Below are 115343 nucleotides of genomic sequence, written 5' to 3'. Positions count from 1 at the left end.
TCCCAAACTACGAATATGTTCTGTATTATCAGAATTAGCCCCAAGGAAAGGGAAATGCACGACTGGATCGTTGCTGCTGTCTCCATCTTCTAGTTGTTCAATTGTGCCATCGACTACTAAGAAAGGTGCATAAAGTTTACCGCCGGCTAGCTCTGCGGTAAACTCACTTGAGGCTTGATTCACACCAGTGAGGCTAATGTCAGAACGATTGGCGATCGCGGCTGCGGTATAACCTTCATCTCCTAGGTTGATGGTATTACCAGACACAGGGTCAGTAACATTGCCTTGGGGATCTACTTCGTAGAAACCGACCGTATTTTCAAACCCAGCATTTCGATCGACAGTAAAGTTAACTGTAGAATCATTCATGCCGGTAAGATCGATGAGTAGCCCAGAATTCTCCGCATTATCATCAATGCTGTTATCAGAAACAATAGTTAATCCCTGTAAATTAGCATTATCTGAACCAATCTCACCCAAACTAAACGCCATTCCCGTATCGAGATCGACAGTATATAAGGTAGAGTCAGAAACGGCAAAAGCAGCGTTCTCACCATCAGGAGAAGAAAGAATATCGAAACCGCCTAAAGTATCAAAATCAATTCCTAGATCTCCTGCTGTTACCAGCGTTCCGTCATTAGGTGGGTTTTGTAATACCAGGTCATTTAGTAGAGTATCGATGTTGTATAGCTCAGTGCTGTCCGTACCGTCAAATGAATTAGTATAGGCAGCAGCAGTAACGTTAGGATTTACTCCATTATTAGTATCTCCTTCGGCAAAAGCCAAAGTGCCATCAACGGTTACTTCCCCAGTGTCAACGTTAATCCGAAAGTTTTGGTCATTGTCTCCGACTAAACGCAGGCGATCGGCAACAGGATTAAAGTCAAACCCCGATATAGTCCCCCCTTCAAAGGGCATATTCAGAGTGCTAACATAAGTCGCTGCACCGCTGTCGGCATCGATAGTGTAAATGTTGTTAGCGGTCGTGATTCCGTAAATTAAACCATCCGCAGGGCGAGTATCAATACCTAGTAATGCTCCATCAACTCCCGTAACTGCTACTGAATCGGTATCCGCAGGATTAGCAGGGTCAAAAGATACTAGGGTATTATCGTCTGTTAAAGCAACGAATTTCGAGTCTAAAGCAATATCGGGTACGATCGGCTTGATTTCTCCTGCTGCTACGGGGGCAGTAATCCGAAAAGCTTCGCCGTTACCCAGATCTGTTCCTGCTGGTGCTGTTCCCATAACGGTTGCATCGATCGCCTCAGAAGTCTCTAAGGGAATTGTCAGACCGTGGAGCACAATTTCTCGGTCGTTAAGAGGCATCAGGTTATTATACTGACGCAGTTGGTCTGGATCGGTTAAATCGAAAGTATATGTAGTGTCTAAATTAAACTCTGTGCCAGAAGGGAACAACTTGGCCGGATCGATTTCTCCTGCTTCTGCTTGCTGTAGAAAATGAGACATAGGAGGTGTCCCGTCTGGTGCTGCCTCAATCTGTTCGGAAGTTAAATCAAGGACAACTGGGCCATAATTGGGACGACCTTCGATAAAATTGATGAAGCCATCGCCATCGACATCACTATCTTCGACAGTTGGCAAGGTAGAGTCAACGGCAATTCCGCCCTCTCCTTCAAAAAAAGCTCCGTCTCCCTGTTCTAAAAGCGGTTTATCCGCATTACCCAAAAATTGTCCGTGGATATGGGCGACGTGAACCCCGCCAATAGCGGTTAAATCTTCTAGTCCACTAGCATCAACCTTTACATTTACAGTGCGAATGTTTTCACTAGGGGCCTCGTGAGTAATAATAGCAGAGCCAGAAGCAGTAGAATTAAATGGCTCAGAACTGTTAAGGGTCTTTAAATCTGCGGTAAATTGCATAATAAGTTAATGATTTTGACGATATTTTTCCGTAACGAAGTTTGCCCCATCTAGTTAATAGACGGAACAGTTTTTGTCTAATGCGATCGCGTTTTTAGCGCTACATCGTTTTTTTGGGCTTAAAAGCCTGTATGCAGCCTTGAGACTTAGATTAATTGCCGTAAAACGCTAAACAGTCTGAAGAACAAATAGTATTAGCTTAATTGGTTATTCCCTAACCTTTGTATAGTCTCCAGTATCCAAATTAAGATTGTTACGGCCGACAGAGATTAATTTTGCTCTGCCTGTATTACTAGTACGCTAAAGTAAGCAGATTGGATTCATCTAAACTTTACATCAATGAAAATCTGCCGACCAAACCGCTATGTAGATACGGTCTTGTTGATTACGCTGCACAATTCCTTCTAAATCACCTGTCGTAAAATTATAAGTAGCTTTTTGACGCTGATATACAGCCTGTAATCCTGGTTCTAGATCGGCAGATAGTGTTTCTACACTTAAGAGCGCATTTAGGGCAGAACGAACTGTGCTGAAGTCGGTTGAAGGGGGGACTGCTATTTCTGCCTGACGTAGCTCATTTGTTTGCGTGTCAAATATATATCCGAGGTCAATTCCCTCAGAAATAATATTTTTATAAGACCAAGCAATACTGTTTGCCCAAAAACCTGGTTTGCGCCCAACGGGTTCGCCTAAAGCTTGAGTAATTTTGGTTTGTGAAGTTCCAGGCATAAAAATTACAGCTTGAAGCGCCTTATTTTTAGTTTCTAAAACTGTCGGTTTGGCAGTATTCTCAAGCTCATCATCAGTTAGCAAAGGCAATTGTCTTTGAGGTAAGTCAGTAAAATTGATGGGTGGTTGCTCATCTAGTTCCACAATCAGATAACGCCAACCAAGATATGCACCAGCAACCTGCGCGCCAATAATCAAGCCTATTGCCCACAATCTTAGTTTAAATTTACTAGAATTTGGTTGAGTTACAGCCGCTCTTTCCTCTGAATACTGCAATGCCGATCGCATTTCAGTGGCAGAAGCAAATCTCTGATTAGATTGAGGCGAGATCGCCCGCGCGATCGCTGTCGTTAAATTACGCTGGAAAAAAGGTTCATAATGCTCGAAATTAACATTTTGAGGCGACTGTCCTGTCAGCAGATGAATTGCCGTCAAACCCAAACTATAAAGATCGTTGTCATAGGCTGCTTGACCCATGGCTTGTTCTAAGGACATATATCCAGGAGTTCCCACAATAATTGTTGGTTTACGGCGATCGCCAACTTTTTGAGCAACACCAAAATCAATCAATACAGGTAAATTATTTTCTGAGCGTAAAATAATATTATTGGGTTTAATATCGCGGTGAATAATACCCAAGCGGTGAATACACTCTAAAACAGACAATAAGCTCAGTAAAATCTCTTTGGTTTCCGACTCGGATAGCTTGTGCTGCTGGTGCAACTTTTGTTCTAGGGTGATGCCTGGAATCCATTCCTGCACCAAATATAAAGCATCATTGTCACTAAAGTAACCGTAAAATTGGCAAATTTGTGGGTGTTTGCCAGTCAGCTTTTGTAATATTTGTGCTTCTTGCCAAAACATAGATTCGATGGCTTGCTTTACCTTGGCAGGACACAAATTAAGACACAACTGTTTGACTACACATTTTCGATGTCTTAGTAGATCGCTAGCTAAAAAGACTCGGCTATAATTACTTTGAGCTATCGCGTCATGAAGATAATAGCGGTTATTTAATAATTGGCTGCTTAAATCTAAGCTAGAGTTGGTCATGTTTAACTTCGTATTGTCCCAATTCTACGTAACGGCGATTATGTTTACATTTCATTATTACGCCGATCAAGCGCAATCGGATTCACAAAAGCAATTAAAATTAAGTTTTGCATAGTAAATGCTAGTGAACTATAGATTAGGACGTTAGTTATAAAACGAGCTATTAGCTTTTGATCGACGTGTCTTAACCTTTGCTTCGAGTGCTATAAATGCTAGTAAATACCTCTATAAGTTGCTGATTGAAATTGATGAATGAAGAATTAGAATCCTTGCTTGAGTTGGCATCTCGCCGAGGAACAAGCCACGCAGAAGTCTATCAGATAACATCTCAGTCTCAACCAATTTTTTTTGAGGGCAACCGCCTCAAGCAACTAGAAAGTTCTCAATCTGTAGGTACGGCTTTAAGACTATGGCAGCATAATCGTCCTGGTTTGGCAGTCGCATATGGCAAAATTGAACCAGAATTGTTAGTCGAGAAGGCGATCGCGCTATCGCAACTTAATGAACCTGAAACTATTGAATTAGCACCGCCTCGTACAGCAATTCACGATTTGACAGGCGTAACTGTTTCGGTAACGGATCTGATCGAGTTAGGTAATCAAGCAATCACTAAACTACGAGAAGAATATCCTGAATTAATTTGTTCGGCAGAATTAGAATTTGAACAAGAATCCACAACTTTAATCAACTCTCAGGGATTGCACTGTCACTATAACGAGTCGGGTTCAAGTTATTCTCTCGGTGTAGAGTTAGTCCGTGGAGAAGACTTTTTAGGCATTTATGACGGAGAATACAGCAAAAAGAAACTCGATATCGATCCAGTAATAGAGCAAATTATCCAGCGTTTAGATTGGGCAAAACGCAACGTTGTCCCGCCTCAAGGGAAAGTTCCCGTATTGCTTACCGCTAATGCTGCAACCGTCCTTTGGAGTACTGTCTCATCGGCTTTAAATGGTCTGAGTGTTCGAGAAAAATCTTCTCCCTGGAGTAGTCTACAGCAAGAGTTGGTAGTTTCAGAACTAATTAACTTATCTCAACAACCAAACTTGCAACCTTATGACTGTCCTTTTGATGATGAGGGAATGTTAACCCAAAAACTCGCTTTGATCGAGCAAGGAGTGTTAAATCAATTTTATTGCGATCGCACGATTGCCAGAGAGTTAAACCTTAAACCCACAGGAAACGGCTTTCGTCCCGATTTAGATAGTTATCCTAGTCCCTCATTGGTTAATTTAATTGTTGCACCAGGTAATAGTTCTTTTTCTGAGTTGGTTACCAAACTAGACAACGGCATTATTGTCGATCAAATACTCGGTGGTGGTGCAGACATCAGTGGCGACTTTTCGGTTAATGTCGATCTCGGTTATCGCGTTAAGAATGGGAGAATAACTGGGCGAGTTAAAGATACTGCGATCGCTGGCAATGTTTATCAAATTTTAAAACAGGTAGCTGTCTTAGGCAATGATTTAATTTGGAATGATTCTTGTTACACTCCTTCTTTAATCGTCGAAGGGATTTCTGTCGTTGGTTAGTTGTTATAGTCGTACAAAATTAGATTAGGACACAAAAACTATTAAGTAGAAGTCACAAGTCAGAAGTTTTACTTGCTACTTGCTACTAATGAAGCAAATAACCTATGTGTCCTAACTTAACTTGGTACGGCTATAAGTCACATTGTCCTGCCGGAAGAGGAAATTCTAAAAGCTAATAGCTAATAGCTAATAGCTAGTTAATCAACAGCTTAGTCTATCAAGCATGAAAACTGGTGTAAGTTGCCAACGGCAATATTTTACATTGAGCTGGATCGACTTCTTTAAGTTCCAAACCGCGCTCAAATATTTCATCTATGGGGAGCATTTGCCCTTCAACAGTCATAAATTTATGGTCTTTGGTCGCACAGATAGTTGCATTGTTATCTAAAGTATATTCAAAGACTTCTTGTAAACCGCGATCGTGCCATTGAACAATTGGTTGAGTGTAAACAAAGCCGTGGCGATCGACACTATAAATCGAGCATTTTATTTGCGATTCGACAATTTTGCCAATAGGTAGCGCACCATACTCAACAGTATACACTTCCGTGTCATAACTTAGACAATATTCGGCAAATAATACCATCTGATCGAATAGTTCATTAGCTAATGCTTGTCTCACTCCATTTTTAGCCGAACCATCAATAAACTTCTCTCGATGCTTCTCCATTTCGGCTAATTTCTTCTTACCCATACAGCGACGGAGTAGATCGGCCTCACCTAAAGAATAGCCGGCTAATTCCTGAGCAATCTTCATAATTTGCTCTTGATAGACAATTACGCCATAGGTTTCTTTAAGGATTGATTCTAATAGGGGATGTTGATAACTAACCTTTTCTCTGCCATGTTTGCGATCGATAAAAATCGGAATTAATCCTGCATCTAATGGTCCTGGACGATAGAGAGCAGAAATTGAAGAAATATCTTCAATACCCGAAGGTTTTAAGTCTCTAGTAATCTGCTTCATGCCATCAGATTCTAGTTGAAAAATGCCTTCTAAGTTTCCCGCGCGGAACAGTTTATGAGTCTCTTGAATGTCTGCTGGTAGTTTTTTTTGCTTGCCTTTGGCAATAATTTCCAAAGCTTTTTTTTCATCTAAAGGGATTTGATCTAAGTCTAAAATAACCCCTTTAGTTTTTTTAACCAAGCCTGCTGCTCGTTGAATTGTCGTCAGATTTTTTAAGCCTAAAAAGTCCATTTTCAATAGACCCAAAGCTTCAATATCTTCCATATAATATTGAGTAATTACTGACCCGTCATTATTTTTTTGTAGCGGGACAATTTCGTCTAAGGGTTGGGAAGAGATTACCACGCCAGCAGCATGAACGCCAAAGGTTTTATTAGTACCTTCAATCCGCATCGCCATATCAACCCAGTTACGGATTTCAACCGAGCCAACTTCTTCTTTATTATCGTTATAAATTTTGACGCTTTCGCTTTCGTAAGCTTGTTTAAAACTAGGTTCGGGAGTTCCACTAGAAATCATTACCTTAAGTTTAGTCGGCTTACCCCGTACTACGGGAATCATTTTGGCAAGACGATTTTGCTCGCCAAAGTCAATGCCTAACACCCTACCCACGTCTTTTAAAACCGCCTTAGAAGTCATGCGGTTAAAGGTAATAATTTGCGCAACGTTAGCCTCGCCATATTTTTGGGTAACATATCTAATCATATCGCCACGGCGATCGGGACAGAAATCTGTATCCACATCAGGCATCGATTTCCGTTCGGGATTAAGAAAACGCTCAAATAATAAGCCGTGATGGATTGGATCGATGTTAGTAATTTTGAGACAATATGCCACTAATGAACCTGCTGCGCTTCCCCTACCTGGCCCAACAGGGATATGATTATCTCTAGCATATTTAATATAGTCCCAAACTACCAAAAAGTAGGTGGAAAAACCTTTTTCCTGCATTACCTTAAGTTCTACCTCAAGCCGTTGCATATATATAGGATCGACTTCGTTGTGATTACGACATTTAAGTCTTTCGAGCAATCCTTGACGGGTAACTTCTTCTAAATAACTATCGGCAGTATGTCCCGCAGGTACGGGATAATCAGGGATACGGGGTTCACCTAAAATGTGGTACGGCTGAACTTTATCAGCAACTTCTACGGTATTGGCGATCGCCTCTTGAATTACATCGTCCTCTAAGTGATCGCGGAATAGCAGCTTCATCTCCTCGGCAGACTTGAGATACTCTGTACCGCTATAGCGTAATCGTTTATCATCGGTAATCCGTTTTTGCGTCAGGATACATAACAACGCGTCATGGGCTTCTACGTCATAGCAAGAAATAAAGTGGGAATCATTGGTGGCAATAACTTTAATAGCCAACTTGCGGGCAATATTCACAATTGCCACATTAACCATGCGATCTTCTGGCGAACCATGATCTTGAATCTCTAAGTAATAATCATCGCCAAATAAATCCTGATACCACTTGGCTACTTTCTCCGCGTGGGCTAAATCCCCTTTTAAAATCGCCTGGGGTACTTCTCCTCCCAAACACGCGCTAGTAACAATTAAACCCTCGTGATATTTTGCCAACAGTTCTTTGTTAATACAGGGACGAGCAAAGATACCGCTACCCTGATAGCCTTTGAGATGGGAGATAGTAGTTAATTTAACCAGGTTTTTATATCCCTGAGTATTCTTCGCCAATACCACCTGATGATATTTGCGATGGCGTTTTTTCTTTTCAGTGATATTAACCTCAATGTCACCGTTGATTACATACATCTCATTGCCAATAATTGGCTTAATTCCCTTGTTGCGACAGACTTTAATCAGTTCGATCGCCCCATACATTACTCCGTGATCCGTTAGAGCGATCGCTGGCATATCTAACTCTAAAGCGCGATCGATTAACTGAGGTATTTGAGATGCGCCATCAAGCAAGCTATAGTCGCTGTGAATATGTAAGCCAACAAAAGACATAATTCGATTGATTTTGATTTTCTCAAAGACTAAAACTTATGATAGACGCTAATCCAAAAGAATATACTGAATTGTTATCAAAATTGTTCCTCAAGATAATATTCCTGAGCTTCTCTGCGCGATCGCCTACCTCTGGATCGTGAGTAATTACTACTACCGTCATCCCATAATTATTTAATTCAGCAAAGATCTGCAAAATTTCGGCTGTAGTTTGGGAATCCAATGCCCCTGTATGTAGGTTCATCAGCCAGAAGTACTACGGGACAATTGAAAATTGCCAACTAGTTGATTTATTTTATCGGCGATCGCTAGTAATTCCATTTCTCGCCATCTTTTCCCGACAATTTGCATCCCAATAGGTAAGCCATTTTCAGTTTGTCCGATAGGAATTACAACTACAGGATGTCCTGTAAGATTGAATAACATTGTGTAACCACCATTAGCTAAAAAATAAGGAACTTTGCGTCCTTCTATCGTAATAACTGCACCTTTAGGACGATGAGTAAATGCTGTGGTCATCGCCACGGGACACAGCCATACATCCCAAGCGTTAAAAGCCTTATCCATTTGAGCAATAATGCGATCGCGTTTGGTTAAAGTTTCAAAATATCCTTTAATAGTTGGATTTAACAGTGTAGGTAAGAATTGACTGAGGTTACTGAGATTTCTAAGTTCTTTTTCCCCTTGAGTCGCTTCTCGAAACATCATAGGCAGAGTCTTGCTAGCAGTATCAAAATTTGTTGGCTGAGAATAAACAAAATTTAAGGCTGTTAGCTGATTACAAACTTGAAATGCTTCTTCTAAATCAAATGGGGGAGATGTCCAGCGTTCCATATCCGCACATACTGGTTTGAGTTTATCGACAGCTAAATTTATTGTGGTTTTAATCTCTGAAGCGACAGTCATTTTTTCCCAACTATCAGACCAAACTATTCGTATATTTTGCCAGGATTTTTGGGGAAATTTATCTAGTGGAACAGGAGGAACATCTGGCTGTCGTGGATCTGCACCCACAGTTAAGGATAAACATAATCTTAAATCTTCAATCGAACGGGCAAAAGAACCTACTGTCATTAACTGACGAATACATTTAGACATTCCTGGTGCTTCGGGAATATGTCCTGCTGTTGATATACGGCGAGCCGTTGGCTTTAAAGCAAATACACCACAGAAATGTGCTGGTTGACGAGTCGATCCAGAGGTATCATTACCCAAGTCTAACGCCGAAAAACCACTAGCGATCGCTGCTGCTGAACCACCAGAACTACCTCCAGTTGTGTAATCTAAATTCCAAGGATTATTAACCCGTCCAAAAAGATCGTTGGTACTTTGATAATCGCTTGCCATTTCCGCCAGGTTAGTTTTACCAAGTATAATTGCCCCAGCTTGGCTAAGACGCGCCACAACTGTTGCATCTTGAGTGGGAATATGGTTTTTAAGAGGCTTATAACCTGCGGTAGTCAGTAATCCTGCTGTTTCAAAGGTGTCTTTGATAGTAATAGGAACACCATGTAATACTCCCCAATTCTCACCTTTAGCTAAAGCTTCATCGGCTTCTTTTGCTTTAGTTCTCGCTCTTTCTCTATCTAAAGTTGCGATCGCATTTATCTTGTTATTGTGCTTTTCAATTTGTTCTAAATAAGCATCCAAAACTTCTACTGCGGAAACTTGTTTATCTCGAATTATTTGCGCCAGTTGACTCGCTGTAGCAAATACAATATTCATTTTTAATAATTTATTAGATAGTAAAACTGGTCGAGAAGTTGTCAATATTGAGCAATGTTACAAACAAATTAAAGCCTCAACTGCATAAAAAAATAGACCAGTCGTAACTAGTAAATGTAAGCAAAACACACACTAAATCTTACTTTTACGAGGTCTTAAACCATGAAAAAAACTACATTATCCATTCTTACTGCTGTTATCGCTTTTGCTCCTTTAACTGCTTTCGCACAAGATGCTCAGACTAGCATTCAAGACAATACAAATTCGGCTGCTGCTGTTGGTACTGGTAACCTCATCCACCAAAACGCCGACCAGACTAGCTACCAAAACCAATTAGACTTAGGTGGCTACGGCTATACTACCCCCGAGGCTCAAACTTCCGCACAAATTAACGCTAACGAAGCTGCTGCGATTGGTACTGGTAACTTCATCGGTCAAGATGCGAATCAAACTAATGTTCAAGACCAAGTTGATGTAAATCAATACCTTCCTTACGGCTACTAAGATTCATACCATCAATTCATACCATCATTGTTTTCTAGACTCAATAATACAGCCCTGGCTGACATTAACCAGGGCTAATTCTTTTTTTCAGTTTTTGAGTTGAATATTCAGGCGCTCGCGATATCCTAAGTCATAACTACAGGTATAACTCATGCTCAAAAAAGCAACAATATGAGCTTTTCTATCAGTTTTTCAAGTATTTTTATGAGTTTCATAAGTATTTCATCACGTTAATATCGAGCATAGATAACGAAAGTAAAAGTAAAAGTAAAAATCTACATTCATTATCTAAAAAACCAATTATTTTTTCGAGAGGAAATAGCTAAAATGGCTGAGACTATTAATGTTTCAAATTACGAACTGTTGGTTAAACCGATAATCGACGCTCCATCGTCTCCCAATCGTACCGTTATTCAAGGTTACTTTTTAACGATCTCCAATCCTAGCTTTAGTAATTTAGAAATACAGCTAACTTTCAAAGCTAACACTCCCAATTTTAATTCCAGTTCTTTTGCTGCATTTTGGGATGTCAATGGCACAAATATTGAGCTACCAATAGCAGGAATTTTGAACTGCCTAAAAACTTTTAGGTTCAATCTTCCAGCCTTAGATACAGGTCTATTCTTATTACTACCAGATGTTCGTAAACGTGAAGTAGTAACTAACAGAAATACCGAAATTCGTGGCTATGTTAGACTGTCAATTCCATCAGCTTCTCCAGTTAATGGTCTAGACAGGATGAGGACACTATTGCTTTCTGCACAACAGCGAGGTACTTTTTTACCACAGGGTAATATAACTCCTCCAGCCATAGGCGACTTCGATCAGCAAGCCTATAGTCTGCCACTGGCAAATGGTGGCTCTGAAGTAACCTTAGAAGCAGATCTTGCTTCTCCTTCGATTACTCCTTCGATTACTCTTCCACCCAGACAAATAATATTTGATGCGATTGAAAAAGAACCCAGCTTGCTAAGTAGCATTAGTGATGATCCCTTTGTGCAAAAAATTAGCGAACTTAAACCTGGCGAGCAGCGTCAAATGATCGACGTTTTGTTAGAAAGATTTGACGTTAAGGAAGAGCAATTAACGCGCTAAAACTTATTAGTTAAGCCGTAAAAATTCTTTTGACAAGTTAGGGAAATAGCGAGTGCCGCTAAACACAATAGATGGTACTCGCATTATTTCAGCAAGAAGATTTGAAGTTAACCAAAAGCAAGATCGACTAATCAGTTCGCTAGGGAGTATAACTGTTATGAGCCTGTCCAAAGATTCTGATGCAAATTTACATTTTCAAGCCTTTTCTCATAGTTGGGTCGCGATTCATCCCAACCCCAAAGGTATAATTCAATTCGTGGGTAGCTTTTTTATATTTGGCTCTCTACCAACAGTTTTCTATTATTTTCTACTTAAAAGTTTATACAATCAAGGATACACAATAATCGCTTATCCTAGCTCGGTAATTCCTCCATTGCTTTGGAAAGAAAAGCTGGTGAATCATTGGGGTGCATCGATCCAATTATTATATGAAGAATCTGCTATTAAAGCCGAACTTATTGCATATATATTAGAACAAACTGACCGAAAATCTTTGCAAAAATCTTTAGACGTATATCTCACCCACTCCAACTATTTTTGGTTAGGGCATAGTCTCGGATGTAAGTATATTAGCCTTTTAGAAATTCTCAGTAACGACCCTGAAAATTTGGTAAATAATTTACAACAATGTGGCATCACCAAAAAGCAATTTCAAATAATCGAAAGAGAAGTTGAAAATCTAGAATTTGCTCGAAAAAATAGTGATCGCCAAATAAATACTTTATTAGCTAATAATCAAGTTGATTACCAAATTTCTAGCAAGAGAGCGATTATCGACCAGCCTTCTATTTTTCTAGCACCAGAAATTTATGGCACAGAAGAAATAAATAAAAAAACCAGCTCGGCAATTCCCTTTTTTGGCTTATTTCCTGATGGAAGAACCACAAAATGCTTAATCAATTTAAGCCAAAACTTTTTCGGTTTGACTGCCCTAATTGCTTTCTCTTATGACAACATATCCAAAGATGATATAGAAGCTCTCAGTGCCGAATTAGCTAGTAGATCTAAAAATTTTATTGGCAAATCCTTTGAAGGATATGACCTTAAGCTAAGTAGACTCAGTAGTTTATTAAGCCATCTAAAACCACTAAGTGGTAACGATCGGGCTTTAGCTAACTGTATCAATAATGTGTTCGATGAGCTAAGGAAAAGAGCTATCGCCAATTATGACCCACAAGAAGTTCCATGCGAAGCCAATGAAAACGGTAGTGTGCCAAAAACAAGAGAGAAAAGCAAGAAAATATAAGTAAAACCGACTTTAGTAGCTATTAGCTATTAGCTTCTTAAATTCAATTAAAATTTTCAAATCTCAAAAATCATACCTGGATTCACCAACGCCAAATCATTTTATTTAGCGCGTCGTCTACGCCGTCACATTCTTGGTACTATGCTGGCTACAGCCAACTCAAAAGCACCACCGACAATGCGATCGCTCTTAGGTTCGGTAGTAGTATGATTGAGTTTTCTCAATAAAAACTTATTAATAACTTATCAAAAACTCAAACATGGTTGGTAAGCAAATCAATCATCTGTGTTCATCTGTGGATCTTTTTACAGCAAGATCTAAAACGAATAGATCCACTAACCAATCTTTAATTACAGCTTAAATGCTAAAGTCAAACCATCAGCGATCGCCAGCAAACTAATTTCTACTCTGGTATCTTGATGAAGTTTTTGATTAAATTCACGAATAGCAACCGTTCTTTGCTCCGTATCTTCAGGATCGGCAACACTACCAAACCACAGCACATTGTCTATGGCAACAATACCTCCAGAACGTAATAGGGTTAAAGCTCGCTCATAATAGTTAGCGTAGTTGCGCTTATCGGCATCAATAAAGGCAAAGTCGAAGCTGCCAGACTCACCTGCGGCAATTAATTGATCTAAGGTTTCTAATGCTGGTGCTAGGCGGAAATCTATTTTAGATTCAACTCCTGCTAATTGCCAGTAACGGCGAGCAACTTTTGTGGCTTCAGGATCGCGATCGCAAGCTATAACCTTGCCATCTTCAGGTAGTGCCAACGCTACAGCCAAGGAACTATAGCCTGTAAATACACCAATATCTAAAGTTTTTTTGGCTCCTAACAATTTAATTAGCAACGCCATAAACTGTCCCTGATCGGGAGAGATTTGCATGATGCTGGCTGGATGTTGGTTAGTTTCTTGACGTAATTTGGTTAATACTTCGGGTTCTCGTAGCGATACCGAAAGTAAGTATTTATATACTTTATCGTCTAATCCTAAACTTGCTTTACTCATGATTTATTTAGCTTAGCATTGCACTGACCTTATATTGAAAATACCATCGTTCTCATCATTCGTGGCACGAAGCGATCGTCAGCGAGCGAAATTATTTTTTAAATCGTGTAATCTTTCTAGACATTGATCTAAATATTCAGCGTCAGGCTGTTCACCCCATACAGGCATCATCCTTAAAACATCTCCCATATCCCAGATATCTCTGATGGCTGCAAACGTCGGCATTAACTCTTTTTCCTGCGGGGAGAGTCTTCTCACTGATTCGTAGCCTTCAATAAAACAGTGCCATAATCGAGCATCAATATCCCAAAATGCAATCAAATCATAAGCTCGCCAGCCATAACCACAGTGGTCGAAATCGAGGATAGTAAATCCTAAATCTCGCTCAAAATGAATATTGGTTTCGTTTAAATCTCCGTGAATCAAGCCAAAATTTGCTGATGTTTTGCTTAATCCTCGAACATTTTGTAATAGTTGTTCATAGGTAGACTGAAAAAAATCTAAATTTTGTTTATTTTTACTCAATAAATGATGCTTTAAAATTTGGATTGGCTCAACCAAAATCTTATCTAAATCTAGACTATAGCGATAATAATTACTGTAAAAATGCTTTGTCGTCGTATGTAAGGTAGCAATTATTTTACCTAGCTGATAGATATTTTGTTCATTAATACTTAGGTCAAATTTTTTACCTTTGGCAAAATTAAACAAAGCAAAATAGCGAATATGATCGTTGAATTTAGCAGATGATAGATATTCTTGGCGATTATTCTTAATCGGTGAGGAAACTGGTATGTTCTGTGCGGTTAAATATTCAAGTAAGTCTAACTCAAATTTAAAGTCATCAGAACTTTGAATGTAATATTTATTATTCAAATAAATTCGTAAAACAAATTTTTGCTTAGCTGTTTTAACTTGGTAGTTATGGTTAAATCCCGATCCAATCAGCTTAATTGATAGTGGCGATCGCAAATTGTAATGTTTATCTAATACTGATTTAAGCTGTTGTGCGGGGATTAGTTGGTTGGCAATTGACATAGTTGAATAGCCAATTTAGCTACGAATAAGAATACTATCAGTTTAATGATGAATTGAACAACTTTCATCGGCAGGTATTCCTTATTTCATCTGATCGAGAGCATCTTTTAACTTTGTCACTCCATGAAAAATATCGCTAGGATAAACAGGGTGAAAAGGCGAGGAAAAAGCAATGGTAAGTATCAAACCTTGGCAAGTCGCGGTTTTAGTTTTTCCAATTGCAGCTATTATAGTTTTTTTATTAGTGGCAGCAGGTTCACAAATTCATGATTGGGGTATTAACTGGATTTGGGGCTTAGTTGTCCTGGTTTTTGCGGTGTGGCGGTGGCTGTTAGCCAAATGGACAAAATCACCTCTGGCAGAGATCGAATCAGCGATCGAAGAAATTAACGAAGAACTAGAGCAAAATTCCGAACTAAATGCAGCAGTAGACAAACAACAGCAAATTACTGCCTCGTTACAGCAGATTATTGCCAAAACCCAAACAGATGAGCCAATTTGGGAGGACTGGCAGACTTTTTGGCAGCGATGTCAGGAATTAGTCAGCGCGATCGCTCATGTTTATAATCCTCAAGTTAAACGCCCTCTGCTAAATATTTATCTTCCCCAAGCTTACGGGCTGATTCGCGGTACTGTAGATGATACTGACCGTGTAATGCAAAAGTTGTCTCCTGTCTTGAATCGGGTTTCGATTGGACAGGCGGTAGAAGCCTTTGAAGTATATCGTAAATTAGAACCCTCAGCACGCAAACTGACTCAAGCGTTCAAATGGTCACAATGGTTAATTAATCCCGCAGCTGCAGCCGCAAACGTAGCAACGAAAAAGTTTAATAATCAGGCAAATCAAGAGTTACTTTTGAATCTAGGTCAATTAATTAGGGAAGTAGCATTGAGAAACTTAGCGCAACAGGCGATCGCACTTTATGGCGATAAAACTATCACCCTGCCTGAAGTTACACCTACTGCCTTACCCAAAGCCAAAACTCAAACCCTCAAAGAGATCTTACAATCAGTCGAACCCCAAACAGAAGTCGAGCAAAAGCCAGTTAATATTATTCTGGTTGGGCGTACTGGCGCAGGTAAAAGTAGCGTGATCAATACCCTCTTTCAAGCAGAGAAAGCAGAGGTAGATGTATTACCCAGTACCGATAAAATCCAAAATTATCGCTGGCAAACACCGAATCAAGAAGTCTTAAACCTCTTAGATACTCCTGGTTATGAACAGGTAAACCGCCCTGAACTTTGGGAACAGGTTTTAGATTATGCAGCAACAGCGGATTTATTGTTATTGGTAACACCAGCACTCGATCCTGCTTTACAAATGGATCTAGACTTTTTACAAGCTTTAAAACAAGATCTCCCAGATTTAAGCGCTGTGGGAATTGTGACACAGGTCGATCGCCTGCGCCCAATTCGAGAATGGAATCCTCCTTATGATTGGCGTGAAGGCACTCTACCTAAAGAAAAATCAATCCGCGATGCAACTATTTATCGTGTTGAACAATTAGGAGATATTTGCGATCTAATCCTGCCGATCGTGACCGAAGATCGGACAAATAATCGCTCGGCTTGGAATGTAGAAGCCTTATCTTTAGAGTTAGTTCAGGCGATCGCTCCAGCTAAACAACTACGTCTGGCACGTTTTTTAAGAGATATCGAAGCCCGTAGTACCGCAGCAGCCCGAATAATCGATCGCTATACGCGTCAAATGGCAACCAGTCAAGGTTTAACCGCTTTCCTCAAAAGTCCGATTCTGCAATTTATCTCGACGATGACTACAGGGAATCGTACCTTAGCTTATGTTTTGGCGCAACAAATTCCCGTCGAACAAGCACCAGTGGTGATGGGCAAACTGCAAATGGCTTATGATTTATATACCTTGTTGAATAATGACTCTAGTATTAATAACTTCGATCTACGTTCAATTTGGTCTTTGTTATTAGAAAACAATGGAGTAGGTAATAACAATGCTTGGGCGTTTGGTCATGCTCTAGTGGAATATTGGACTAAAGATCTTAGTTCTGACCAATTACGCGATCGCTATAATTTCTATTTGGAACAAACATAGGCTTCTGGCATTCATAAAAAGCTGAGTCATGACTATTACTGTAAAAATTACTTTGTCTTTACTTTAGACTAATAAAAATCATCTATTTTTCTAAGATGCGAACATTTATAGTAGCGAGCATTATTCTGTAAATCTAATATTTGTCAGCAATCGATTACTTTACCTAATAATTAAGTTACAAATAATAAAATAACAGATTATTTGTCAAAGGCAATAAATTGGTACTGAAATACCTCGCCAAAGATCTCGGCAAAAATTCATAACTATTAATCGAAGCATTGCTAATTTAAAGCTAAGAGCTAAGAGCTATATGCGTAGCGGTATCCTTTAGGAAAAGCTAAAAATAAACAAATCAAGAAGACAATTTACCTGAAGCGTATTGTATTGGTATAACCTGATGATAGAGCTTGTAGGTTGTATAACACCGACTAGAAAACCATGAGAAACATAGTCGAAACCATTGTTGTCTCTGCTGGACAGATGCAGCAAATTGAATCACAAATTTTTGCAGCGGGAATGCCTGTGGCTGCGTTGATGGAAAAAGCAGCAACACTCTGTGCTGAGAGAATTAAAAACTTATATCCCTTACCTCAAACTGCCTCAGTGGGAATTTTAGTGGGTCCAGGACATAATGGTGGAGATGGTTTAGTAATCGCTCGCGAATTATATTTAGCTGGATATCAGATTAAGGTTTACCGCCCATTTCTTAAACTCAAACAATTAACTACTCAACACGCTAATTATGTGGCTAGCTTAGAGATTGCTTTTTACGAAGAAATTGAACCTCTGAGAGAATGCCAGTTAATAATTGATGGTTTATTTGGCTTTGGCTTAACTCGCGATTTATCAGACAACATCGCTGAATCTATCGAGCTGCTCAATAGCTGGTCAAAACAGATTGTGAGTATCGATCTTCCCTCTGGGATACATACCGACACGGGGGCAGTTATGGGTGTCGCGATTAAAGCTACTCATACTCTTTGTTTGGGTTTATGGAAACGAGCTTTTTTTCAGGATCGAGCCTTAGAATATCTGGGCAATAGTGTCAGAATTGATTTTGGTCTGCTACGACATCAGATCTGGTCAGTTTTACCCCAGCCAGCACCCGTCAGACAGCTAACCAAGGCGATCGCCCTCGACTTTCTGCCTCTACCTCGCCCTGCTATTACTTATAAATACCGTCAGGGACATTTACTCTTAATCTGCGGCTCTCGTCGCTATACAGGAGCGGCTATTTTAACTGCCTTGGGTGCTAGAGCTAGCGGAGTAGGAATGTTGTCGGTTGCTGTGCCAGAGTCGCTAAAATCGTTACTCACCAGTCATTTACCAGAAGCTTTGATTGTAGGCTGTCCCGAAAATAAGGAAGGTGCGATCGCTTCTTTACCCGTTTCCACCGCCGATCTAAACCAGTTCGATCTCATTGCCTGTGGTCCAGGTTTAACTACTGATGCCCAATCTGTAGTTAACAAAGTCTTAAAGTCAGAATGTCCAATAGTTTTGGATGCCGATGGCATAAATATATTAGCAGAGCATAATGTAGCTGAAGTCTTAAACGACAGATCCAACTCAACAATTTTAACCCCCCATATCGGAGAATTTAAACGCCTATTTGCTGAGATTACTGATACTGACGATCGCCTTACCGCAGTGCAAACCGCAGCCGAAAAAAGCAGCGCGATAATTTTACTCAAAGGAGCAAAAACGGCGATCGCTAATTCGCAAGGCTTAATTTGGTTAATTCCCGAAAGTACCCCAGCCTTAGCTAGAGGCGGCAGTGGAGATATCTTAACAGGCTTAACTGCGGGTTTGGCAGCACAAAGTAGTAAAACACAAAGCAGCAGTTTATTTGATGCGGTAGCTACTGCTGCCTGGTGGCACGCCCAAGCGGGAATTAAAGCAGCTAAAGACCATACCGAACTTGGCGTAGATGCTACCACTCTTGCTCAATATTTAACGCCAACCATTAATGAGCTATTTAAGCATACGTCTGAAGTGAATTAAAATTGCGTTTTACTTAACTCTTACTTTACTTAGATAGCTAATAGCTATTAGCTAATAGCTCGTTTTATAACTAACGTCCTAATCTATCAGTTCACTTGCTATCATGTTTGAATCTTTGTTATTAAGTTCTACGATTTTAATTAGTCAATTATCTAATGCCGATTCTGATTTTATCCAGCTAAAAACTCAGCTAGAAAATTCTGGATTTAAGGTCAATATTGCTATTCCGCCAGACTTTAATCTTGCCAATCAACAAATAGACTTTCAGCGACGCAGTGTCAGAAAACCCTATGGAGTACTAAACGCCAAGAGTAAATCAATTTGGATTAATCCGATTGTATTTGAATTAGGCATTAGCAACGCGGTTTTAATCCACGAAACCGTTCATGCTGCTCAATACTGTGCGGGTAATGGCAACATCCAAACTCTTGGCTTAGATATTGAACCAATTAGACAGGCTCAACCGTTTTTTAAAAGATATGTTGACACCTATAGTCAAGCAGTAGAAAAAGAAGCTTATGCTGTACAAACTCAACCTAATAGTTACGAATTAGCTCAGTCTTTATTAGAAAAACATTGTCAATGAATAGTCTTGGCGACTTTAACGGACTCTGACCAAGTGAAAAAATTCTGTTTAACCCAATCCATACCTAATTCATTATTTAACTTATGCGACAAGTAAAAATACAATGTCGCCAATTAGCTAAATAAATTAAGTTGTAAATCTAATTCTTAATGGCTTTGACTCTCATTTTTACGCCACCAGCAGGAGTAAAAGTGAAACCACGACGCGCTGATTGTAAAGGGCGATTGTCTAATAGTTCTAATTCTGCATGAGACAAAATAGTAGTTAAGACTAATTTCATTTCAAACAAAGCAAAAGCATAACCCAAACAGCGACGATTTCCTCCACCAAAGGGTAAAAATTCATAGGGTGAAAATTGTCTGGCTAAAAATCTTTCTGGCTTGAATTTTTGAGGTTCGGGATAAATATCTTCCCGTTGATGAGTTAAATATATAGAAGGAAGAAGTAATGTTCCAGGTTCAAACTGGTATCCCATCAGTTCAAAAGGTGCTTTGAGTTGACGAGTGACAAAAACCACCACGGGATTCAATCTTAGGGTTTCCGATACTACTGCATCGAGATAGGGAAGCTTAATGATATCGGTAAACTGGGCATTTTCGGCAAGAGAGCTTAATTCTGTTCGGCATTTGTGACCGACTTCTCGAAGTCGATGTAACCAATAAAAAGACCAAGCTAGAGAACTTGCTGTAGTTTCGTGTCCTGCAAACAACATAGTCATCAATTCATCTTGTATTTCCCCATCACTCATTGCTTGACCATCTTCGTATCGTACTTCTAAGAGTAAACTCAGAATATCTTCCCCCAAAGTATCAGGATTATTTCTACGACGATCGCATTCTGCTTGTAAAATGTCTCGAATCTGGCGTTTTTGTCGCAAAAATTTACTCCAAGGGGTCAAAGCACCTAAGTCTTTTTGTAACGCAGGGAAAAAGAGAAAAAAGGAATTTAACGGCGAGTTAAATATTTGCAACCAATCAACCAAAATTGCTTTCAGGCGATCATATCTCTGTCCTTCATCTAAGCCAAATATTGTCCTGAGAATAATTTGTAGCGAGATTTCTTGAGTGTAATCGCGGATACAGATAGTCTGACCGACTTGCCATTGATTGATAACCTCTTTAGTTACCTCGACCATAGTTCGACCATAGCTTTTCATTCTTTCTCCATGAAAAGGAGGCATTAGTAACTTCCGATGTCTTTTGTGTTCGACTCCATCGAGTAATAGCAAAGAGCGATCGCCTAATAAAACTCTAATAGGTGCATTAGATTGCTGACTTACTTCAAACAAACTCGGATCGGCAGTAAAAACTCGTTCGATTGCTTTCGGGTTGCTAAAAATTACATTAGGAGGGAATAGCGAAGATTGAGGTGCGTAAAAAATCTCGCCATACTTTTGCTGGTATCTTTCTAATGTACCAAACTGATCTAATAATGCACGGATCATTATTGCGATCGCGGGATCTTTTACCGTTGGGGGTAGTTTGGTTTTGTTGTCGGGTGAAGTTACGGTAGTCATGGGTAATAATATTTGTTCCGTAAACAATATAGTTAAAACACGACAAGTAAAATATCGTTATGTCGCAAGTTAGAGATAGCGATGAATCATAACGATAGAGAAATATCTTAAGGCAATAGTTTATAGCTCTCCTTCTTTAATTCTACTGCTATAAAAAACTTTTATTGAATTTTAATATGTGACATATTATTCGCATTTATCAAGATGAAATCTGAAAAAACTCCCCTTCGTCGCCAACCTCAACAAAAACGCAGTCAGAAGCGAGTCGAACAGATTCTAGATGCAGCAGCAATTGTATTTGACGAGGTGGCATTTGAGGCTGCCACTACCCATGCGATCGCCAAAAGAGCTAATACGGCTGTAGGTTCGCTCTATCAATTTTTTCCCGATAAGCTGGCAATTTTCAATGCCTTGGAATTACGCCACGTTGAACGAGTCTACGTCATGTGGGACAAACTTTTGCGTCCAGAAGTTATACAGCTACCGTTTGCCGATTTTATTCATGCGAATATTACTCAAGTCGAGCAACTGTTTACCAATCCAACTTCTAGAATAGTTTTTATCCAGTTTTTTACTTCCCCGACTATTTTTAGAAATATAGATATTAGCTTTACTCAAGAAGCAATTCAATTTATGGCAAAACTTCTAAAAGCTCGTAATCCTAGGCTAACGAGCAAAAGAAGCCAGGTATTAGCTGAAATATGCATCAACGCTACTAATACTCTTATTTTGCTGGCTTTGAGGAGCCATGAAACTCATAGCCAAGAAATTATTGCGGAAATTGAGGCTTTGATGAGAGCTTATTTAAAAGCCGATATCGGCGATGAGGCGATCGCTAATAATTCCAACTCATCGACCGAAAAACTGACCAGATTGCACCACTTAAATCAACGCCAGAGACTGATTTTGGACTATGCGACTACTTATTTAAATGTGACCATTAAAAACTGCGAGGCGATGTTTCCTGATGTTTCTCGGCGCACTCTCCAAAGAGATTTGAAAATTTTGAGCGCTCAAAAACTATTGCTTGTTACAGGCAAAACCGACCAACGCTGTTATTGTTTTAATTCTGATTCATTAAACTAATGACAACTTGCGACAAGATCTTTAAATTATTCTATTTACCCGGCCAAGTAGAAGTAAAGCAGATATCACAACACTGCCATGTTTTGATCGGGGCGTGTCATTAACTAAATTAACTATTTAAAGAAAAAGAAATCTATTAAGAGTTTAGTAGTCATTGTTACTTTTAATATCTAATAAATCAATCAATATTTCAGATAAATAGATGATCCTTATTACCTAAAAATCTGTATTATTTTAGCTTTTCACACGAAATAGTTCATCTAGATTAAAGCTGTATAGGTAAAATATCGGCAATTCTTGAACCAAATAATTATCTTTCTTTCAAGATCTACAAGATCTATTTTCCTAGTCAAATATTAGTAACGAGCAGAACAAAATGCCAGAAACTCTCTTTAAAATTGACTTAAACAAACCAATGGCAAAGCAGGATGTCCCTGGTCATAATCGTTGGCATCCTGATATACCTGCGGTAGTTTCCGTTAAGCCTGGTGATGTCTTTCGGATTGAATGCAAGGACTGGACTGACGGACAAATTAGTAATAATGATGACCCCAGCGACATAGAAAAAGTAGATTTAAATATAGTCCATGTCCTCAGTGGCCCTATTCGGGTGGAGGGTGCTGAACCAGGAGATATTTTAGTTGTTGATTTATTAGATATTGGGACTTTGCCAGGAGACGAGTGGGGATTCACTGGTATATTCTCCCGTGAAAACGGCGGTGGTTTTTTGACTGACCATTTTCCCAAAGCTGCCAAAGCCTGTTGGGATATTCAGGGGATTTATACAAGTTCTCGTCATATTCCTGGAGTGCGCTTTGCAGGCATTACCCATCCTGGTTTAATTGGTTGCGCCCCATCAATGGAGTTATTACAAACCTGGAATAAACGCGAAAAAGCCTTAGTAGCTAAAGGAGGGCCACCTTGGAAGCCAGAAATACCAGATTTGGCTGCCCTGCCTAATCCTAACCAAGCAGTATTAGGAACTCTTTCGGGTTCGGAATTTGACCGTGTTGCTGCCGAAGCTGCCCGTACTGTACCACCAAGGGAACACGGAGGAAACTGCGATATTAAAAACTTATCCAAAGGTTCGCGAATTTATTTTCCTGTATATGTTGATGGTGCGAACCTATCTATGGGTGATATCCACTTTTCTCAAGGGGATGGAGAAATATCATTCTGTGGTGCGATCGAAATGTCGGGGTATATCGATCTGCACGTAGATATTATCAAAGGTGGCGTTGAGAAATATGCGATGGTCAATCCGATCTTTAAACCTGGCCCAGTCGAACCCCAATACTCAGAATATTTAATCTTTGAAGGTATTTCTGTCGATGAATTTAGCGGAGAACAATATTACCTCGATGCTCATGTTGCTTATCGTCGCGCCTGCATAAATGCAATTAACTATTTGCAGAAATTTGGCTTTACTGGAGAACAAGCTTATCTTTTACTTAGTTGCGCCCCCGTTGAAGGCAGAATTAGCGGGATCGTTGATGTCCCTAACGCCTGCTGTACCCTGGCATTACCTACTGCCATTTTTGAACAAAATATTTTACCGACTTGATTCTTTTGATCTGGGCGAATGCTATTCGCCTCTACCGAAAAATTAAAAATTAATTATCAATTGAAAAAATGCCTCTATACGAATATCGCTGTAACCCCTGTGGAGAATTTGAAGCTTGGCGCAGTATGACGAAATATAACGCACCGATAAATTGTCCTGAATGCAATCAGGTAGCAACTAAAATATTTTCTGCACCCAATATCAATCTTAATTCAGGAAGTCTATCTGCGATTACGCGATTACGCGATCGCGTACCCTACGGATCGCAATTTGACGAACCTAGACTAGTCAAACAAGAACCAAGAGAACCCACCAAACCAAGATATCAAACTTCCGCTAGCAATAGACCCTGGATGGTTTCTCATACCCCACCGAGATTTTGAACAATCAACTAGCAATACCAACTACAGATTAATCATAAAACTATCTCGATGATGAAAATCTGCTTCTTTGCCCCGATGAGTTAATGCCCAATAACTAAGCTGCTGTTTTTGATCTTTAATTACGGTAGTAACGCCAACTGCTAAACTTTGTTGGAGAGAAATAATTTGATTCAGGTCAACTTCTGACTGAAGCTGCAAAGAATTAGCCTGCTGTAAAACATTAAGGGGTAAAGACTCAAAAGCTACTTCTTCGGACATACACTGTCGATAGTTAGAAAAGCGAAAAACATTCCAATCTCCTGCGGGAGAGAGATTAAATTCCCAGTATTTAGTTGAGTCTTTAAGTCCGATAAAAAATTCAAAACAGGTATGTTCCCAAAGATTATCTTGGCGAGTCAGAGAATTGACTTTTTTAGGAATAATAATTTGCGATACTCCCTCAAGTTTGTATGAAATTTTGAGTTGATTATTTTGACGGTTAATATTGCCAGAAATTTTAACCGCTGGAGCAGTATTTTTAGCGAAACAAAAGAGATCAAAAGTAGATTTCATCTTAAATCAGCAATTATTTGGTTAATTTCTTGTTCCTGCTTTTCGATACTTTCAGTTAGTTTGAATTGCACCAAAGCTCTAGCTAAGTTATGTTCGGCATGATTGACGTTAAAGTAAACATTGCCCTCTAAATAATCGGTAAAAAATCTCAGTCCTAATTCAAAAGCTAATAACCGAATCGAGTCGTAGATATATTCATAGTCATGTTTGGTCAAAAATTGAGCAACTTCTAAATAGCCTCTTAAGATAGCTTGAGCGAGTTCTGGCTCAAAAGTCACTTTTTCCCAGCTATCGGTTTCCTCTCCCAAAGCATTACAGCCCGATCGCAAACAATCGCCGATATCATAATGAATTAAACCAGGTTTGACTGTATCGAGATCGATCATCGCTACAGCCTGCTTAGTAGAACAGTCGATCATAATGTTATTTATTTTAGGATCGCCGTGAATTATTCTCAGTTCAAGCTTGCCTGATGCTTGGGCGTTTTCGAGAACATGAGCCAGATTGATGCGATCGCTGATAAATTTAAGACAATAGCTAATCTCAGGGGATGATTCTATTTTATTGACTGCAATTACCTGATTGTAATGCTGTAGATATCGAGAGGTAATATGAAATCCTTCTAGAGTATCTGCCAATTGTGTTGCTGGTAGATTATTAATTAAACGATGAAACATTCCTAAGCCATAGCCAATTTCATACCCGTGCTGAATATTTTGAATAGTATCAAAGGATTGGGAATTATCGATAAAGCTCATGGCACGCCAGAAAGAATTATCTTCAGCTATCCAATGATTTTGCTTGGCGCAAGTAAACAAAACTTGAGGCATCAACCAACGGCGATTTGAAGGGAGATTGAATTGCTCTAACCGTTGACAAACATAGTCAGATAAAACGCAAATGTTACTCATGACCAATTCTGGCTGGCAGAACACCGTAGTGTTGAGGCGTTGCAAAATAAATGGTGGTTCAGTGTCTAAGGTAACTAAAAACGTGCTATTGATGTTACCACTACCGTATTGTTGAAGATCAACAATTTCACCGCTTAGTTTAAATTGATCGGCAATTTCAATTAGCATATTAAGAGTTTGATTAATTGTCCCAGGCTTATCTGTCATATCCTCCCCAAGATTCAAGTGCAACTGCTCTAAGATGCCTTTCACAATTAGAACATTTTAATGCCTTAAAATTATTCATCCTACGATCATTTTATCGGCAGATTTTAGAGTATAGACGAGGACTGAGTTGGCTATTGCCTAACAAAGTTTAGCTTAATATTCTTTAATTATTAACCAGAGAAAAACTGATGATTACCCAAAATTAAAAAATTTGGCACTCACGATAAGCTGAAGAAAAATTTGAGTACTTGAGTATTTATATCTAGGTAAACTAATCAAAGTAAGCTAATCAAAAAACTAACTAAATACAGTTTAAGATAGAGAAGCTAAGTCTAAAATAAATCTTAAGTATGCACGAAAAGTCGGGCAAGTGTCGTTGGAGAGTTGTAATTCATGGGTGTATTTACCAGGGTTAAGGGTGTGTTAAGTCCTGGTGCTTGTCTAGCAAATGGCGAATATAGAATTAAGCAGCCACTTGGTCAGGGCGGTTTTGGTATTACTTACCAAGGCATCGACACCAGATTAAATCGTGCCGTCGCGGTCAAAGAATTTTTTCCCGAAGGGTGTTGGCGAGAAGGTTCAACAGTGGTTTCTGCGGGTCGCTGGAATTTAGACACTTACAGCAAGGCTAAACAAAAGTTTTTATTAGAAGGTCAGACTCTAGGTCAGTTTAATCATCCTGGAATTGTCCAAGTTTTCTACTATTTTGAGGAAAACAATACTGCCTATATGGTGATGGAGTATCTTCGGGGTAGAACCTTGGCGGAGCTACTAAAACAGCGTCAGGGTAAATTAAGCGAAGCTAAAGCTCTCAAGCATATTGCGAAAGTGGGTGAGGCTCTAGAAATTCTGCATCAGGCTCAGTTTTTACATCGAGATATCAAGCCAGACAATATTATGTTGGCAGATGACGGAAGAGTCGTCTTGATCGACTTCGGTGCAGCTAGAGACTTTACCACTAACTGTACTACCAGATATACCACCATGCTGACTCCTGGCTATGCTCCCTTAGAACAATATGGACGCGCTTTAAAGTATGGCGCATTTACCGATATTTATGCTTTGGGTTCGACGCTGTATCATTTATTAACGGGAGAAGCACCAGTATCAGCTATTGAAAGAGCAGCAGGGGTTGAATTAAAAACAGTCCGACAAATTACTCCACAGATTAGCGCTCACGTCAGTGAAGCGATCGCCAGTGCGATGATTATGGACGTTACAGAGCGATTACAGTCGGTTCGTCAATTTCTCGATCTACTCCATTTAGATTCCAGCCAACTGCGTTCAAAGGTCAAATTAGATAGCTTCTATGGTTCAGCTTCAAATGCCTGGAGCGTTTTTGATGAACAGTACCCAGCCGAAAAACAGCGAGATAGTTCGCTGCGTCAAGGTCAAGCTAATTCGCCTCAAAAATCTTTTCCCAAGCAAAACAAATGGTTTTAGAAAACATGAAGCTTGAAGAAATTAAAATTACCATGTTAGGCACTACTGGTGCTGGTAAAACTAGTTATTTACTTGGGATGTATGCAGTAATGCAAACGGGAGTTAAAGGATTTACCCTCGCTGCCAAAGATATGGACTTGGATTTAGAACTGACTCAAAGATGGGAAAAATTAATTTCCCTCAAGGGTGAAGATCGTTGGCCAACTCCTAACGCTGCAACCATGGAATACTATGGGTTTAACTTTAGCTATGGTTTTCGACCCCTGATGAGTTTTCAGTGGCTAGACTATCGTGGTTTGGCATTAAGCGATCGCTCTACCGAACAAGACGTAGCGGATTTAGTTCAGTACCTGACTGAATCTCAGTGCTTATTTTTGGGTATTTCTGGAGAGTATTTAACTAGTCCAATTACCCCTAATACAGTGCGAGAAATTAAAAGCGATCGCATGAATCAATTTATTCAGCAGTACATTAGTATTAATAAAAATCCCAATCCTAAGAATCCTTTTCCGGTGGCGATCGTGATTACTAAGTACGATCTGTGCCACCATCGAGACAAGGACGAGATTATTGCCGACGTAAAAAAATTATTTCAGGCGTTATTTACCCCTAATTCAGGTTGGCTAGTGATGATTTGTCCAGTCAGCTTAGGCAAAGAACTATGTAACGATCCTGAGAATGCTAATATCATTCCAGTTAATGCTCATCTACCTGTGGTTTTTGCCGTATATTCTCAGCTGCGAGCTTACGGTCTTAAATTAAAGACTCAACGCGATCATCAAACTCTTGCCGTGGAAACAATTAAACAGTCTCCTACTTTACTACAGTTGCTTAAAAATTCAGAACTACAGGCAACAAGCACTCAGCTACAGACTTGTGAGACTGAAATGGCGATCGTAGAAGAAAATATGAAGTTGCTTTCTGGGGAGCTACAGCAGGCTTCACTCTATTTTAATGGCAGTGAGGTAACTGCTGATGTCTAAGCGAGAGTGGGCGGCAATTATCTATGGACGAAGTTATCATTTAGATTTTCGCTTTATCACTGTTCCAGACAACTTCACTGGACACGATATTAACTGGGCTTCACAATACATTCTAGCCACCACTCAGCAAGCTAGAAATTTGGCAGATTCTCCTCGCTGGTCACTGTTTAAAAACGATGACTACTGTATCGTTGGCGTTACCTGTATGGTGCGGGATTTAATTGGTCAGTTAGGCGAGGATTCGCTCGAAGTTATGGCAAAAGACGATCGCGGTAGACCCCTATACGTTTTTGTCGGTTATGTGACTCAATTAACTCAGGCTAAAAACATTGAGGATTTTCCTGCTTATACAGAAGAACGTTTAGACAACTTCAAAACTCTCTATCATGAAATTGAAAAGGTCTGGTTAGTTAAAGATTACGAGCAAGATATCAGACACCCTTCATTAAGCCAATATCAACCTCTAAGCTTTGGGGTCAATATCTCTACTGCAAATCAGCAAATTCCTCAGTTAAACGATCGCTCTAAATATCCTGATAAAACTTATCTTTGGCCTAGTTTCACTCAACAAAATAATCTACTGTGGTTGACATCGGCTCAATCTCTGAAATTGACTTCTACTTGTCTAAACATCAAGGGAAAAGCATTGATTAATAGTCCTTTCCTCAATCAAACTATTGTTCAACTAGATCGCTTTAAAATTCAAGACAGAATTGTTGCTGCTCAAAAATCTACAGCCAAGCTACCTTTAGAAAACTCCAATTCTCAGATTAATTCATCTTTCTCCCAAAAAATTTCTAACCGCGCCAAAGAAGATATAGATATTACTTTACAACAAGCTGCTAAAGTAGCCGCTGCTAGTCAAGAATTTATTAATAACTTTACTGATTGGTCTAATTCCAGCGAACCCGCTCAAAATCAGCCAAACCCTTGCGCAAATGAAGGAGAATTTGGCTTTAAAACCAAAAAAGCTACACCCTCCTCTAATAACCAAGATTGGTTTTGAATAAGCTACAAACTTGTTAGATAAGTTTTGGTAATTCGGTTTGATAAAAATCAAATTCCGTAATAATTAAATCGTCAACATAGTTAGCTAAAAAACTTGGCGTTACCGAATCAGGATCTGAAAATAAAATTTATCAGCTTTTGGGGTTGTCTTCAAAAACTAAAAACTAAGAGCTAAAACCAAAATTTACAACGCAATATTTAAACTCAATAATTGCAACATGAACAGCAATTTTCACGCTCGACAAATAAATATTAATCTCCTTTTGAGTATTGCGCCGATGATGGATCGTACAGATCGTCATTATCGTTACTTCCTGCGTCAAATTAGCCGTCGCACTCTACTATATACAGAAATGATTACTTCTCAGGCGATTATTCACGGCGATCGCCATAAACTTCTAGACTTTTCTCCTGAAGAAAAACCGTTGGTGCTACAGCTAGGGGGAGACAGCCCCACACAACTAGCCGAATGCGCCAAAATTGGCGAAGATTGGGGCTATGATGCCATTAACTTAAACATCGGCTGTCCTAGTCCTAGGGTGCAAAACGGTAATTTTGGAGCTTGTTTGATGACGCAACCAGAATTAGTCGCCGATGCAGTAGAAGCGATGCAGCAGGCAGTTAAGATTCCCGTGACTGTAAAGCAGCGAATTGGGGTAGATGAATGCGATCGCTATGAAGACATGGTTAACTTTGTTCGGATCGTCTCTCAGGCTGGCTGTACTAACTTTAGCGTTCATGCCCGTAAAGCTTGGCTACAGGGTTTAAGTCCCAAAGAAAATCGCGATGTCCCTCCTTTGCGTTACGAAGATGTCTATCGTCTCAAACAAGATTTTCCTCACCTATTTATCGAAATCAATGGCGGTATTACTACCCTCGAACAAACTAAAACTCATTTAGAATTTGTAGATGCAGTAATGATTGGGCGTGCTGCATACGATCGCCCCTATATTTTCGCTACGGTAGATCGAGATATTTTTGGCGAAGCTGTCACCCCGCGATCGCGCCAGGAAATTGTTCAAGCGATGCTGCCCTATATTGACTATTGGATCGGCAAAGGAACAAAACTCAATTCTATTAGCCGCCATATGCTACAGTTATTTGCCGAACAGCCAGGCACAAAAGTTTGGAAACGCTATATTACAGAAAACGCCTGTTTACCAGGGGCAGATTCTTTGGTTATTAGTGCTGCGTTGGATAAAGTTTATCGGTAGATATTAGGTAAGTAAATAAGTAAATAGTCGGGCAAAATAAATTTTCTGATTGAGATAGGTAAAAGGGAACATCAACATAATCATGGTTGCCAAAAAAAAGAAAAACCAAGTATTGCAGGGCAAAGAATTAGTCAAAGAAGTGTGTCGGCGCATTAGAGTGGCGCGCAGTTATTGGGATGCTCATAATAATGCTGCTTGTCGAGGAGAAAGAGAAAAAGCGATCGCACTCTACAATACTTTGACCCAAGAACAAAAAGAGCAAATTCCACAACAGCTTAGAATCTGGCTGCGCTATCGGAGTGAGAAATATTTTGGCCACCAGCGTACTCCACCCAAAAGCCAAAAAAATAAGTCGAAAAATTAATTTTTTGGTTTAAGAAAAATCTCTAAAATTATCAACCAAAGTTGAATATTAGAGTTTGATAACATTAGCTAGCTAGCCAGATAATTTGGCACAACACTTTATAGTATTATTATTCAGTTCTGATAGAGTGCAATATCTTGTCAGTACTTGCTGAGGTACAAGCATGACAAAGGCGAAATTAAATGGCAGAAAGTAAATGGCAGAAATTAATGCTGGTGATGCACGTTCTTCCCGATAATGGCTCTAAACTGCAATTGCTTAAAGATACTGCTCGGCGTTTGAGAGCTAGCGCACAATTAGTGTTAGCCGATCTTCATGGTGATAAATCTTTACCCTACTTTGCTAAATTTAAAGAGGCTTGGCAGTCTCTTTATTTTAGTCAGTTAGATAATAAATCTAGAGTAGAAGCGGAAACCAACTTTCAAACTTCAATGAATAACTCAATCTATTTTGTACCAGAAGCTAGAATCATCGAGCTATTGCCAACTACTAGATTTAACCAAGTAACAAAATTTTATAATGCCTTTTTATTTGGTGCTTGGATTGCTCAATACACTGGTAGCTAGTGTCGAGTTGCTCATTTATTTTATTTACTTTTTCACACAACAATTACCATGACTGAACCGATTCGCATCTTAATGTGCGCACCAGATCACTATGACGTAGACTATGTAATCAATCCCTGGATGGAAGGAAATATTCATAAATCCTCGCGCGATAAAGCCGTGGAACAGTGGTCTAAACTAAATTTTGTGCTGAATGACCTAGCTAAGGTAGATTTAGTCCAAGGACAACAAGGTGTTCCTGATATGGTATTTACTGCTAATGCGGGTTTAGTATTGGGAGACAATGCAGTTCTCAGTCGTTTTTATCATCCCGAACGTCAGGGAGAAGAACCATACTTTAAACAGTGGTTTGAAAATAACGGCTTTAATGTGTTTGAATTGCCCAAAGACTTGCCGTTTGAAGGTGCAGGAGATGCTTTATTAGACCGTGAAGGGCGTTGGTTGTGGGCTGGCTATGGTTTTCGTTCTGAATTAGATTCCCATCCCTATATCGCTAAATGGTTAGATATTGAGGTATTGTCTTTACGCTTAATTGACGAGCGCTTTTACCATTTAGACACTTGTTTGTGTCCCTTATCTGGTGGCTATTTACTCTACTATCCTGGGGCATTTGATTCTTATTCCAACCATATTATTGAAGGTCGTGTACCCAAAGAAAAACGAATTGCGCTCGCTGAAGCGGATGCGATTAATTTTGCCTGTAACAGCGTTAACGTTGGGCAGTCGGTAGTAATGAATAAGGCGAGTGACAGTCTCAAGCAGCGTTTGGCAGAGGCTGGTTTTACCGTTATTGAAACACCCCTAACGGAATTCCTCAAAGCTGGTGGTGCAGCTAAATGTCTGACTCTCAGAATTAATGAGCCTGTATTGCCTGATGTTCATGCCAGCACGCCTGTAGAAAGTCGGGTACTGCACATGGAAGGTCATTTATTGGATGCAGGAATCATGAACCGTTCTCTGGATTTGGTAGTAGACAACGGCGGTAGCTTCAAGGTACTAAACTTTAATCTGGGTGTAGAAAGACAAAGTACTTCCAATGCAGACGTTAGGGTGTCTGCCCCTGACCATGAAGTGATGGAAAAAATCATGAGTCAGCTAATTGAACTGGGTGCAGTAGCCCCTAGTAACGATGTAAGCAATGTGATTATGGAAACCTGCGATCTAGCAGGAGTTGCCCCTGATGACTTTTATGTCACCAATATTTATCCCACCGAAGTCAGGGTAAATGACCAGTGGATACGAGTGCAAAAGCAACGCATGGATGGGGCAATTGTGATCGATGAAGGTTCTACTGGCATCATGGCTGAGTGTAAGATCCTGCGGGATTTAGCTCAAGGCGATCGCGTCGTCGTTGGCGTAGAAGGAATTCGTACCGTGCGTAAAAAATCTAATCGAGAACTCAAAACCCAAGAAGAATTTAGCTTTATGGGTGCGGGAGTATCCAGTGAAAGACGAGTTGAATTAGTCGTAGAACAAATCGCCTGGGAATTGCGTCAAATTCGCGATCGCGGCGGTAAAGTAGTTGTCACCGCGGGGCCAGTAGTAATCCATACAGGAGGAGCAAAGCACCTTTCGACGCTCATTCGTGAAGGTTATGTTCAAGGTTTACTTGGCGGAAATGCGATCGCCGTCCACGACATTGAACAGTCACTGATGGGTACTTCCTTGGGTGTAGATATGCAAAAAGGTACTCCCGTTCGAGGTGGACACCGCCACCATTTAAAAGTGATTAATACAGTACGGCGTTATGGCAGCATCGCCAAGGCAGTAGAACAAGGAGTTATTACCCACGGCATTATGTATGAATGCGTTAAACATGATGTACCCTTTGCCCTGGCTGGTTCAATTCGGGATGATGGTCCTTTACCCGATACCCAAATGGATTTAATTAAAGCCCAAGAGGAATATGCTCAACTCTTAGAAGGTACAGACCTGATCCTGATGCTGTCTACGATGCTCCATTCCATTGGCGTGGGTAATATGACCCCTGCGGGAGTAAAAATGGTCTGTGTCGATATTAACCCGGCGGTGGTGACTAAGTTAAGCGATCGCGGTTCAGTCGAATCAGTCGGTGTGGTAACAGATGTCGGTTTGTTCCTTAGTCTGCTGGTTAATCAATTGGATAAGTTAACTAGTCCTTATCAGACTGTTTAAAATTTATTATAATCCAACACGTTAAAAAATCAGCTTCAAAAGCCGAATTTTGGAGCTGATTTTTGGCTATTAAGCTTTATTTTTGGCTCTTAAACCAATCCTGGTCCTTTTCCGCCTGGTTCGTTAATTTCTTTTAATTCTTCAGCACGTTCGGCTTTTTCTTGTTCTTGCTGTTCTTTTAAATCTCCTGGTTCTTCAATATACATTTCAGGCTCAATTGCATAGTTATTAGCTAAGCCTTCACGATCCGTTGTATAACCAGAAGTGGTATCAAGATCTCCCTCTTTATCGGGCTGTTTTTTAAAATTGTCGCCTTCTCGTTCCATTCTGGCTGCGGTTTCAGCCGAAGTTATGCCACGATCGTAATTGGCATCATTAGGCGTTTTATTTTCCATATTTATACCTTTAATATTAAATTGTTGTGCCTATAAACAATTTTATCAGAATAAACTACTTGTTAATATTGAGAATAATGTCAGGATGCTTTTTTTCCCCAGCCAACCCGATTGCTTGCCTAAGAGTTCCGTTGACAAAACTTAGATTTCATTATGGCGATCGCTTTTTAGTCAAATCAAAAGATGCTCGTACTGTGCTGTCAAAAGTCAATATTGAAAAAATAGTATTATAGAATCAACTAAAAACAGAAGCTGGACTAAAGAATTACCCTATTGAATTTATTAAACAAGTATCCAATCAACAAAAAAACTTAAATCAAAAACAGAGTAATCTGTGACTACACTTTTTGGTACTTTGTCAAAATTGAAATAAACAGTGACCAAACATTAAACATTGAACAGTAAATAATAAATGTTAAATGTTTAATGTTTAATGTTTAATGCGATCGGGATTTGAGGTATTTCACCAAACAACGTTGACAGACTACCAATAGTTAGTATGTTTTTATCTTACACATATAATTCAAAAAATTTAAAACAATGATCAAAAAACTACTTTTGTTTTTATCTTGTGGGCTATTAGGCTCAGGATTAATTTTTTTAGCTGTTGCTAAAATGGCCTCTAACTCTAATGATGCAATAGCAATCATCGAAGAAACTAGCAATAGTTCTAATAGTCAATCACGTAAACCGGGAACTGGTCGATTTGCATATGGTGAAGTGCTGCAAAAAAGCTTACTTTTTTATGAAGCGAATCGTTCTGGCTCGTTACCTGACGACCAAAGAGTAAAATGGCGCAGTAGTGCAACCTTAAATGATGGAGCTGATGTTGGTCGAGATTTAACTGGAGGGTATTATGATGCAGGAGACCATATTATCTTTGCTCAACCTTTTGCCTTTAGTATGACTATGCTGTCATGGGGTGGCGTAGATTATCGAGAAGCATATCAACAATCAGGTCAATTAGACGAATTGCTTAAAACAGTAAAGTGGGGGACAGACTGGTTTCTCAAAGCACACGAAATTGACAGCAGCGGAAAAACTGCCCGTCTTTGGGTGCAGGTAGGAGATGCCAGTGACCATCAATATTGGGTTCCCGCTGAGGAGATTGAATCAAAAACTAAGCGACCTTCTTATGCTATTGACCCAGAAAACCCTGGTTCTGATGTGGCAGCTGGTACAGCATCAGCGTTGGCTTCTGCTTCGATGCTATTTAGAGGAATTGACGATGATTATTCGGCTAAATTGTTGCAGAATGCGATTACTTTATACGATTTTGCTGAAACCCATAAAGCAAAGTATTCTGATTCGGTAGAAGCTGTTAACCCTTTCTATACTAGTTGGTCAGGCTATTGGGACGAGTTAGCTTTGGGAGCTGCTTGGCTATATCGCGCTACGGGAGAAAGCGCCTATCTGACAAAAGCCGAAAATTATCTTCGCGAGCAGATTAAATCTTCAGGAGACTGGAGTTATGCGGCAGACGATCATTCTTATGCTGCGTATGCTCTAGTGGCTAAAGAAAGCTCAGATCCTTATTTCAAATCTGAAGTTGATCGTTGGCTGGGCAAATGGATCGAAGGTGTTCCACCTGTGGAATATAGTCCTGACGGATTTGCTTATCGTACTGAATGGGGTTCGGCTTCTTTGAGTTTGGCGACGGGATATATAGCTGAGTGGTATTCAGATTTTGTCGAGCCTAACCAATCTTACGCCAACTTTGCTACTAGCCAGCTAAATTATCTTTTAGGGGATAATCCTCGCAATTACAGTTATGTAGTTGGCTTTGGCGAAAATTTTCCCCGACGCGTTCATCATCGTAGCTCTGCTGGTTCTGCGCCATTAGACGGTAGTTCAAAGTTTAACGATCATTTGCTGATTGGAGCTTTAGTTGGTGGCTTGACAAAACCACAAGAACATCCACATAACGATCGCCGTGATGATTGGGTTTCAAATGAGGTAAGTATCGGTTACAATGCCGCTCTAACTTCTGCTAGTATCCAGCAATACGAAAATTATGGCGGAGAAGCTTTGTCCAGTGACAAGTTACAAAGATTAATTGATAATAATTAGTCTGAATTAGTACAGTTAGTATTAAGTTTCAAATTGATGAATGGTACTAATATTATTCAGGTAAAAACAACCTAAACTCAAAATTAGCGCTCGCAGTCTAGTCTTATGCAATATTTCCTGGGGAAATATAATTCAAACTTTTCTGATAAAAAATCTATAGTCGGTATATTTAACCTTGATATATCCAAAACTTAGAGATTCTAGAATTATTTTACCCACACTCCAGACTACATTAGCTAACCAATATTTTCTTCTTAGTGCTTCCTGCCAGTAGTTTTCGTACATTTGAAAAAGTTCGACAGATAAATTATTGTTTTCGGCAAACTTGTTAATATATTGAGGACTCATTGACTCTTTTAAATAAGTTTTAAAAGGGCCTTGTTCTTCAACTCCAGCTTGTGAGTAGCCGAAAATATAGCGAGAAATAAAAACATGAAACCATTGAGGGCTAAATTTGGTAATTAGTCCTTTTAAAGCCCCAGGATCGGGCGAAACAAGAATCAGTATACCGTTGGGTTTAAGGGCTTGTTGGCAATTTTTTAAAACTAAATCTGGACGAGCAAGATGTTCTAAAACCCACCAAGAAACAATAACATCATATTCTGATTCTGGCAGCTGATATTTTTCTATATTGGCGACAATCTTTTCATGCAGACTTGTATTTCTTTCTAATTGTTGTGCAGCAACGTCGATACCTACTAGGTAGGGATTTTTGCCCAAATTAATGTGACTCACTGAACCACAACCAATTTCCAAAACCTTGAGATTTTCCTGATTGCCTAGTTGCTGACTGATAAAATATTCAAATTCTAATTTAGTTCTGTTTTCGGAAAACTGAGCCGCATCTAACGCGTGGAAAGAATTTACAAATATTTGTTCTTCTGCAAGATTGGGTTTATTCATTGCATTAGTCTTATGTAACTGTACAATATGGATATCTTCATAGAGTGACAAGCATTTTATCAGGTAGATATGGCGGTAGTTTGCTCGTAATGAGCATTAGTAATGAATATAAATAAAACAGAATCTTATTTAAAAAACTAGGCTGAGAATACTACCATAAAAGCAAGTTACTGTTCGATCGTTTCCGTTTATACGGTCATTGGGGTTGCGCCGAGCTAAAGAGCGAGCGCTCCAACCCGTTTGGGTTACGGACAACTAATCAAACAACTTTTGGGCTACCGTCATAGCTTCGCACTAGGATAGTGCGATCGCTCTTTAGCTTTATTTCTTGGTTAAACCATCTAATATCAAATTAAGTATTGATAACCGCTTAGGTAAACAACAAATCGACCGACCAATGTCAGAACAGAAAAAAGTTATAGTTATCGGTGCAGGTTGGGCGGGTTTAGCTGCCACCTCCCATTTAGTTGAGCAAGGTTACGATGTAACTGTCTTAGAAGCAGCACCTTATCCTGGAGGTTTGGTAGCGGGTTGGAAAACTTCAGGAGGAAGATCGGTTGAGGGAGGAATTCACGGCTTTTGGTATCCCTACCGCAATATTTTCAGCCAGGTTAAGCAACTTGGACTCGATCCTTTTACCCGTTTTACCCGATCTTCTCAGTACTCACCTGCGGGATTGGAAGTAGAGTCGCCGATCTTTCAGGATCAACCCCGATTACCTGCGCCTTTGGGTACGTTTGCTTATACTAAATTTAAACGTTTGCCTTTGAGCGATCGCCTTTCTGCTTTGCCTCTGCTGTATGCGGTGGTTGACTTTGATAACTCTGATGAGGCTTGGCTAAGGTACGACAAAATGACGGCCAGGGAATTGTTTAAACAGTACGGAGTGACTGAGAAACTATACCAGGAATCTTTTGAACCGATGCTACTGGTAGGTTTATTTGCGCCAGGAGAGCAATGTTCCGCAGCAGCAGCTTTAGGAATGCTATATTATTTTATTCTGGCGCATCAGCCTGATTTTGATGTGGTGTGGTGTCGCGGTACTGTTGGCGAAAAAATCTTTAAACCCTGGATTGCCAAAATCGAACAAGCTGGCGGTAAGGTACTGACTAATAAAAGAGTAACCGATATTGTCGTTGATGAGTCGGGAATAGCAACAGGAGTTAAATGTGGGGCCGAATTTTTGGCTGCGGATGCGATCGTTTCTGGAGTAAGCATTACGGGAATCAAAAAAATTGTCTCCAGCAGCAGCACTTTGAATAACTATGCTCAATTCCGCAACCTGTCAAATCTCAAAGGGATTGATGTTTTAGCCACCCGTCTTTGGTTCGATCGCCAGCTTCATATTCCCTTGCCTTCTAATGCTTGTTTTGGTTTTGATGCCACAACTGGCTGGACATTTTTCGATCTCAACGATCTGCATGATGAATACCGAAACGAACCCAATACAGTGATTGAAGCTGACTTTTATCATGCTAATCAGTTGTTACCGATGACAGACGAGCAAATTATTAGCAAAGTACACCGTGATCTTGCTACCTGTGTTCCCGCCTTTAATGCAGCCAAAGTAATAGACAGTAGCGTAATCCGTGTCAAAGAAGGTGTAACGCACTTTTTTCCTGGTAGTTATCAAAATTTACTCTCGGTTAAAACTGATATTCCTAATTTATATATGAGCGGTGACTGGATTGTAACCCGTCATGGTTCATGGTCACAGGAAAAGGCTTATGTCACGGGTTTGGAAGCTGCTAACTCACTCATCAATCAGTTTGGTATCGGTACTCAGGCAAAGATTATACCTATCGAAGCCGATGAACCCCATATCCAGGTAGCAAGAACGATTAATAAAACGATTCGAGACTGGACAAAATTCCTTCCTAATCCTTGGTTGCCTTAAATCAAGTATTTCATTTGTAATAATCAGTAAATGCTTTATTCATTAGAAATCAAAAATTTTATTTTGATAAGCGATCCTATTTATCTAAAATACTGTTAAATTTTTTTTCTTCGATCTGATTCCAAACCAATTTTGCTGCGCCTAACATTCCTGCTTGATTACCTAGTTCAGCGCTAAGCAACTGTAATCCTTGTCGAGAAACAGATACGACTCTTTTTTCAATTTCTTTTAAGGTACTTGGCAGAAAAAACTCAGAACTGGCACTAATTCCGCCGCCAATAATTACTGCTTCAGGAGTTAGCACATAAATTAAGCTGGCAAGTCCTGCACCAAGAGTTTTACCGTAATCCTGCCAGAATTTTAGAGCGACTGGATCTTTTGCTTGAGCCAGCTTACTCATTGCTACTGGTTCGTTGCCCATACTGCGCTGAATTGAACCGATGGAGGTATATTGCTCTAGTGAACCCTGATTACCGCTACGACAAGGATAACCATTCAGATTGAGGGTAATTAAACCTAACTCTCCAGCTGCACCATAACGACCAGTAAATAATTTGCCATCAAGAAATATTCCTCCTCCCACGCCAGTACCTAAAGTCAGCAAAATAAAATCCTTAAACTCTCTTCCCGCACCTAACCAAGCTTCGCCAATAGCAGCACAGTTAGCATCATTTTCTAACACGGTAGGTAATCCAGTTTGAGCCTCCAACCAGTCGGCTACAGGAACATCGTCCCATCCTGGAAGATTGATCGACTTGAGAGCAATGCGTCTGGCTTTATCTGTAGGGCCTGGCATACCTAGACCGATCGCGCCACAGGTATAATCTAGATTAAGCTGCTTTACTCCTTGGGCGATCGTCTTAATCACTGGCTTGGGGTTGGCAGGTTGAGGAGTAGCTAAAGTAATCGTCTTTAGGCAAGTCCCATCTTGAAGAAACTGCCCCATCTTAATCGCAGTTCCACCCAAATCTACCCCAATTACTAGGTCGATCATATTATTGTTGTTCGGCTTAATATTAGTTTGCTCAATAGTTAGTTGTACAGCTTTTCAGGGAAAGATTAAATTATTAGTGCTTAGTTGCTTAAATTATGCAAGTTTGTCAATCGTCCCCAGGAGGGAGTTCTAGACTATGAAACCCTTAAGTGTTGGTAACGTTGTCAGTGCTGGATTACGTATTTATCGCGATAATTTCCCCAACTATTATAAATTAGCTTTCATTGGTTACTTGTGGATATTAGTACCTGTTTATGGCTGGGCAAAATATTCAGCCATGATGGGGTTAATTTCTCGTCTGGCTTATGGAGAAATTGCCGAACAACCAGAAACAGTTCGAGATGCTCAACGCTATACCAAACCAAAAATGTGGGATTTTTTGGTAGCAGGACTATTAGTTGGCCTAATTTTTTTGGGAGCGATGATTGCTTATCTGATAGTGTTTGGCATCATTGGCGTGATATCTGGAGTTATTGTAGAACAAAGTTCTAATGACTTATTAGTAGTAGTCGTAAGCATTATATTGATAACTGCTGCGGTTTTATTGTTAATTTTTGGGTTAATTTGGCTAATTTCTCGTTTATTTTTGGTTGAGCTTCCCTTAGCAGTTGAAGAAAATATAACTGCCACTAGTACTATCAGCAGAAGTTGGCAGCTAACTAAAGGAGCTGTAGGTCGAATTCAAATAGTCGTTTTTCTCGCTTTTTTAATTAGTATCCCGATCGCTTTGGTAATTAATCTCTTGAGTGTAATCATCCAGTTGATAATTGGCTCTGGATTAGATAGTTCCGCTAATATAAGCGGGTTAGGAATTATCGCAATTTTAATCTATATTATTTTTCTTTTGGCGGCTAGTGCATTAATGGTTCCCTTCTGGCAAGCAATTAAAGCGGTAATTTATTACGATCTGCGAGTGCGACGTGAGGGAATGGGCATAGATTTGAGAAAGTAAACTACTCTGGGTCGATTAATTATCTCGTTCTTTTCTGAGCTTCTCTAGTTTAAAGGTAGGAGGTAAAGCTTCTGGCTGAGGAGGGTTGAGCTGTATTTGCCAGACTTTAATTTCTTTTTGAGCAGGAGTAAAGCTAGTTGTGCCAGAGGGAACCTGTTCGGCGATCGCGATCGCCCTTTCGAGAGAACTATTAGAAGCTTGTCTAGCTATAGCCAAGATTTGATCTGCCCAGTCATTGACATCCTGCACTACCTGATAACCAACCGAACTATTACTAGAAGCCTGTCTGGCAGTTGAGATTGCCCGAGCGAGAGCTTCTGGCGTACCCTGTTGGGCTAAATTACTAGCTTCGCGATAGTATCTTTGTCCATCTATTTCCTGTTGCCAACGTGCGATTTTATTTTGAGCTTCCGAGGATAAAGCTCTGCCCGAGCCAATTTTTCTAGCGGTTTCAATGGCTGCGGCATAATTATTAAGGTTGGCAAAAGATTCTGCTTCATCAAGAATCGGTTGGTCTTCAACTCGTTGAATATTGGCACGCCAGCTTCTAACTTCTTCTTGAGCTTCAGGGTAAAGAGGGCTATTGGAAGAGATTAAGTTAGCCTCCGCGATCGCTCTTTGCCAAGCATTAACGCTGTTACCGTAGGATAATTCTTTAGCACGACTTAAGACAGGTTGGTCTTCAATGGTCTGTATCTGTCCGCGCCACTCAGCTATTTCTTGACTAGCTTCGCTATAGCGGGGATTACCATTAGGAATTAAATTCGCTTCGCTAATAGCTTTACTCAGATTAGCGATGGTGCCGACTCTGGCTAGATCTCTGGCTTTTGCCAAATGAGCAACATCATCAATTTCTAGTTCCCAACGACGAATTAGCTTTTGACCTAATTGATAATATTCACTACCTCGCTTCAGTTTTTTGGCTTCGGCGATCGCTTCTTCGATGCCAAACACCGTATCTAACTGGGCGCTAGAGCCAGCATTTGCTAAAATTTGCCAATTTTTATTCCGCTTTTGCAGTTTTAAGCTGCTAGGAATACGGTTTGTTAGCTGAAGCAGTTGTCGCCAATCCTGTTGTTCGATTAGCTGCTCGATATTAGCCACCAACTTTTCTTTAGCCTCAGCAATAATTTCCTGAGCCTGCTCGTAAGCATAGCTATCGCGATCGATATCATCTGCTTTATTAATAGCTAAAATCAGGTCATCAATTTTGCCACTAGTAACCTGAATTTGAGCTTTATTCAGGCTGGCATTTTCTTCTTGAGCAACGTTGATATTGTTAATGCTTTCTTCATACTTAGTAGTCGCCCAATAATTATTGGAGCTATCGGTCAAACGAACTGCCCAAGTAAATGCGCCGTTCCAGTCAGCTTCGCGAAGCTTGTTTTCTACCTGCTCGTAGATTTCTTCACCCTCTGACCAAATAGTTTCCCAGTCATCAATTTTTTGAGCGACTAAGTCTCTCGCCGAGACATTGGCAGGAATTTTTTTCGCCGTAGCGATCGCTTGTTCTAATTTTCCCGACTGAAACTCTTCTTCGCCAATGTCGAGAATTGAAGTTGCCCAGCGGTCAATATTGCGATCTATTTCTGGTTTTAACGGGTGATTGCCGGGTAATACGGCGACTAACTTGATGGCGGATAACAAATCCTCAACATTTCTATCTTCAGCTGCATTTTGAGCGCAATAAAGGCGAATCGAGGCAGAAGCGACTGGCCAAAATACCTTAGAGCAGCTTTGGGTTTTTGGCAGCTTCAACAGCATTGAAGTTGCACCATAACCAATTCCACCAGAACACAATACCAGCAAGATTCCCCAAAGCTGCCACGTTTTCCATAAAGGTCTTTTCTGCGAATGAACGGTAGTAGTTGCTGAATCGATCATTGAGGAAGATGCTTGAGGAGTTACAGGTACTAAAACCTTCTCGGGAAAATTTTGAAGGCTAGAGCCCAAATCTGACTGCTCTGGTTTTTGACGGTTTATTTTAGCATTAGTCTTGCTAGTTGCATCTGAGCCAGAGTTTCGTGGTTCTTTGTTTATCGCCATAAATTACCTGATGTGATGCCAGTAACTTTCTCTTTAATTTGCTTACTCCTGGTGGAGGTTAAATCGTACCCTATCTTATCACTTGATTTTCTAGTGTAGATATTGTGAGTGTGTCAAGCTGATAAAGTTTTGATTTAGATTCAAATCTAGATGCTGTTTAATGGCAAATTTAGCTAGTTTCAACGATATCGATCGAATTCACCAAACTCTAATTAGGCTGGGTTAGCTATATTCTATTCCCTTCTCAAATCAGCGATTAACTGGGTTAGCTGCATTTCGTCTGCTTGATAAACTTCGCCACAAAATTGGCAGATTGCTTCTGCTCCCTCATCTTTTTCAATCATGTCCTGTAATTCTGCTTCGCCCAGCATTTTCAGTGCGCCCATAACTCTGGGAAAAGAACAGCCACAATTAAAGCGGACTTCATGAAACTCAGGAAAAATAAACAGATCTAAATCTCCTAATAATTCTCCCATAATTTCTTTGAGAGTTTTGCCTTGGAGTAACAGAGGAGTAAATCCAGATAATTGCGACACGCGGGACTCTAATAAATCAACCAAAGATTGATCTCTTGCTGCTTTGGGCATGATTTGTAATAAAATTCCTCCCGCTGCGGTAACTCCCATTTCACCGACAAAAACACCAACTAATAAAGCCGATGGCGTTTGTTCGGAAGTAACTAAATAACTAGCAACGTCTTCTCCTACCTCTCCTGAAACTAACTGGACAGTACTTGAATATGGCTGTCCATAGCCAACGTCGCGAACTACATGTAAATAACCATTACGACCTACCGCTTTGCCTACATCTAGCTTGCCCAAATCATTGGGAGGAAGTTCAACATCAGGGTTTTGGACATAGCCTCTTACAGTACCGTCTAGTCCAGCATCAGCTAAAATCGTTCCTAAAGGACCATCTCCTTTAACATGAATGTTGACCCTAGAACCTTCCTTCTTCATGCTAGAGGCTAGTAATAATCCCGAAGCCATTGACCTTCCCAAAGCCGCCGTAGCTACATAGGAGAGTTTATGTCTGCGTCTTGCTTCCTCAGTCAAGTCGGTAGTAATAACGCCAACGGCTTTAATTCCACCGTCTGCTGCTATGGCTCTGATTAATTTATCTGTCATTGGTATTTGATATTTATAATGTGTATGTGTGTTATTTGGATGTAAATAGATTTATGGTTTATCCAAGATTTGATTACCAAACAAAGTCTTCCGTCATCGGTTGCTGAACTTGGCAGAGATGAACAGCAACTGTTGATCTGAAAAAAACCGTGGTTTGCTCCTACTATAATTTGCTCGATTAATTTTCTGGCTCATTGTGATGCCACATAAGCTGAAATTATAATTATGCTAGCGCGGGAGATTAACTTTTTTCAAATTATTCCAACACCACAAGGCTTTATTACGGTAAAAATTGGGGTTTTTAGTTTAGCGTGATTGAATCAAATTTAGCTATCTAGGTTTGATTGTTGCTTTGATTTCAATGTTACGATTTTAGCAATTCTTTTTTGTGGCTAATTGCTGTTTAGGACCAGAGGAAAAGGGCAGTAGTCGCTAAAAATGACAAAAATTATTTTTCTAATCAACCATACCTTATGATCTATGAGCGTTTTATTGTTATTTTTATCTGTTCTGTATTATCTAGTTTAACTACTAACAGCAGCAGGGCTACAGAATTAACTGTCCTCAAGTCCAACTTTATCCCCGATACAGTCACATCTCAGGCAAATCATCATTCAGCGATCGCACAAGCGAGAATTAATGCCGAATACAACTATCAAAACTATCAAGTGGCACGATCGCCACAGTCTAGTCAACAGGTTGAAGCATCAGATGATTCAGACAATTCCGAAGCGTTTCCAATAATTAATCGGCGTTTGTTCTTGGCTGGTATGGCAATTACCTCGGCAATATCTTTGTATTTAGTGTGGCTACTGTTTAGAACACCAACCCAAAATTCACCAGCAATTACTAGATCGACTGCCGTAAAAAAACCCAAATATTTTATTATTAATTTTAAAAATAAAAGTAAACGCGCTCAAGACGTTCAAGGCGAGCCCAGAAAAATTGCTCCGAGCCAATCTTATTTTCGGCTAGATTCAAACGCAATAGAAGAGCCAGTTAGCCTTGAAGATATTAAACAGGTTTCCCCAATTTTTAACGCCGTTGACAGCGAGAATTTTCAGGTCGATCGAGGTAGGACTGAACCTCAGCCAGATTCTCTAGTTAAAGATATATCTATGATTGATAATTTGGCAGCATTTAATAGTTTAACAAAAATTAATTCTAATTTTAATCATATTGATGTTGTTTTGGAACTGATTCAAGATTTGCAGCAAAGCGATCGCCATCTAAGGCGTAAAGCAATCTGGGAGTTGGCTAAAATAGGAGATCTTAGAAGTATTCAGCCTTTAGTCAAAATTATATCCCAGGCGGATTCGATAGATAAAAGCTTAATTTTAAAAGCCGTTACTCAAATTACCAATCGTAATTTTCAGCCGATTAACACTGAGTTGTTTGCCTTGCTCCAAGCTAAAAGTCCTGAAGTGAGAATTAACGCGATTCGCGATTTAACCACTTTATATAAAAAATTTCTTGCCCCAGTTACCAAACAGCTAGCACAAATGCAGCTAGATTCAGATCGACAAGTTAGGCAAACCGCAACCCAAGCGTTGCAGCAATTAAATTCTGATTCTTCGCTCTCTATGTTGGATGACTATTTTAACAATGGAAACCATAATCTAGCCTCAGGAGAAGAAAAAAGTCAAACTAACCACATTTAGCCGTCGCGATACTAGCTGAGATAGTATTTAAATTAAAAATGTTTAAAATTCTTTTGTTATCGACTTCTGTAGGCTCTCTGGGTTCTGGACAGGGAGGAGGAGTAGAATTAACCGTGCAAAATGTAGCCCAAGAGTTGCGTCGTCGGGGACACCTGCTAGAAATAGTCGCTCCTGAAGGCTCTTGGTTGACTGATATTCCTGTAACTACGATTGAGGGCAATCTGCAAGTTCCCGTACAAACTCAACGCCGTGATGTGCCGATTTGCCTGTCCGATAATTCAGTGCTGGCTAATATGTGGGACTATGCTCGACAAGTACAGCAGAATTATGATTTGATCGTTAACTTTGCCTTTGATTGGCTGCCTTTTTATTTAACTCCTTTTTTTGAGACGACGATCGCTCACTTTATCAGTATGGGTTCAATGACTGATGCCAGCGATCGCATAATGCACCGCCTAATTCAGCAATATCCTGGTACTTTTGGGGTATACACTCAATCTCAGGCCGATACTTTCCCATTTGCCCATGACTGTAAAATTTTAAGTAGTGCGATTGATTTGTCCCTATATCAGTTTAATCAACATCCCGAAGCAAGTTTGGCCTGGTTGGGGCGAATTGCCCCCGAAAAAGCTCTAGAAGATGCCGTGGCAGCCGTCAACATTACGGGGATGCCTTTAAAGATATTTGGTAAAATGCAAGACCAAAATTATTGGTCACAGATTTGTCATACTTACCCTGACGCACCCATAGAATATTTAGGCTTTCTCAATACTGAGAAGCTACAGCAGGAGTTAGGGAAGTGTTGCGCTTTGTTAATGACTCCCCGCTGGATTGAAGCTTTTGGTAACGTGGCGATCGAGGCTTTAGCCTGTGGTGTGCCGATTATTGCCTACCGTCGTGGTGGCCCTGCCGAAATTGTCCGCGATGGTGAAACAGGTTTTTTAGTCGAACCAGACAGCATTTCAGGACTAGTAGCAGCAATCAACAACATCGATCGCCTAGACCGCATAGCTTGTCGTCAACAAGCAGAAGCAGAGTATTCTTTAGTGGCTTTAGGCGATCGCTTTGAAGCTTGGTTTAATCAACTAATTAATTATTAATCAAGTTTATTCTCGCTCTTGTTCTTCTTCATCTAAGCGAGGATTATCCATTTCTTCTTTAAAACCCCTGATAGTTTTGCCGAGGGCGCTGCCGATTTCAGGAATTTTTTTGGGACCAAAAATAAGTACTGCAACTAAGCCAATCACAGCGACTTCAGGGATGCCTAAACCGAACATAATTAAATCTCCTGTTCTAAAATCTATTACGATTAATAGCTATATATATCTATAAAGTCTGTCTCAGTATATCGTTAAATTTATCGGCATCTGTGGCTACTATTATTTAATTGCCTAGATCAAGCGTTTTAATAACTGTAATGTTAGAAACTTCCCAACCTTCCCTGCGCCAAGAACAACATCCTTTGATCCATCGACTTGCAGAAAGAATCCTCAACTATTGGCAAAAATATTTAGAACTCTCAGCTTATACTTTGCCTGAAGGATTAGGTTATGTTGAAGGCAAACTGGAAGGGGAAAGATTGCGAATTGAAAATCGCTGTTATCAAACTCCTCAGTTTCGTAAAATGCACCTGGAGTTAGCCAAGGTTGGTAACAATCTAGATATTCTCCACTGTGTGATGTTTCCTCATGCAGAATACCCCTTACCAATTTTTGGCTGTGATATTGTGGCAGGTAGAGGCGGAATTAGTGCGGCGATCGCTGATTTGTCTCCCAGTAGTCCTGAAAAAACTTTATCTTCTGACTATATCAAGTCGCTTTCAGGTTTACCAGAGGTGAGCTTTGCCGAAGTTAGAGACTTACCCGCTTGGGCGGATATTTTTTCTGATTTTTGTCTATTTGTACGCCCTCGCGATGCAGCAGAAGAACAAGATTTTTTAGATTTAGCCTCTAATTATTTGCGGATTCATTGTCAGCAAGCAGTAAAATCAAATCCTGTCTCGCACCAACAGCAAAAATTATATTTGGCCGGGCAAAGATATTACTGCACTAAGCAACAACAAAATGATAAAACTCGTCGTGTCTTAGAAAAGGCTTTTGGCGAAGAATGGGCAGAAAACTATATGACTAGTGTATTATTTGATATCCCTGAAGCGGAGATCGATTCGGCATCGGCGATCGAGGAAAAAACTAGCCTTTAAATTTATTTCCGCTTGGCTTTAATTCAGGCTTTCAGCCAATATTTCGCTCAGTTTATCTACAGCTTTATTTACTTGACAAAAAGCTCCAGTTGCCAATTTATTTGACCTGATGTAACCTTATAGCCTAAAATAGCATTAGTAACTAAACTGTAAATTAAATTACAGTTGCCCGCAGAGAAGAGTTCAGCTTTATATGGAAATATTGTCTCTTTCTCTAGTACTAGTATTAGTTACGGTCTACGACTTAGCTGTTAATACAGAATGGTGAGTAAGGCTGAAGAAAATACAAGTATTTTGAAGCTATCAAAAATCAAATAAGGAAAAGAAGAGAGATGTAAATTGTGCTTCAATGTAAATCTTTTCCTTAGTCCACTTTAATTTAAAATAAAAAAAGCGCTGTCTAGGTTTAAGACAGCGCTTTTTTTATGCTGTTGAGTGCAGGTTGACCAAACAGATAGAAACAAGATTAAAAGAAATTCTGCAAAATATAGCTACTGAAATTCAAGTAGACATATTAGAAATGGAAGTAAAAGACATAAATCATGTACATCTTTTAATATCTCTAGATCCCCAGTTTGGAGTTCACAAAGCTGTTAAAAGATTTAAAGGTGCAAGCTCTAGGTATCTGAGACAAGAGTTTCCACAGTTAAAAAAACGTCTTCCTACCTTATGGACAAACAGCTATTTTGTATCGACTCTCGGAGGCGCACCTCTAGCTAAGATAAAGGAATACATTCAAAAATCAAAAGCGTAGCCGTTAAACTTCGTTCGGGAGGCCGAAACGGTCGGCTTGGACGACCATGTTCCACGCCGTGGCTTACCCCATACTTAGAAAGCAGGGGCCCTGGCCCTTCAGGGTCTTCGGTTATAAATAAACCAGTTATTTAATAAATTGCCAATACTTATAAAAAACTAATTAATCGAGTTGAGAATTGTAAAGTTTTTTAGCCGTAAAATTAGCTACTAATCATTTGCTCAAGTAGTGCTAATTATATAATCAGCTGTAAAATAAGCTCTAATTATGGCTTAGGCTTAATTTTCTAACATTTGATAAGATAATCATTTTTGTTTTAATAATCCATTAATAAAAAGGTAGTTTATTAAAGATTTATTAGGATATAACTTTAGTGAATGCAATACAATAATCTAAATATTAAATGTCAAATGTATCTTTTTGAATCCATATTGATTTTTAAAACCTACTTTATAGAAGATTAAATTAGATCGCAACTAAATTAAATTATGGACTCTAGTTTAATTCTCTCAAATATATTAAACCCGCCTGTTCTATTCTTCTTTATTGGCATGATGGCGGTTTTTCTTAAATCTGATTTAGACATACCTCATCCTTTACCTAAACTGTTTTCGCTTTACCTACTGTTTGCCATTGGGTTCAAAGGTGGGCATGAGATTCACGAAAGCGGCATTAATAATGAGATTGCCTTAACTTTATTGGCAGCAATTCTTTTGGCTGCTATTGTGCCGATTTATTCTTTTTTTATTTTGAAGATCAAACTAGATGCCTATAATGCAGCAGCGATCGCTGCTACTTATGGTTCAATTAGTGCCGTTACCTTTGTTACTGCCAGTTCATTTTTAGAACAGCAAAATCCACCGATCGCATATGGGGGACACATGGTGGCAGCTTTAGCCCTAATGGAATCTCCAGCAATTATCGTTGGTTTAATTTTGGCGCGGTTGTTTACCAGTTCACAAAGCAAGGATCTCGAAGAAGGTGGAAAATTTTCTTGGTCAGAAGTTTTGCGCGAAGCCTTTTTAAATGGTTCGGTTTTTCTCTTATTGGGTAGTCTATTGGTAGGCATGGTCACTAGCCAGAATGGTTGGGATCGGCTGGAGGTTTTTACTGGTGATATATTTTACGGAATGCTGACTTTCTTTTTATTAGATATGGGACTGGTTGCAGCTAAAAGGATCGGCGATTTAAGAAAAAGCGGCTCGTTTATCATTGCATTTTCCATCTTTATGCCAGTAATCAACGCACTAATCGGTATTTTTATCGCCAAAGCGATCGCGATGTCTCCTGGTAATGCTCTTTTATTTGCCGTGTTATGTGCCAGTGCTTCTTATATAGCTGTACCCGCAGCAATGCGCATGACCGTCCCCGAAGCTAATCCTAGCCTGTATATCTCTATGGCTTTAGCGCTAACTTTCCCCTTCAATATTATTATCGGCATTCCCATTTATTTAGCAATAATTAATCGTATTTGGGGATAAATACGGCGTTAACTACCGTTAATTTAGCGAACTGCTAATATTGAAACAAATATAACCATAAAAAATAGTCATAATTAAGTTAAGTTCAGTTTAATTAAATGCATTGAATCAACTTGCTCAGAAACTTGCAGTTAATTTGACCAAGATTTCGCAATTAGCGGTTTTGGTGTATAAGTAAGAATGCGGACAATTAAAAGTATTTATTTATGCTTTCCCTACAAAATCTCCAATCTCCTGATAAGTCCAAGCTAGCTCACACTAATCGGATCTTGCTAATTGAGGACGAGGACTTAATTAGAGACATGGTTACTGTTGCACTAGAAGAAGAAGGCTATGAGGTTCATACTGCTAACAACGGCAGAGCTGCCCTGAATATGTTACAAAGCCCTGATTTTAGCCGAGCCAAATTAATTCCCGACTTAATTATTTTGGACTTGATGTTACCAGAGGTAAACGGATTAGATATTTGTCGCTTATTGCGCTACCAAGGAGATATTACGCCTATTTTGGTAGTTAGCGCCAAAAGTAGTGAAACTGACCGAGTATTGGGTCTTGAAGTGGGAGCAGATGACTATTTGAGCAAACCCTTTAGCATGAGAGAGTTGATTGCTCGCTGTCGCGCTTTATTACGTCGTCAAAGATATACTAGCTCGTCTCCTAGTTCAGTTCAGAAATACCGCGATATCAGTCTTTTTCCTCAGGAATGCCGCGTTACAGTTCGGGGGGTTGAAGTTAATTTGTCTCCTAAAGAATTTAAGTTACTTGAATTATTCATGAGCTATCCCCGCCGAGTTTGGTCACGGGAACAGCTAATTGAGCAGGTATGGGGAGCGGACTTTTTAGGAGATACTAAAACTGTTGATGTTCATATCCGTTGGTTACGGGAGAAATTAGAGGAAGATCCAAGCCAGCCTGAATACTTAATTACCGTCAGAGGCTTCGGCTATCGCTTTGGGTAATAATTGGTCTAGGGAACATTGAGGCTTAATCAAAGTAATACATCTAATCTGAATTAAAGTAGTGAATAGGTTTGTACTAAAGCTAAGAGCTTTTGCTACAGTTAGCTCAGTATGAGTTAGCAACTACCCCATGTCAGCTTTAGATTTTCTCTTAGGATTAGCAGTTGGTCTTGGCATTTATGCTGGTCAACAATATCGATTTAAACAAAAGTTAAAGAACACACTTAGTTCATATACTAAAGATGAAGATGGTGAAATATCTTTACCATTACATTCTTTGATACGTCGGGAGTTAAGCGATCTTGACCGTCAGCGCAAAATACTCGAACGAGACAAGCAGGCTTGGCAAGATCTGATTGAGCTAGCACCAATGGGTTATTTGCAGGTAGATGCTGAAAATCAGCTTTTGGGCTGTAACCAGAGTGCGAAAAAGTTACTGCGGATAGATTCTCGGCGATCGCTACGGGTTCGTTTGTTATTAGAGCTGGTACGTTGTTACCACTTAGATCTTTTAATTGAGGAAACTCGCCGCTCTCAACGTTCCCAGACTAAGGAGTGGATCTTTTATTTCACTCGCTATGTTTCGCCACAAGATCCTGAGCTTGAAATCGATATAGATAGACCGCTACAAAAAATAGTCGAATCGATCGCTCTCAAAGGCTATGGATTTCCTTTATCCAATCAGCAGGTAGGTGTTTTTATTGAAAATCGTCAGCCGTTAGTGGAATTGTCGCAATCGCGAGAGCGCACTTTTTCGGATCTGACACATGAACTGCGTACCCCTCTTACTTCTATATCTTTAGTCGCCGAGACTCTAATGAGGCGTTTACAAGATCCCGAACGTCGTTGGGTAGAGCAATTACTTCAAGAAACTAATCGTCTGATCGAACTAGTACAGGAATGGTTAGATCTAACTCAGCTAGAGGCTGCTCCCGATCGCGCTTTAAAATATGAAACTATCAGACTGTATGATTTGATTCACTCAGTTTGGCAAACTTTAGAACCGATCGCTAAGCGAAAAGAAGTTACTTTATCCTATGCTGGCGATCTCCAGATAACGATTTCTGCCGATCGCTCGCGTTTAATTCAGGTTTTTCTCAACCTTTTAGACAATGCCATTAAGCATAATCCACCGCACAAAGAAATTTTAGTTCAGATATTACCTCTGACTGCTGCGGAATCCGCTACAATAGATAAAGTGAAGATCGATGTGATCGATTCTGGTATGGGGTTTAATGCGACCGATCTGCCCTATATCTTTGAACGACTCTATCGAGGAGACAAATCCCGCGCCAGAGAACAAGAAAGCAACTTTTATTCTGAGGGTAGCGGTTTGGGTTTAGCTATTGTCGAGCAAATTGTTAAGGCTCATGGAGGCGCGATCGCCGCTAAAAATCATCCTCAATTTGGTGGTGCGTGGCTCGAAATAGTCTTACCAATAAACAAGATTGAAAAAGCTTAATCTATTTTGATTAATTTGGTTAATTAAGATACAAATCGTTAGCAAAAATTAAGCGTTTTTGTTATCAAGATAGAACATATAAAACATATTTCTATTTAAAATAACTATATATATGGTGAAGTTAGTGTCTTTATCACCCAAAGCCAATCATCAAGAGGCAAATCAATTAGAGCGTTCTCTTCGGCGAGTACAGCAGGAAGTCCTGCGGATGGGTACTTTGGTTGAACAATCATTTCGCCTAAGTCACCAATCTTTATTTGAACAAGATCTTGATGCGATTCAAAAAATAATCGTTCTAGAACAGCAAATTGATGTTTATTATCGACAAATTGAATCTGACTGCGCTACTTTAATGACGCTGCAAGCACCCGTTGCTCAAGACTTACGAATGCTTAGTGCTTTTATGCAGCTAGTGCGAGACTTAGAACGGATTGGAGACTGCGCTCAAGATTTGAGTGAAATAGCAATTAAGTTGATGAAATATCCTACCCAGAAAGTGTTGCCCGAAATTGCCGAAATGTCTGAACACGCTCAGCTAATGTTAGCGACAAGTTTGGTAGCCTTAGCCGATTTGGATCAAAGCGCAGGAGCTAGAGTCAAAGAATATGATGACATTGTAGACGATGCTTACGATCGCCTTTATGATGCGATCGCTTTTCAAAAAGATGTCCCAGGCGTAGTCGAACCGATTCTCCTTTTGGGCTTAATTATCCGTCATTTAGAAAGAATGGCAGACCACGCAACTAATATTAGCCAAAGAGTTACCTATATCGTAACGGGTAAAAGAAATTGACGGGCTTCTGCTTTAGCTAAAAAAATAACCATAAAATATAGATTACGAAAAATTGCCGTAAGCTATAACTAGAGTAGGTTCGGGGTTGATATATCGAGCTAAATTAGTAGATCTTTGAACATTAACCTTTACTTTACATAGCCTTAATTGATCCATTTAAGTTAATTAAGTTAGTATTGATTTTGGCGAAGGCATTAGAAACAGATCCAGCTTTGGTCGAACACGCTCAACGTAAAATTTATGTTTTCTAGCTTCAGCTATGGAGAATGTTCTTGTGCAGTGTGCGGTCGATAAAATGTCACGGTTTTTAATGTATCCATCTCAAAGTTGATTATACTGGGTTATTAATTAGCTACGATGTTTATCATCAAAAGCCAAATTAAATTGTAATAAATACTACGTTTAGTAGTTGATTCATATTTTAGGTGTGTGAGGATACATAATGAATAGATTATTTTGGCAAGCAGTAAAAGTTGCTCCTATATTATTGGCAGCTTATTTATTTTCAGGTAACAAGGTCAATGCTCAAACTATCTCAGCTGAGAAAGAAGGAGTAAACCAAACTCTAGAAAAAATTAATAACTATCAAAATTTAGAGCAAAGCGGCGGTTTATCTCAGGTTACTAACGTTAACCAGTTAAGAGACGTATCTCCCACAGACTGGGCTTATGAAGCATTACGTAGTTTAGTCGATCGCTATGGCTGTATTGCTGGTTTTCCGAATCAGACCTATCGTGGTGACCAGGCTTTGACTCGTTACGAATTCGCTGCTGGTTTAAATTCTTGCCTAAACCAAATTGAACGCCTAATTGCTTCTCAAGAATCTGTTAGTCAAGAAGATTTGGATACAATTGCTCGTTTGTCTCAAGAGTTTGAAGCTGAACTAGCTACACTAGGTGGCAGAGTAGACGAACTAGAAAGCCGTACTGCGGTTTTAGAAGACAGTCAGTTTTCTACTACTACCAAGCTTAAAGGTGAGGCAATCTTTGCAGTTGCTGAGGCCTTTGGTGGTGGTCAAGATCTCGAAAGCATAGCCGAAGACAGTCTTGGTGTCGATAATATTACTGACGAACAGTTTCAAGCTTTTGTTGGCGATTTTAACCAAGATGGCATAATCGATGAAGATGATGCTGATGACGCAGAAGATGCATCTGACCTCGATACTGAGACTACCTTGAGCGATCGCGTTCGTCTAAACTTTCAAACTAGTTTTACTGGTCAAGATATGTTACAAACTAGGCTCGAAGCTGGAAATGTACCAGATTATGGTGATGACGTAACTGGCACAGAGTCAACTCGTTTGAATTTTGATGGAAATGAAGACAATAACATAGAGCTTGACGAATTGTTCTACCGTTTCCCAGTTGGTGAAAGAATCACTACATGGGTGGGAACTAACGGTTTGGATTTCGATGATATTTTCAACACTAGTAACCCTCTTTTATCAAGTACTAGCGAAGGTGCTTTGTCTCGCTTCAACCGTTATAACCCATTGGTTTTCCGTGGTACTAGCGGTGCTGGTGCTGGTGTTTCATTTGACATTATTCCTGATACTGTAGCTGTCACAGGGCTATATTTAACTGACACTGGTGTTGATGATGATAATGGTGCTGCCGATCCTGCTGGCGAAGAAGGTTTATTCAACGGTTCATCTAGTGCAGGTGGACAACTAGAATTCACTCCTTTTGATGCTTTGGAACTTACTGCAACTTATGTTCGCAACTACCAAACAGGCGATGAGGTAAACCAATCTGGTAGTACCGTAGGTGGTCTAAACCAAGGTTTTGCTACTCAACCCTTTGGCGCAATTGACACAACTGCCGACAAATTTGGTCTAGGAGCTAGCTTCAACCTTGGTGACAAATTGGTCTTAGGTGGTTTTGGTGGTTACTCCAAGGTGAAAGGTTTGATAGCGGGAGATGATAATAACCTCTCTGGTGAAATCTGGAGTTGGGGAGCAAACGTTTCTTTTCTTGACCTGTTAAAAGAAGGTTCTCAGTTAACTTTTGCTGGGGGTCTGGTTCCTAGGTTCGGCATAGATAATGAAGAAGCAGCAGCAGCAGTAGCAGCAGGTACTATTCCAGGTGGTGACCCAGACACTTCTTATCTAGTCGAAGCACAGTACAAGTTCCCTGTTAACGACAACATTTCGATTACTCCTGGAGCTTATGCAGTGTTTAATCCTAATCACAATAGTGGAAATGATACTGTTTATGCAGGTGTTCTGCGTACTACCTTCCAGTTCTAAATCTTTAACTTAATTAGTATTTATTGATGGCAAGGTTAGCAAAATTAACCTTGCTTTTTTATGATTACAAATAAGGTTTAGTTAACTGATTGTTAACCTTTTCTTTATCTACAAGTAATCAAAACGAGATAAATTAATGTAGCTATGGAAACAAAAAGTGTAACTTTTGCTTAATTTCCAGCAATTGTTGTTCGATAAATTATCAAACTATCTAACTCTGAACAGTTAACAAATAAGACAGTATATATGATTTCTACAGTTTCTCTCAGACGAAAAGCTCTCTTAGCTCCTCTGCTAGCGTTAACTCTTGGTCTTACTGCTTGTGGTGGGGCTGAAGCTCCTGGTGAAGGTGGTAATGCTGGTGGTGGCAATGCTGGTGGCGAGTCCGTATCTTTGACTGGTGCTGGGGCAAGTTTTCCCGCACCTATATATCAAAGATGGTTTTCTGAATACAACAAAGAAAATCCTAATGTTCAGGTAGCCTATCAATCTGTTGGTAGTGGTGCGGGAGTCGAACAGTTTATTCAAGGCACGGTTGATTTTGGTGCTAGCGATGTAGCCATGGAAGATGAAGAGATCGCGCAGGTGGAACGGGGTGTGGCTATGTTACCGATGACTGCTGGTAGTATTGTCTTGGCCTATAATTTACCCGATGTTCCTGAACTCAGGCTATCTCGTCAGGTTTATACAGATATCTTATTAGGCAAAATTACTAAATGGAACGATCCAGCGATCGCATCTTTAAACCCCGATGCTAACCTGCCAGACAGCAACATTACTGTTGTTTATCGTTCTGACGGTAGTGGTACTACAGGAGTTTTCACTCAACACCTCAGCGCAATTAGCCCTGAATGGTCAGAGAAAGTTGGTGAAGGTAAAACTGTTCAATGGCCGGCAGGAGTTGGTGCAAAAGGTAATGAAGGTGTAACAGCGCAGATCCTTCAAACCGAAGGTGCATTGGGCTACGTTGAGTATGGCTATGCCGAACAGCAGGATATTCCTACCGCTACTTTAGAGAACAAGGCAGGAAATTATGTCACGCCTTCTGGCGAAAGTGCTGCTAATGCTTTAGCTGGGGCTACCTTGCCCGAAGATTTACGAGCATTTGTCAGCGATCCTGAAGGAGATAATTCTTATCCTATCGTTACGTATACTTGGCTGCTGGCGTATCAAAATTATGACGATCCCAATAAGGTACAGGGCTTGAAAGATGTAGTCAACTGGTCGTTAACCGAAGGACAGACTTACGCAGATGAATTGGGCTATATTCCTTTACCTGAAAACGTAGTCAAGAAAGTTGAAGCCAAGCTAGAGACGATTCAGGCTCAGTAAAATTAACTTCAATTAGACAGCTTATAGCCGAAAGCTCCTGAAATTCCCTGTCAGCAATGATGGGGAATTATGGTCTTAAGCTTCTAATTTTGCTCATAAGTCTTATTATGGAAGTAGTTAATAGTCTATGTGGCTACTAAACATAACTCAGAAACCTTATGTCAGAAAAACAACAGCTTTTACTAGTAGACGATGAGCCTGGTATTAGAGAATCAGTACAAGCATACTTAGAAGATAATGAAGCGTGGAAAGTGGCTATAGCTAGTAATGCGGAAGAAGCTTGGCGTCAGATTGAATCTCAAATTCCCGATCTGATTATCTCCGATATTATGATGCCTGAGGTCAACGGCTATCAATTTTTAGCCAAGTTAAAAGAAGATCCTCGGTATCGGTCAATTCCTGTAGTTTTTCTGACGGCTAGAGGAATGACGAGCGATCGCATTCAAGGTTATGAAGCTGGTTGTGATGCCTACCTTTCCAAGCCTTTCGATCCTGAAGAATTAGAGGCAATTGTTAAAAATTTGCTTTCAAAAATCAAATCTACTACTGGTAACGGTGAAAGCAGTGCTGAACTCGAAAAAATCGCCAAAGAATTAGTCGAAATTAAAGCAAAATTAGACGATAAGCTGGGTGGAAGTGGCTCAATTACAGTAACTCCGCCACCGATTAAAATAGATTTAACCCCTAGAGAACAAAGCGTTTTAGATCTGGTTGCCCAAGGTTTGATGAATAAAGAAATTGCCCGTGAATTAAGTACCAGCGTTAGAAATGTAGAAAAATACGTCAGCCGTCTTTTTGGTAAAACAGGTACCAACAGCCGTACTGAATTAGTCCGCTTTGCTTTGCAACATGGCTTAACTCAATAATCGATAATTAATAGTTAACAATTAAATTAAAACCAGTTTTATAAAACCTATTTTTCTAAAATTCTCAGTTTAAGATGATAGCTAACACTATTTGCTCGGGTAGATTGATGACAAATTATATGGGTGCATTCTTACCACCAATAGCTTTGGATAGTTTATTTTCTACCCAAGGCATAATGGTAATGCTGTTAGTGGCTTATGCGGGGGCAATGTGGATGTTCCTCAGCAGCGCGCCAAAAGTATACACGGTTATGGTATCAGATTTACAAAACGCTCAGCGATTTTATGAAGGGTTATTAGATCTGCCTGCTGCTGATGTTCCACTGCATTATTACTATAATTACGAACAGGCGATGGGTGCAGGAGGGCTCGATCCACTTTATATGTCGGCAACTACTGGTAATACAGCTTTGAATAGTCCAGATGGACTATGGTATCAACTGAGAAAAAATACTCAGCTTCATATCATTGCCGGTGCCAGCGGTGGTTATAAAGATCGTCAGCGTCATGTTTGCTTTGACCGTGATTGCTTAGAAGCTTTGTTGATGCGAGTTCAATCAAGACGATTGAAGTATAAAATACGTCGCGATCGCCCTTTGAATTTCTTAGTCAAAGATGTTGATGATCGCACTATTGAAATGGCAGAGGTTTCTAACTAATTCTAATTATTAGCAGCCTGTAGCTGGCTAATAGCAATTAATATTTTTCTTATAGGCGATCGCTATGGCGATCGCCTATTTTTTATGTTTATTTTGGTTATTTCTCTCGATTTTTCTAACAGCTTGACCGCTTAATTAAGTATTCATCAAGCCAATATATAGTAAAAATACTGAAATTAATTGCACTTTTTTATTCATAGGTTAGGATTTAAAAATGCAAATCAATTGCAAAACTTTTTGCTTTAAATAAAAGATTTTACTTACTCATAAAGATTGATTATGGTTGCATTATTCCAGTCTCAGGATCTTAATAAACATCTATCTCTAGGCCCTGTTGAAAACTTGGAAAGTTACGTAAAACCAGACTGGTGGCAATATTTATTTAATGCTAATTATTTAAAAACCGATGGTGATGTTGTTGAAGATGAAACTATTACCAAAAGTGAAATTGATTTATTTGTTAATATTTTAAATTCTGATAAACAAAGCGCCATTTTAGATCTGTGTTGTGGACAGGGCAGACATAGCTTGGAACTAGCTAAACGTGGCTTTGATCATCTATCAGGACTTGATAGATCTAATTATTTAATTACCCGAGCAGATACCTTAAATAAACAACAAGGAAGTAAGATTAGTTATCGAGAAGGTGATGCCAGACAATTACCTTTTGCTGATAATGCTTTTGATTTCGTAATTTTAGCAGGCAATAGTTTTGGTTATTTTGAATCAGAGCAAGATGATTTAAAAGTATTACAAGAAATAATTCGAGTTCTAAAACCTCACGGCAAGCTATTAATTGACATTACTGATGGTCAATATATTAAAGAAAATTTTCAGCCTCGAAGTTGGGAATGGATTGACAGCAAGTATTTTGTTTGTCGAGAACGCTCTCTTTCTCAAAACCAAGAACGTTTAATTTCTCGAGAAGTTATTACTCATGTCGAACAAGGAGTAATTGCCGATCAGTTTTATGCCGAAAGACTATATACCCGCAATAGTATTACTGATTTGCTGAGTCTAGCTAGCTTTAATTCTATTCAATTTCACACAGAGGTAGTTACCGAATCTAGACGCAATCAGGATTTGGGCATGATGGCGCAACGAATGATTATTTCTGCTGTTGCTAATAAAGAATGGACTCTTGATTTATCAAAGCACAACTTGAAAACTGTGGCGGTATTAATGGGAGATCCTCATCAATCCGATTTAATTAAGCCTGATGCTAACTTTGACGATGATGATTTCTTGACCATTAATCAGTTAAAAGAAGCTTTAGCGGAGTTACCAGGATATAAGTTTGTCTATTTGGATTGCCATGAAAAGCTGATTCAAAATTTACCAGCAATGGCAGACGAAATCGATTTTGTCTTTAATTTATGTGATGAAGGATTTAACAACCAGGCAACTAAAGAGTTACATATTCCTGCCCTACTGGAAATTTTAGATTTACCCTACACAGGCGGTACTCCTAAATGTTTGGCTTATTGCTATGACAAATTATTGGTTCGTAGTATAGCTCAAGCCATGGATATTCCCGTTCCTCAAACTTTAACGATCGCACCTGAGAATACTTCGGTTGAGTCTGCTGTAGATTTTCCAGTCATTGTTAAACCCAATTTTGGTGATTCTAGTTGGGGAATTACTCAAGATAGCGTTTGTTACAACCTACAGATGTTAGAAAAAGCTATTCTACAGGTTAGAGAAAAATTAGGCTATAGTCAGCCGATTTTAGTCGAGCAATTCCTTGAGGGAAAAGATATTAGTGTAGGAATTATTGGTAATCCTCAGCAATCCTATACAGCTTTACCGATTATCGAAGAAGATTATGCTTCTCTACCTCCAGAATTACCTCGCATTTGTGGTTATGAGGCAAAATGGTTGGCTGATTCTCCTTATGGGAAAATCACCTCGGTTACCGCCAATCTGCCCCCAGAAACAGAACAATTTTTAATTGCTAGCTGCGTCAAATTGTTTGAGCGTCTTGAATGTCAAGACTACGCCAGGTTTGACTGGCGACTGGATGCCAACAACATCCCCAGATTGTTGGAAGTTAATCCTAATCCTGGCTGGTGTTGGGATGGTCATTTAGCCAAAATGGCTCAGATTGCCGACATATCTTACGTTCAAATGCTGGGTAAGATTCTTGAAGCAGGAGAAACCAGAATTGCGGCGATCGCTATGAAGCAAAATCTAGGTGCATAGAACGAAGTTGTGAATATTATCGCGCGATCGCGATCGCTGGTTAATGGCAGATTATTTTATGGGCAGCACGATTAAAAAATACTTTTTCTTTTGGATATTCATCAGCACGATTATTTTTATCAATATTTTTGCAACGCCAATTTGGGCGCAGTTGCCATTATTGCCCAAACTAAATTTGGAAACGCTCAAGTTAGATAGTGCAAGCAATACTAAGGTTTCAGCTTGTGTCCATCTTGATGGTCATTGTCTATTTAAATTGTCAGATCGAAAGTCAAATTTGGCACAACGAATTAGGTACACCGAAGAACGCTTATCCGACGTTAAGGATATATATCTTCAATCTAACCAGACTCAATTAGATGTTTCTTCTAGAGGAGATCAAAATCAGCTAAGTCTTGATGTTGCAGTAGGCGCCAAAAAGATCCCTGTTTTGACTCTCGATCGCCAAGATGTAGTTGTTCAGGGTGCTAATCTTAAATCTCAGGCAGAACAAATAGCCGCTCAAATCAAAAGAGGTTTAGAGAAAGCCAGACAAGAAAGACAATCTTCTTTTCTGCTGAAGCAAACACAATTAGCAGGAGTTGTCTTGCTGCTAATGGTGTTAAGCAACTTTGTTTTATTTTGCCGGCTCAAACACTTAAATAAAGTCAAGCTATCTCTTCATTACGATCCTGAGTCTCTTTCCTCTCAATTAGAACTGAGAAAAACATTTAATCTTCAAGAAGTACAGTATCGCTTATTACAGTTGACTCAGCTAATTGTCTGGGTGGGAGGATGTTTACTTATTTTAAGTTTTTTCCCTTATACTCGCCTGGCTCAACTATGGATTATTACCGTTCTCAAAATCCCACTACGGCTAATAGTGGTTATTTGGCTTTGTTACATTTTAATTCGCTTAAGCTACGCAGCGATCGCCAGAATCAATTCAGTTATCACCAATAACGCTTTTAGTGATAACTATGTGTTGAACGCGGATACTAATCGCCGACTCCAAGTTAGAGTTAACACTTTCTCTCGCCTTTTTAGAGGCATTGCTACCTGTTTTTGGGCTGGTATTGCTTTATTTATCGCTCTGGGTATGATTGGTTTAAATGTCACTCCTTTACTCGCTGGTGCTGGTGTTTTGGGTTTGGCTTTCTCTTTTGCTGCTCAAAATTTGATTAAAGATACGATTAATGGTCTGCTGATCGTTTTAGAAGATCAATATGCCGTTGGCGATGTAGTAACTATCGGCCAAGTAGGAGGATTAGTAGAAAACTTGAATTTGCGAATTACTCAGCTTCGGGATGGAGAAGGGCGTTTAATTACTATTCCAAATAGCTCGATTAATATAGTTGCCAATCATTCAAACGGCTGGTCGAGATCTGACTTGAAAATTCCCGTGGCATATCAAACTAATGTGGATGAAGCAATTGAATTAATTGAACAAATAGCTAACCAAATGTACCAAGATGGTGAATGTCGCGATAAAATACTCGAACCGCCACTGGTATTAGGAATAGAAGATTTTGCCGAACGAGGCTTTATTGTGCGCCTGTGGTTTAAAACCGAACCACTTAAACAATGGGATATCTCCCGCGAATTTCGTCGTCGGCTTAAAAATGCTTTTGAAGAAGCTGGTATACCTTTACCACTACCTCAACAACAGGTTTGGTTGAGTCGTCATAATTAGAATAAGCGATCGCAGAGGCAATTAATTACCCCTGCATAATAATCTAAACTCCAACTACTTGAGCGCGTTTGTAGGCTTCGTCTAGTACTTCAGATAAAGTCGGATGTGTATGGATATTAAAAGAGAGATTTTGTACTGATTCTCGTTTGGCGATCGCATTTGCTGCTTCTTGAATTAAATCCGAAGCATGGATCCCAATGATGTGTACTCCTAATAATTCCCCTGTATCCTGGCGATAAATAATCTTGGCGACACCTTCGGTTTCTCCTTCGGCTAAGGCTTTGGAATTACCTTTATAAAAAGATTTAACCGTAGCTACTTTATAGCCTTCGCGATCGCCTATTGCTTTGGCTTGAGCTTCTGTCAAACCTACATAACTAATTTCAGGATGAGTAAACGCAGCCGCAGGTATACAGCGATAGTCTACTTCTTTATCTGCGCCGCACATATTTTCGATCGCGATTACCCCTTGTCCCGAAGCAGCATGAGCCAACATCATTTTACCAGTGGCATCTCCTACCGCCCAAAGATGAGGCACTGGTTGTCCATCCCGTAAAACCTGCATTTTATCGTTGACGGGAATAAAGCCACGCTTGTCTAATTCGATGGCCAAAGTTTCTAGACCGAGTTTTTTAGTGGCGGGGATGCGTCCAGTGGCTACTAAACAGGCATCCACTTCTAATACTTCTACTACCTCTTTGGTTTTGGCATCGGTTAACTCAATAGTTACAGGTGCGCCAGGAGTGATTTTAGTCGCAAAGACACCTTGGTAAGTTTCGATGTCGCGGCGATCGAGTAAAACTTTTTTGGCAATTTTAGCAATGTCAGGATCGAACCCAGGCATTAAAGTATCTAAAGCTTCGATAATCGTTACTTCGCAACCCAAAGCAGTATAAACATCAGAAAATTCCAACCCAATATAGCCACTACCAATAATGGCAATCCAGTCTGGAAGAGATTCTAACTTAACTGCATTATCACTAGTGAAGACAGTTTTACCATCTATTTCAATCCCTCTGGGAACAAAAGGAATCGAACCAGGACAAAGCATAATTTCCTTGGCGGTGTAGGTTTTATCTCCTGCATCGCTCTTAACTTTAACCTTTTGAGTTCCTGCCAACTCACCCCAACCACGAATAATATCTACCTTCAGACGTTTAAGGCTGTTGGTTAAATCTCCTTGAATTTTGTTAACCAAATTAGTCGCATGATCGGCGATCGCGCTACGCTTAAACTGGATGCCTTCTAGCTGAATACCCATATCTTGTAAGTGATGAGCATCGCCAAACTCTCTAACTCTGCCAGAAGCTGCTAATAGAGCTTTTGAGGGGATACAGCCACGATTAACGCAAGTACCGCCCATGTCTTGGGCTTCGATGATTGCTGTTCTCAAACCATTTTTAACTGCGTGTAATGCTGCACCGTGTCCACCAACGCCTGCACCAATAATAATTAAATCGTAATCAAAGTCGCTCATTGCTATTTCTTCTATAATTGCTCCAGTCTTATATTTTGACATCCTCCCGACTCTGATTGCTAGTGCAATACAGATTTGAAACAAGCTGCTACCATGGCTGCGCGATCGCACTCATTAGCTTATGTTATAAATCGGGGAGATATTCAGCATATTTTTGGTAAACGCTAATTCCTGGTATGTCTTCTTTAAATTCTGAGGGAATACTATACTTGTCTGCCGTGTATTCTTCCCGTACCAGAGCGATCGCTCTAGAGGGATTTTCCCATTTTTTAAGTAGTTCAACTAGCTGCTTAAATTCCAAATATGCTTTGCCATGTCGATTGGTCAATCCGATTACCTGTAAGATTTTGGCATAAGCTTGAGGAGTGCTTTCTGCTTGAGAAATATTTAGAATTGGACCGAGCTTTTCAAAACTTTCGTAGTTTTCCAAGACGGGAGAAACTAAATTATCACTTGAGATCAAATCTTTGCCTTGAAGACTCTCTACTACATCTGAAATACGCTTGAGAATTGAAAAATCTTTCAACTCATACTGCTTGAACAATGCCAGCAGTTTTAATCCCAGTTTGTATTGACTCAAAACCTTAATTTCTTTAGCGTAGGTATCAATTGCTTCTCTTCCTTCTTCTGTAGTAATTAATGGCAAAACTTCTACTTGTTTTTGGTTAAGTTTTTTAGCAAAAGCTTCTTGGTCAATATCGCGATCGCTTGCTAAATTGTCGGCAACATACTGATAAAATTCTTGTTGTTTGCGGCTACGATAGCGTAACTCAGTTTGTTCTAAACGTAAAAAGCTTTTTTGAGCAGTAATAGCTGCTTGCAACAGCTCAACACAATTACCCAATCCTTTATATCCTGCTTCTTTAGAGATATTAATCTTGATTCTTAACAGAAGTAAAAACTCTTCACTGCCGAATTTGTCATTGTTTATATTTTCTGCTTTGTTACCAATTGAGGTAATTTCTTTAAAAGATCTATGGTGTAGACTGATTGAACCTTCGGGAACTTGTGGCTTGCCATATTTTTCTTGATAGTTACTTTTAAAGACTTCCGTAATTCCTTTGACAAACGGAGTAGCTATTAGAAACACTAAAATAGTAGCAGGCAAACCAATGGTTAGCATTTTAAATGCTAAAGGGCTTGATATCTCTAAAGAATCGGAAGAATCTGAAGTACTCGAACGCTCATCAATTTTGTTCTCTTTAAACTTGTTTAATTCCTTGAGATTTTCCAGCTTTTCTTGTCTTTGCTGCAAAGCATCAATCATCTCATCGTCAGAATCGGGGGTTTGATTAGAAGCTGGCTTTTGAGCTAATTCATACTGTTTGATAGCTTTAATAGCTGTTGTAGAGTGAGAAATGCTATTTTCAAAAGAGGTGGCTATTTTATTCTGGCTTTTAGACGAAGTAATCGGTTTCTGCTGCCTGATGATAGTTGAGGCATCGATGTTAGAAATGCCGATGCTGTTACAACCTAATATTAATGCGGTGGTTGCCAAAGAAATATATTGCAGCTTGCTCATGATAATCTTACAAAAATCTACCAATAAATATCGTTCCCATTCCTAGGTTAAGATTCACTATTTCTCTTGAGTTGATACATTTATTCTCATCAGTCATAAATTGTGTAAAAATGTAAAGCGTGTTAATTGCATCTTCCGTAGAACAGATCACAACGCCTACAGCGATCGCTCTTGGTAATTTTGATGGTATTCATCAAGGGCATCGAATCGTGCTGCAACCGATCGTTGATTCCCTAAAAACACCTAGACAGCCTCATGTCTATCCTTCCGTAGTTAGCTTTACCCCTCATCCTCGTGAATTTTTTACTGGTGGCAAACTACAGTTTTTGACTCCTATTGCTCAAAAAGCGGAGCTTTTAGCCAATTTAGGGATCGAGCAGTTAATTCTTTTGCCATTTAATCGCGATCTGGCTTCTCTTAGTCCGCAGCAGTTTGTCGAACAAATTTTGGTTAAGCAATTACAGGCTACTCTAATTAGTGTCGGCTCAGATTTCCGTTTCGGCCATCAAAGAAAAGGGACAGGAGAAGATTTAAAAAGGATTGCTGCTAGTTTTGGCATTGCGGTACACCTCAACTCTTTACGTCAGTACCAGAACCAAAATAATCAAGAAGTGCGAGTCAGTAGCTCTCTGATTCGTCAGGCTTTGTCAGAGGGTGAAATTAAGGTTGCCAACGCTATGTTAGGTAGACCATATAGTCTTATTGGAACAGTAGTTAAAGGTCAGCAGTTGGGCCGAACTATTGGCTTTCCCACCGCAAATTTGCAGCTTCCTGCTGAAAAGTTTTTACCCCGATATGGTGTGTATTCAGTCGATGTTTTGCTCGAGCAAACAGCAATTAAAGGAGTAATGAACATTGGCTGTCGTCCTACAGTTGCAGGAGAAGCTCCGACAATTGAGGTACATCTGCTTAATTGGTCTGGAGATTTATATGGTCAAACTCTTCGGGTTAATTTGAGCGAGTTTTTGCGGCCAGAACAAAAGTTTGCTTCCATAGAAGCATTGAAGCAACAAATTACTCAAGATTGTCAATCAGTCTTAAATAATTGATAGTTGAAGAGAGAGAATAAATAGCGATCGATACGGCAAAACATGGAAGAATCAGCAACTAATCCGAGCAACCATTCCTTATTGCAGCCTGGTACTCTGTGGTCAGAAACTACTCAGCGGACTAAAACCGCTCGCGAATGTGGTGCGCTTAAGTCTATTGAAACCGAATATCACGTAATTCAACAGCACAATATTTCTTTTGTCGTTCGGACTCTATCTAATTTAACTCGTAAAGAACAAGCCCGAAAAAAGCAGAGTCAACAAGAAAAGCAAACAGGAACTACAATCAATCCCTTTTTACCTTATGAGCCAGATCTCTTTGTCGGAGATATTTCGCCAACTCATCTTTGCTTGCTCAATAAATTTAATGTGGTGGACAATCATCTTTTAATTGTGACTCGCGCTTTTGAACCACAAACTGATTTATTAAACTTAGAAGATTTTGCCGCTTTGTGGACTTGTATGCAGGAAATAGACGGACTAGCTTTTTTTAACGCGGGAAAAATCGCTGGTGCTTCCCAACCACATAAGCATCTCCAGTTGATTCCTCTGCCTTTTTTACCCAACGTAGTTCATCTTCCTGTAGATGAAGCGATCGCCAATACAACTTTCCAAAACTCTTTAGGTAGAATCGAGAGCTTTCCCTTCCGTCACGGCATTGCATCCTTAAATATACCGCCCAACCATACTGCCGAAGCAGCAGCTCAAATCATGCTGCAACGATACTATGCTTTGTTGAATCAGGTAGGATTTAAGCTTGATGAGCATAAGCGAAAACAGCCTGGCGCATATAACTTTTTAGCTACTAGAGAATGGATGTTAATCGTACCGCGATCGCAAGAGTCTTTTGAGAATATTCCGATTAATTCTCTTGGTTTTGCCGGGTCATTATTCGTGCGCGACCGCGCTTCTTTAGAATTATTAAAAAAACTCACTCCCCTCAAACTTCTTGCTGAGGTCGCTGTTACTTAAAATTAAGACCTTAAAATCAACCAAGCAAAAAAAACGCCCTACTGAGAAGCTGTTTAACTTCATCAGCAGAGCTAAGAATATAGGTAGACTCTTCTAGTTATTTAATTGTTATTCATCGAAGAATGAGCAGAATTACTAGAGTCATCCATTTCTGTTGACTCTTCTTTTTTGTCGGTATTATTGCTGTTATAGTTTTTTCTGCCGCGATTCCCATAACGGCTAGTTTGTTTACGGAATTTACGAGCGTTTATTTTATTTCGAGCTGCTTTTTCTTTTTTCGCGTTACGACGTTTAGCCATTTAGGTATGATTCCTCATTACACAGTAAAACGCTCCTGGGAGTTTCTAGTATCATAATCTAGTTGCTATCCAGAAGCGCAATTTCGATTTAACTTTGGAGTTTAGAAGCGATCGCGACGACCACCGCCATCACCAAAGGAACTGTTATTTTCGCGGGGTCTTGCTTTATTTACTTTGATCTCGCGACCCATCCATTCTGCTCCATCTAGAGTTTCAATGGCTTTATCTTCTTCGGCTTCAGTTTCCATTTCCACGAAACCAAAACCACGTTTACGACCTGTTTCGCGATCTGTAGGAAGGTGAACTCGCTTTACTTTGCCGTATTCTGCAAATACTTCGCTTAGATCTTCTTGGCTAACCTCATAGTTGAGATTACCTACGTAAATTGACATGAACTGAATGTCTCCTGAATGCAAATTAGATGTAGAGAGTTTAAATTTCGTCAAAGAACCAAATCAATACTTACGGAAAAACCTATCAATACTGAATACAAACTGGATTGCCGATTTTTATCTCAATATGAATCCTAACACTTTATGCTTTAAAAAAGAATGTCTCAACTAATGCAATAATTTTTTACATAACTTACAGATTATCAATTTTTGAGTTGCCAATTTTGATTAGCAATTGCCTGCTGAAGGCAAGAATTAAGAATATTTGCAGGTGCAGAGGTAACTATCGTAGATGGATAAACTTTGTTGCCCCAAACTGGATGGATCAGCAATGAGCATTGTCGATGGCTGATGACAGGATATTTTAAGATGGCTTTGACTACCGCATTATCATCAAAAGTTATGCCTGGACGAGCGAAAAGAGGATAGCCAGTGCGAGGATCGAAAAGATCGCTTTGATATTTTTGAGCCTGTAGTGCAAAAATTAAACTACGGCCAAAAAGCATAAATTTTGCTCTGAGATTATCTTTCTCTAATACTACTTCAGGACTAGATTCTTGGAGGGAAATTGACGACTGCTGTAAGATTAAAATTAGATAGCTAATCACAACATTCCAGCCTGGTAAGAGCTGCTGCCGTCGGTTCAAAACGAATTGGTGGGGAGGAGCGATGCAGATTTGAACTTGTTGGGCTGATTTCGTCGTGTAGGTTTTAAGGTTTGGTAGCGATCGCATATTTTAATTAAATTTTTAACTCCTGACTCTTGACTTTTGACCCTCAACCAAAGTTTTTAATTGAGTTAGTTTATCGGCGACTTGTCCTGTAGTTAAAATTTCTTCTGCTAAAGTAAAGCCAGATTCTAGAGTTTTTGCCAAACCAAAACGCCAAAGGTAAAAACCACCGTTTAAAATAGCAGCGGGGAATAGTTGGCTATTGTCGCCTTGAATAACTTCTTGCATTAGTGCGATCGCCTGAGCATTTGATTCAAAAGCAAGATCCGAACCATTTAAACTATAGTCGGCAGGGTCGAGTAAAAGACGTTCAAAACTGCCTTCTGACTTACTTAAAGCGATAATTCCTGTTCGACTGCGGGCAAGATCGCAACTACCTTCTAAGCCTTTTATTAAGGTAAAGTTTTTTGCGGCGCGAATTTGGAAGGTTACTCGAAAACGCTCTTCTGTTGGCGGATGAACAAACCCCGCGACTAAATGAGCCTCTCCTAACACGGGACACCAGACCAACTCGGCGGTAGCAAAAGGAGGACGTTTGCCAATTTGCTCGCGAAAGGTAACAAAATCATTGGCAGCAGGAAAATGCTGGGGTAGATAGATAAAACCAATGTTGCTCTGGTTATATATGCTTTGAGCTTGAGCCAAATTAAACCTAGCAAAGTCTACTCCTAACTGCTGCCAAATTTCTACCAGAGGAATGCCATATTTAGTCGGCATACAATCGCCACCATGCAGCACTACAGGTATATCTGCACTAGCTAAAATTAGAGCGGTAATAATTGTAACTGGTACAGTGCGCGATCGCCCGTCATAGGGATTCCCTAGCACCACTGGCTGATGGTTGTGGTGAGAAGCAGCTTCGAGTTTACTACCCAATTGGTCGAAGGCATCGAGAATTCCCGCCAACTCTTCTGAAGTAGGACGTTTGATGCGATGAGCGATCATAAATGCGCCAATTTGAGCAGGAGTGGCTTCCTGTAGCAACATCATCCTAGTAGCAGTTGCTGCTTGCGATCGGGTTAAATTTTTGCTGGTGTGAGTCCCGCTACCAACTCTTTTTAGCAATTCTCGAAACTCTTGGCTCATAGTTCTACCAATTTTGTCTTTGATTTAGGCGCATCTTTTTTAGTTATCAGTTATTAGTTGGTTAATTTGTATCAAAGTATACTATCAGCTAACTAACTGTGAAGTTAATGCTTCTGAAGTTTTGCCCATATCTTTGACCAACTGGTAAAAATGAGCGATAGGAGGAATCATTAGGCGATCGCGCGTTGTCACCATAACCACCTGGCGCGTTAGAACACCGTCTAAGCCTTCCTGCTTAGTATTTTCCGTGGCTCGATGAGATTGAGAAATCGGGCGGATAGCTAAAGTAGGGTCATTGTAGGAGTCAATCAGGGCTTTATGAGGTAACAGAGCTACCATTTCTCCCTGTCGAATTACGCCCCGAAAAGCATCAAGAGTGTTTAATTCCATTGCCGTTTTGATTTGGACATTCTGATGATTAAACCATTCCTGTACTAGTCTTTGCATACCATAGCCATCCTTAAAAACTATTTGAGGATACTTGACCAACTCTAAAAGCGGAACTTTTTTGAGCTTGCTTAGAGGATGATTGGCAGCCATTAAAACATCTATCTGCTCTTCATATAGTACTGCTAATTCTATTTCGGCTGATGTTGTTAAAAAGCGATTATTCATCACGATCGCCACATCAATTAGACCATCTCGTAAGACTTTTAGAGCGCGATCGCTACCTAATGCCGTAACTCTTAACTGAACTTGAGGATAATCCGAACAAAATTGTTGCAGAATTGGTGGCAAATAGTGGGCGCAAACTGAATGTATTGCAGCGATGCAAAGCTCTGGCTGTTTCCCAGCAATTAGATCGCTACATTCTTGACTGGCTCTATGCCATTCTTGGCAAATTTTTTGAGCGCGGGGTAAAAGCTTTTCTCCACCAAGAGTCAGCTTTGCTTGGTTACTACGGTGAAACAGCTGTAATCCTAAGTCTTGTTCTAAAGACTGGATCTGACGACTTATAGTTGACTGAGTTACGCCACATTTTTTGGCTGCTTGTCCGAAATTTCCCGTTTCTGTAATTGCTATAAAGGCTTGTAATTGCTCAATTCGCATACTTTCTCTCAGCGTAAGCAGTTACACATTGTCTCCAACTTACTATTTGTTGAACATAGCTGATTACGTGAGGGAAGATTAGTATAAAATGTAACATTAATTTATACCAAACTGTATTGAAAAATTTGCAACTTAAATCTTTAAGTTAAGTGAGTACACGAAATTATTTAGGACGAGGAAATGTTGGTAAATCTACGGCTGCTAAAGATTGTGGCTTTTTAGCTTGAGAAGACTTAGCTATTTCTGGTTGCTCGGTATTTACTTGAGCTGTTGATGCTGACCAAGTAGCTATTTCTGCTGCTGTTTTAACAGTTTCGGCTGTTTTGGTTTTGGTTTGTTTAACTGGTATAGTTTGAGCTTTGGTCTTTGGCAAGGCAATTTTTGGCTCGGGAATAGTCGAAATCGACCAAGGCTGGATATATCGATTGTGGGGATAATTTTGGTTACGACTAGTAGCTTTTGCTTGGCGAGATGCTTGGGCTTTTTCTTGATAACGTTTTAATTCAGCTTCACGCTGTAGGGCATGGCGCTGGTGCTGACTTAGTTGAATCTGTAATTCTTGACTTTCTTGTTCTTTAGCAACTAATTCAAAAGCCTTGTCATTATATTTTTCCTGTAATAAAGTACACTCTCTTTCTAGCTGAGCCGTTTGTTTTTGAGATAATTCATGTTGCTCAGACAGTTGCTTGATTATTGTTTCTTGTCCATCAATTTGCTGTTGAGAACTATTAAATTGTTGAGAGAGCAGAGCAATTTGTTCTTGATAATTTTGAATTTCTTCTGCTTGATGAGCTAGCAAAAGATCGCTGCTTTGGGACTTCTCAACATACTTATTAAACTTATTATTGATCTCAGCCAGTTCTTGTTCGAGGCGAAATACTTTTTTGAGCAGCTTACGATTATATTCTCGCAGTTTATGAGCAACTCTTTGCCAGTTCATTTTTTGAACCAAATCTTCGGTATTTGCTGTATTGGCATTGTTTTTTGCTTGAGATGCTGCCGAATCAGAAATTTGCTCAGATAACAACTGATTATTTTTCGCCTCAGGTTCGCTAACGTTTTCTGCTACTTCGTCTTGTTCGACGCGATCGCTTTGATTGGTCAGAATAGATTCGGAGTTATAAGAAGTAGCATTATTGTTGGCTTCGCTCATAATATTTGTCTATTTAGTTATTCACAATATAGCGATGTCAAAATCTAAAGCATATCCGTAATTACCCGTAATGGCTATGTAATAATTGTTATGAGTGACAATTATTACGTATTACGATGCTGGATTTGAGTTTAGTATAAATATAAATTGAGGTAATAATTTTATCTTGTTACTTGACTTTAGATTTAGCTAAATATAGCTTATACGTTACGTCAAAAAATGCCAAGGTTTATCAACTATTAATCATCACTTTTTTCAATAGATGTTGATGAATTAAAGCTCGATCTATCAATGACTGAATTGAAATTTGCTGCATAGCTTGTCCCTGGTAATACTGTTTCAGCCAAGCACTGCTAATTATTTGCGGCTCTTGTGGGAGATTTGCTAATTCATATCCAGGTAGGTTAAGTTCGGACATGAGCTGAGTAACCTTGGGATCGTAACTTAAAACAAAACAGCTACATTCTGCTGCTGCTGCCATAATTAAGCTATGTAAACGCATGCCGATCGCCATTTTGACATTTTTAAACAATCCTTTTAATTGCTTGGGATTGGTCATTGACATGATGGTAAAGTCTTGTTCTAGCTGAACTGCAATTTGTTCAGCGATCGCATTATCTTGAGCAGGTTGAAAGGGAATTAGTAGAATAAAGGTATTAGTTTGTGCCTGAAAGTCTTGGATAGCTTGAACTAAAGTTGTTAAACGAGCTGCTGTTAGTAAAGGATGCGAGCGCAAAACTACTGCTACAATTGGCTTGTCGGTATCGGGAAATTCTAAAGGGGTTTCGCTCTCTAATGCCCAGACAGGATCGGGAGCTATTAGGGGTTCGATTTGCCAACTAGTCAATAGCTCAGCTGAGGCGGTATCCCTAACGCTGACAGCATCGCAGCCTAGTAATACCTGTTTGGTTAACCAACGAGTAAAGGACTTGTTTAAAGGGCCAATTCCTTGAGCCCAGGCGATCGTTTTTAAGCCTCTTTGCTGTGCCAAAGCCATCAAGCCAGCGTAGTAAACTGGACTGGCTAAACTAGTAGAATCCTGCATTAAACTACCACCACCCCAAATGAAAACATCAGACTGTTGTAAAGCTTTAAGAATAGCCAGGCTGGATTTGCGATGACAGCTAGCAACTCCATACTGTCTTTTAGTCGTTTGAGGATCGCCAGATAAAACAATTGGCACGACAGATTCAGGCAGCATTTGTAGTAGAGAGAGTAGTAACGCTTCGTCTCCTGCATTACCCATGCCGTAATATCCACACAATACCGCTTTAGTAGGACTCATTATTATTAGTTAATATTACTCTTTTAGGTATAGGTAATTGTGGCATAGCTAATTATTTTATTATTATGTTGAGCTGAAAATGCTACCGTTTTAACTTTTTTACTTAGTTATCTCGATCTTGCTACTTAAGGCTTTTTATTTATTATTTGCTCCGCTTATCTTTTAGGACTTATTATCTCGCTCCTACTCAAGACTTTTATATTTATATTATGGATAAACTTATTGTCGATCGGGCATTGGTTCAATATCAGTCGAGCTTAGACAACTTATTAAGCAAGCTACAAGTATTTGCTACAGAAATTAATAATCGACAGCTTCAGGTAACTATACGTAACTTACGGACAAATATTAACGAGCCATTTTTGTTCGTGGTAGTAGGAGAAGTTAAAGCGGGCAAAAGTAGCTTTATTAATGCTTTATTGCAGGCAGATATTTGTAAAACCGCAGCCGATCCTTGTACTGACATAATCCAGCAGATTATTTATAGCCAAGAGATATTTGAACAACCCGTTAGCCAATATTTGCGGAAGATTGGTTTGCCCAATGAGATCTTGAAAACGCTGTCTGTGGTGGATACTCCTGGAACAAATACTATAGTAGAAAATCATCAGGAGATTACCAAAGAGTTTATTCCTAATAGCGATCTGATCTTTTTTGTTTTCTTTGCCAAAAATCCCTATACTCGTAGTGCTTGGGAATTATTGGATTACGTCAATAGTGAGTGGCGCAAGAAAGTCGTCTTTGTACTGCAACAGGCGGATCTAGCTAAACCCGAAGAACTAGCCAAAAACAAGGAAAAGCTGGCAGAATTAGCTGTGCAAAAGGGTATTCAGTCCCCCGTGGTGTTTGCTACCTCTGTGGAGTGGGAAGTCAATGGTGAACAGGATATTAGTGGCTTTAAAGAAGTAAGAAACTATATTCAGCAAACCCTCAAAGATGGCAGTACTAAAAAATTAAAGCTTCAGGGTGTAGCCAAAACCAGCGAACAAATTATCGATTTACTCAGAAAAGACTTGCTATCCGTCCAACAGCAGTTAATCAAAGATCGAACAATAGTGAGCAAAATTAAGAGTAAATTACTACAAAACAAAAGACAGTCAGGTTTTGAACTAGAATCTTTGATTAATAGATTACTATTTAAATACGACACAATTACCGCAAGGGTAAAAGAAGACTTTCGCGAACAATTATCTTTATTTACCTTAGTTAAAGGTTCGTTTGCGGTGCTATTTCGCACCAAAAAATCTGCCCCAACCTGGATGGATGAATTAAAGCACAGCTGTGAGAATGAGTTAAAGGTTTCTTTAGGTGAGATATCTCAGGATGGCATTAAGCACTTTGTTGGGGGAATTAGAGAGTTGTTACAAAGCTTGGTAGAGGACTTGCATGATATTAAAGTCAATCAAATTAGTACTAATGTAATTACCGTTAATACCATTGAAAGTCGCCAGGAAATAGTCGAAGATGTACAGCAAAAAGTTGCAACTTTGCTAGACGACAAAACTTTCCTTCATTCTATTGAATCAGTTAATGCCAGTGTTGCGCCCAGGTTTCTTGGTGGTGGTGCAGCTACCGTTGCAGGTACGGCGATCGCAGCCCTTACTGAAATTGTATTATTAGATATTATCGGCACTGCCTTTGCAGGAGTTGGTTTGTTGTTTGCTGGGGGAACGTTAGTGCTAAAAAAACGCAAGATTATCAAACAGTTTGAAGAAAAACTAGACAATGAAAAAGCTCGGTTTAAAAATGAACTATCGGCTAAATTGAATTCCAAATTAGATATTATCTACGAAGAAATTGAGCGCAATTTTGTTAACATTTACAATTATGTTGAAGCTGAAGAAGAAAAGGTTTTGCCTTTAGTAGATCAATTCAAACAAATAGAACAAGAAGCAAAACAATTGACCATTAGACGTTAATCATTTATTACACTCTTTCCTAGAACGCGATCGCCTTTATACATCTTCAGAACTTTTTCCTCTATTTTATAATCGTCTAATGCGTCCTTCGCGTCCAGACTATCAAGATTATATTCAGTGGTTAAATATTCCTCAACATGATTAGATACCAAACCAATCACATTTAGTCGAAACAGGGCATTTAAAACATTGATAATTTCTGGCGACACAAATTTTAGCTTGGAATGTCTGGGCAGAATACCTGGTTGTTGAATTCGGGCGATCGCGCTATGGACGGCAATTTTATCATCCCAACCACTGAGGATTTTTAGCCGTACCGTCGAATTTGCTAGTCGTTTTAAATAGTTCATACTGACCCGTTGCTGCTGCTTGGCGAGTGCGATCGAGCAGTGCATTGACTTGTTCTTCGTTCATAGGTTGAAAAGTTCTGACTGCCTCGAATGCTTGATCCAAAATCGACATTTTTTCAATACCCGTAATTACTGTAGAAGTGGGTAGATTCATCGTGTAATGAAGGCATTCAATTGGAGTTACAGTTTTACTCTTAAGAATGTAAGGATCTCCCATTGATTTCATGCCCAATACGCCAATTTCCTTCTCGACGAGGACGGGTAAAACTTGGCGTTCAAAACTTCTAAAATGAGCGTCCATTACATTTAAAGGCATTTGTACCGCATCAAAATGGAAGTTGTTTTGTTCGGCAATTTGTAACATTCTTAGATGGACTAATGGATCTTTATGCCCCGTAAAGCCGATATAACGAACTTTACCAGCTTTTTGAGCCTCCAATACCGCTTCCATCGAGCCACCAGGCGCAAAGACGCGATCGGGGTCTTCTAGGCGAATAATTTCGTGATGTTGCAGTAAATCAATGCGATCGGTTTGTAAACGTTGAAGGGACTGTTCGATCTGTTTTGCCGCAGATTCTTTGGTTCGACCATCAATTTTAGTCATCACAAACGCTCGATCGCGATAACCATTTTGAAGAGCTTTCCCCATTCTCAGTTCGCTATTTCCTTCGTGATAATCCCAGCAATTGTCCATAAAGTTAATCCCGCCATCGATCGCGGTGCGAATCAACTTGATGGCGAGTTGCTCATCTTGTGGTCTGCCAATATGATGACCACCCAAACCAATTACAGATACTTTTTCTCTGCGCCCTAGTTGACGATATAGCATTTCTCCTTCTTTAACTTCAGTAGCTGATGAATTTTGCGCCGAAAGAGGTCTGATTATTTGCTTTGAAGCTGCTAAACCTGCGGCAACTAAGCCCGATGCAGAAGCTAACTTGAATACATCTCGTCTGTTAATTTTCATGATTTTTTCTGAGCGCGCGACTTTTGAAACTAACAAAACCAACCACTACTTTACTTATTCCATTATCCATAAGGCAATAACTCCAAAGTCATAGCTTTGCTGGTTGTTCGCTTGCAGGTATCAATTCTATTACCTACGAATTTCAAAATCGGCCAATTCTTCAAGATTATTAGTCAAAACTTCTATCTTCAGATTATTGACAACAGCAGATGGCGATCCAGATTTAGCCCATTCCATTAGAGCATCTACTTTTGCAGCTTCTCCTGCTGCCACCATCTCCACATCTCCATTAGCTAAATTTCGCACGTATCCTCTAACAGCCAATTGTTGAGCTTTTTGCTGAGTATACATTCTGAATCCTACGCCTTGAACTTTACCTGAAACTCTGGCTCTAATAGTTTTCATTATTTACTTATCGATAACTCTTAAAACTAATATATGATGCTGCGATCGCTAAAACAATTTTAATTGCCTAGGACTAACTTCAGACAGTTATCGGTTATTCAAAATTTTTGCTATGTTTAAAATTTCCGAATGCGATCGCAAGTTGGTCAATAGATAAGTCATCTGCTATAGGGTGCGTTCATTTGTGCGATATGCCCGTGCATGACTAACTTCGTGTCGCGAAGCTAATCCGAAGGTGTCTCTGTGCGGATACACCTTCGGATATACCATGCACGGGGACGCTAATCTTTTAAACTAAGCTTTACATAACAACAAGCCAAACCATTGTTGGGGATCGGTATAAGCATGAATCAAGTTTAAATTGAGATTGCCCAAGTAACTTCCCATTTTCTCTAAGTTAAACTTACGAGAAATTTCGGTTAGTATTCTTTCTCCTTGCTTTAATTCAATAGTTAGATCGAGGCTTTCTAATGTAACCGATTGATTTTCTTGGCTAATTAAGTACATCTCTATTTGATGTTCAGTTTGATTATAAATTGCCTGATGTTTAAATAGATCTAGATTAAAGTTTCCCTTAAAGCGGTTGTTAAGGTGCTGCAACATATTGAGGTTAAATGCCGCGGTAACTCCTTGAGAATCATTGTAGGCTGCTGTTAATATTTCAACAGGTTTTTGTAAATCAATGCCAAGTAAGAAATAGTCCCCAGGGTTTAAAGCTGAAGTTACTTGAGAAATAAAGCGAGCGCATTCTAGAGAATTAAAGTTACCAATACTGCTGCCTAAAAATATAATTATTCTTCTGTCCGAAAAGCTGGTTGATAATTGTTGTAATGCTTGGCTATAGGTGGCAACTTTTCCCTGTATTTTTAGGTGGGGATAATCTGCTAATAAACTATCCGCACTCTCTTGCAAAATGCTGCCGCTAACATCAACTGGCACATAATATAGTGGAGTATTAAAATCTTGATAAACATCTAATAAATAACGCGTTTTGGTTGAGCTACCGCTACCTAATTCAACTATTTCATTTGCCTGAGTCTGAGCGACAATTTCGGTAGCATACTGTTCGAGAATACTAGCTTCGGTACGTGTAGGATAATATTCTAGTAGCTGGCAGATAGCTTCAAATAGTTGTGAGCCTTTCTTGTCATAAAAATAACGAGCAGGAATAAATTTACTGGCTTTATTTAAACCGTTAATTACATCTTGTTTGTCATCTTTGTCTATTGCCTGGGCATCTAATAAATAATCAATTTTTAATCTTGCTTTAAGAGAATCGCGATAATAATTTGCTGACTGAGAAAAAGTTGACATATTACTCTTTTTACTATCTATTTGATTAATTTGGCACAGTTTGACCCAGTGATATTAATAGCTCATCACAATACATTAAGTACCTAATTTATTTAAAAGCTGCCGACTTATTTACAAGCTGCAAACTTTGGTAAAAACTTGAAATACTTACTCGCTCTCAAATTGAGCTAGAATTTTTTTGGCTATAGATCGTTAACTAACGGAAAAAAATCAGCATGGATGTCAAAGCAGCAGTGGCTTTTGGTTCGAGTCAACCCTTGAGTATTGAAACTGTACAGTTAGAAGCACCACAGAAGGGGGAAGTTCTGGTAGAAATCAAAGCGACTGGAGTTTGTCATACTGATGCTTATACGCTTGGGGGTGCAGATCCCGAAGGCTTATTCCCGACTATTTTAGGACATGAAGGCGCAGGAATTGTAGCTGAAGTAGGAGAAGGGGTGACTAGCGTTAAGCCAGGAGATAAGGTAATTCCACTTTATACCCCTGAATGTCGGCAGTGTGCCTATTGCTTGAGTCAAAAAACCAATCTTTGTCAGGCAATTAGAGTTACACAAGGCAAAGGAGTAATGCCTAACGGCACTAGCAGATTTTCTCTCAATGGCGAAAAGCTCTATCATTACATGGGTACGTCTACTTTTGCCAACTATACTGTGCTACCAGAAATTGCCGTCGCCAAAATTCGTGATGATGCTCCTCTTGATAAAGTATGTCTAATTGGCTGTGGGGTAACTACTGGCTTGGGTGCAGTAATTAATACGGCTAAAGTTGAACCAGGATCGAATGTGGTGGTGTTTGGTTTGGGTGGTATTGGCTTGAATGTCATACAGGGAGCGAAAATGGTAGGCGCAAGCAAAATTATTGGCGTAGATCTTAACCCCGATAAACGTCAAATGGCTGAAGATTATGGCATGACTGATTTTGTTAATCCCCAAGAAATTGACGGAGATATCGTTGAATATTTGGTGGAATTAACTGGCGGTGGCGCAGACTATAGTTTTGAATGTATTGGTAATGTTAAAGTGATGCGTCAGGCATTAGAGTGCTGTCATAAAGGTTGGGGAGTTTCTACCATAATTGGTGTTGCGGGTGCAGGAGAAGAAATTAGTACTCGTCCTTTTCAGTTAGTTACGGGCAGAGTTTGGCAAGGTAGTGCTTTTGGCGGTGCTAGAGGGCGAACTGATGTTCCTAAAATCGTTGATTGGTATATGAAAGGAAAAATCAATATTGATGATCTCGTAACTCACACCATGCCCATCGACAAGATTAACGATGCTTTTGAGTTGATGCACCAAGGAAAATCTATTCGCAGCGTAGTTACTTTCTAAATTAGTCTGAGAAAAAGATTGGCAAATAATAAATAATAATATAACGGCTCTTACTAATTTACTAATTGACCAACGGTCCGTGCCGTCTCCGTCGTTTTATATGCCCGTGCATGATTTGCGACGCGAAGCTAGTCCTAAAGGGCGAAGCTTATCCTAAAGGACTAGCTTCGCGTCGTCCTTTAGGACGGCGGAGTAATCTGTGACTAGCACCGAGCTATTTAGAAATTATTGTAAGCTAGTTACTGAACTTGGAGTTTGCTGATTTTTAGCTTCTATAAAATCAAAGTATTTTATTCCTAAAATACCAAAGAAAATAAACAATACAAGTGTAGAGAAAATAGTAGCGCGTTCAAACATTGTTGTAGTAAAAACCAAATTATTAATTTAATTGTCAACTAAATTAATTAATTTGCCATTAGTTTTTTTACACAATTTTCTTGATCTAAACTTAAAATGCTATCGGTATTTGTATGGATTTATAGTTATTTACGCGTAATTAAATCTAAGGTTATAAAGCATAGTTTGATAGCATAACTTAGGATCTTAAATTAAATAAATATAGCTAAAAAATGAGATATGAGTTATTCAAGTACTTGAAATCATCTATCGATCGCAACTGGTTTAAATATTATCAGGATAATCCGCAAAGCGATCGCCAAGCTAACAGTAAAGAATTATATCAGTTAACTCAAGTCAGATTGCAGCAAATCGCTGCTACAAGAAATCAACATTTGACTAGGCTGGCAGTAGTTATTGTTGAAGCTAACCCAGTCAAATTTTTAGCTGCTTTTTTAGCTGGAGTAATTGCCGAAGTGGATTTATTTCTCGGCGATATTGCTTGGCAACAGCGAGAGTGGGAACAGGTATTAAGTTTAGTCAATCCCGATCTAGTATTCACTTCACAAAGCACTACGCAAGATTTAATTAATCGAATTAGAGCGACGCTTAAAAATTCTGCTCAACGCCAATCTAATTTGTGCGATCGACCTTTAATTATGATTCCCACGGGAGGTACTTCTGGGAAAATTCGCTTGGCGATGCATACCTGGGATACTTTAACTGCTTCGGTAACTGGCTTTCAAAACTATTTTGATTGTCAAGAAATCAATTCATTCTGTACCCTGCCTCTGTATCATGTGAGTGGTTTGATGCAGTTTATGAGATCGTTTACCACTCAAGGAAATTTAATTATTTGTTCCTACAAAGCAGTCAAAACTAAGCAGATTACTTTCAATAAACAAGAATACTTTATTTCTTTAGTTCCCACGCAACTACAATTTTTAATTGCAACTATTCCCAACTGGCTTACTGAGTTTGGAACAGTATTACTCGGTGGCGCACCGCCGATGCGATCGCTTTTAGATGCTGCTAGAGAATATAATATTTCAGTGGCAGCTACTTATGGCATGACCGAAACTGCCTCTGGAGTAGTGATTCTTAAACCTCTAGACTTTTTAGCTGGTAATAATAGTAGTGGTCGAGTTTTACCCCATGCACAAATTAAACTTAAACCTGTAAACGAAATGGGTCTAATTGAAATTAATTGTACTTCTCTTTGTCTGGGCTACTATCCTCAGCTTTTTAACTCATCGCAACCTTTTATAACTGACGATATCGGCTATTTCGATGAAGATGGTTATCTGTATCTGAGTGGTAGAAATAGTCATAAAATCATTACAGGAGGCGAAAATGTCTTTCCTGCCGAAGTTGAGGCGGCAATCTGGTCAACTAAGTTGGTCAAAGATGTTTGCGTACTGGGAATATGCGATCGCAAATGGGGACAGGCGGTTACGGCTATATATGTACCCGCCCAATCGATACCTGATTTAGCCTTAATTAAAGAAAAGCTTCAGTCTCAATTAGCTACCTACAAACAGCCAAAGCACTGGATTCAGGTTGATAGTTTACCCCGTAATGATCGCGGAAAAATAAATAATCAGAAATTGAAGGCATTGCTCCATCTCCCAAATTAATTAGATAATAATCAAAAACACATCCTTATCTTTGATAATTGTTTTTGCCAATGCCAAACATCATTACTACCTACTTTCTGTTACTATCAAAATTGGAATAATTAATCAATAAAGTAGTAAAACAGGCTATTTTTTCCTTGTCTAACCTAAATTCGGCTATTCAGTATTTACCAGAAATAGAACAGCTTCCTTTAATTATTGCCGGTCCAATTCTGTGTCATGTTCAAACAGACGAGATTACTGTTTGGTTGGCATTAAAAAAGCCTGATACGGTTACCTTGAAAGTCTATGAGACAGAGGGGGGAAATGGCTCTGTATTAGGTAAGATAATCTTACAAGGTAAGCATAAAACAATAACGCTAGGTAAAAATCTACACATTGTAGCAGTTACGGCAATACCTCTAGGAAATACTGTACTTACACCAGGTCAAGTATATGCGTACGATCTATATTGCCAAGCGGAAAACAAAGATTTAACTACGGCAATTGATAGCCAACAGCAAGACTCCAACATTAGCTATTTTTCACATCAGTTACCAACATTCTCTTTACCGCCGCAAGATTTGAACTGCTTACGGATCGTTCATGGCTCTTGTCGTAAACCTCATGGTGGTGGTAGAGATGCCTTGTCTTGTTTAGATAATCTTATTCAAGATAGTGTCTCGATCGCTAATCAAAGACCACATCAAGTTTTTCTAACGGGAGATCAGATTTATGGTGATGATGTTGCCGATCCGATGCTGTGGTTGTGTCAGGGAATCAGTCAGTTGTTATTTGGTTGGTCAGAAGAATTACCCCTAAAATGTAGCAGCATTCTCAGTGATGAGCTACCTCCAGGGCAAAGAAGTGAAATAGCTCGTATTGAGGGTGGAATGACGGCAATGTTACACGGAAAAGAAGACAAAGCCAAAAGTCATCTATTCAGCTTTGGAGAATATGCAGCAGCGTACTTACTAGCATGGTCGCCTGTTTTCGTTCTAAAGAGTATTCCAGATGCTGAGAGCTTGGGTAAAAGTCGCCAACAAGCAAAAGTGTGGCAGAGCGAGATTAAGGATACAGAGAGCTTCTTTCAAGATTTAAGCAAAGTCAGAAGGGCATTGGCTAATGTTCCTGTTTATACAATCTGTGACGATCATGATATCAGTGATGATTGGTATCTCAATCGAGAGTGGTGCGATCGCGTCTTAGGCAAACCTTTGGGTAAAAGAGTTGTACAGAACGGTTTGCTGGCATACGCTATTTTTCAAGCCTGGGGCAATACACCACATAATTTTAGACCAGGAAGCAGCGGAGCTAAGCTACTTCAGCTCGCCACCCGATGGCTGCAATCAAAAGGGCAAGATTTAGCTGCTAAGGCCGAATGCGATCGCTATTTAGGTATTCCAGTCAATGATTTGACTACCGCAGCACCGCAATATCTACAAGATCGAGATGTATTGGTTTTAGCGCGATCGCAACAGGCTCTTCCCTGGCATTATCAAGTTGTTGCAGCAAGTCATGAAGTTATTGTCTTAGATACTCGTACTTGGCGCGGTTATCCCACAGGAGCAGAGCATAAACTCGATCCGCCAATGTTACTGTCTCCCTCAGCTTTTGAACAACAGCTAAAAATACCGCTTGCCGCTAAATCGCCACATATTGAAGCAACCTTAATCGTGTTGCCAACCAATTTAGTAGCATTAGGCATTATCGATCGCATTCAGCAGTATGATTTGAATCGTAACCGCGTATTTAATAATGATGTTGGTGACTCCTGGAATTTTCACGAAACAGCTTTTATTACTCTGCTGCAAAATCTCTGTCAAAAACGCGCTCGCGTAATTATTCTCTCAGGAGATATCCACTATAGTTGTGCGGTACGCTTAGTTCATTGGAATCACGATACCTATGAAACATCAGTAATTGTCCAGCTAACTTCCAGTGCGTTCAAAAACTCAGAATTGCCAACGCGAATCGCACATACCAAGCTTAAATCTTTATTGCCTGAATCTACAGAACGCTGCCTAGGTTGGAATAAATCTTTCAAACAAGTTAAGCTACCTCAGCCGAAGTGGTGGCGTAAAAAACCGCTCAACCAAGAACATCACAATCCAGATTGGCAATATCGTACTGAGTGGATTAAACGGCAGCCTGCCCAATCTCTGCCTTGGCGACAAGTCAGAAAACCCGAGTCAAAACTAAACTTTGTTCAGCAAATATTTAATCGACTTGTAACACTGCTTTGGCGTAATCGCTGGCTACAAGAAGGTTCTGAGGTTATCGGTAGAAATAATCTTAGCTTAGTCAGATTTCGTTGGTCAAAAAACAAGACAGTAATTCAAGAAACCTACTGGCATCCTCCATGGAACGAAACTGGGACGGTTAAAAGCAGCTATGAAGTTTTTTTAGATGACAAAATAGATCGCCGATTAAATTAATTTCTTGCTTAAAATATTTTTAAACGGCAATTTAAACCTAAAAGAAAACATGAGTGCGATCGCAATTACCGAACCGAAAACCTGGAGCTGGCGAGGACATAAGATAACTTATCAGCAAGCTGGAGACACTGGTGCTGCTGTAGTTTTGGTACATGGTTTTGGGGCATCTTGGGGACACTGGCGCAAGAATTTACCAGTGCTAGGTGAATCCTGTCGTTGTTATGCGATCGATTTGATTGGTTTTGGTGGTTCAGACAAACCCCAACCAGGAATAGTTGATTATACCTTTGAAACCTGGGGTGAACAGCTTGCCGATTTTTGCCGTGAGGTAGTAGGTAGTCCTGCTTTTTTGATTGGTAATTCTATCGGCTGCATTGTGGTGATGCAAACTGCGGTGGATTATCCTGAATTAGCTTTAGGAGTGGCGGCAATTAACTGCTCGATCAGACTACTGCACGCTCGCAAACGAGTTACTTTGCCCTGGTATCGCAACTATGGCTCATCAGTGATGCAGCAGGTACTGGGAAATAGACAAATTGGTAGTTTTTTCTTTAAACAGATCGCCAAACCAAAAGTTGTCCGTAAGATCTTATTACAGGCATATCGTCGCCCCGAAGCAGTTACCGATGAACTGATCGATATTTTGATGAAGCCTTCGATGGACAAAGGCGCAGCAGATGTCTTTTTGGCTTTTACCCGCTATTCTCAAGGCCCTTTACCAGAAGATTTACTTCCTCGCCTTACCTGTCCTACTATTTTGCTATGGGGGACAGAAGATCCTTGGGAACCTGTAGAAATGGGCAAAGAATTAGCCAAAATACCTACCGTAGATGAGTTTATCCTCCTCGAAGGTTTGGGTCACTGTCCCCAAGATGAAGCCCCAGAGATAGTCAACCCGATTTTATTAAACTGGATTCAAAAACTTTCAATCGCTTGAATCTAAACTATTTGTTTTGATTCGGACGACGCGGTGAGTTGGTGCGCGACGCGAAGCTATATGCCCTAAAGGACTAACTTCGTGTCGCGAAGCGGTATCCGTGATAGAGTCCTTTAGGGGTCTTTGCGAGACGGACATCTCAAGCTTTGGAGGTTTCCTCCAAAGACGTGTCCTCAGGAAATGATTGGGTTTCCCAAGCTTATTCCACTCTCGCGGCGGCGGTTTCTGTCAAGGAGCAACCAACGAACCCTTTAGGGGGTCTGACCGCTTTTTTTTGCTCTTTAACTTATCAATAAAGGAACGCCCAAGCGCATTAGTCAAATAAAATAACTGTGCTTTAGATAGATGATTTTACTCGAAAGCAATGTGAGTATGAAAGACAACAATTAACAAAATTTGGGCTAATTTTACTCTGACCTGATGAGGTTTTTAAGATTAGCTAAAACTGTTGTACAAACTACCAGGAATAAAAACAAAATGGTAATCAACGATAATTTCTACAAACGCGCCACCGGTTTATTCTATAGTAGAGATGAAGCGGAAGCAGCCGTTCGCAGTCTTAGAGATTCAGGTTATGACATGGATCGAGTATCTGTCATTGCTAGAGATGCAGATCAAATTGGCGGACACGACACTACTGAAAAAGTAGGTAACAAGGCAGATGACGGTGCAGCAGCAGGTGCCTTAACTGGCGGTACATTAGGCGGTATTACTGGTTTATTAGTTGGTTTGGGTGCGTTGGCTATTCCTGGCATTGGGCCAATCCTTTTAGCTGGTGCAGAAGCAACTGCGATCGCAACCACTCTAGCGGGTGCAGGTATTGGTGCGGCGGCAGGGGGATTAATCGGTGCTTTAATCGGGTTAGGTATTCCTGAAGAAAAAGCCAGAGTATATAACGATCGCGTCCAAGGCGGTAGTTTTCTCGTTATAGTTAACGGTACGGCAGCAGAAATTGCTCATGCCAAAGCTATCATGGATCACAACGGTGTCGAAGAATTTGGGATCTACGATGTTCCTGGCGCTAAAGCAACTGCCGTTACTGATGTTGACCATGATATTAGAACCAGAACTGACATCGCTGACCATGATAAAATCCGACTATATGAAGAACGCTTGATGGTTAATAAGCATCGCGTCAAAGCGGGAGAAGTCTCTATTGGTAAGCGAGTAGAAACTGAGACAGCAAGCGTCGCTGTACCTGTAGAAAAAGAGCGTATTGTCATCGAACGTTCTAGTGCCACCGCTGGTAATGTAGTTAATCCTGGTACTGCTAACTTTACTGAGGGTAAAGTAGCACAAGTTGAACTTTACGAGGAAACTGCCGATATTAAAAAACAAGCTTTCGTGCGTGAGGAAGTAACCGTTCGCAAAGAAGTAGAGCATCAAAACGTGCAGGCTAATGAAACTATTCGTCGTGAAGAATTGGAAGTACAAGCCGACGGCGATGTAATCGAACGATAATCATTAAACATTAAACATTTATCATTAAACATTTATCATTAAATATTTATCATTAAATATTTAGTGATAAATGTTTTGTTCTGTCAAGGTTAGACAATTTATGCTTGTTAAAAAATTTAGGTACTCTATAGCTAGAACACGCAGCCAAGTTCTGAAGTAGCCAAAATAGACACCGAGCATAGCAACGCAGCGATCGCGTTGATAATTTTTTTACCAAACCACCTTTCAATCACCCATCATGTTCAGCGAGCTCAATCCATTTATCGAAGTGCCAATAGCAGGTATCATTACCTACATTGCGATAATTATTATACTTAGGTTATCGGGTAAACGGACTTTAGCTAAATGGAATTCTTTTGATTATGTGGTCACTGTTGCTTTCGGTTCAATTTTAGCCACCGCATTTTTATCGACTGAAGATGAATTTGGCAAAGACATTCTAGCTTTTGCTGTACTAGTACTGTTGCAGTTTATCATTACCTGGATTTCTGTCCGCTTTTCAATTATTCAAAAACTAATTAAATCTGAGCCAGCACTATTGCTCTGCCGAGGAGAAATGCAGCGAGATATTATGAAGCGAGAAAGAGTTGCTGAAGAGGAGATTTTGTCAGCACTGCGCAATAGTGGAGTATCGGCAATCGAAGATGCTGATGCCGTAATTCTTGAAACCGACGGCAGCTTTAGCGTTATCCAGAATATTGCTCATGGTGCTTCTGCACTAAAAGATGTTCGAGGGTTTGACCGCACTAAGATGAATTAGACCAAATAAACTATTAACTAACGGTAATTATGGTTTACTTGAAAATAGGCCGTTGCTGAACCGAGATATGATTTTTTGAGATCGTTATATTCTCTTGAATCAAAAAAGCTACGAGCAGGATTATTTTGTACATCATACTTTCAATCGGCAACGCCGAAAATAGTTAATCAACAGAAAGTCTTCTTCCCTGCTTAATAAATTAATTTAAAACTTTAAACCGGCACTACTTCACTAATATAAATTCAACTGGCAAAATTCCATGAAACTCTGGCTGTACTATTTATTTGTCTTTTTTATCATCATCCTAGCACGCTACTTTTTAATTGCGGGAGGCACTTATTGGTTATTTTATTTATCTGAGAATATATCGTTTGCGAAACAATCTTTAAAAAAGTCGCCGAGTCGTAAATTAATTCAAAAAGATATTACTCTCTCGATCATCGCCACACTTGCTTTAGCCATTTGTTCTGCATTAGTAATGTGGAGCTATAGTTTGGGTGCGACTCGTTTATACAGTTCGATAAATGATTATGGAAGATGGTATTTGGTTGTCAGTTTCCTGGGGGTAATCTTCTTGCAGGATGTCAGCTATTATTTTTTTCATCGCGGATTTCACCATCCGTTAATTTTTGAGTGGTTACACCGTGGACATCATCAGTCCAAGCATCCCACGCCCTGGACATCTTTTGCTCTCGACTTTCCCGAAGCATTACTTCAAGGTTTATTTATGATCGCAGTAATTTTTGTAATTCCACTGCACTTTACTGTTTTATCCTTACTGTTAATTACCATGACTATTTGGTCTTTGGTTAATCATCTTGGTTTTGAATTATTTCCTAGTTTTCCCGATCATTGGTTAGGAAAATGGTTAGTTAGCTCCGATCATCACTCTTTTCATCATCTTAATTATTCTCGCCACTATGGTCTATATTTTACTTTTTGGGATCGACTATTTGGGACTAACTAATAGTAATTAAACTGAAAGTACATCTAAAAATAGTCAGCAATAGTTCTAAATTTTAAACTATTTACAAGATATCGATCTAATCAACTTATTTAATCATCTTTAGATTACATCTATGGATAGAAGATTCAGAGCTTTTGTCTAACTACGATTAAAAGATAAACAGGCTTGCTAAATTAAACAAACAAACCAATGCAATATAGAACAACCGCTGGATGGTCACTAATTACTTCTGGTTTTACTACTCTTTTACTGAAGGTTCTTCCTGGAGATTCGCTTTGGTGGGGTTTTGCCCTTCTAGCAATTGGTGCAATAGTACTTTTTGTTAAGAATAAAGAAATTGTAAAAACTTAATCTTTAAATAAATAAATTAAGCCTATTTTTGTAGCTATTAGCGAATTTTCAATAAAGATAGGCTTGCTAGTTTTTGGCTATATTTATGTCTAACTAAATATCTAAATATAGCGTTGCGTATTTGTATTAAGACATGATCTGAAAAACTAATAGCTCATAGCTGACAGCTAAAAAATAGTCGCTTGACAACGTAGTCTATCCAATTGAACGAGAGAGGCGGTCGGATTTTCCGACCTTGCCCAATCGAGTTGTTAACAATTGCTATTAATGATCGAGAATTATTCGGTTAGTCCACCAAATGCACTCAAAGCTGCGATCGTCATCAATGACGGGGCTTTAAACCCATCTATTAAGCAGTAAACGCTTGACTTTACCTTGACATTGCTCTAAATTATAACCTCCAGATTTACGACGCGTTTGCGAAGGACGCGAAGCTAATCCTTTAGGGCAATCGCCAATTACAATTACTTGATATTCTTTCAACAATCTTAATATTGATTTGAGTAATCTTTTTTATTCAAGAGCATGCAATTTATCGGAATCGCTCTCTTATTTTCAACTAGACTAGCTACTAATAAGTTCCGTTCTTGCTATCTCGTTCTATCTATAGCCACATAGCAAATTTGTTTTCTATTTTGATTGACTTTTAACCATTTTTTGATGATGGGAAACCAAATACATCTACTGGTCAACTGTGGCAGAACTAGAAATCTTTGAATATGGCGACGGCGACTCTCATATTTTATTGGAATCGGGATCACAGATGCTAGCTTTTCTATCTCAATTGTTCTGTAGCTTTGTAACATCAGAACAATTATTCTCAACGTTGCATATTGTCTATCCGTTAACAATTGCAAGATACATTTGTGATAAAATTCTGGCAACATTTTTGGTTTTGGGGTCTAGATGCTAGGAGCATTCGTTTCTCAATAAGCTTGATCCCTTTTTCTTACCATTTCACTGCTACGTTCAACTGTTTATTTTGTCTTTCACCTCTTTGTCACCCCATGAGATCATTCCCAATAAAAACCACACGATTTACGATCGCATTTCACCTACTCATCAATAATTGCATCGCGATCTAATAACAGCAGATTACGCAAGCTACCAGTATCTAAATCCGTTAACCATTGCTCTCCTGCATTAACGGTTTGTTCGGCTAATTCTTTCTTGCTTTCAATAATGTCATTGATACGTTCTTCCAGTGTTCCCGTACAGACGAACTTGTGTACCTGAACGTTGCGTTTTTGTCCGATCCTAAATGCCCGATCTGTTGCCTGATTTTCGACCGCAGGATTCCACCAGCGATCAACGTGAAAGACATGATTTGCCCTAGTTAAGTTAAGTCCTGTTCCTCCTGCTTTGAGAGAGAGGATAAATATTTTCGGACCATTGGGTTCATTTTGGAAACGATCCACCATTTCTTGTCTGGCTTCACGACGGGTTGAACCATATAAAAATAGGACTTCTTCTTTTAGTTTCTCCTCTAAATAAGGTTTGAGCATTTTGCCCCACTCAGAAAACTGGGTAAAGATCAACGTGCGATCGCCTTCATCGACAATTTCTTCCAACATTTCTGCCAAACGGAGTAATTTACCCGAGCGATCGCCAAATTGCTCTAGATCTAACTGAAGATTTTTAGCTTTGGTATCGCTGAGTAATTCAGGATGGTTGCAAAGCTGTTTAAGGCGTAGTAATAGGGTCAGAATTAAACCACGGCGTTTGATACCTTCGGAATCTTCAATCTCTGCTAAAGAGTTATCGACTAGCTGTTGATATAGTTCCGCCTGTTCTGCTGAAAGACCGCAAAAGACGTTCATTTCCTGCTTTTCTGGCAGGTCTTGAATGATGTTTTTATCGGTTTTTAAACGACGCAAAATAAACGGCTGGGTAAGAGAACGGAGAATATTTAAAGACTCGCGATCGCCATATTTTTCAATTGGTGCAGCAAATCTCTTTTGGAAGAAGTTGCGATTGCCCAAAAAACCTGGATTGAGGAAGTCTAGAATCGACCATAGTTCAGTCAAGCGGTTTTCTACAGGAGTACCAGTTAAGGCAATACGGAATCCCGCAGGAATCTCTCTTACTGCCTGAGATTGTTTTGCCGAGGGGTTTTTAATGTTTTGTGCTTCGTCTAAAACTATCCCCTGCCATTCAATACCTGATAAGGTTTTGAAATCCCGATGAACTAAAGAATAGCTGGTAATTACTAACTGTTTATCTTCAACCTGTTGAGCAAAAGTCTTATTCTGTTCCCGTTTATCTCCATGATGGATTACGACATTTAATTTAGGCGCAAATTTTTTAACTTCCCGTTCCCAATTATTAATTACCGAAGTCGGGCAAACTAACAAGGTAGGCTTAGTTAATAAATCTTGTTGTTTTAAGTTAAGCAAAAAAGCAATCAGCTGGATTGTTTTACCCAAACCCATATCGTCTGCCAGACAAGCACCTAATCCCCAGATTTCCAAGAAAGATAGCCAGCCAACACCTTTTGCCTGATAGGGACGTAATTCTCCCTCAAAGTCTTCGATCTGCTTCACTGGTTCAACGGCTTTATCATCAGTCAAATTATCCAATAAACCCGCCAATATCCCTGTGGGTTCAAACTTGACCACAGGCAGCTTAGCTAGGGTTGTCGTATCTCCTGTAGATAAACGCAGGGCATCTTCTACCGATAAATCTAGCCGTGCATTAGATTTATCTAATACCGCCTGGGCAGCCCTTACATCCGCAGGCTGTAGGGCGATCCACTGTCCGTCTATTTCTACTATCGGCGATTTCTGCGCCAGTAGCTTTTTAAAGTCGCGTTTAGAAACAGTTTGATCGCCCACCGCAATTTCTAATTTATATTTCAGCATACTTTGCAGACTTAAACGCTCTCCTTTCTTTTGAGGCACGCTGGCAGTCATCTTAATGCCTAATCTTTGTTCGCTGTTATTGTCGCTCAAGCCAGGGGGCATAATTACGCCCAAACCATTATCGCTTAGCTGCCAGGCGATCGCGCGAATAAATTCGTATACCTGAATTGGATTGAGAGAACAACTGATTGGCTGACTGCGGTTCAAACTTGCTCTAATCGGAGCGTAGATTCGAGATGCCAAGCCCAAACCTTTCAATAGGGTTTCCTGGGGGTTTTCAATGGTGCGATCGCCTATATTCAAAAACTCTGCGGGACACCGCCAAACTGTTGCTGCATCAACTACAAACTCAGGATTATCTAATGCTTGTAAATAATAATTCAAAGACCAATCTGGTTGTTCATCATCTGCTGCTGTTGCGACTGGAGGGGTTAGGGTAAAACAAACTCGATAACGATTCAAGCCGAGATCGTTTTGGCGATTGACTATATACTCGCCGATCGGCAATGTCCAGCTATATAGAGCATTAGTTAAGCGATTAGCGTTTTTGGTATTTGTTTCTAGTACAGGAGATGAGCTAAGCGATCGCAACCAAGGTTCGACGTTAAGATCTTTAAAGCTATTGGGATTGTAATCTATCCAGGTGCGTAATCTGGCATCCAAAATTAAAGAAAGCGATCGCAACAATAAATCTTGGTCTGTCGTGTCTGCTTCTGACTCCTCTGCATCAAGATAAGCCAAACAAGCTTCGGGTAAAGCCTGAGTAAATTTAGCTAATCGCACCCGATCAACCTCACTATCAATTACAGGTTGCCAAACGCTTTTATAGCTATTCTGGCTCGATTTTTGAACCTCTATTCCTGGTAGAAACTTTTGTCTGACGATTAAATCTAATGCCCAGCGATATATGTGCGACCAAAAACGGATATCTCCCGCCAAATAATCAGTATTAGACTGTAGTGAACTAAGAGATAATATCTGCAATAGATTAATAGTTTCCCCAGGAGTTAGACGGAATCCTTGCACTTCCCAAAGATAAAGGTCTAGTTTCGACTCATCTTCCACGGCATTTCCCGCAAAAACTGGCTGTACTTTCTTACTCTGGGCCGTACCAGTCACAATAGTTGGCATCCCTACTAGTTGAACTTGCCACTTGCTTTCGTCTAATAATTTCGCAACGTCCAATTCATGGCTTTGAAACAGACCTAGTAGTTCCAGACGCGACAAGTTAAAGGGATGAATAAAGTCCCCCGATTTATTAAGCGAGAAGGTTTCGTTAACCAAAGAACGCCACGCTTGTCCCCAAACAAAAAAATAGTCCTGACCCGAATTAACGATCCAACTGCCGTGAATAATTGACATAGTTATCTTGATTGAGACTTAGTAAGCTAAGGATGGAAATATTAATTCTGTTTCCCAACCTCAGACTAAAAAAACCAATTAGTCTCCTCTCCAGTCATCTAGCTGATTCGTCGGAGAAGAAACTGCGCAAGGTAATGATTTAGTTTAGCAAGTTTCGTTCATTTCTTACTGATTATCTTGAACTCACTTTGCTTAAGTAATGAGTCTATATCGGATAAGCTACGCAAATAATGAGTTTTCTTCCTTATTATTTGCGTAGCTTCAAGAAGCAGTCCAAAGGGCTTGGTCACCAATGCGCGAACGATAAGTAATTTCTTGTCTTTATCAATTTTGATTCAGATATCTCTGACTCAGTTGTATTTGAATTTAAATTGAATGCAATTAAAAATGAATTATAACTGAGTAGAAACAATTATCAGTTCAATTTAGACTATGAAAATTCTGGAAACCAGATTAACTTTAGACGATTTTCGGCTAAAACTTCAGAAAGTTGCCATCGGGCAACTTGAGCTAGCACAACTTCAAGACTGGGTAGCAAGATTAGATGTAGGAGATATGGCGATCGCCAGCAATGTTTGTTTTAGTTCTGAAAATTATCAACGCCAAATCCTTTTACGCGACTCAAACTGTGAAATAATTCTTGTCTGCTGGCAACCAGGACAATTTAGTTCAATTCACGATCATGGTGATTCTTTAAATGTAACTCGCGTTTATCAAGGCGTACTTACTTCTAGAACCTTTACTCGCAATGATGCTGCAACCGAAGAATTCTCATCCGTTCTTCTTCAAGAAAAATATTTACAGCCAGACGAATTGGTAGGAGTCGATCGCGCTCAAATTCATCAACTTGCCAATACTTCCGAGCAAAATCTGATCACTCTCAACATTTACGCTAAACCATTACAGCAGATGCAAGTTTATCACTCCATGAGCGGACAATCCCAGCTTTCGCCCATTCAGGCAAAGAATCAAACAAGATTTGTTGACAAGGGAAAAAAACCTGATAAATTCGAGTCGCAGCCAACCAGTATTGCGATCGTTGGCGGTGGCTTTAGTGGTTCGATGGTGGCGGTGCATCTACTCAAAAATACAGTTTCCCCTCTACGTATTAAGTTAATCGAACCTCGTCCTTTTGTCGGTGAAGGAATTGCTTACAGCACTAATTGGGATTGTCATTTGCTTAACGTTCCTGCTGGTAAAATGAGTGCTTTTCCCGACCATCCCGACCATTTTTGGCACTGGTTGCAGACTCGCGAGTCCGAAATAGTTAAAAAAGTTAGCCAAGATGATTTTGTACCGCGAAAGCTTTACGGTGATTACATTAGATCGATCTTAGCCGAAGCTGAATCCCAAGCAGATAAGGGTGTTAGTCTAGAAAAATTAACTGATGAAGCGATCGCATTAGAAACTAATACAGAACGGGCTACTGTTTGCCTCAGTAGTGGAAAAAGTCTGGAAGTCGATCGCGTGGTGCTAGCTTTGGGAAATTTTCCCCCAGCCGATCCTGCCGTTGCCGACTCTTCTTTTTATCAAAGTAAACGTTATTTTCGCTTTTGGTCTGCACCATCTTTATTTTCTTTAGCTGCTGACGAACCGATTTTAATCATTGGTTCTGGCTTAACTGCTTTAGATGCAATTTTGGCACTTGATCGACAAAAACATCAAGGTAAAATTTATGTTGTTTCGCGTCGGGGTTTGCTTCCTCAAGCGCATCAGCCAACAACTTCTTATCCACCTTTGTTCAAGTCCGAATCGCTACCAACAACAATTCGCTCTCTAGTACGCCGAATCAGACAAGAAATCAAGTCTGCTGAAGCTAGGGGTGATAACTGGCAATCTGTGATTAACTCGGTTCGTCCCCAAACTCAATTAATTTGGCAATCTCTAGCGATCGCTGAAAAACAAAGATTTTTACGCCACGTTCGACCCTACTGGGAAAGTCATCGTCATCGAGTACATAGTGCGATCGCTCGACAAATTGAGTCAAAAGTTGCAGCAGGACAGTTACATTTCTTGGCAGGACGTATTCAAGCCTACAATGAGGATGCTCTAGGAGTAAACGTATCGATTCGCGAGCAATGTAGCAACTATATTAATAACTTGCGCTTAGGTGCAGTAATTAACTGTACGGGGACGGAATGCAACTATCGCCGACTACAACACCCTTTGATCGAGAATTTATTGAATTCTGGTCTGATTAAACCAGATCCCCTCAATCTTGGTTTAGAGGTCGCTGCCAACGGCGCGCTGATCGATGCAACAGGGGAAGTATCTAATTTACTGTTTACTCTCGGTTCCCCCCAAAAGGGATGTCTCTGGGAAACAACTGCGGTAGCTGAGATTCGCCAGCAAGCCAAAACACTGGCACAACAATTGCTCTACTTAGGGCTTGCTCTTTAAACTAAGATTTGGGGATGTAAGTGTTAAAAGCTAATAGCTATTAGCTTTTAGCCATTGGTGACCAGTTAAGATTAACTGATTGATTTTAGCTAACTTCTTAGTGCATATGCCCTAAAGGACTAGCTCCGCGTCGTCCTTTAGGATTCGCTTCTTTACAAATTAAAAGTAAATCTAAATCTGCATAAAAAAAATAGATCAATCGTAACTAGTGAATGTAAGCAAAACACACTAAATTTTACTTTTACGAGGTCTTAAACCATGAAAAAAACTACATTATCCATTCTTACTGCTGTTATCGCTTTCGCTCCTTTAACTGCTTTCGCTCAAGACGCTCAGACTAGCATTCAAAACAATACAAATTCTGCTGCTGCTGTCGGTACTAGTAACCTCATCCACCAAAACACCGACCAAACTAGCTACCAAAACCAATTAGACTTAGGTGGCTACGGTTATTCCACTCCTGATGCTCAAACTTCAGTCCAATTAAACGCTAACGAAGCTGCTGCTGTTGGTACTGGTAACGCAATTGTTCAAGATGCGAATCAAACTAATGTTCAAGACCAAGTTGATGTAAATCAATACCTTCCTCACGGCTACTAAAATTCCCACCATCATTGTTTCTGTCTTGCTCAGCATCCCTTTGCACCCAATACGACGGGTACTTGTCCTTACCGCAATGAGGATAAACGCCTTTCGGCGATATACCCACCGCATGATTTGCGACGCGAAGCTAGTCCTTTAGGGCGAAGCTTATCCTTTAGGACTAGCCACGTCGCGTCCTTCGCGTCGTACCCGAATGGGTATACCCGTAGCGATCGCGCGTTGTCGAATTATCCATCCAACCGCATTTAGGTCAATCAAAGTGAGATTCAACCTATGTCTGCATTGAGGACAAACAAAGCGTAAAGAAGAGAAGAACTATTTAATACTTATTAGATCTGTTCCTCTCGAGTGTAGCGAGAGCGATTAAGCTCCGCTTAGCTTACGGATCGCGAATGAGTTCATCGTCGTAATAGTCGTAATATGAATACCCTTCAGGACTCGATCATTTTTGAGGCTCAATTTTGAGATCTTCTCTACAACATCAATTGATGAAACTATAAGAGTATTAGATTTCTTGAGAAATAAGGCGTTATGGATTACTTCTTACCTGGATGAAAATACGAGAATAGGACGAGGGAGAATTGGTAATTTGTTTGTTTTTCGTCGTTGAAAAGGAGCGATGTCACTGGTTTAACTGTAATTGACATTACTATTAAGGAGTAGCATATATGGCAAAAATGACAGTTGAAGAATACCTCAGACAAAATAAGGAATCCATCACAGAACAGTACCTCGCTATTGCGGATAATGGCTCAAAGGCAATCATTACCATCAAGGAAGATGGTGAAAACTATGTTCATAAAGTAAGTACGGTTGAAAAGTTTACTGATACGCTGCCTGACAACAAATTCTTTAAAAAAATGCGCTCTGGCATTACCAACGCCGTACTAAATAAGGTAATTCCTGTAGTCATTTTTGAAGGGCAAAAAGCACGAATAATCAGCCTCCCAGATTATTTTGAATCGGTCGAATCCCAAAAGCGGTAGTTACCAAGAGCGATCGCTTCTATTGCTGGGAGTAGTCAGAAAGATTGATTTTTAAGTGTTGGATTCTCGTTTGGCGATCGCTATTATATTTTCATTATTCCTGCTGCTTCTAGATTTCTTGTTTGATAGTCTGACACTTTCAATGAGTGTTCGTACTGCTGTTTTTGATAGTTGAGTTTGGCTTCATCAAGGGAAGCGATCGCTTAATCTGAGTTCGAGTAGAGCGATCGCAGAAATATTCTCACAAGTAATGATCTGAAGTTGTCCAAAGTATATGAAGCTATCGCGATCAAGAACTTTTTAATACTCCCCGCTTAATTAATAAAAGCGATCGCCATTTGGCTCGGACAAAATAAATCCCCTAAGTAACTTTTATACTAGGGGGATAAGTATAAAAATGCGTGATAAATTTACTTTTGATAAAAAGATAACTTTAGTTTCAATTAGGTCTTGTATCTCTAGGTCATCTACACCGATCTGTTTTTTATGTTGTGGTTGTGTGTCTTTTCAGAGCCAAATATCGGAAGTACAATCACCCCATGGATAACGCATTTCCTGAGCGCGGGCTGCTTTCTTTACCAAAGTCTACCTAAAAATCTTGCTTAAGGGAAAGTCCTCCCTTTTCTCGATCGCAGTCGATTTGTAGTAAGTAAGAACCTTTTTTGGCTAAATCTGGATAAAATTGGTTATCCCAAATGCCAAACAGCGAATTTGAGAATAGGTAGGAGAGTCTGGAGCGACATCTATTGTCGCTAAATAATCGGGTTGTTCGATTCCTGTTCCAGTAAAAGCGCGATCGCATATAATACCTTTTCTGGTTCGGCTTTCATTGCTGCTTGGGAAAAGCATAGCCAGGGCCACAACATACATCTACCATATTTGTTTATCTCCTATGAAAAATTCGGTCGAGATTTTTCGGCAAGCGAGTCAACCTTCTTAAATTACCATCTTATCCAAAATATTTCTAAATACAAATAAAATTTATTTCAAAAACATATAGAATAACAAAAACCGGAATGGCTCTCCATGACCGCGCTAACTCACAATTAACAATTAACGCTATAGAGGATATGTGTCAACTACTTGGTATGAACTGTAACGTTCCCACCGATATTTGCTTTTCTTTCGAGGGTTTTTCAACCAGGGGCGGAAAAACTGACGATCATCGCGATGGATGGGGGATTGCTTTTTTTGAAGGCAAAGGCTGTCAGCTTTTTATAGATTCTAAACCTTCGAGTAGTTCTTCTGTCGCAGAATTAGTGCGACGCTATCCTATTCATTCTACCCACGTCATCGCCCACATCCGTAAAGCGACTCAAGGAAAGATTCTCCTCGAAAACTGCCATCCTTTTAGTCGGCAATTGTGGGGACGCTATTGGGTATTTGCTCACAATGGTGATTTAGCTTTTTTTGAACTCGAACCGATGCAATTTTATCAACCAGTGGGAGATACCGACAGCGAAAAGGCTTTTTGTCTGATTTTAGAAACCTTGCGTCAAAACTTTCCCAACAGTAAGCCTCCTTTGCCACAATTGTATTCAGTGCTGAATAGCATTACTAAAAAATTAGCAGCCAAAGGCATATTTAATTATCTACTTGCCGATGGAGAAAGTTTCTTTGCCCATTGTTCTACCCAACTTTGTTACATTGTGCGCCAAGCACCTTTTGCAGCAGCCCATTTAATTGATCGAGATTTAACGGTAGATTTTAACGAGTTGACAAATAAGAGCGATCGCGTCGCTATTATTGCTACTACTCCCCTAACTGATAACGAGATTTGGACTCCCATTCGCTCAGGAGAATTATTGACTTTTCAGGACGGTTTACCGATTCAATTCAACTTTTAAAGCTTACAGCAGTTTTCAATTGACTAGACTACGCTGTTGATTAGCTAGTTTTTAGCTAATCGAATTTTAAATGTTTTTTAATACAACTACAATTCAGCTTCAATTTATCTACGATAAAGCTTTCTCCAAATTTTTCTACTTGGCTAAATCCTCCTTTGAGGGTTAAACTAATCATTCCTCCAAATCCAGACATTTGGGTTTTTGCTAAGTGATACTGTTCGTGACTGGGCAAACCTGGATAGTATACTCGATCGACCTTCGGATGTTGGGCGAGAAATTTAGCTAGAAACAGACCATTCTTTTCGTGTTCTCGCATCCTGACTGCTAGAGTTTTAATTCCTCTCAAAACCAACTAACTATCAAAGGGACTGGGAACTGCACCGATCGCATTTTTAATAAAATTTCAACTGGTTATAAAGCTGCTCGTTAGATGTGACGACTGCACCGCCAATAATATCGCTGTGTCCTGCTAAATATTTGGTGGTACTATGAACGACGAGATCTGCTCCTAATTGCAAAGGCGTTTGAAAATAGGAATTAGCAAAAGTATTATCAACGACTAAGATAAGATTGTTTTTTCTAGCAATTTCGGCGAGAACTTTAATGTCGATAATTTTGAGCAGGGGATTGGTTGGGGTTTCAATCCAAATTAATTTGGTATTGGGTTGAATTGCTGCTTCAAAAGCATCTGGGCGATCAATACCGACATAAGTTGTTGTAACGCCCAAACCGAAATTATTTCTGTTCGCGATCTGCCTGCTGAAGATTTAATTTTTGGTCGTTATGACAGTCCTAACCTCGAACCAACAAAAGCTTTAATTGCCAAAGCCGATGCTTTAATTATCGTCACTCCCATTTATAAAACTGCTTATACAGGAGTATTGAAAGCATTTTTAGATTTGCTGCCTCAAAAAGCTTTATCTGGTAAAGTCATTCTGCTTCTTGCTACAGCAGGCACGATCGCTCATTTATTGTCAGTTGACTATGCTCTCAAACCAGTTTTGTCCGAGTTAGGGGCAAGATATATTTTAGGTTCTGTTTATTTTGCTGGTCTGGCAGAAGCCCAGAGTTCTGGGGGTACGCGAACGTCTGGACGACGTGAGTTCGACCAAGTTAGAAAGTAGCAGAAGGTAGTGCCAGTAATTCAATTGGCTCTAAATCAATACTACGGTGTCTTGATTGAGTCGCTTCAATGGGGGGCCTCGGTGCGGGACGCGCCCCCAGGCGCTTATACTAAAGCCCGTGCATGATTCACGGATAAACCGCACTCCGCCCTTCGGTCACATTTGCGAAGCTAAGGCGCGTTTTGGGTCAGAAGATTCTGTCCCAAAAGCCGCCGCTAGTCATGCACGGGCATCGTCCGAAGGTGTCTATAGCGGATACCGCTACGCATATACCATGCACGGGAATCATGCACGGGCTTGACCGTGAACCCCCACAAAGCGATTCAGCGCGTTGTTAGGTAGATAGGTATAAGCAATCAATCCAGCCCTCAGATTTACTAAAAAATTCCCCATACTACGCTGGATTGAATGTTCGATTTGAAAGATATTTTTGAGTTGGTCGTTGACAGTCTCGATGTTATCGCTCTTTTACGCCCAAGAATTTGGTCAATCAGTTGAACAAGCTTCTGTTTCATATTCTTTTGAGATCGAGTGATTAATTCGCTAAACTGGCTCCGATGCTGGATGGACTGTATTTATCGATCTGCATGGTGCTGTCTAAACTTCCTAAGGACGCACGAATTCTCTGCGTCGGTGTGGGAACGCTTTACGTAGAGGTGGTGTAATCACAGAGAACGCTTATAACTTCATGCCTGAAAATTTAAACAATACTTCTAGAGTTGTTAACAAATTAGCAAAGGCTTCGGACACTTTGGATGCAATAGAAGATATTATTTCTAATACCTTAGATATTAAAGAAGAAATATCAGATATGAAGGAGAGTAGGAAAGAGTTTGATGATGCTAAAAAAGATTTAATTTCCAGGTAAAACTAAAGAAGAAATTGCTGCAAAAACTAGTGTTACTCAAAGTGCTACCCCTAATAAATTAGATGAAGAAAGGGCAAGACAAAAAGATGGCAATTATACAATAAAATACGATGCTTATAGTTGGGAATTAACCCCAAAAATGATACGTATTGGACACAACCGAAGAGTACGAAATTACTTTAAAGATGTAAAATCAGAGACTTCTAAAAATACGCGAAGAGAAGCTATAAAAACATCTTTGTTGGTAAGAGATGAAGACTCTGCTATAGAGACTCTCAATAATATGACTTATTTTGCCAACTACTTAGAGCAAGAAAACATTAGCTCTTATCCAGAAGGTTGGGAGATTAAGAAAGGACAAGATATTCCACAACTGGCTATTATCTATCGCGACATCAATAAAAAAAGCATATCTGGCAACTACACGCTTGTTATTCCTCACTTCAAGGGAACAAAAGCTCTTAGCATAACTAGCTATAGCAAGGGCGATCATTGGGCAAGGTGGATACTCAAAGATAACAGCCAAATTGTAGTCAACGGCAGTACTCAGGCTGAAGCTACAGGGGTTATCCGTAGACTGGAGCGGTACGTAGAGAACAAGTTCCAAACTAAAGAAGTACCCTGGCTAAAGTTTGGCGAATACTCTAGGGGGATTATCAAGAAGATTAAGGTAACTCCGATAAGAACGGACTACTATCCTGAAGGAAAGGTAAATTCTCTACCGGAATGGAGGAAGTATTTTTAGTTTGCTATAGGTTTAAATAGATCTGCGTACACATGTGTACGCAGATACACTATGCTCACTTTGAGATGATTTTGTAAGTTATTTTTGCAACTAAAAAAAATACATTTAGGTAACAATAAAAATGGCTGCAACAATCTCTTTAGCTTCTGCTACTTCGGAACAACAAGCTTATTTAGTAGCTCTAGAATTGCTGCAAAAATTAGAATTAGCTGTCTCCGCCGAAACTAGACCCAATAATACATCGATTACTTTTGATACTGAAGCGTCTACTGTAAGTTTAACTGTCAATTTAGATACTACTATGACTATTAGTAATGGAAGTGTCGTAATTGCTGCAAAACCCTATTTAGTCTAATTAATTAATTATTTATTTCTTTTGATTAACTAGAAAACAATGGTAACTCAAAAAACAGGCCTCAACAAAAAAGTGGCAGTTGGAACCCAATCAAGATTCAATCTCTGTACCAATTACTAGGTCAATATCAATTGAAGAAATTGTTAATGACTTTAGAGGATGTCTGAAAAGTCAAAATAAATGCGATCGCTGGCAAAAATCAGAAAAACTCTCGTTAAATTAAATTTGTCAATCGCTAAAAAGACAGGTAACAAGAGTTATGAATCAATCATATCGTACTGATTTAACAGATGAACCCGTGATAGAGTCATGCACGGGCATATAGCACTGTGCGCCATTCCAATCTACGGGAAAGAATACGAGATAAGACAGAAGGATAAAGACGGTAACTGGCTTGGTGTTAAGTATCAGCCTTCAGTCTACGAAAAAGCACTTTACGATAATATCTCTACTCATGAAGCCTTCTGGATACCCGAAGGTAAAGGTGTTAAAGGAGAGGTTAGCTTTATGCCTAAGGTATGTGCACAACAATGGACACTCCCACTTTAGATGGGATGGTAGCAGCTAACAGTAAGACTGAGATCGTAGATCTTAGTGGGAAGTTGCCTGAATACACCCTGCCTTACGGCAACGCTCAAAGGAAAAGTGGAGGGAAATCTTACGGGATGTCACCTGAGCAGAGGCTAACCTTTATCAAGCAACAAATTTGTGACGATATTGCAGCGTCAGGCTTTACTGTTGAGAACTCTTTACCATTGTTAATCAAGCAGGTAATAGCTGAAAATCCAATGGACGGGGATTTAGTTCAGATTTATTTCGATACGTTAACCGCTTGCACTAGATAACTATGGCTTACGACTACTCAGTTTTGTTTAACTCTGAGGATGGAGTAAGTGATACCTGGAGGGAGTTTTATGTGGACTCACAAACTTTCTCTTGGAATTTAGTGAACCCAGCACACGTAAAATTTAAAATACCCGTCTAAAAATCGATTTTTAGTGTAGCTCAGAAGATATTTAGACGGGCAGGAGAATAGACTTTTCAGAATAAGCTAAATTCTAAAAGTTAGTTTTTGGGGTTGATTGGCTCGAAAAATGCGATAATCACGAGTTGCTACTAAAGCTGTACTGGCATAAGAAAAGCTGATTATTGACTTGTTCTTGTACCAGTTTAAATAGAATCACCTGTTTTTTCGTTTCACTCAAAAAGCCTTCCCCGCAGTTAGTGAGTAAGATTCTTCATTTTTTACTCGCTTCTAAAAATGGAATAGCTCGATAAAAGTTTTCATGTTTATCTAACCGCTTAAATAATTGGGGTACGTAATATACCCTATTGACTCGCTCAATTGCCCTTGGTATTGTTGCTTTTGAGTAAGGATTGAGTAAAGGCTAAGCCTTTTGAGCTAAAGCTACAGGTGAGAGGATAGGGCTGAAGGAGTCTTGCGACTGAAGCGGATGAGGGGAATCGAACCCCTAGCTTTAGCTTGGAAGGCTAAGGTATTACCACTATACGACATCCGCAAGAGCGTATCATTTCTAATGACTTAGACATAGTAGCACAATTGATCTGAATAATGTCAAGGAGTTAAAAAAAAAGAAATTAAAGATAGACAAGCAAAATTTTGTTGCAAAACTTAAATTAGGGTTTGGTTTTGATAATTTCGGTTAATTAAAAGGATTTGCGGTAATTTAATCTTCAGCAATAGTGATAAAAACCTGAAAAAATTTTATCTGAAGTGTGAACGTAGTAAGCTAATAAGATTGTCTTTAATTTTAGTAAGACAAAAAGTTTTAATGACAATAAATTGTTGATTCGCTCTAGGAGATCGCTGAGATTGCACTTGTCAATTGTAACTAACTAGTCAAGTATTGATGTAATTAAACCAAAAAAGCTTAAGATCTTCCAAATTTGATAATTTTCCTGAACCAGTTTTTTAGGTTATTTGATTGCTCGATCTAAAAGATTTTATGAACAAGTATAAATTTTATCAACTGCTAGAATCAGCCTTGTTAATCCCAATTGTCATTCTCGCGCCAATAACATTGGGGAAGACACCTGCACAAGCAAATGTCGATCGGACTTTATACTTGGCTCAAACTTCTGATTTACCGCCAGGAACAAATATTGATAATCTGCCTCGCGTTCCTCTACCAGACACACAAAAAGATCCTGCAATTACTCCTTTGCCAGCAGTCGAGGATTTTTTAGATTCGCTACCCAACCAGTTGCCAGAAGGGAAAGTTCCAAAATCTGAGGTAGAGTTTGAAGTTAAACAATTTAAGTTAGAAGGCAACACTGTATTAAAAGAAGCAGAGGTAGAGGCAGTATTTAAAGAATATCGCGATCGCCCGCTAACTTTTGCCGCTTTATTAGAACTAGAAACTAAATTAACTAAGCTATATACGGCTAACGGCTATATTAACTCTGGCGTAGTAATTCCCGCCCAGAATATTAATCAGGGGATAGTACGATTACAAGCGATTGAGGGAAGAATTGAAACAATTAATGTTCAGATAAATGGACGTTTAAAAGAAAGCTATATTCGTTCTCGTTTGGCAAGGGGGGCTAAATCGCCGTTAAATATTGAGGGGTTACAAGAGGCACTGCTACTATTGCAGCTAAATCCTTTATTGGAAAGCCTTAACGCGGAACTATCTGTCGGGAGTAGTCGCGATCGCTGGACGTTAGATGTAGATCTTAATCAGGGTGATGCTTTTGACCCTGTGTTGTTGGTTAATAACAGCCGTACGCCCTCTGTAGGAAGCTTTCAACGGGGTTTAGAACTAAATCATTATAACGTTTTAGGCTACGCCGATCGCTTTAGCTTTGTCTTTAAAAATACCGACGGTAGTAACGATTTCGATACTAGCTATAGCATCCCCGTAAATTCTCTAGATGGTACGCTGGGCTTGCGCTACCGCTACGTAGATAGCGATATTATTGAAGAAGATTTTGCCGAAATAGATATTGAGTCCCAGACTGATGAATTTGAGCTTACCTTGAGACAGCCAATCTTACGTCGCGCCAATGCTGAATCGACTCAGGAATTAGCTCTCGGTTTAGAGTTTTCTCGTCAAACAAATGAAGTTACTTTGCCGGATCGACCTTTTCCCGAACTTTCTTTTGGGGCAGATGAAAATGGCGAAACCAAGATTTCTGCTCTGCGTTTTTTTCAAGACTGGACAAGACGCACTCGTAAGGATGTATTGGCAGTGCGATCGCAATTGAGCGCAGGAGTAGATATTTTTGATGCTACGGTAAATGAAGGTGCGCCAGATAGCAAATTTGTTGCTTGGCGGGGTCAGGTACAGTGGCTCAGACAGCTCGAATCCAGTTCCAATATTAATTTACTACTCCGTTCGGATATCCAGCTTTCTAGCGACGATCTTGTTCCTTTGGAAAGATTTAGCCTGGGCGGAGTTGAAAGCGTTCGGGGCTATCGGCAAGATGCCTTGTTGGGGGATAGTGGCGTGTTCGCTTCAGCCGAGGTCAGAATCCCTGTTTATCGTTGGCATAATGGGCAAAATAGCATCTCTGCTGTTCCATTTATCGACTTTGGCACAACCTGGAGTAATTTAGACAATTTAAATCAAGAAGAAGAGACAGTGGCATCATTGGGGCTAGGGGTAAAATTAGATTTAATTAATACCTTAAGTGCGCGCCTCGATTACGGTATACCTCTGGTAGAAGTCAGCGATAGTAACGATACTTTACAAGAGCAAGGGGTCTATTTCGCCTTAGAATATTTTCCTTTTTAAATATAACCATGCCCAGCATCATCTTCAAATTACTTGCTACTCGCTACTTGCTACTCGTAAATAGGCGATCGCTTTAAAATTAACGCTCTTTTAAGTCGTAGAAATGACTAACAAAAAATGTACCAGTAAATCTGAACGCAGTTTATTTCTAAAAAGCGTATTACAATAACCCGATAGAGATTTGGTATGTCTGAGGAGATAAAATCATGGCGATTCAACTTCAACAAGCAGTTAGCGTAGGAAAGTATCTCGTTACACAACGTTTGATGGGGCGTAAACACTTTCCCTTAGTCTTAATGTTAGAGCCTTTATTTCGCTGTAATTTGGCTTGTTCTGGCTGCGGTAAAATTCAGCATCCCACGGAAATATTAAAACAAAACCTGACCCCAGAACAGTGTTTTGCTGCGGCTGAAGAATGCGGTGCGCCAGTGGTTTCGATTCCTGGAGGAGAGCCTTTACTACATCCGCAAATAGATCAAATTGTCCAGGGGTTAATTCAGCGCCAGAAATTTGTCTATCTCTGCACCAATGGTCTGTTGTTAGAAAAGAGCCTCGCTAAGTTTAAACCTTCTCCTTATCTGACCTTTAGCGTCCATTTAGACGGATTGCGGGAACAACATGACCAGTGTGTCGATCGCCAGGGGGTTTTCGATCGAGCGATCGCAGCAATTAAAGCAGCTAAACAACAGGGTTTTAGGGTAACGACTAATACTACAGTGTTTGAAGGAGCAAATCCTCAACAAATGCAGGAGTTCTTCGATTTCTTAGACACTCTCGATCTAGATGGAATGATGGTTTCCCCTGGCTACAGCTACGAATGGGCCCCCAATCAGGATAGCTTTCTAAAACGGGAGCAAACCAAAGCTTTATTTAAAGAAATACTTTCTCCTTGGAAAACTGGGGCTAAAAAATGGAATTTTAACCATAATCCCTTGTTTTTAGAGTTTCTTATGGGCGATCGCGACTTTGACTGTACCCCTTGGGGTAGTCCTAGCTATAGCGTCTTAGGCTGGCAAAAACCTTGTTACCTATTAAATGAAGGTCATTACTCTAGCTATAAAGAACTAATTGCTAATACCCAGTGGAGTAACTACGGTAAAAAGAGCGGCAACCCTCAATGTGCTGACTGTATGGTGCATTGTGGATACGAACCTACCGCAGCTACTGCAGCAATGCAGCCTGAAAATATAGGTAAAGCAATTGGAGCATTGTTTGGAGGATAAGTTTTATTATTGATTACTGATTACTCCATTGTTATTAGTAATCACCGCGTCGGCTTCAATTTCTACGAGCATTCCTGGTGCAATCAAACGCTTAACTTCTACCATGCTGGTAGCGGGGCAAATATCAGCAAAGAATTCAGAATGTGCTTGACCAATTATTTTCCAGCGATCGATATTGGTAACGTAGATTCTGGTGCGGACTACATCCTCCAAACTTGCCCCTGCTAAAATTAGAGCAGACTCAATATTTTTAATTATTTGTTTGGTTTGAGTATAAGGATCGCCAAGACCGACAATTCTTCCTTGTTCATTAGTGGCTGTCGTCCCCGAAACATGAACATAGTTACCAATCTTAACGGCTCTGGAATATCCTACTGCATTTGCCCAAGGAGAGTTAATGCTAATATTTTTTCGTTCCACTATTTTAAAATACTCAATTTGAAAGAAAGTTTTATTAATAGATAAACTTTACTCTCTTTAGACCTGAATTTAGCTTTTGCTGATGAATTAGGTCAACGCTTGTTGTGGGACGTTTTAAACTAGTATAGTAGTTCTATTCCATTTTCTAGCTTTGGTTGATTAAGAAATGAATAACGCCAGCAAAAAATATAATATCGTTACCTTTGGTTGCCAGATGAATAAAGCGGATTCTGAGCGCATGGCTGGCGTACTAGAAAACATGGGTTATGAAGCGTCAGAAGATCCTAATTTAGCCGATCTGGTTCTCTATAATACCTGCACCATTCGAGACAATGCCGAACAAAAAGTTTATTCTTATTTAGGCAGACAGGCAAAGCGCAAGCACAAACAACCAGATTTAACCTTAGTAATAGCAGGCTGCGTTGCTCAACAGGAAGGGGAACAGTTATTGCGCCGTGTACCAGAGTTGGACTTGGTAATGGGACCTCAGCACGCTAACCGTTTGGAAGAGCTATTACAACAGGTGTTTGATGGTAGTCAGGTAGTTGCTACCGAACCGATTCACATTGTTGAGGATATTACCAAACCTCGTCGTGACAGTAACGTTACGGCTTGGGTAAACATTATCTATGGCTGTAATGAACGCTGTAGCTACTGTGTTGTGCCTAACGTGCGAGGAACAGAGCAATCTCGTACTCCCGAAGCAATCAAAGCCGAAATGGCAGAGTTGGGCAAACAGGGATATAAAGAAATTACGCTGTTAGGACAAAATATTGATGCTTATGGTCGAGATTTACCAGGAAGCACTCCAGAAGGCAGACATGAACATACATTGACGGATTTGCTATATTACGTTCATGATATTCCAGGAGTCGATCGCCTGAGATTTGCTACCAGTCATCCTCGTTACTTTACCGAAAGGCTAATTAAAGCCTGTAAAGAATTACCCAGCGTTTGCGAACATTTCCATATTCCTTTCCAGTCAGGAGATAATGATGTTCTCAAGGCAATGAAGCGGGGTTATACTCATGAAAAATATCGGCGCATTATTGCTAAAATTCGCGAATATATGCCAGATGCCTCGATTACTGCTGATGCCATAGTCGGTTTCCCTGGAGAAACAGAGGCGCAGTTTGCCAATACTTTAAAACTGATCGAAGACATCGAATTCGATTTGGTTAATACGGCTGCTTATTCTCCTCGTCCTGGTACTCCTGCTGCCCTATGGGACAATCAGTTGAGTGAGTCAGTTAAAAGCGATCGCCTTCAGCGTTTAAACCGCCTAGTATCTGTCTGCGCCGAAGCTCGTTCTCAGCGTTATTTAGGGCGGGAAGAAGAAATTTTGGTCGAAGCTCAAAATACTAAAGATCCAACTCAAGTTATGGGTAGAACTAGAGGTAATCGCTTGACCTTCTTCCCAGGAAACATCGAAGAATTGATGGGCAAAACAGTTAGAGTAAAAATCACCGAAATTCGAGCCTTTAGTCTAACAGGAGAAGCGATCGAGGTTTTGACATAAAAGTTAAGAGCTAAGAGCTAAGAGCTTATATCAAGCCATTGACAATGAAGCTAATGGCTCAGGTATACTCTCAGAAGGCGCTAAAAATTCTCCTGTAATCACATACTCCAACCTCAGCTTTAACCAGGTGGATAATTGCTTATTAGTGGTAATGACTGCTACGGCGGGTTGAGGAATCTTCGCCTTAATCCCCGCCATTTCTGGGACTTCTAAAAAGGCAGGTTGTTTAATCAACCAGAAGTCGATTTCTTTGTTTCGTTCTTGATAGTTACGAATTCGTTCTTCTATTACCTCTTCAAAAGGTTCTTCTTCCAGTAAAAACTTTTGGCTAGCAGCAACGTAATAGTAAGTAGTCATAGGAAATTTTAAAAGGCTATGGTTTTTTTAATGCAGATCTTGAAGAATTTTGGGTTGTCTGGTGTAACTACCTTTGCTGTCTGAATTTCTCAAGGGGAATAGGTAGCATAACTTATATTTAATTTTTCCATACCCTGGACACATCAGATCAAATCGACGTTTCAATACTTAACTATTTGCTACTTTTTAAATTAGAGGCGATCGCTTACGAATAACCTAACCTCATACAACGTTAAAATTAATAGGTGTAAAATTAGCGATAATCAACACTTGATGCTAAATTCACGATGTCGGCATTAATTTAACTATAGGAATAATTATGGTTAACCAAATTTCCAATTCAGAAGTAGATACCACTGCACAGGCTGTTGATAAGTTAATCGATGATAATTCTAGTCACAAAGAAGTTATTGAAACTGTAATTTCTAGTCTCGATCAAGACGATACGGCAATGGTAAGCCACACCGATCGGGGTAGCTTATGGAAGTTTAAGTATGGCAGTGTCGAGGTTTTCGTCCAGCTTACAGGAGAAACCGATGACGATCTTTTGACCGTCTGGTCTAGTGTTTTAAAATTACCCGCTAGTGATGAGCCTGGGTTGATGCGCCGTGTGCTAGAAATGAACTGGACAGGCACTTTTGAAACTTGCTTTAGTATCCATGATGACAATGTTATGGTATCTTCCCAGCGCACCGTTGCTGATATGTACCCAGGCGAAATTTCTCGCTTAATTACTTTGGTTGCTAATATTGCTGACGATAATGATGAGGCTTTAAAAGAAGAGTTTGGCGGCTCGTAGTTTTTCTGGTAAGTAACTAGAAAATATGGTTGGGTTAGGCTTTTTTGGTTAACCTTCTTTTTGAAAACAGACTCCAAACGCTAACCCAACCTGCTAATTAAAGACACGATCGTCAACGATTTTTCGTCGTTGTTCATTTTCCCATGAATTTTACCTGGCGTTACCTACCGCCGATTAAAGCATCAGGAGAGATGCAGATGGCAATCGATCGCTATTTATTAGAGCAACACCGCCAAGGCAAACATCCTCCGACACTGCGATTTTATACTTGGCAACCCGCTACTATTTCTTTGGGTTATCACCAGCAAAAATATCCCGCTGCTTGGCAGGATTTAACTTGGCAAGGGCAACCATTAGAATTTGTGCGTCGTCCCACAGGTGGTAGAGCCGTATTACACCAAGGGGATTTAACTTATGCGATAGTGACTTCTATTCCTCCTGGAAAACGCTTGGAAGTATATAAACAAATATGTCAGTTTTTAATTACGGGTTGGCGATCGCTTGGTGTAGACTTAGACTACGGTAAGGCTACTAAAGAATATATTCAGCATCAGAATTGTTTTGCTACTGCCACGGGTTCAGATTTAATTACAGCCAAAGGTAACAAAGTTATTGGTAGCGCGCAGCTACGTCGGGGAAAGACAGTTTTACAGCATGGCTCGATGATTCTAAATACAGATCAAGATTTATATCAGCAAGTATTTGGAACTGATTTAAAGCAAAATTTATTAGAGGTTATTTCGCCCAAAAAAAATCGCTTAACTAGTTACAGCGATTGTTATCCCACTGTTAAAATAATAAAAAGCTTAACTCAAGCTGCGATCGCAATTTTTAAGATTGATTTAGTAGAACAACCTTTGTCTACTAAGGAATGGCATGATATTGCCAACACGCGAGTCCTAAAGGATACACCTTCGGATATGGAATAAGCGCAACAGCTTTGTGGATGGGTTGCCCTCTGCAGGCGACTGTTGTAAGAAGCTGGGGTTTCCTCAGCATTTCCTCCCGTCAATGATTTCTCTTGATTGAGATACTACGATTATTAAAGTTAATTAAACCTATTCAGATATTATGAGCATAGTTAGTCAAGTCATTCTTAAAGCCGATGACGAGCTGCGCTACCCTAGTAGCGGTGAACTAGAAGGCATTAAAAACTTTTTAACCACTGGCGAAAAGCGAGTACGGATTGCCGAAGCTTTAGCAGACAACGAAAAGAAAATTGTCGATAAAGCTGGGAAGGCTTTGTTTAGAATGCATCCCGAGTATCGTGCTGCTGGTGGCAATGCCTCAAACCAAAAACAATATAACCAATGTCTCAGAGATTTTGGCTGGTATTTGCGTCTTGTTACCTATGGTGTCATGGCAGGAGATAAAGATCCAATCGAAAAATCTGGCTTGATCGGTGTAAGAGAAATGTATAATTCCCTCGAAGTGCCTGTACCTGGAATGATTGATGCCATTCGCTGTTTGAAAAATGCAGCTATAGATCTTCTCGGCAAAGAAGATGCTCAACAAGCAGCTCCTTACTTCGACTACATCATTCAAAGTATGTCCTAGTCAGAGATTATCTCGTAACGGTACTGATTCACATCAGACGTAAATAGGTAATTGATAATTGGTTTCAAGCGATATATTGCGATTCTAGATGCAAAGGTAAGTAGATGCGGCTCAAGCTTTTGTGTCGTCGCGCTTAGGTTCTACTCTCAGAGTAACTGCATTGATCGGCGATCGCAGTACAATATGTTATCTGCTTGTGATTGATTGTCAATTATCTATAATTATTTTCATGGTTCGGCTCAACAAAAATCCTCGGTTTTTTTTAATCTTTTCCCTTGTGTTGTTCCTCTTGACCTATGGAATAGAAGGTTGGTTATATGGTTTTTGGATGAATAGATTTTTAAAGCAAGAAAGTCTATTGATTCAGTTTACCGAACCAGCTCGCTTTGCCGTGCTTTATGTTAGCGCAGTCATCGGTATTTTACTTTTAGTGATTATTTTCACTTCTCCTATATCTTTAGTGACCATCGGTTTAGACAACTGGCTAAAATCTGACACTAGAGCTTTTTTATCTATTTTTATCGGCGCTTTTGCCTTTGCAATTCTAGTCCAGCGAGTAGATTATTTTGCACGACTTTTGGTCTTAATTTCGGCGCTTTTTCTGCTAAAGTTAGACCTACAGTTGGTCGGCTGCAACCGTTGGCTCAGCTCACTTATTATAGTAATCCTCTGTTGGTTAGGATTTACTGGAGGTATACTGACTTTCTATGAGTGGAACTTTTGAAGGATCGAGGGTAAGAAATAAAATTTTATGAGTAAAAAAACCAGTAAAAAAACTAAAACAAGCAAAACACTGTCCCGTATTGTTACTATAGTTCTGGGTTTAGGGTTTGCTGGTTCGACATTAGCGATCGCACTCAGCAGCGTTTTTAGTCAAAATAATTATAGTGCTGCAAATTCTGGCAATACAGACGATGCTCCCGTCGCAGAAGAACAGATCGAGCTACAGATTGATGGCTATGAAAAAGTATTAGAACGAGAACCCAAAAATGTTACTGCTCTAGAAGGATTAGCCCAAATTTATCTTCAAACGGAAGATCCCAAAAGAGCCATCCCTACTCTAGAAAAACTAGTCGAATATTACCCAGAGCAACAACAATACGCTGGCATTCTACAGATAATTAAACAGCAGGAAGCTAAACAACCAGCAGCGACAAAAGAAAAATCCCAGACAACTAAACAAAGCGAATAATTGATCGGCAATAAAGCGATCTCTTTCGTTATATAAATATCGCGATCGAGGAACGACTAAAGTTAGCAATCGCATTGATGCCCATGTACCGAGTCTAGGCAGAGGCAGGAACCATATTCAGCGAAACGCCAGTATGTCTGGGTTTAATTTTAAATTTTCTGCCTCAAGATCTTTGCCGTCTCAATAAACTTGATGGGCGTAGGTTTTATGCAGCAGCCACATCCCGGTATTAGTAACACGCTCACATTTTTGTTCGTGCAGTATTTTTGCCATCGCAAATACTCGCTACTTTATCTTCAAAACGTCTCATAATGTGCGTCTTGTTACTATGAGCAAAAAAAATTGCGATAAATGTGTATTTAGATACTAGTGGCTGTATTTTGTCAATATATTTTTGCCATAATAGTTAATATGGTTAATGTTCGTAACCTTTTTTAACGCAAAAGAATTAGTAATTTTTGGTCTTTAACAAAACATACATAATAAAAATCATGGGATTAATACAGGGTGTAACTGTTCAAACGATTAAATCTATCCAAGGAGGTATGGCAGAATTTTATACTCCTCAGTCAAGTGACGAAACTATGGTGGTGAAAGTACCTGCTAGGACGATTGATGACCTATTTGTTCATAAGCATCAGACCGATCAGCTATTAGTAGTTAGAGGCAGTTTTGTACTGGTAGTTTTATACGATCGCGCCTATCAATACATACCTTTAAGTGAAGATTTTCCCCAAGTAGTGACTATTCCCAGAGGAGTTTTGCACGGTTCGATTAATCTTAGCGATCAAGATTGTTTACTGGTAAATGCGGTGTTGCGACATGGTGAACCAACTGAAAGAGATTATCAGCCATTAGCTAGACCTTTTCCTTACGACATTGAAAAAGCTAGACTGAGCCTGCAAGATATATCAGCAAAAGCAGTAGCGTAATACTTAATTAATAATTGAATAATTTTGTAGTGATTTTCATTAAGATAGATCGCTCAATTTAATGATGAATTTTATTTGAGTCCTGATTCGCGATCGCCTAATTTTTGACATACTTTAGATAGTTTTGGCATTAGGATTGTAACGATATACTCGAAACTCAGTCCTTCAAATTCCATTAATGAAAAGCTCTAACTGGCGCGATAAATTCGATTTGCCTCCTTTATTTTGGCTAATTGCGCTGATCGCCCTGATTAACTCAATTAGCTTTACAATTATTATTCCGCTGCTCTATCCCTATGCAAAACAGTTTGGGCTAAGTGATTTTCAAGCAAGTTTATTAACTACTTCTTTCGCCCTGTCGCAGTTTTTCGGTACTCCTGTCTTAGGTAGGTTATCCGATCGCCTGGGTCGTAAATATATTCTGGTATTTAGTTTGGCAGGAACGATGGTTGCCAATTTATTAGCTAGTGTAGCGGGGGTTGCTTGGCTGTTATATACGGCGAGAATGCTAGATGGTTTGACCGGGGGGAATACTTCAGTAGCTAGTGCAGTAATTAGCGATATCACTACTCCCCAACAACGACCTAAAGCCTTTGGTATCTTTGGAGCGACTTTTCGTTTAGGGTTTGTGATCGGCCCTGTTTTGAGTTATTTAGCTCAACAGTTACCAACGTTGCCAGGAATTTCTTCTTTGGGGATGAGTTTTTTGATTAGTGCGGCGATCGCCGCTTTTGCTTCTTTATTAACTTTATTTTTCCTTCCCGAAACCACCTCTCACCAGGAAAGCTTCAAATTAAGCTGGGATGATTTTGCCTTTGGTAAGATTGCTAAGTCGGCAACTAGACCCAAGTTAGGGCAGCTGTTTATCCTGACGTTTCTTAGCGGTAGCACTTTTACAATTTTCACCTTTGCCTTTCAGCCATTCTTTCTCAACGTTTTAAACCAGGATGCTAAGGGTTTGGCAATTATGTTTGCTTTAGTAGGCATTCTAGGCTTTATCTCTCAGGTATTTGCTCTAGAGCCTTTAAGTAAGAAATTTAATCTGATTAATATTATTGCCGTTTCACTGGCGTTGCGGGGGGTAACTTTTTTGTTGATGCCAACGTTTCCAACTTATTGGGCATTTGTAATTATTTTGGTGATGTTTGGGGTGGTCAATTCTTTCGCCATGCCGTTAATTGATACGGTATTGTCGCTTAATTCTCATGCCAAAGAACAGGGAGAAGTCCTGGGCATAAATTCATCCTATCTAAGTATGTCTAATGCGATCGGTCCTGTAATTTCAGGCTTATTAGTCAGCATAAATTACACTGCTCCTTTGTGGATTACAGGCGGGTTGACTATTCTGGTTGCTGGTTTTGCCTTCAGGCTCAAGTCTCAGTTTAGATGCAATAAAGCAGTGATGAATGGCTAGCGCCAAAGCGATCGCTCTGGTAATTTTTACTTAGAATGCAGATTATTTGAGATTAAATCAACTCAAGATTTGAGCCGTTTAATTTCTATTTTATTGATGCTGACTTTACAGACTTTCAGGGCATTTGTGATTATTTTGGTTATATTTGGAGTGAAGGATTATTTCCTGATGCCTTTGATTGAGCGGGTATTGTCGCTTAATTCTAATGAGAAAGAATAAAAACAAGTTTTGGAGCCAAATTTATCCGATTTTAAAGATGTTTAGCGCGATCGCTTTGGTAATTTCGGGCTGAATTAGTTAGCCTGAATTATATCACCCCGCTGTGAATTACCGCGATTAACTATTATTGGTTGCTGGCTTAGCTTTTAATCATCGGTTTAGAGGAATAAACATAAGAATAGGCAGTTAATTGTTGATGGTAGATAATCTAAAAATTGAGTTAAGGTTGAACTTAATTTTTAAGTCAGAAAATGATTAGAATTATCTGCAAAATATTAGTTACAAATAATACATGAGTTGGTAATAATAATAGTCTGGTGAAAAAATTAACAACCGATAAGCGGAGTACTGAGGTAATGGACGAGTTAAATGTGGCAGAGGTTTTAGTGCACTGTTTGGAAAGCGAAGGGGTAGAATACGTCTTTGGTTTGCCAGGAGAAGAAAATCTACACGTCTTAGAAGCACTAAAAGATTCATCAATTCAATTTATCACAACTCGTCACGAGCAAGGTGCTGCTTTTATGGCAGATGTTTATGGCCGTCTCACAGGTAAGGCAGGAGTCTGTTTGTCTACTTTAGGGCCTGGGGCAACTAACCT

The 115343-nt window shown here is 39.7% G+C and carries 102 protein-coding genes, 1 tRNA gene and 2 pseudogenes (2 of these 105 cut by a window edge); 66 read left to right on the top strand and 39 right to left on the bottom strand.

Going from position 1 to position 115343, the window contains the following annotated elements; genetic code table 11:
• Together V6C71_07530 and V6C71_07525 are read right to left on the bottom strand one after the other, a co-directional pair.
• Window positions 1-1884, bottom strand: partial view of a DUF4394 domain-containing protein gene (locus V6C71_07530; GenBank protein HEY9768347.1) — the 5' portion only. The gene continues 84 nt to the left of window position 1, outside the view; 1884 of the gene's 1968 nt are visible here — the first part of the coding sequence; it begins with the start codon at window positions 1882-1884; its stop codon lies beyond the left edge, outside the window.
• Window positions 1885-2220: 336 nt separating this feature from the next.
• The gene (locus tag V6C71_07525) at window positions 2221-3666 is read right to left on the bottom strand and encodes a serine/threonine-protein kinase (protein HEY9768346.1); all 1446 of its coding nucleotides are present in this window, start codon (window positions 3664-3666) and stop codon (window positions 2221-2223) included.
• A gap of 248 nt (window positions 3667-3914) precedes the next feature.
• On the opposite strand from V6C71_07525, the gene V6C71_07520 reads away from it, so the two are divergent.
• Window positions 3915-5198 carry a TldD/PmbA family protein gene (locus V6C71_07520; GenBank protein ID HEY9768345.1) on the top strand — a complete coding sequence of 428 codons (1284 nt, stop codon included), beginning with the start codon at window positions 3915-3917 and terminating at the stop codon, window positions 5196-5198.
• Window positions 5199-5415: 217 nt separating this feature from the next.
• Here the strand turns inward: V6C71_07520 and V6C71_07515 are convergent, their stop codons facing one another.
• Genes V6C71_07515 through V6C71_07505 form a run of 3 tightly spaced genes read right to left on the bottom strand, consistent with a single transcriptional unit; the run spans window position 5416 to window position 9867 of the window.
• A complete protein-coding gene (locus tag V6C71_07515) occupies window positions 5416-8142 on the bottom strand; it encodes a DNA polymerase III subunit alpha (protein ID HEY9768344.1) in 2727 nt (908 codons plus the stop codon).
• A 22-nt stretch (window positions 8143-8164) separates the two neighbouring features.
• On the bottom strand, window positions 8165-8386 hold the full coding sequence (locus V6C71_07510; GenBank protein ID HEY9768343.1) for a hypothetical protein: 222 nt from the start codon (window positions 8384-8386) through the stop codon (window positions 8165-8167).
• Window positions 8386-9867, bottom strand: coding sequence for an amidase (locus V6C71_07505; protein HEY9768342.1), 1482 nt, complete (start codon window positions 9865-9867; stop codon window positions 8386-8388). Before V6C71_07505 ends, V6C71_07510 begins: the two co-directional genes overlap by 1 nt.
• A gap of 162 nt (window positions 9868-10029) precedes the next feature.
• Between V6C71_07505 and V6C71_07500 the strand changes: the two genes are divergently transcribed.
• The 3 genes from V6C71_07500 to V6C71_07490 all read left to right on the top strand — a co-directional run bounded on the left by V6C71_07500 (window position 10030) and on the right by V6C71_07490 (window position 12712).
• The gene (locus V6C71_07500; GenBank protein ID HEY9768341.1) at window positions 10030-10371 is read left to right on the top strand and encodes a hypothetical protein; all 342 of its coding nucleotides are present in this window, start codon (window positions 10030-10032) and stop codon (window positions 10369-10371) included.
• A 327-nt stretch (window positions 10372-10698) separates the two neighbouring features.
• Window positions 10699-11466 carry a hypothetical protein gene (locus tag V6C71_07495; protein ID HEY9768340.1) on the top strand — a complete coding sequence of 256 codons (768 nt, stop codon included), beginning with the start codon at window positions 10699-10701 and terminating at the stop codon, window positions 11464-11466.
• A gap of 157 nt (window positions 11467-11623) precedes the next feature.
• Entirely contained in the window at window positions 11624-12712 is a 1089-nt protein-coding gene (locus V6C71_07490; protein HEY9768339.1) for a DUF1350 family protein, read from the top strand.
• Window positions 12713-13062: 350 nt separating this feature from the next.
• Here the strand turns inward: V6C71_07490 and V6C71_07485 are convergent, their stop codons facing one another.
• Together V6C71_07485 and V6C71_07480 are read right to left on the bottom strand one after the other, a co-directional pair.
• A complete protein-coding gene (locus V6C71_07485) occupies window positions 13063-13725 on the bottom strand; it encodes a class I SAM-dependent methyltransferase (protein ID HEY9768338.1) in 663 nt (220 codons plus the stop codon).
• 78 nt (window positions 13726-13803) lie between these two features.
• Complete coding sequence (locus V6C71_07480) at window positions 13804-14763, bottom strand: phosphotransferase (GenBank protein HEY9768337.1); 960 nt, start codon at window positions 14761-14763, stop codon at window positions 13804-13806.
• 172 nt (window positions 14764-14935) lie between these two features.
• Between V6C71_07480 and V6C71_07475 the strand changes: the two genes are divergently transcribed.
• From V6C71_07475 to V6C71_07465, 3 genes are all read left to right on the top strand, one after another.
• A complete protein-coding gene (locus V6C71_07475; protein ID HEY9768336.1) occupies window positions 14936-16831 on the top strand; it encodes a GTPase in 1896 nt (631 codons plus the stop codon).
• A gap of 438 nt (window positions 16832-17269) precedes the next feature.
• A complete protein-coding gene (locus tag V6C71_07470) occupies window positions 17270-18832 on the top strand; it encodes an NAD(P)H-hydrate dehydratase (protein HEY9768335.1) in 1563 nt (520 codons plus the stop codon).
• Between the two features lie 103 nt (window positions 18833-18935).
• A complete protein-coding gene (locus V6C71_07465; protein ID HEY9768334.1) occupies window positions 18936-19418 on the top strand; it encodes a hypothetical protein in 483 nt (160 codons plus the stop codon).
• 139 nt (window positions 19419-19557) lie between these two features.
• Here the strand turns inward: V6C71_07465 and V6C71_07460 are convergent, their stop codons facing one another.
• Entirely contained in the window at window positions 19558-20934 is a 1377-nt protein-coding gene (locus V6C71_07460; protein ID HEY9768333.1) for a cytochrome P450, read from the bottom strand.
• Between the two features lie 204 nt (window positions 20935-21138).
• Between V6C71_07460 and V6C71_07455 the strand changes: the two genes are divergently transcribed.
• The 3 genes from V6C71_07455 to V6C71_07445 all read left to right on the top strand — a co-directional run bounded on the left by V6C71_07455 (window position 21139) and on the right by V6C71_07445 (window position 23967).
• Complete coding sequence (locus tag V6C71_07455) at window positions 21139-22020, top strand: TetR/AcrR family transcriptional regulator (GenBank protein ID HEY9768332.1); 882 nt, start codon at window positions 21139-21141, stop codon at window positions 22018-22020.
• Between the two features lie 376 nt (window positions 22021-22396).
• Window positions 22397-23584 (top strand): formamidase, encoded by a 1188-nt coding sequence (gene fmdA, locus V6C71_07450; GenBank protein ID HEY9768331.1) that lies wholly within the window; start codon window positions 22397-22399, stop codon window positions 23582-23584.
• Between the two features lie 68 nt (window positions 23585-23652).
• Window positions 23653-23967, top strand: a complete 315-nt coding sequence (locus V6C71_07445; protein HEY9768330.1) for a zinc ribbon domain-containing protein — start codon at window positions 23653-23655, stop codon at window positions 23965-23967.
• Window positions 23968-23988: 21 nt separating this feature from the next.
• Here V6C71_07445 and V6C71_07440 read toward each other — a convergent pair whose 3' ends face one another.
• Both V6C71_07440 and V6C71_07435 read right to left on the bottom strand, forming a co-directional pair.
• Complete coding sequence (locus V6C71_07440; protein ID HEY9768329.1) at window positions 23989-24519, bottom strand: DOMON-like domain-containing protein; 531 nt, start codon at window positions 24517-24519, stop codon at window positions 23989-23991.
• A complete protein-coding gene (locus tag V6C71_07435; protein ID HEY9768328.1) occupies window positions 24516-25637 on the bottom strand; it encodes an aminoglycoside phosphotransferase family protein in 1122 nt (373 codons plus the stop codon). Before V6C71_07435 ends, V6C71_07440 begins: the two co-directional genes overlap by 4 nt.
• 393 nt (window positions 25638-26030) lie before the next feature.
• Between V6C71_07435 and V6C71_07430 the strand changes: the two genes are divergently transcribed.
• The 7 genes from V6C71_07430 (at window position 26031) to V6C71_07400 (ending at window position 33369) form a co-directional block, all read left to right on the top strand.
• Window positions 26031-27080: a serine/threonine-protein kinase gene (locus tag V6C71_07430; protein ID HEY9768327.1), complete on the top strand. Its 1050-nt coding sequence runs from the start codon at window positions 26031-26033 to the stop codon at window positions 27078-27080.
• Window positions 27071-28063 carry a hypothetical protein gene (locus tag V6C71_07425; GenBank protein ID HEY9768326.1) on the top strand — a complete coding sequence of 331 codons (993 nt, stop codon included), beginning with the start codon at window positions 27071-27073 and terminating at the stop codon, window positions 28061-28063. Before V6C71_07430 ends, V6C71_07425 begins: the two co-directional genes overlap by 10 nt.
• A complete protein-coding gene (locus tag V6C71_07420) occupies window positions 28056-29069 on the top strand; it encodes a hypothetical protein (GenBank protein ID HEY9768325.1) in 1014 nt (337 codons plus the stop codon). The genes V6C71_07425 and V6C71_07420 overlap by 8 nt, the downstream gene beginning before the upstream one ends.
• 220 nt (window positions 29070-29289) lie before the next feature.
• Window positions 29290-30285: a tRNA dihydrouridine(20/20a) synthase DusA gene (gene dusA, locus V6C71_07415; GenBank protein ID HEY9768324.1), complete on the top strand. Its 996-nt coding sequence runs from the start codon at window positions 29290-29292 to the stop codon at window positions 30283-30285.
• Window positions 30286-30367: 82 nt separating this feature from the next.
• Entirely contained in the window at window positions 30368-30649 is a 282-nt protein-coding gene (locus tag V6C71_07410; protein HEY9768323.1) for a Precorrin-3B methylase, read from the top strand.
• Between the two features lie 182 nt (window positions 30650-30831).
• Complete coding sequence (locus V6C71_07405; protein ID HEY9768322.1) at window positions 30832-31215, top strand: hypothetical protein; 384 nt, start codon at window positions 30832-30834, stop codon at window positions 31213-31215.
• A gap of 48 nt (window positions 31216-31263) precedes the next feature.
• The gene (locus V6C71_07400; GenBank protein HEY9768321.1) at window positions 31264-33369 is read left to right on the top strand and encodes a TIGR00300 family protein; all 2106 of its coding nucleotides are present in this window, start codon (window positions 31264-31266) and stop codon (window positions 33367-33369) included.
• An 89-nt stretch (window positions 33370-33458) separates the two neighbouring features.
• Here V6C71_07400 and V6C71_07395 read toward each other — a convergent pair whose 3' ends face one another.
• A complete protein-coding gene (locus V6C71_07395; protein ID HEY9768320.1) occupies window positions 33459-33764 on the bottom strand; it encodes a hypothetical protein in 306 nt (101 codons plus the stop codon).
• A gap of 540 nt (window positions 33765-34304) precedes the next feature.
• On the opposite strand from V6C71_07395, the gene V6C71_07390 reads away from it, so the two are divergent.
• Entirely contained in the window at window positions 34305-35834 is a 1530-nt protein-coding gene (locus tag V6C71_07390; protein ID HEY9768319.1) for a glycoside hydrolase family 9 protein, read from the top strand.
• Window positions 35835-35966: 132 nt separating this feature from the next.
• Here V6C71_07390 and V6C71_07385 read toward each other — a convergent pair whose 3' ends face one another.
• Window positions 35967-36737 carry a methyltransferase domain-containing protein gene (locus V6C71_07385; protein HEY9768318.1) on the bottom strand — a complete coding sequence of 257 codons (771 nt, stop codon included), beginning with the start codon at window positions 36735-36737 and terminating at the stop codon, window positions 35967-35969.
• A gap of 328 nt (window positions 36738-37065) precedes the next feature.
• On the opposite strand from V6C71_07385, the gene V6C71_07380 reads away from it, so the two are divergent.
• Window positions 37066-38634 carry an FAD-dependent oxidoreductase gene (locus tag V6C71_07380; protein ID HEY9768317.1) on the top strand — a complete coding sequence of 523 codons (1569 nt, stop codon included), beginning with the start codon at window positions 37066-37068 and terminating at the stop codon, window positions 38632-38634.
• Window positions 38635-38710: 76 nt separating this feature from the next.
• Here the strand turns inward: V6C71_07380 and V6C71_07375 are convergent, their stop codons facing one another.
• Window positions 38711-39628 (bottom strand): ROK family protein, encoded by a 918-nt coding sequence (locus V6C71_07375; protein ID HEY9768316.1) that lies wholly within the window; start codon window positions 39626-39628, stop codon window positions 38711-38713.
• A gap of 136 nt (window positions 39629-39764) precedes the next feature.
• On the opposite strand from V6C71_07375, the gene V6C71_07370 reads away from it, so the two are divergent.
• Complete coding sequence (locus V6C71_07370) at window positions 39765-40580, top strand: hypothetical protein (protein HEY9768315.1); 816 nt, start codon at window positions 39765-39767, stop codon at window positions 40578-40580.
• Window positions 40581-40595: 15 nt separating this feature from the next.
• Here the strand turns inward: V6C71_07370 and V6C71_07365 are convergent, their stop codons facing one another.
• The gene (locus V6C71_07365) at window positions 40596-42626 is read right to left on the bottom strand and encodes a chromosome segregation ATPase (protein HEY9768314.1); all 2031 of its coding nucleotides are present in this window, start codon (window positions 42624-42626) and stop codon (window positions 40596-40598) included.
• A gap of 233 nt (window positions 42627-42859) precedes the next feature.
• A complete protein-coding gene (gene hslO / locus V6C71_07360) occupies window positions 42860-43753 on the bottom strand; it encodes an Hsp33 family molecular chaperone HslO (GenBank protein ID HEY9768313.1) in 894 nt (297 codons plus the stop codon).
• A 473-nt stretch (window positions 43754-44226) separates the two neighbouring features.
• Between hslO and V6C71_07355 the strand changes: the two genes are divergently transcribed.
• The gene (locus V6C71_07355; GenBank protein HEY9768312.1) at window positions 44227-45414 is read left to right on the top strand and encodes a HEAT repeat domain-containing protein; all 1188 of its coding nucleotides are present in this window, start codon (window positions 44227-44229) and stop codon (window positions 45412-45414) included.
• 38 nt (window positions 45415-45452) lie between these two features.
• Window positions 45453-46514 (top strand): glycosyltransferase family 4 protein, encoded by a 1062-nt coding sequence (locus V6C71_07350; GenBank protein ID HEY9768311.1) that lies wholly within the window; start codon window positions 45453-45455, stop codon window positions 46512-46514.
• 6 nt (window positions 46515-46520) lie between these two features.
• Here V6C71_07350 and tatA read toward each other — a convergent pair whose 3' ends face one another.
• The gene (gene tatA, locus V6C71_07345; protein HEY9768310.1) at window positions 46521-46691 is read right to left on the bottom strand and encodes a twin-arginine translocase TatA/TatE family subunit; all 171 of its coding nucleotides are present in this window, start codon (window positions 46689-46691) and stop codon (window positions 46521-46523) included.
• 140 nt (window positions 46692-46831) lie between these two features.
• On the opposite strand from tatA, the gene V6C71_07340 reads away from it, so the two are divergent.
• The 12 genes and pseudogenes from V6C71_07340 (at window position 46832) to V6C71_07285 (ending at window position 62042) form a co-directional block, all read left to right on the top strand.
• Window positions 46832-47614: a phycocyanobilin:ferredoxin oxidoreductase gene (locus V6C71_07340; GenBank protein HEY9768309.1), complete on the top strand. Its 783-nt coding sequence runs from the start codon at window positions 46832-46834 to the stop codon at window positions 47612-47614.
• 454 nt (window positions 47615-48068) lie between these two features.
• Window positions 48069-48368: pseudogene (tnpA, locus tag V6C71_07335) on the top strand (IS200/IS605 family transposase).
• A 488-nt stretch (window positions 48369-48856) separates the two neighbouring features.
• Entirely contained in the window at window positions 48857-49849 is a 993-nt protein-coding gene (locus V6C71_07330; protein HEY9768308.1) for a sodium-dependent bicarbonate transport family permease, read from the top strand.
• 206 nt (window positions 49850-50055) lie between these two features.
• The gene (locus V6C71_07325) at window positions 50056-50808 is read left to right on the top strand and encodes a response regulator transcription factor (protein HEY9768307.1); all 753 of its coding nucleotides are present in this window, start codon (window positions 50056-50058) and stop codon (window positions 50806-50808) included.
• Window positions 50809-50938: 130 nt separating this feature from the next.
• Entirely contained in the window at window positions 50939-52270 is a 1332-nt protein-coding gene (locus tag V6C71_07320; GenBank protein HEY9768306.1) for a HAMP domain-containing sensor histidine kinase, read from the top strand.
• A 112-nt stretch (window positions 52271-52382) separates the two neighbouring features.
• The gene (gene phoU / locus V6C71_07315) at window positions 52383-53063 is read left to right on the top strand and encodes a phosphate signaling complex protein PhoU (GenBank protein ID HEY9768305.1); all 681 of its coding nucleotides are present in this window, start codon (window positions 52383-52385) and stop codon (window positions 53061-53063) included.
• 442 nt (window positions 53064-53505) lie between these two features.
• Window positions 53506-55311: an iron uptake porin gene (locus tag V6C71_07310; protein HEY9768304.1), complete on the top strand. Its 1806-nt coding sequence runs from the start codon at window positions 53506-53508 to the stop codon at window positions 55309-55311.
• A 246-nt stretch (window positions 55312-55557) separates the two neighbouring features.
• Complete coding sequence (gene pstS, locus V6C71_07305; GenBank protein HEY9768303.1) at window positions 55558-56643, top strand: phosphate ABC transporter substrate-binding protein PstS; 1086 nt, start codon at window positions 55558-55560, stop codon at window positions 56641-56643.
• A 158-nt stretch (window positions 56644-56801) separates the two neighbouring features.
• Window positions 56802-57509 carry a response regulator transcription factor gene (locus V6C71_07300; GenBank protein HEY9768302.1) on the top strand — a complete coding sequence of 236 codons (708 nt, stop codon included), beginning with the start codon at window positions 56802-56804 and terminating at the stop codon, window positions 57507-57509.
• A 107-nt stretch (window positions 57510-57616) separates the two neighbouring features.
• A complete protein-coding gene (locus V6C71_07295; GenBank protein HEY9768301.1) occupies window positions 57617-58168 on the top strand; it encodes a glyoxalase-like domain protein in 552 nt (183 codons plus the stop codon).
• A 279-nt stretch (window positions 58169-58447) separates the two neighbouring features.
• A complete protein-coding gene (locus V6C71_07290) occupies window positions 58448-60370 on the top strand; it encodes a methyltransferase domain-containing protein (protein HEY9768300.1) in 1923 nt (640 codons plus the stop codon).
• Between the two features lie 43 nt (window positions 60371-60413).
• Window positions 60414-62042, top strand: a complete 1629-nt coding sequence (locus V6C71_07285; GenBank protein ID HEY9768299.1) for a mechanosensitive ion channel family protein — start codon at window positions 60414-60416, stop codon at window positions 62040-62042.
• Between the two features lie 43 nt (window positions 62043-62085).
• On the opposite strand, the gene lpdA is transcribed toward V6C71_07285, so the two are convergent.
• Window positions 62086-63561, bottom strand: coding sequence for a dihydrolipoyl dehydrogenase (gene lpdA / locus V6C71_07280; GenBank protein HEY9768298.1), 1476 nt, complete (start codon window positions 63559-63561; stop codon window positions 62086-62088).
• Between the two features lie 82 nt (window positions 63562-63643).
• Entirely contained in the window at window positions 63644-65041 is a 1398-nt protein-coding gene (locus V6C71_07275) for a hypothetical protein (GenBank protein ID HEY9768297.1), read from the bottom strand.
• A gap of 119 nt (window positions 65042-65160) precedes the next feature.
• Here V6C71_07275 and V6C71_07270 point away from each other — a divergent pair, with 119 nt between their 5' ends.
• The gene (locus V6C71_07270; protein HEY9768296.1) at window positions 65161-66090 is read left to right on the top strand and encodes a bifunctional riboflavin kinase/FAD synthetase; all 930 of its coding nucleotides are present in this window, start codon (window positions 65161-65163) and stop codon (window positions 66088-66090) included.
• Window positions 66091-66132: 42 nt separating this feature from the next.
• On the top strand, window positions 66133-67062 hold the full coding sequence (locus V6C71_07265; protein HEY9768295.1) for a phosphorylase: 930 nt from the start codon (window positions 66133-66135) through the stop codon (window positions 67060-67062).
• A gap of 101 nt (window positions 67063-67163) precedes the next feature.
• Here V6C71_07265 and V6C71_07260 read toward each other — a convergent pair whose 3' ends face one another.
• The 7 genes from V6C71_07260 to csaB form a co-directional block, all read right to left on the bottom strand.
• The gene (locus V6C71_07260) at window positions 67164-67361 is read right to left on the bottom strand and encodes a hypothetical protein (GenBank protein ID HEY9768294.1); all 198 of its coding nucleotides are present in this window, start codon (window positions 67359-67361) and stop codon (window positions 67164-67166) included.
• Window positions 67362-67462: 101 nt separating this feature from the next.
• Complete coding sequence (locus V6C71_07255) at window positions 67463-67753, bottom strand: RNA-binding protein (protein HEY9768293.1); 291 nt, start codon at window positions 67751-67753, stop codon at window positions 67463-67465.
• 203 nt (window positions 67754-67956) lie between these two features.
• Complete coding sequence (locus V6C71_07250; GenBank protein HEY9768292.1) at window positions 67957-68487, bottom strand: methylmalonic aciduria and homocystinuria type D protein; 531 nt, start codon at window positions 68485-68487, stop codon at window positions 67957-67959.
• 15 nt (window positions 68488-68502) lie between these two features.
• Window positions 68503-69570 carry an anthranilate phosphoribosyltransferase family protein gene (locus V6C71_07245; protein ID HEY9768291.1) on the bottom strand — a complete coding sequence of 356 codons (1068 nt, stop codon included), beginning with the start codon at window positions 69568-69570 and terminating at the stop codon, window positions 68503-68505.
• Window positions 69571-69654: 84 nt separating this feature from the next.
• Window positions 69655-70620 carry a LysR family transcriptional regulator gene (locus tag V6C71_07240; protein ID HEY9768290.1) on the bottom strand — a complete coding sequence of 322 codons (966 nt, stop codon included), beginning with the start codon at window positions 70618-70620 and terminating at the stop codon, window positions 69655-69657.
• Between the two features lie 163 nt (window positions 70621-70783).
• Window positions 70784-71773, bottom strand: a complete 990-nt coding sequence (locus tag V6C71_07235) for a hypothetical protein (protein ID HEY9768289.1) — start codon at window positions 71771-71773, stop codon at window positions 70784-70786.
• A gap of 232 nt (window positions 71774-72005) precedes the next feature.
• Window positions 72006-73058 carry a polysaccharide pyruvyl transferase CsaB gene (gene csaB, locus V6C71_07230; GenBank protein HEY9768288.1) on the bottom strand — a complete coding sequence of 351 codons (1053 nt, stop codon included), beginning with the start codon at window positions 73056-73058 and terminating at the stop codon, window positions 72006-72008.
• 209 nt (window positions 73059-73267) lie between these two features.
• Here csaB and V6C71_07225 point away from each other — a divergent pair, with 209 nt between their 5' ends.
• Window positions 73268-74977: a dynamin family protein gene (locus V6C71_07225; protein ID HEY9768287.1), complete on the top strand. Its 1710-nt coding sequence runs from the start codon at window positions 73268-73270 to the stop codon at window positions 74975-74977.
• On the opposite strand, the gene V6C71_07220 is transcribed toward V6C71_07225, so the two are convergent.
• The 4 genes from V6C71_07220 to egtD form a co-directional block, all read right to left on the bottom strand.
• On the bottom strand, window positions 74974-75327 hold the full coding sequence (locus tag V6C71_07220) for a hypothetical protein (GenBank protein ID HEY9768286.1): 354 nt from the start codon (window positions 75325-75327) through the stop codon (window positions 74974-74976). The genes V6C71_07225 and V6C71_07220 overlap by 4 nt on opposite strands.
• A complete protein-coding gene (locus V6C71_07215) occupies window positions 75263-76294 on the bottom strand; it encodes an aldo/keto reductase (GenBank protein ID HEY9768285.1) in 1032 nt (343 codons plus the stop codon). Before V6C71_07215 ends, V6C71_07220 begins: the two co-directional genes overlap by 65 nt.
• A 129-nt stretch (window positions 76295-76423) precedes the next feature.
• Entirely contained in the window at window positions 76424-76699 is a 276-nt protein-coding gene (gene yccX / locus V6C71_07210) for an acylphosphatase (protein ID HEY9768284.1), read from the bottom strand.
• A 294-nt stretch (window positions 76700-76993) separates the two neighbouring features.
• On the bottom strand, window positions 76994-78013 hold the full coding sequence (egtD, locus tag V6C71_07205; GenBank protein HEY9768283.1) for an L-histidine N(alpha)-methyltransferase: 1020 nt from the start codon (window positions 78011-78013) through the stop codon (window positions 76994-76996).
• A gap of 215 nt (window positions 78014-78228) precedes the next feature.
• Here egtD and V6C71_07200 point away from each other — a divergent pair, with 215 nt between their 5' ends.
• The 8 genes from V6C71_07200 (at window position 78229) to V6C71_07165 (ending at window position 88204) form a co-directional block, all read left to right on the top strand.
• A complete protein-coding gene (locus tag V6C71_07200; protein HEY9768282.1) occupies window positions 78229-79338 on the top strand; it encodes an S-(hydroxymethyl)glutathione dehydrogenase/class III alcohol dehydrogenase in 1110 nt (369 codons plus the stop codon).
• Between the two features lie 593 nt (window positions 79339-79931).
• The gene (locus tag V6C71_07195) at window positions 79932-81311 is read left to right on the top strand and encodes a 2-succinylbenzoate--CoA ligase (GenBank protein HEY9768281.1); all 1380 of its coding nucleotides are present in this window, start codon (window positions 79932-79934) and stop codon (window positions 81309-81311) included.
• Between the two features lie 137 nt (window positions 81312-81448).
• Window positions 81449-83728 carry a PhoD-like phosphatase gene (locus tag V6C71_07190; protein ID HEY9768280.1) on the top strand — a complete coding sequence of 760 codons (2280 nt, stop codon included), beginning with the start codon at window positions 81449-81451 and terminating at the stop codon, window positions 83726-83728.
• A gap of 4 nt (window positions 83729-83732) precedes the next feature.
• Window positions 83733-84665 (top strand): alpha/beta fold hydrolase, encoded by a 933-nt coding sequence (locus V6C71_07185; protein ID HEY9768279.1) that lies wholly within the window; start codon window positions 83733-83735, stop codon window positions 84663-84665.
• 477 nt (window positions 84666-85142) lie between these two features.
• Window positions 85143-86126: a YsnF/AvaK domain-containing protein gene (locus tag V6C71_07180; protein HEY9768278.1), complete on the top strand. Its 984-nt coding sequence runs from the start codon at window positions 85143-85145 to the stop codon at window positions 86124-86126.
• 238 nt (window positions 86127-86364) lie between these two features.
• Window positions 86365-86886 carry a YetF domain-containing protein gene (locus V6C71_07175; GenBank protein ID HEY9768277.1) on the top strand — a complete coding sequence of 174 codons (522 nt, stop codon included), beginning with the start codon at window positions 86365-86367 and terminating at the stop codon, window positions 86884-86886.
• A gap of 259 nt (window positions 86887-87145) precedes the next feature.
• On the top strand, window positions 87146-87853 hold the full coding sequence (locus V6C71_07170) for a sterol desaturase family protein (protein ID HEY9768276.1): 708 nt from the start codon (window positions 87146-87148) through the stop codon (window positions 87851-87853).
• Window positions 87854-88042: 189 nt separating this feature from the next.
• The gene (locus tag V6C71_07165; protein HEY9768275.1) at window positions 88043-88204 is read left to right on the top strand and encodes a hypothetical protein; all 162 of its coding nucleotides are present in this window, start codon (window positions 88043-88045) and stop codon (window positions 88202-88204) included.
• Between the two features lie 336 nt (window positions 88205-88540).
• Here V6C71_07165 and V6C71_07160 read toward each other — a convergent pair whose 3' ends face one another.
• Complete coding sequence (locus tag V6C71_07160; GenBank protein ID HEY9768274.1) at window positions 88541-88687, bottom strand: hypothetical protein; 147 nt, start codon at window positions 88685-88687, stop codon at window positions 88541-88543.
• Between the two features lie 572 nt (window positions 88688-89259).
• On the bottom strand, window positions 89260-92427 hold the full coding sequence (locus tag V6C71_07155) for a DEAD/DEAH box helicase (protein HEY9768273.1): 3168 nt from the start codon (window positions 92425-92427) through the stop codon (window positions 89260-89262).
• A 432-nt stretch (window positions 92428-92859) separates the two neighbouring features.
• Between V6C71_07155 and V6C71_07150 the strand changes: the two genes are divergently transcribed.
• On the top strand, window positions 92860-94827 hold the full coding sequence (locus V6C71_07150) for an FAD/NAD(P)-binding protein (protein ID HEY9768272.1): 1968 nt from the start codon (window positions 92860-92862) through the stop codon (window positions 94825-94827).
• Between the two features lie 258 nt (window positions 94828-95085).
• A complete protein-coding gene (locus V6C71_07145) occupies window positions 95086-95427 on the top strand; it encodes a hypothetical protein (GenBank protein ID HEY9768271.1) in 342 nt (113 codons plus the stop codon).
• A gap of 150 nt (window positions 95428-95577) precedes the next feature.
• Here the strand turns inward: V6C71_07145 and V6C71_07140 are convergent, their stop codons facing one another.
• On the bottom strand, window positions 95578-95700 hold the full coding sequence (locus tag V6C71_07140) for a hypothetical protein (GenBank protein HEY9768270.1): 123 nt from the start codon (window positions 95698-95700) through the stop codon (window positions 95578-95580).
• Window positions 95701-96098: 398 nt separating this feature from the next.
• On the opposite strand from V6C71_07140, the gene V6C71_07135 reads away from it, so the two are divergent.
• Entirely contained in the window at window positions 96099-96416 is a 318-nt protein-coding gene (locus V6C71_07135) for a hypothetical protein (GenBank protein ID HEY9768269.1), read from the top strand.
• Window positions 96417-97082: 666 nt separating this feature from the next.
• On the opposite strand, the gene V6C71_07130 is transcribed toward V6C71_07135, so the two are convergent.
• Window positions 97083-97286, bottom strand: a complete 204-nt coding sequence (locus V6C71_07130; GenBank protein ID HEY9768268.1) for a hypothetical protein — start codon at window positions 97284-97286, stop codon at window positions 97083-97085.
• Between the two features lie 146 nt (window positions 97287-97432).
• Between V6C71_07130 and V6C71_07125 the strand changes: the two genes are divergently transcribed.
• Window positions 97433-98263, top strand: a complete 831-nt coding sequence (locus V6C71_07125; GenBank protein ID HEY9768267.1) for a class II glutamine amidotransferase — start codon at window positions 97433-97435, stop codon at window positions 98261-98263.
• A 55-nt stretch (window positions 98264-98318) separates the two neighbouring features.
• On the opposite strand, the gene V6C71_07120 is transcribed toward V6C71_07125, so the two are convergent.
• Together V6C71_07120 and V6C71_07115 are read right to left on the bottom strand one after the other, a co-directional pair.
• Window positions 98319-98609 carry a PLP-dependent transferase gene (locus V6C71_07120; protein ID HEY9768266.1) on the bottom strand — a complete coding sequence of 97 codons (291 nt, stop codon included), beginning with the start codon at window positions 98607-98609 and terminating at the stop codon, window positions 98319-98321.
• 46 nt (window positions 98610-98655) lie between these two features.
• Window positions 98656-98991 (bottom strand): aminotransferase class I/II-fold pyridoxal phosphate-dependent enzyme, encoded by a 336-nt coding sequence (locus V6C71_07115; protein ID HEY9768265.1) that lies wholly within the window; start codon window positions 98989-98991, stop codon window positions 98656-98658.
• Here V6C71_07115 and V6C71_07110 point away from each other — a divergent pair.
• Window positions 98929-99387 (top strand): NAD(P)H-dependent oxidoreductase, encoded by a 459-nt coding sequence (locus V6C71_07110; GenBank protein HEY9768264.1) that lies wholly within the window; start codon window positions 98929-98931, stop codon window positions 99385-99387. The two genes, V6C71_07115 and V6C71_07110, sit on opposite strands and share 63 nt — an antisense overlap.
• Before the next feature lie 285 nt (window positions 99388-99672).
• Here the strand turns inward: V6C71_07110 and V6C71_07105 are convergent.
• Window positions 99673-99929 (bottom strand): annotated as a pseudogene (locus V6C71_07105) (transposase).
• 146 nt (window positions 99930-100075) lie between these two features.
• Here V6C71_07105 and V6C71_07100 point away from each other — a divergent pair.
• The 5 genes from V6C71_07100 (at window position 100076) to V6C71_07080 (ending at window position 102200) form a co-directional block, all read left to right on the top strand.
• Window positions 100076-100255, top strand: coding sequence for a hypothetical protein (locus tag V6C71_07100; GenBank protein HEY9768263.1), 180 nt, complete (start codon window positions 100076-100078; stop codon window positions 100253-100255).
• Window positions 100256-100394: 139 nt separating this feature from the next.
• Window positions 100395-101000 carry a hypothetical protein gene (locus V6C71_07095; GenBank protein ID HEY9768262.1) on the top strand — a complete coding sequence of 202 codons (606 nt, stop codon included), beginning with the start codon at window positions 100395-100397 and terminating at the stop codon, window positions 100998-101000.
• A 121-nt stretch (window positions 101001-101121) separates the two neighbouring features.
• Window positions 101122-101355 carry a hypothetical protein gene (locus V6C71_07090; protein ID HEY9768261.1) on the top strand — a complete coding sequence of 78 codons (234 nt, stop codon included), beginning with the start codon at window positions 101122-101124 and terminating at the stop codon, window positions 101353-101355.
• Between the two features lie 309 nt (window positions 101356-101664).
• Complete coding sequence (locus tag V6C71_07085; protein ID HEY9768260.1) at window positions 101665-101904, top strand: hypothetical protein; 240 nt, start codon at window positions 101665-101667, stop codon at window positions 101902-101904.
• The gene (locus tag V6C71_07080; protein HEY9768259.1) at window positions 101886-102200 is read left to right on the top strand and encodes a hypothetical protein; all 315 of its coding nucleotides are present in this window, start codon (window positions 101886-101888) and stop codon (window positions 102198-102200) included. The genes V6C71_07085 and V6C71_07080 overlap by 19 nt, the downstream gene beginning before the upstream one ends.
• A 604-nt stretch (window positions 102201-102804) precedes the next feature.
• Here V6C71_07080 and V6C71_07075 read toward each other — a convergent pair.
• A tRNA-Gly gene (locus tag V6C71_07075) sits at window positions 102805-102875 on the bottom strand.
• Between the two features lie 447 nt (window positions 102876-103322).
• Here V6C71_07075 and V6C71_07070 point away from each other — a divergent pair.
• A complete protein-coding gene (locus tag V6C71_07070) occupies window positions 103323-105113 on the top strand; it encodes a ShlB/FhaC/HecB family hemolysin secretion/activation protein (GenBank protein HEY9768258.1) in 1791 nt (596 codons plus the stop codon).
• Between the two features lie 206 nt (window positions 105114-105319).
• Window positions 105320-106336, top strand: coding sequence for an adenosyl-hopene transferase HpnH (hpnH, locus tag V6C71_07065; protein ID HEY9768257.1), 1017 nt, complete (start codon window positions 105320-105322; stop codon window positions 106334-106336).
• 6 nt (window positions 106337-106342) lie between these two features.
• Here hpnH and V6C71_07060 read toward each other — a convergent pair whose 3' ends face one another.
• Window positions 106343-106756 (bottom strand): RidA family protein, encoded by a 414-nt coding sequence (locus tag V6C71_07060; GenBank protein ID HEY9768256.1) that lies wholly within the window; start codon window positions 106754-106756, stop codon window positions 106343-106345.
• 166 nt (window positions 106757-106922) lie between these two features.
• Between V6C71_07060 and miaB the strand changes: the two genes are divergently transcribed.
• Window positions 106923-108275, top strand: coding sequence for a tRNA (N6-isopentenyl adenosine(37)-C2)-methylthiotransferase MiaB (gene miaB, locus V6C71_07055; GenBank protein HEY9768255.1), 1353 nt, complete (start codon window positions 106923-106925; stop codon window positions 108273-108275).
• Between the two features lie 30 nt (window positions 108276-108305).
• Here miaB and V6C71_07050 read toward each other — a convergent pair whose 3' ends face one another.
• Window positions 108306-108632 (bottom strand): MgPME-cyclase complex family protein, encoded by a 327-nt coding sequence (locus V6C71_07050; protein HEY9768254.1) that lies wholly within the window; start codon window positions 108630-108632, stop codon window positions 108306-108308.
• A gap of 319 nt (window positions 108633-108951) precedes the next feature.
• On the opposite strand from V6C71_07050, the gene V6C71_07045 reads away from it, so the two are divergent.
• The 8 genes from V6C71_07045 to V6C71_07010 form a co-directional block, all read left to right on the top strand.
• Window positions 108952-109431, top strand: a complete 480-nt coding sequence (locus V6C71_07045) for a YbjN domain-containing protein (GenBank protein ID HEY9768253.1) — start codon at window positions 108952-108954, stop codon at window positions 109429-109431.
• Window positions 109432-109574: 143 nt separating this feature from the next.
• Window positions 109575-110360, top strand: coding sequence for a biotin/lipoate A/B protein ligase family protein (locus V6C71_07040; protein HEY9768252.1), 786 nt, complete (start codon window positions 109575-109577; stop codon window positions 110358-110360).
• A gap of 142 nt (window positions 110361-110502) precedes the next feature.
• Entirely contained in the window at window positions 110503-110988 is a 486-nt protein-coding gene (gene apcD, locus V6C71_07035; protein HEY9768251.1) for an allophycocyanin subunit alpha-B, read from the top strand.
• 229 nt (window positions 110989-111217) lie between these two features.
• Window positions 111218-111712 carry a hypothetical protein gene (locus tag V6C71_07030; GenBank protein ID HEY9768250.1) on the top strand — a complete coding sequence of 165 codons (495 nt, stop codon included), beginning with the start codon at window positions 111218-111220 and terminating at the stop codon, window positions 111710-111712.
• A gap of 27 nt (window positions 111713-111739) precedes the next feature.
• Window positions 111740-112180: a tetratricopeptide repeat protein gene (locus V6C71_07025; GenBank protein HEY9768249.1), complete on the top strand. Its 441-nt coding sequence runs from the start codon at window positions 111740-111742 to the stop codon at window positions 112178-112180.
• A gap of 491 nt (window positions 112181-112671) precedes the next feature.
• A complete protein-coding gene (locus V6C71_07020; GenBank protein HEY9768248.1) occupies window positions 112672-113112 on the top strand; it encodes a hypothetical protein in 441 nt (146 codons plus the stop codon).
• Window positions 113113-113290: 178 nt separating this feature from the next.
• The gene (locus V6C71_07015; protein ID HEY9768247.1) at window positions 113291-114526 is read left to right on the top strand and encodes an MFS transporter; all 1236 of its coding nucleotides are present in this window, start codon (window positions 113291-113293) and stop codon (window positions 114524-114526) included.
• 536 nt (window positions 114527-115062) lie between these two features.
• On the top strand, window positions 115063-115343 hold the start of the coding sequence (locus tag V6C71_07010; protein ID HEY9768246.1) for an acetolactate synthase large subunit. 1414 nt of this gene lie beyond the right edge of the window; only the first 281 of its 1695 coding nucleotides appear in the window; it begins with the start codon at window positions 115063-115065; its stop codon lies beyond the right edge, outside the window.

The organism is Coleofasciculaceae cyanobacterium (assembly GCA_036703275.1).
Classification (GTDB): domain Bacteria; phylum Cyanobacteriota; class Cyanobacteriia; order Cyanobacteriales; family Xenococcaceae; genus Waterburya.
The sequence above is the reverse complement of the archived record's forward strand: the minus strand, read 5'-3'. Positions and strand labels throughout refer to the sequence as shown.

What these genes read in the sequence shown, in the direction of transcription:
- tatA (HEY9768310.1), bottom strand. Translation starts at nt 46,691, where the DNA reads ATGTTCGGTTTAGGCATCCCTGAAGTCGCTGTGATTGGCTTAGTTGCA.
- V6C71_07180 (HEY9768278.1), top strand. Translation starts at nt 85,143, where the DNA reads ATGGTAATCAACGATAATTTCTACAAACGCGCCACCGGTTTATTCTAT.
- csaB (HEY9768288.1), bottom strand. Translation starts at nt 73,058, where the DNA reads ATGAGTCCTACTAAAGCGGTATTGTGTGGATATTACGGCATGGGTAAT.
- V6C71_07150 (HEY9768272.1), top strand. Translation starts at nt 92,860, where the DNA reads ATGAAAATTCTGGAAACCAGATTAACTTTAGACGATTTTCGGCTAAAA.
- V6C71_07520 (HEY9768345.1), top strand. Translation starts at nt 3,915, where the DNA reads ATGAATGAAGAATTAGAATCCTTGCTTGAGTTGGCATCTCGCCGAGGA.
- V6C71_07400 (HEY9768321.1), top strand. Translation starts at nt 31,264, where the DNA reads ATGACTGAACCGATTCGCATCTTAATGTGCGCACCAGATCACTATGAC.
- V6C71_07070 (HEY9768258.1), top strand. Translation starts at nt 103,323, where the DNA reads ATGAACAAGTATAAATTTTATCAACTGCTAGAATCAGCCTTGTTAATC.
- V6C71_07025 (HEY9768249.1), top strand. Translation starts at nt 111,740, where the DNA reads ATGAGTAAAAAAACCAGTAAAAAAACTAAAACAAGCAAAACACTGTCC.
- V6C71_07050 (HEY9768254.1), bottom strand. Translation starts at nt 108,632, where the DNA reads ATGACTACTTACTATTACGTTGCTGCTAGCCAAAAGTTTTTACTGGAA.
- V6C71_07145 (HEY9768271.1), top strand. Translation starts at nt 95,086, where the DNA reads ATGAAAAAAACTACATTATCCATTCTTACTGCTGTTATCGCTTTCGCT.
- V6C71_07490 (HEY9768339.1), top strand. Translation starts at nt 11,624, where the DNA reads ATGAGCCTGTCCAAAGATTCTGATGCAAATTTACATTTTCAAGCCTTT.
- V6C71_07100 (HEY9768263.1), top strand. Translation starts at nt 100,076, where the DNA reads ATGCCTGAAAATTTAAACAATACTTCTAGAGTTGTTAACAAATTAGCA.
- V6C71_07090 (HEY9768261.1), top strand. Translation starts at nt 101,122, where the DNA reads ATGGCTGCAACAATCTCTTTAGCTTCTGCTACTTCGGAACAACAAGCT.
- V6C71_07285 (HEY9768299.1), top strand. Translation starts at nt 60,414, where the DNA reads ATGGCAGATTATTTTATGGGCAGCACGATTAAAAAATACTTTTTCTTT.
- V6C71_07240 (HEY9768290.1), bottom strand. Translation starts at nt 70,620, where the DNA reads ATGCGAATTGAGCAATTACAAGCCTTTATAGCAATTACAGAAACGGGA.
- V6C71_07355 (HEY9768312.1), top strand. Translation starts at nt 44,227, where the DNA reads ATGATCTATGAGCGTTTTATTGTTATTTTTATCTGTTCTGTATTATCT.
- lpdA (HEY9768298.1), bottom strand. Translation starts at nt 63,561, where the DNA reads ATGTCAAAATATAAGACTGGAGCAATTATAGAAGAAATAGCAATGAGC.
- V6C71_07080 (HEY9768259.1), top strand. Translation starts at nt 101,886, where the DNA reads ATGGACACTCCCACTTTAGATGGGATGGTAGCAGCTAACAGTAAGACT.
- V6C71_07440 (HEY9768329.1), bottom strand. Translation starts at nt 24,519, where the DNA reads ATGAAATCTACTTTTGATCTCTTTTGTTTCGCTAAAAATACTGCTCCA.
- V6C71_07085 (HEY9768260.1), top strand. Translation starts at nt 101,665, where the DNA reads ATGCACGGGCATATAGCACTGTGCGCCATTCCAATCTACGGGAAAGAA.
- V6C71_07370 (HEY9768315.1), top strand. Translation starts at nt 39,765, where the DNA reads ATGAAACCCTTAAGTGTTGGTAACGTTGTCAGTGCTGGATTACGTATT.
- V6C71_07255 (HEY9768293.1), bottom strand. Translation starts at nt 67,753, where the DNA reads ATGTCAATTTACGTAGGTAATCTCAACTATGAGGTTAGCCAAGAAGAT.
- apcD (HEY9768251.1), top strand. Translation starts at nt 110,503, where the DNA reads ATGAGCATAGTTAGTCAAGTCATTCTTAAAGCCGATGACGAGCTGCGC.
- V6C71_07480 (HEY9768337.1), bottom strand. Translation starts at nt 14,763, where the DNA reads ATGTCAATTGCCAACCAACTAATCCCCGCACAACAGCTTAAATCAGTA.
- V6C71_07170 (HEY9768276.1), top strand. Translation starts at nt 87,146, where the DNA reads ATGAAACTCTGGCTGTACTATTTATTTGTCTTTTTTATCATCATCCTA.
- V6C71_07410 (HEY9768323.1), top strand. Translation starts at nt 30,368, where the DNA reads ATGGTTGCCAAAAAAAAGAAAAACCAAGTATTGCAGGGCAAAGAATTA.
- V6C71_07365 (HEY9768314.1), bottom strand. Translation starts at nt 42,626, where the DNA reads ATGGCGATAAACAAAGAACCACGAAACTCTGGCTCAGATGCAACTAGC.
- dusA (HEY9768324.1), top strand. Translation starts at nt 29,290, where the DNA reads ATGAACAGCAATTTTCACGCTCGACAAATAAATATTAATCTCCTTTTG.
- V6C71_07495 (HEY9768340.1), top strand. Translation starts at nt 10,699, where the DNA reads ATGGCTGAGACTATTAATGTTTCAAATTACGAACTGTTGGTTAAACCG.
- V6C71_07395 (HEY9768320.1), bottom strand. Translation starts at nt 33,764, where the DNA reads ATGGAAAATAAAACGCCTAATGATGCCAATTACGATCGTGGCATAACT.
- V6C71_07165 (HEY9768275.1), top strand. Translation starts at nt 88,043, where the DNA reads ATGCAATATAGAACAACCGCTGGATGGTCACTAATTACTTCTGGTTTT.
- V6C71_07420 (HEY9768325.1), top strand. Translation starts at nt 28,056, where the DNA reads ATGTCTAAGCGAGAGTGGGCGGCAATTATCTATGGACGAAGTTATCAT.
- V6C71_07125 (HEY9768267.1), top strand. Translation starts at nt 97,433, where the DNA reads ATGGCTCTCCATGACCGCGCTAACTCACAATTAACAATTAACGCTATA.
- V6C71_07405 (HEY9768322.1), top strand. Translation starts at nt 30,832, where the DNA reads ATGGCAGAAAGTAAATGGCAGAAATTAATGCTGGTGATGCACGTTCTT.
- V6C71_07475 (HEY9768336.1), top strand. Translation starts at nt 14,936, where the DNA reads ATGGTAAGTATCAAACCTTGGCAAGTCGCGGTTTTAGTTTTTCCAATT.
- hpnH (HEY9768257.1), top strand. Translation starts at nt 105,320, where the DNA reads ATGGCGATTCAACTTCAACAAGCAGTTAGCGTAGGAAAGTATCTCGTT.
- V6C71_07045 (HEY9768253.1), top strand. Translation starts at nt 108,952, where the DNA reads ATGGTTAACCAAATTTCCAATTCAGAAGTAGATACCACTGCACAGGCT.
- V6C71_07265 (HEY9768295.1), top strand. Translation starts at nt 66,133, where the DNA reads ATGGAAGAATCAGCAACTAATCCGAGCAACCATTCCTTATTGCAGCCT.
- V6C71_07135 (HEY9768269.1), top strand. Translation starts at nt 96,099, where the DNA reads ATGGCAAAAATGACAGTTGAAGAATACCTCAGACAAAATAAGGAATCC.
- fmdA (HEY9768331.1), top strand. Translation starts at nt 22,397, where the DNA reads ATGCCAGAAACTCTCTTTAAAATTGACTTAAACAAACCAATGGCAAAG.
- V6C71_07260 (HEY9768294.1), bottom strand. Translation starts at nt 67,361, where the DNA reads ATGGCTAAACGTCGTAACGCGAAAAAAGAAAAAGCAGCTCGAAATAAA.
- V6C71_07325 (HEY9768307.1), top strand. Translation starts at nt 50,056, where the DNA reads ATGCTTTCCCTACAAAATCTCCAATCTCCTGATAAGTCCAAGCTAGCT.
- hslO (HEY9768313.1), bottom strand. Translation starts at nt 43,753, where the DNA reads ATGACAGATAAATTAATCAGAGCCATAGCAGCAGACGGTGGAATTAAA.
- V6C71_07290 (HEY9768300.1), top strand. Translation starts at nt 58,448, where the DNA reads ATGGTTGCATTATTCCAGTCTCAGGATCTTAATAAACATCTATCTCTA.
- V6C71_07425 (HEY9768326.1), top strand. Translation starts at nt 27,071, where the DNA reads ATGGTTTTAGAAAACATGAAGCTTGAAGAAATTAAAATTACCATGTTA.
- V6C71_07175 (HEY9768277.1), top strand. Translation starts at nt 86,365, where the DNA reads ATGTTCAGCGAGCTCAATCCATTTATCGAAGTGCCAATAGCAGGTATC.
- V6C71_07510 (HEY9768343.1), bottom strand. Translation starts at nt 8,386, where the DNA reads ATGAACCTACATACAGGGGCATTGGATTCCCAAACTACAGCCGAAATT.
- V6C71_07455 (HEY9768332.1), top strand. Translation starts at nt 21,139, where the DNA reads ATGAAATCTGAAAAAACTCCCCTTCGTCGCCAACCTCAACAAAAACGC.
- V6C71_07020 (HEY9768248.1), top strand. Translation starts at nt 112,672, where the DNA reads ATGGGATTAATACAGGGTGTAACTGTTCAAACGATTAAATCTATCCAA.
- V6C71_07275 (HEY9768297.1), bottom strand. Translation starts at nt 65,041, where the DNA reads ATGAGCAAGCTGCAATATATTTCTTTGGCAACCACCGCATTAATATTA.
- V6C71_07200 (HEY9768282.1), top strand. Translation starts at nt 78,229, where the DNA reads ATGGATGTCAAAGCAGCAGTGGCTTTTGGTTCGAGTCAACCCTTGAGT.
- V6C71_07505 (HEY9768342.1), bottom strand. Translation starts at nt 9,867, where the DNA reads ATGAATATTGTATTTGCTACAGCGAGTCAACTGGCGCAAATAATTCGA.
- V6C71_07310 (HEY9768304.1), top strand. Translation starts at nt 53,506, where the DNA reads ATGAATAGATTATTTTGGCAAGCAGTAAAAGTTGCTCCTATATTATTG.
- V6C71_07320 (HEY9768306.1), top strand. Translation starts at nt 50,939, where the DNA reads ATGTCAGCTTTAGATTTTCTCTTAGGATTAGCAGTTGGTCTTGGCATT.
- V6C71_07300 (HEY9768302.1), top strand. Translation starts at nt 56,802, where the DNA reads ATGTCAGAAAAACAACAGCTTTTACTAGTAGACGATGAGCCTGGTATT.
- V6C71_07330 (HEY9768308.1), top strand. Translation starts at nt 48,857, where the DNA reads ATGGACTCTAGTTTAATTCTCTCAAATATATTAAACCCGCCTGTTCTA.
- V6C71_07385 (HEY9768318.1), bottom strand. Translation starts at nt 36,737, where the DNA reads ATGAATAAACCCAATCTTGCAGAAGAACAAATATTTGTAAATTCTTTC.
- V6C71_07430 (HEY9768327.1), top strand. Translation starts at nt 26,031, where the DNA reads ATGGGTGTATTTACCAGGGTTAAGGGTGTGTTAAGTCCTGGTGCTTGT.
- V6C71_07130 (HEY9768268.1), bottom strand. Translation starts at nt 97,286, where the DNA reads ATGTATGTTGTGGCCCTGGCTATGCTTTTCCCAAGCAGCAATGAAAGC.
- V6C71_07375 (HEY9768316.1), bottom strand. Translation starts at nt 39,628, where the DNA reads ATGATCGACCTAGTAATTGGGGTAGATTTGGGTGGAACTGCGATTAAG.
- V6C71_07465 (HEY9768334.1), top strand. Translation starts at nt 18,936, where the DNA reads ATGTTTGAATCTTTGTTATTAAGTTCTACGATTTTAATTAGTCAATTA.
- V6C71_07235 (HEY9768289.1), bottom strand. Translation starts at nt 71,773, where the DNA reads ATGAGCGAAGCCAACAATAATGCTACTTCTTATAACTCCGAATCTATT.
- V6C71_07295 (HEY9768301.1), top strand. Translation starts at nt 57,617, where the DNA reads ATGACAAATTATATGGGTGCATTCTTACCACCAATAGCTTTGGATAGT.
- V6C71_07155 (HEY9768273.1), bottom strand. Translation starts at nt 92,427, where the DNA reads ATGTCAATTATTCACGGCAGTTGGATCGTTAATTCGGGTCAGGACTAT.
- V6C71_07215 (HEY9768285.1), bottom strand. Translation starts at nt 76,294, where the DNA reads ATGAAAATTAACAGACGAGATGTATTCAAGTTAGCTTCTGCATCGGGC.
- V6C71_07390 (HEY9768319.1), top strand. Translation starts at nt 34,305, where the DNA reads ATGATCAAAAAACTACTTTTGTTTTTATCTTGTGGGCTATTAGGCTCA.
- V6C71_07225 (HEY9768287.1), top strand. Translation starts at nt 73,268, where the DNA reads ATGGATAAACTTATTGTCGATCGGGCATTGGTTCAATATCAGTCGAGC.
- V6C71_07220 (HEY9768286.1), bottom strand. Translation starts at nt 75,327, where the DNA reads ATGAACTATTTAAAACGACTAGCAAATTCGACGGTACGGCTAAAAATC.
- miaB (HEY9768255.1), top strand. Translation starts at nt 106,923, where the DNA reads ATGAATAACGCCAGCAAAAAATATAATATCGTTACCTTTGGTTGCCAG.
- V6C71_07515 (HEY9768344.1), bottom strand. Translation starts at nt 8,142, where the DNA reads ATGTCTTTTGTTGGCTTACATATTCACAGCGACTATAGCTTGCTTGAT.
- V6C71_07460 (HEY9768333.1), bottom strand. Translation starts at nt 20,934, where the DNA reads ATGACTACCGTAACTTCACCCGACAACAAAACCAAACTACCCCCAACG.
- V6C71_07030 (HEY9768250.1), top strand. Translation starts at nt 111,218, where the DNA reads ATGGTTCGGCTCAACAAAAATCCTCGGTTTTTTTTAATCTTTTCCCTT.
- phoU (HEY9768305.1), top strand. Translation starts at nt 52,383, where the DNA reads ATGGTGAAGTTAGTGTCTTTATCACCCAAAGCCAATCATCAAGAGGCA.
- V6C71_07500 (HEY9768341.1), top strand. Translation starts at nt 10,030, where the DNA reads ATGAAAAAAACTACATTATCCATTCTTACTGCTGTTATCGCTTTTGCT.
- V6C71_07445 (HEY9768330.1), top strand. Translation starts at nt 23,653, where the DNA reads ATGCCTCTATACGAATATCGCTGTAACCCCTGTGGAGAATTTGAAGCT.
- egtD (HEY9768283.1), bottom strand. Translation starts at nt 78,013, where the DNA reads ATGTCAACTTTTTCTCAGTCAGCAAATTATTATCGCGATTCTCTTAAA.
- V6C71_07245 (HEY9768291.1), bottom strand. Translation starts at nt 69,570, where the DNA reads ATGAGCCAAGAGTTTCGAGAATTGCTAAAAAGAGTTGGTAGCGGGACT.
- pstS (HEY9768303.1), top strand. Translation starts at nt 55,558, where the DNA reads ATGATTTCTACAGTTTCTCTCAGACGAAAAGCTCTCTTAGCTCCTCTG.
- yccX (HEY9768284.1), bottom strand. Translation starts at nt 76,699, where the DNA reads ATGAAAACTATTAGAGCCAGAGTTTCAGGTAAAGTTCAAGGCGTAGGA.
- V6C71_07435 (HEY9768328.1), bottom strand. Translation starts at nt 25,637, where the DNA reads ATGACAGATAAGCCTGGGACAATTAATCAAACTCTTAATATGCTAATT.
- V6C71_07350 (HEY9768311.1), top strand. Translation starts at nt 45,453, where the DNA reads ATGTTTAAAATTCTTTTGTTATCGACTTCTGTAGGCTCTCTGGGTTCT.
- V6C71_07250 (HEY9768292.1), bottom strand. Translation starts at nt 68,487, where the DNA reads ATGCGATCGCTACCAAACCTTAAAACCTACACGACGAAATCAGCCCAA.
- V6C71_07470 (HEY9768335.1), top strand. Translation starts at nt 17,270, where the DNA reads ATGAGAAACATAGTCGAAACCATTGTTGTCTCTGCTGGACAGATGCAG.
- V6C71_07095 (HEY9768262.1), top strand. Translation starts at nt 100,395, where the DNA reads ATGATACGTATTGGACACAACCGAAGAGTACGAAATTACTTTAAAGAT.
- V6C71_07015 (HEY9768247.1), top strand. Translation starts at nt 113,291, where the DNA reads ATGAAAAGCTCTAACTGGCGCGATAAATTCGATTTGCCTCCTTTATTT.
- V6C71_07040 (HEY9768252.1), top strand. Translation starts at nt 109,575, where the DNA reads ATGAATTTTACCTGGCGTTACCTACCGCCGATTAAAGCATCAGGAGAG.
- V6C71_07340 (HEY9768309.1), top strand. Translation starts at nt 46,832, where the DNA reads ATGTTAGAAACTTCCCAACCTTCCCTGCGCCAAGAACAACATCCTTTG.
- V6C71_07485 (HEY9768338.1), bottom strand. Translation starts at nt 13,725, where the DNA reads ATGAGTAAAGCAAGTTTAGGATTAGACGATAAAGTATATAAATACTTA.
- V6C71_07525 (HEY9768346.1), bottom strand. Translation starts at nt 3,666, where the DNA reads ATGACCAACTCTAGCTTAGATTTAAGCAGCCAATTATTAAATAACCGC.